Raw genomic sequence first — 115,343 nt, forward strand, 5'->3', positions numbered from 1 at the left:
ACCGCTGGCTCGCTCAAATGAAATTCGGTTAATTGACATGCAGGTAGGGGGCATGAAGCACATCCGATAATTAAACCATCGAGCTGCCTGCCACTTTTGGCGGCGATGGGGATCGCATATAACCAGCTTAGAACGTCGGCCGCGACGGGTTTTGAAGATCGAATCGAGAAAGAGAAGGGCAATGACTAGCAACGTCTATCGAATCAAGGGGCCTGACGCTGACGGGACAGGCTTGTGGGTCGGCGATGGATTCATTGTGCACAAGGATACCATTGCAAGAAAGAATAACATCGCAAAATCGGGTGCAGCGACGGTCCGAAGCATTCGGCAGCAGTTGATCGATGACGGAACACTGGTAGACGACGGGAAGGTTTATCGATTCTCAAGAGATTACAAGTTCAAAACGCCCAGCGGTGCGGCTGCTGCAGTTTTAGGGCGATCGGCCAATGGTTGGATTTGCTGGGTGTCAGGTGATGGCAGGACGATTGGTGAGATTGAACGGGGTGGCGCAACAAACGTCGCAACAATCCTCGACATGACACAAGTAGTTCGCATCAAGAAGGCCTATGCCGAGCTGGTCAAGTCAGGAGCCCTTCGTAGCCCGCAAAAGATTCACTCTGAGTACGCTGCCTTCAAAGCAAGATTCGAGCCACAGCGGCTACTGGATGTTGACGGTGAAGCACTGCTCTCACTGATGCACGACCACAGCAACGTCAACAGCCTTGTGTACTGGCTGGAATGGAAAAACGATGACGAGTTCAATACTCGCAACTTCGGAAGCATCGTTGGCGGCAGTGCACTGAAGTTTCGTTTGTTCCGTCGCAAAGAGACCGGCAACTGGCAAAGCGGCGATGCAAGCAACTATCCAGTGGATATTTCGATCGACGAAGCGGTTGAGATGGCTCGCGATCATCGCAATCAACTGGTTGAGGCCTCTAGCCTTCTAGATGCCTTCGCCGACGATCCTACTCCTGAAGACTACATTGAACTACAGGAACAACTCGAAGACGTTGCTCCAATCACTTGCCAACTCGCCTGGGCCCACAAATACCTTTCCTTGATTCATCCGAAGAAACTGGATGACTACCACAGTCTGGACTATCAGCGGTTTCATCTGGTTAAGTTACTGCAACTGCCGCCGGAGCCAGGTGGGCGTTTCGCCAATGCCTACGGATTCGTTCAGGCCTCGAAAGATACGGGGATCTTTCTGAATCATCTGACAGGAACTTTGAATGAATTGCATGGCAATCCTTACAAGTACTGGAGGATTGGTACCACCGATGGCTCAGGCAATTCCTATTGGGATGAGATGAAGCAAGGGGGCTATGCGGCGGTACGCTGGAATCGAATTGGCGATCTGTCGTGGGTGACTGGGAATGCGGAATCTAATGACCGACTGAAACAACTGCTAGAATCTCAATACGATAGTAACGCAACCGTCATCGGGAAGGACCGCTCGCAATTGACGCAATTTGTGGCGGCTATCAAGGAAGGGGATATCGTGGTCGCTGCCGATGGTATGACAATTCTTGGGGTCGGCAAGGTCACCGGACCATACGAATATCACGAAGGAAGCGAGTTTTCGCACCACCGTCCGGTCAAGTGGTTGGATCTGACGGAGTGGCAACTGCCGATCCCCAAGGAAGGGCTCCAGTCATCGGTCCGGGAGATTCGCAAGTTCAACGACAATCTCGTCGCCATCGAACGAAAGCTGCTTAGTAGTGAGTTGCCTATCGGGCCAGTGGGTCCCAATCCAATCGTAATCAAGCAACTAACGGGCATTGCCGGACGAATCCAATCGACGCTGGAGCGTAAGAACCAAGTGCTTTTGTATGGTCCGCCGGGTACTGGCAAAACATACTGGGCAACAAACGCGGCGCGAGATCTAGCCGCATTAAAGTCCTATGGCAAGCGTTATGCAGATCTGTCTTCAACCGAAATCGAAAAGATCGATGGCTCGAGAAAATCCTTTGGCTATGCCCGCTTGTGTTGCTTCCATCCTGCCTATGGATATGAGGATTTTTTGGAAGGCTATCGTCCGCAGTCGCTCAACGGAAACATCTCGTTCCAGTTGCGAGATGGCATCTTTAAGCAGATCTGCGCCGATGCAGTCAGCGAGCCCGAGAAGAACTTCTATTTGATCATCGATGAAATCAATCGCGGGGACGTTCCCCGCGTCTTTGGCGAACTCTTGACCATCCTTGAAAAAGACAAACGTGGCCGGTCCATTTTGCTGCCCCTGAGCCAGCAATTCTTCTCGGTCCCCAAGAACGTTTATGTGATCGGGACCATGAACACGTCCGATCGTTCCATTTCGCTGTTTGACACCGCTCTGCGACGACGTTTCGGCTTTGTCGAACTAATGCCAGATAGCCATGTGCTGAAGGATATAGTCATAGCGGGCATATCGCTCAAGGCCTGGCTCGACGCTGTCAACCAGCGGATACGTAGCCACGTGGGCCGTGATGCTCGGAATTTGCAGATAGGCCACTCATACCTGCTGCACGCTGGGTCGCCGATCAACGATATCGCGACGTTTAAACGAGTGATTCGCGACGATATTTTGCCGCTTCTCGAAGAGTACTGCTACGAAGATTACCAAACACTGGCGAAAATCCTTGGCGAAGACCTAGTAGATGTCCAGTCACAAAGAGTGCGACATGAGCTGTTCGATGACAGCAATGAAAGCGAATTGGTGGCTGCCTTATTGTCCCCTTTCAAAGATCTTGAAAACGCAAGCGATCAGTTGCTAACGGACAGCCAGTCGGACAGTAACGACGTCAATGAGGATTTCGAGGATGAGTGATCATGTGCATATAGAAATGCATGAATGGTCGGTTGCGAGCCCGGCGAACGTCCCGGCATTAAAGCGGCTGGAACTCACTCCATCGGGACAGATCGATGCAGCATCGCTTACTCAGGAGGGTCGACTTGAGATCGCCGAGCTTAAGGATGGACTACAGATCAAGACTCGCTCCTACGTAGGTAGCGTGTTGTGTGGAAACCTACGTTTGACGGTCAAGCCGAAGCTTCCCAACGACGACCTACTCAAGTTGCTTCGATATGCCTACGGGCTACGCCGGATCTCCATGCACAAAAGTACGATGCAAACCATGAGCAAGCTTGGCTTTCAAGACCTCTTGATTTGGCAACTCTGCGATGAAACAGAAGAGATCCTTAATCGCGGCATCGTGCGATCCTATGAGCGCAAACAAGAATCGTTATCCGTTCCGCGAGGACGATTGGACTTGACGAAAATCGCGTCCGCTGGCGGTATACTCACCGCGAATCTACCCTGCATTCATTTCCCACGCTCGGAAGACACGCTCCTCAACCAAGTCCTCTATGCCGGTCTGCTTCTTGCAAGCTCACTGGCCAGTGACTTGCAATTGAAGCGTGAATGCCAGCGACTGAGCAAGTTTTTTGACGAATCGGTCCAACGCATTAAGTTAAGCGACGATGCGATAGACCGAGCGACGCTGAAATTGTCGCGACTAACGATTGGTTACCAGCCAGTAGTTCAGATCATCAAATTGCTAGCGGATTCTTCTGGCCTGTTGTTAAAGGACGAACGCAATCGTGTGAAGTTGAAAGGCTTTCTATTCGACATGAACGCATTCTTCCAAGCAATCGTTTCACGGCTACTGAAAGATGGTCTGTCCGAGATGCAAGTAAAGGACGAGCAATCGCTTCGAAAGATGATGCAATACGATCGACATTGGAATCCGCAGCGTCGTAAAGCACCGACGCCACGTCCGGATTTCGTCGTTGTCGATGCTAAGGGTACGCCCCGAGCAATCCTGGACGCCAAGTATCGAGATCTGTGGCAGCGGTCGCTTCCCAATTCGATGCTATACCAGTTGGTAGTGTATGCAATCAGCCAGCAGCACCTGTTGCACAGTGCCATCATCTACCCAACAACCAGCAGCCACGCGAAGGAGGCCAGGGTCAGTGTCTTCGATCCCGTGGATCAGCGGTTGCTGGGTCAGGTATCGCTTCGACCGCTGAATTTGTCGTTGCTCGCAGACATCGTTTCTGGCGGACCAAACGGTTCCGAAAGACTTTCCCAGTTGGCGTTTGAATTAGCAGGTTTATCCAGGAAGTAGACCAAGCATGAAAAGTATATTCTCGACCTATTCAACCGGTGAGAACAGGATTACCGCGTCGTTTTTGGCCGTACTGCGTTGCCTGTCGCTTGATCGCATGCAGCGCCTGCTGGGGAGTATGTTTGAACAATCTGAATTCGAGCTGATTCGATTCGAAAACCAACCATCTAAGGGCGGTGAAGGGGTACCTGATGCGATCATACAAAGTAGTATCAGGATTCTGGTCGAGACCAAGATTGCTCGCAACACGGTACATTTGCCGCAAATCAAACGGCACTTGCAGCGTCTAGATGCTGCCAATGAAACAGAATGTGTTTTGTTGGTCTTGACTCCTGACGACATCAAGCCGCAATTGTTGGTAAAGCTAAACGACCATCGGGTTGCATGGGCATCGTTTGCAATTTTGGATCAAGCGATCGACGAATTACTGGATGACAAGTATGAAGTCGTGTCCGAACGTGAAGCCTTTTTGCTCCGTGAACTGCAAAACATGCTATCGGCAGAAGGCTTACTGGCCAATGACAATGATGTCGTAATCGTGGCCGCTAGAAACGCGTGGCCGGAATACAATGAAATTCATGCTTACGTCTGTCAGCCGAGCAGGCCGTTTCAGCGCGTCACGCGGATGGGTTTTTACACCAGCGGCATGATCTATCCACTCATTCCAAAGATACTTTTCACGCAGGACGAGGTATTAATGACCAAGGGACGGTACAAAGGGGAGTTGGGCGCATTGGTCAATCGTTTGGTCGCAGAAGGCTACAGGCCTGAAAATGGTTTGTTCAAAGTGATGTTGCTTTCGCCGCCCGAGTCGGCAGACACGCTGAAACTGGAGAACGCCATTCCGAATGACAAACTAAGCAAGAGTGGCAAGCCGACTGCATTTACTATGGGGCAACGTTACGTGTCGCTCGAGAAGCTAAAAGCCGCCAGGACCACATCAGATTTTGAATGATCTACACTGACGCAAGCAGGAATTGCTTGGAGTCCCTAGCTCGCAGACCAGATCCCGACTGAACCGGCAGGGCAGTTAGCAGACGCCTCATTTGCATCGCCATGGCAAGCTGCCTTCAACGCAACGGGCTTAGTAGAACGACAGCCCCCATCAGCCACAGGCATTTTCGCAGCAGAACATCGAGAAGTAGGCCGGCAATGAAGCCACGCCAACAGGCGTCACATTCTGGTATTCAAATGCTCCTGTCGCGAGTAGTTTACAGCTGTTAAACCCACTGTCAAAAAATGGTTTGGCATACTTACTATCCTCTAGCCTTGCCGGTTGTGCTCTCTTTATATTGTTCTTGTAATGTGATTGCCTGTAGCCGCGATAGCGAAACTGCCAACGCGGTCATCTCTGTAAGTGCGTCAGTTCTCTGAGACGCAATGGACAGCTTGCTAGTAGCTAACGATAGTAAATTACTAGCCTGCTCGAAAAGCACTCTGGCTTCTGCCAGGTCACGGGTTCTACGCAGCCTGCTCATGCGACGAATCCAGCCAAGCGTTAGGAACGAAATACCAAGCCATAACCCAAGCACCATCGTCACCTACCCGCAGCACCACTGTCTGATCAGCGTCTACCTGAAGCTCTGTGTCGCCGACTAGATCTTCACAAGCAGCTACCACATACGGATCTCCAGCAGGTGCTGCAAAAAATTGAATGCAGTCACGAAACGTTAAGCCACGAATAGCTGCCAAAGCCTTCTGCTTACTCTTGGACATCTGACAACTCCGTCAGTAAACAGATATTGCCGTCATCGTCGCAATGACCAATGTGCTCGCGAATCCAAGCAACTGCCGCCTCCTTAGACGGTAACGAATGCAGATGAAGCCACGCACCCTCATCATCATAAACACACGCCAGGGTGGGTATATCTACTGCCCACATACAACCTCGCTTTTCGGTAAATAAGTACCGTGTCGAATTGACCAAGTGTCCAACATAGAAATGTCGAACGAAAAATAAAAAAATTTCAGAAAAAGTTTTCGGCCTGCAAGCAAGCAGCGTACCGAAAATCAGGTCAAATTATTGGCACGCAATCTGCTGTAGCCGGCGAGCTTAAAAACAGCGTTTTGTACACTAGTTTTAGGGGTGTGAAAAATCGGTTGCGAACACTTGTTGAAACAAGCTTGGCAACTTTAAGCGCACTCGTGTCAACTTTGGGTTACCATTTGGCAACTCTAGGTGAACTCTTGGCAACTTTATACCTTCAAATGCAACTTTAAGTTCCCAAGCGATGTGGAACGCTTACTGCGTAAGCTTTAAATTTACTGCGTAAATTTTGTTTTTCCTACTTAGAGCTTGCTGGCATGAGAAGTCGGCGTGCGCCGACTTCTAAGGCTGGACTTCTTCCAATTCTGATCTAAGATGTTTGAGTGTTGATTTGAAAAAAACAAAGATCAACGTCTCAGAAACTAAGCCACTGAGCAGGCGATAGTCAGACAAGTTACTCAGACTTACTCGTAACAACCTTCGTCACATTCACGAGTACGTAGTAGTTATGCCAGACGCTTTGACACTCAAAGCATTCAACCTTCTGGACAGAAAATAAACCACTTTTCATCGCGCTCAGATGAATCGACGTATCACCACAGAAAGGACAGTGGTTAGGGTTTTTAAGATACGCTTCTTTATGCTCAGGAACTAACGCATGGTCAGCAGTAGGTTGGAACAAGAACCTGAAGACGAAGTTCTCATAGATCAGTTCCATTGGCTTTGACAGAGAATCAGATTCAAAGTCACGCTTAGCTAGAACCTCTTTTGTCAGGCGATCTGTCAGGATCAGATTGACTAGCAAAGCAGCGTCTGACTTAGTCAGGAACATTTCTAGGCGATAATCTTCTCCAAAATCGTGCGTAACACGCTTTTCTAGCAGATCATGGCCGTCAAGCCGCCCAGCCTGCAAACATGTGTTAAACGCGTTATACAGCGATCTGGGCAGCAGTATGGTTCGGACCTCAACAGGCACTAGCTAGCAGGATTCTGCGACTGGGTGGTCACGGATTGGGGTACTTGGGGTGGTTCATGAGAGACAGTCAGGCCAGCTTCTGTCATCCTGTTGTATATGTCCTGGGTAGCTTGGCCTTGAGCTATTGCTACGTAGATCGGCCGCAGCTTCTTAAGCTGGGCTAGCTGCGGGATCGTACAGCCAATGTCTTTTTCCAGAAACTCCAGCGTCTGGGTTAGCAAGTCAAGCTGTAATCGTAGAGCTCGACTGATGAACCGACAGGTTTGATTGGCGCCGTCGCGTTTGGGTGCACCTTTTGGACGAGCTCAACACACCTACTGCGCCAGCAGAATCAAGCTTATAATGTTGCTAATCAACCACTTGCCAGGTAGCCGATTGTCGCCAGCGTGTCCATCCAGCCACTTGGGCAGTCAACGCCGTCGGCTCCAAGAAAATTCAACGCACTTTGAACACCTAGCGCTAGAGAAAGCAATCGCCCAACAATGGCCGCCAATCGCGACAGAAGCCTGGAATGCCAATCAATTTTGCAATATGGAGCAGCCAGCCCGCAGAGGCATTTATGTCAATTTGCTCAACGAAAACAGACATTTTCGCGTCATTTTGTGACGCGTTTTTTCATTTTTTCGTCAAAACTTGCTATACTTGGGACGTTAACGGTTTTGTAAGTCCTTTGATTTCAAATACTTAAATTTAAGCTGGCCTGTTAAGGCGTCAAAAAAATCCACCTTAAACCGACCTTAAATCCACCTTAAATTGCAATTTAAGGTACCTTAGCACTTTTGTTAATGGATCAGATGACGACGCTAAGATTTTGAACGGTTTGAGTTTTATTACTTTTGTGCCGCAATCAAGGCCACTGTGTTTTCAGAGAACGCAAGACCTTGGTTAAAAAGAGCGTTTTTTTCGTAACTTTTTGTTGGCCTAAAAGTTATTAACCAACCCGTCAAACTGACACTGCAAGAGTCGGCCCCCCCCTTCCTAGGAGTCTGTCTTTTGCAACTACCAACGGCTGTGCTTGCGAGGCGACGATCAGTAAAGTTGCCGCCTATTACCGCCTTGCATCAAGTGCCGATTGCCAGGATCCATCAGGCAGTTGGTCAAAATCTATGAGACCAACAATTAGTCGATTCGGTAACGTCCTGAACGCTTTCCCACTTAACCGCAACGACTGCCTTGGATCAACTAGTCAGCCCGTCGACTGTAGCCAGACAGCAGGCATTCGCAGGGTTAGGTCGGTAAATAAGTACCAAAACGAATGCCCTCAGCAAAGTCGTAAGTCATCTAGCTTGCGAGCTTGACTGCGAAGTGACGAAACGATTTAGTATCGCGGACCATAGTCGTTGAATCCCAGTCCTTTGCATCTCGCTGCATGGTCCAAACCAGCGCAGCCAAATTCGCGAGCCAGTGCGACAGCGTTTCTGGATCGGTTCTTACACCGCGAGGAGCTGCTTCAGATCACGGGTAAAAGTTACCGTTTGGATGAAACTGAAAAAATTCAACCAGTACCAAAGCGCCAACCAGATCAGCGGCCGAAGAATAGAGTATGAAACAGTACCAGTGCAACGCTAGATGGACCCACAACAGAAAATTGTGCCGTTTGAAGCGCAAACGACCTGTGCTGTTTCAAGCACCAATTGACAACTAGCGCAGCAGGCATGTTGGTTGATGAAGCATGCCAGGATTTTCAGCCCCGTAGATTAAACCAAATCGTTGATCCCGCCCGACCACCCGCATGCTTCCACAACGTCTAGGTCGATTTTGTGCGCCTGGCAGAAAATGGTTAGATCGGCTTCCGCGGTGGCTGAAGTGACGCAAGAGTCTTTGCGATTGTTAGTATCCAAGCGTTAACGCCTGCGTCCTGACTTCACCGACGTCCGGATCGAAATACTGGGCGTTAGCGAGTCCGCTGGGTTTGGGATTAGGAAAATGTGACAATGGTTGTTAGCGTAGCCCGGTTCACGTATCCGCAATGATAGACTTTGGTTGAATGGCTCCTACCTAATTGCCCTATCGACATGGATTCCATCTGCAGGCTACGTGGTCCTTCTATGTCAAGAATTGCGATCCCACGTGCAGTCTAAGAAATCTTGCGTCCGGGTGGACACACCCTGCATCTCAACCTCGCCACCATACACTGTCGTGTCATTAGTCGTTAGTCCCTTTTGGGGCAGAATGAAATCAAGAATGGGGCAATCTAACATGACGACTAACCTGCGCGGCGTCTTTTAGAGTTGTCTCGTAAAGACTCGTTTTCCATGGATTCTCAACAGACTTCGCAAGCCGATCGTTGCCATCCCGCCATGCTTGCAGAGCAAAAACAATAGGTTCAGAATGGTTGAATTTCCACAATTTAGTAGAAGAACCACACAGAATGACTTATCAACTTGCATTAAAAATTATTAAAATTATTTTATTGAAATTATATTCATAAGCATTTTATTAAAAATTTATTTTTTGGATCTTGTTTTGATTCAAAGTTTCGATTTAATCGATTTACGATTTGGCTGTCGATGTAGTGAGATTCTTTCAGGCCAATTTGTCATTTGTTTTAGTTTTAGGATCGTCTGCTTTTTTGATAGCCATAATGTCTCGATTGCCCATCCTATCCATAGCCTATCACGGCCATTGCTTACAGGTTGAAGCAGATGGCCAATTTGACATTGTAGACACTTACCACCATAGTGATGTTGATCATCAGCGTATCCGTACCACCAGACGCTCGCGATCAATGCTGCGGACCCATAACGAACATGAACCCGCGGACGATGGAAGAATCGAACCGCCGAAAGTCAATGCCGGACTAATTGACTATCTCCATTGGCTTGCGGGCAGAGGGCAAATTAGGATCAGCAATTCTACGTCTCAGTACCCCATGTACTCACTGGCAACAACCGACCTAGACGCTGACCGTTTGACGAACCATGCTCGCGCAATCAGGGGCTTAATGCATAGCAGACCCTTCGGTTTGATCAATCGTACTAGCTCACTGCGGTTAGAAGAGATTGCTTTGTCCTCCGTCAGGGCATTCCCCCAAGATCGAATTCTTTTTCTCGCCGAAAATGATTCTCTAAATCGATCTGTTACGGGATACCTACGTGAAATGGGAGTCGATGCTATTTGTACTAGTCGCATCCATACACAGGCAGACCTTGAGATCCCAGACGCGACCCGGGTTGCCGTGTCCACCGTAAAGAGGTCGCAAAGCTTCTACGATTTTGCAAATCTGGTCGTAGTGCTGGATATTAACGTGCTTAATACATTGGAGTTTCATTCCATGCTGTGGCGCAGCGAAAGTCTCGTACCACGCATCCTTGGCGTAGCTGATGCCGTCAAATCTAAGTACCTAAAACGACACAATCTGCTATGCAAGACATTTGGATTTCGGCATAGTCATTTACTGGCCAACGATTTGATAAGAAAGGACTTGGTGTCGATTCGAATACCTTTTGATCATGGTGAAACACTGCCTGCCATCAGCGAGAGAAGCGAGATTTGCCAGCATGTCATTCGCAATCGCAAACGAAATCGAGTCATCGCCAAATGTGTGAAAAACTTGTTGGGCGATCAGTCTTGCAAGTATCGTGCGTTGAAACAGGTTAGAGATTGGGCGGCGACGCGACAAATCCGTCGCATTAACATGGTTGTAGACGAAATTTCCCATGCCGCCGAACTTCTATGGGAGCTTCCGCAATGGGGCCTAGTAACCCACTTGCAAGCAGATGACCTTGGCCACGGCATGCATTCGACGAAGAAGGCAAGGCTTATTGCTGCAAGCAAGCGACAACAGGCCCCTGGCCAGATTGTCGCGTTAGACTCGCTTCGCCATGCTGACGGCACCAACCCAGATGTAATCGTCTACGCCGGATGCGGTAAGCAACTGCCAGAGCTTCCCGAATCGTTGACGCGGGGAAGCAGAGCGGATAATGAACTTGCCATCATCGACATCGATGACCAACGCAGCGGTCTACTGGCCAGCAGAGCTACGACACGCCGACGCAGCATGGTCAGGCAGATGATCTCTGCCCCAAGTCAGAATGCAAATCTCCTACTGTTCCACAAGCATCAGCTGCAGGCGAGGGTAACGGCATGAGCAGAGTGTCTGCACAGGCGGCCAATCCGCCCAGTCAGCGACCAGCACGCGGAATGCAACGCCGTCGTAGGGGCCGCCAACGCGTTCAGTTGACGGCCAGCGAATTGCAGGAACAACGTCGCGGTAACCGACTGCGATCATTTCGATATAGTACGGGCTCTAACCCGACACCCTTTGACCATTTTTTTGTCCCCACAGGTGGGCCTCGCCATCACGTGCAAGCGGACGCACACGGTAATTTTGATTTTCATATGTTCAGCAGCGAGTCGAACCTTAAGGTTGCTTTCGATCACTTGAAAAGAAATGGTGGAAAAGCTGGTGGCTTGGATGGCGTGGCGCTCGATGCGATTGCTGAGCGAGACGTTTTTCAAGCTCTTCGGACGGCGCGTGACCTACTTCGTGCTGGTACTTATTTACCAGGGCAGACTCGTGTCGTCAGCGTGCCCAAGCGATCGGGCGGGAATCGAGTACTTCGAATCCAGAACCTCGTCGACCGTTGTATTTCGAAAGCCTTACAGCTTGCGTTTGCAGATTTTTGGCGATCGAGACTCCCACGAGCAAACGGCAGCGTCTGGAGAGTACTTGCCCAACTGTATCGCAACTATCAATCCGGATGTCAGTACATTGCGACGGATGATATCCGATCATGCTTTGATTTCGTTCCGCTAGAACCAGCGATTGCTATCCAGCGGGAACAAATCCATAACGAACAAGCCATTTCTCTAATCGAGTCAATTGCGCGTGGCAGTCGCAACAGATCGACAGAGATTGGACTTGAGCAGGGGTGCCCCTACAGTCAAATAATGGTAGAGGCATTTCTTGATCGGCACTTGGACCAAGAAATTGGAACAGTGAGCCAAAACGTTTCGTACTTGAGATATGTTGACAACATCATCCTCATGGCACGAAGTGAACAGGACTGCCGGGATACGATCGAAAGATGCGGAAGCAGCCTAGAGCGAAACGGGCTAAGTTTGCGACGGGACGGGACACAAGCACAGAAGCTCCAATCCCTGCCAAGTGATGTAGAAATGCTAGGCTACCATGCCCGAGCAAAAACACACAACGAAGTCGAATTCTTAGTACCCCAAAGGAGAATGGAAGAACTCATAGGAAAGTTGACAGAGATCTCAGCTGAGAGCGATCCGGTAAGTAGATCAACGCAAACAATCCGAGGATTTCTTGACTACTATTCCTGCAGCCCTGAACAGGAAGCGGCCCGTATTACACGGGAGATACAAGCCTTCACACGAAACATCGATCTACACGGAATACCATGGACGTCCGTGATGGAAAACCTGCGGAAAGGAAAGGAACGTTGGCACAACCTGCTATCCGATCCCACCTTAACCACGGGACGAGACGGAATGGAGTAACAAACGTATCTAGAGCAACAAAGGCCATCACTGGTTGATGCAAGCTCCGCTATACATCGCGAACCGCCTCAGAAGCGGATTCCACGGACTGCCGTGGCGAAGCCCCGGCCAGACGCAAGTTTGGTCGGGTTTTTTCGTTTTATCTCCAGGAAGGCCTGTGCCGCCTAATTGGGTGCACCAACGGCAAAGCAATCGCCAGTTTCCATTGTACGCCCCGACCGGACTATTAGCGTCGATGCGTCATTGGCCAAAAAGGACCGTTCCGATAGAATGCGGTTCTTCGTGTGAGGTTGCCAATTGACACCAATCACCGATCGACGCGATCAGCACGTGCGGACGTGGCCATTCGGCTCCTCCTCACTCGTTAGATGACCTGGCCCCAGGAATGCATTCGAGTTATTCCAGCCATGGGTCTAGTGACGTAGCCTGAGTATCGCTACGCCACCAGCGATGAGGCAACAGAAAGATATGCCGGTTGGTGGGGCGCTCCAAAGTGCACGGCAGAACGAACCGCCGCCATTCGCACGCAACATGCTATTATACGGTTTCAGCGCCAAGTGCCCTTTTACGCTACAAGAAGCAAATATCGCTGGAACCTCTACACCTAATCACTCTGCTTGGTAGAGGTTTTGCCCAATTCGGAAAACTTAGAGATTTTGCGAATTGCCCTGATAGCTGCTTGTTGCATTTATTCGAAGGGTTTTTTAGGCTAGATGAACTGTGGCCTTAGCCGATCAGGTATTCACGCGACCTGGGAATGTCAACAAAACGATTGGTAAGTCCGCGCGGTACTGCAGAATGAAGCAAGAACGAGCACAGATAAGCCACGATACCTACCATAGTAGGCTTGAAAGCAGTACATCATTCCATAGACTGAAGTACTGGACGGAAAGCTGCTGGGTTAGGGCTTTACTGAAGCAAGATACCGGGTGCAAACAATTGAGCAAATCTTGAGGGTTCGATGGAGGCAGAACTTTTATTGGAAACCAGCGGGCTATTATTCGATCCCTTGCAGGCAGAATTGCTCAAACTCAAACCTGCGACTGAGCTTCGTCCTGATGACCACGTGGGGCTAACTCAAATTCTTTATGGCCTGGCAACCCTGCATCGACTACTGAAACGCGGTTGCGGGAATCTAGCGTCAGAATCATTACGGAGATCGTCGGAAGGTCGCTTAGTTTTAGTTTGCGATACGACGGAGCCTACGCGTTGTGAAAAGACTTGCCTGAACGAGAATGATGCGAGGTTTTTTCTAAACCCAGGAAAGCGGCCTGACGATGTCGATGACTTGGTCTCGCTGGGCGTCATTGCCGCAGAACTTCTCGTTCCTCCAGTCAAGCGTCCGGCAACAATGCAAAACTTTCCACAGTTTCGCAAGCATCTCGCCGAGTGTATTCCAAAAAAGACTCTACGACTGAAAGAGCAGGAACGCAATCGCATCATAAGGCTGTTATTGTATTGCGATGATAAGCATTTGAAGTCGTCAGAGTTTCTCAGCGACAACTTTGCCTTGGTTAATGTCACTGCCGACGCGAAGTTGAAACGGGCTCAGTGGTTCGATGCGGTTCGATATTTCCCGAAGTTGTCATTGCTTGCAGTGACATTAATTGTTCTGGGTATCGTTTCCGCGTTCGGATTTTTGAATGAGCGATCCGCTCGTCGTCAGAGGGAAGTTGCAGTGGAGGCGTCCAATGCCAAGGTACTCGCGTTGCAGGCCGAGCTACTCGCGCTGAATGGGCAGACATCAGAATTGAACCGCAAGCTCGATGCTGCGCTAGCTCTCACACCCGGTGTACCGCCAAAGGGGACGCCAGTGTCTGTTGATACGCTGAAGTATGAAACACGATACAAGTCGTTTGCGAATGACACCTATCTAAAAGATAATAAAGAGTTCTCGAAAATTCTATTGCAAGAGACTCTAGATGAATCTCAGATGGCATATGCCGACGACATGCTAAACGATTTAGTTGCAGCAGCAAAAGTCTGGTGGGAACTCGTCGACTCACAAGCCACCGAAAGCGAGCTTATCAGGCGATTCGAAGGGCAAACGAATCCGAATGTGAGCCAGATACTGAAGGTTTGGTATGGCGAAGCGGCCACAAGTAAGTCATACACCATTAAGCTTGCAGCGTCTTCCGTGCCTAAAGCCTACGCAACGTATAGATATCAACTCTCATTATTCGATGAAGCTCGTAACGCTTGGGACTATGGAAAACCAAACGACCATTTATTTGTTGAACCGGGGAACCGCCTGGGACTGAAATCAGGCTTAGCAAAAACATTTTTACTTAAATGGAAAGCGGGACAAGCGATTCCACTCTGTTTAGAATATTACTATGGCCCGTACCTCTCGTGGCCCAATGTATTGGTAAAACAAGCGGATGGACCTTTGGCCTTGCCGCTATTGGCAAGAAAACGTTGGAGTCAGGATGATTTTTCGATAAGTTTTGAGGCGAGCCCTCTGCCTGGCCCGCCGGTCGACTCGGCCAATTTGGTACCTGGGAAAATTTCAAGTCCACTAGCACCAATTCCAGGAGAAGAACCTAGCACACCTTTCAATATTAAGAACGAATTGAATTAAATGTCTTACTTGCTATCGTCGGCAGCACTGAGCCAATCGCGTCCCCGGGACCTTTTACGATCTCGCTTAACACCGACGTTCTTTCTTACGGATTTAGAAACTTCCTCACCATTCAGAGAGTAACGATGAAAAGGATACTTTACGCTTTAACTGCTTGCTTTTTAGCCATTCCTCCGCTTGCTGCTCAAACGGTTTCAGTGCCCGACGAGCATCGGAAGACGTTCGAACCCTTTAAAACCAGCGAACTGGAACAACGTTACCCCAAAGGAAAGACGTGGCAATCACTGTCTGTTCTGCGAGTTGACGGACATGCAAGTTCACAAGCCTGGGGAATCAAGGGCGAAAGCCAGTTCATTCAGTCGAACCGCTATCACACCGAAACCAAGATTTTAGATAACAGCAAGTTTGGCCAAACTTCGACGATTCGGATTCGCTGCGAAGTAATTGAGGCTAGCTCATCCAAAATTGTTACTAAGCAGACACTGCGTTTAACCAATTTCGAAACCAATGACCCAGTTTTTGATTTTGCGATCAAGAAGGGCATTCAAGCGGCTGAGTTGTGGTCTCCATCATTTAAGGTTTCTACCACGGTTTTAAGAAAATTGGATCAGGTAGATCCTAATTACCAGCGGACACTCACCACTGTGGCAAAGCTAATCGGATTGACAGCGGATAGCTTGAACGATGCGAAAGAGTTGGAATGGTTGGAAACTCCAAGGGTTTACTCAGGTTGCACTTTCGAGATCCAATGGGTCAACGGAATAGGCGTTACGGAGGCAAAACAGATTGACAATGGAAACGAAAAAGCCACAAAGCTTTCAGAAGATGACGTTCGAAGTTGGTTGGTGGGCGCGAATCCGTTATCGGAACTCTACGTATTCCCATCGCTAGAAAAACGTATTGGAGATTCGTGGGTACTCGATGCATCGCGTGCAACCTCAATTTTCGCAGGTCAAGGCGACGCTACATGCAAAGGCGAAATCAAACTACAGTACGAGCGAGATGATATCTATGACGGCAATCCTGTTCGAAGCGTGTTTATCCAAAATGGAAAGGTAGAAGTCACGACTGTCAGCGGCGGAGAGGAAAGTCGTTATACCATCAACAGAATGGAAGGTACGATGAAGGTAGATAACCGCGATGCAATGCTGAGAATGTCAACCGGGACCGGCGCGATCAGTTTTTCGCGAATGTCGACAGACCACTTTTTGTTCAAAGCGGAGTTGAGGCGCGATATCTCCGGCCAATGGCGTTATGAAGCTAAGCGAACGGATTGATGACCATACTTGCTGGCAAGATCTGTAATGTTTGCGGCGCCACTAACGATGACAAATGGGAAAAGTGTCAAGAGTGTGACGTGCCTGCTGCAATCGCTGCGTCGCTGCCTTCGATCGCAGTCTTTTTTGAAGTAGAGGAAACGAGTTCAAATCGTTGGGACGCGAGTCGTCTACACTCACACCCATATCCAACTCCCCTGCTGGAATTTAAGAAGGATGAAGCGAAAACGTTATCGGTTGACTCGATAAATTACAAAGATGTGCTAGACGATAGTACAGATGTTTTCGTTTGGTACCCGAAAGGAAAGGAGACTTTGTTTATTCGGGAGGTAATGAAAAACCAGAACCCGGATTGTTGGTTGACGCTAAATGGCCGTGTCTGCCGATATGGGCAATTGCGGCCGGGCGACTTGCTAACAATCGGATGCTACCCGTGGATCTTTCATACTTATCTTGGTGGCGACAATTCCGCACTTGTAGCCGCTAACCCGCTGTCCGGTGACACGATCCAATTAGATGAGGTTTCTGTCGGAACGCGACTAAATATACCGAGGTTGCATTTTGCTTCTGGCTCATTTGTTGGAATCATTGGCGCTAGTGGTTCTGGCAAGTCTACTTTGCTGCGTGAGATTGTTGAGACACGGGTAGGGCGAGGCGTTGTTTCCATTGGCGGGCGATCGCGCGACGATTCGCCAGACCCGGCCATACAGCGAATTGCCTACGTCCCACAAATGGACGTTGTCTATGAAGACATGACGGTAGTTCAGCAAACAAAAGACTACGTTAGGTTAGTAAATCCGAAGGTAGAAGAAGCGATCATTGAAGAATCGCTACGAGAAGTCGGTCTTCAAAATTTCAAGAAGCGCTTCCCGTCGCAATTGTCAGGTGGGCAGATTAGGCGCATGCGATTGGCCGCAGCGCTCGCACGTCGGCCGGGAGTATTGTTGCTAGATGAACCCGATAGTGGGCTGGACCCAGAGACGGCTTCCAGCGTGCGGCGATTACTGCGAACGATTAGCTTGCTAGGGTCAACGGTAATCATGGTCACCCATCATCGCCATGGTATGGAAATCTTTGATCGCAAGCTGACCTTGGAAGCAGGAGAAATCGTAGCCGATACGCATTCCGAACCATACGGCGGAAATTCGTCTTCGATTAATCCTGCTCCCCAACCCGCCCTGAATCACACCCCAAATAGTTTTCGGCAGTTCTGCCAAGTGATCTGCCGAGAATGGGTTCAGTTCCTTCAACGAAAGTTCTTCACTATCAGGTGGCCGGTATCCATTTCGCTGCCGCAAGTTTTGCTTGATTGTGTGATAATCCCAATCCTGTTCGGGCTAGGAATTGCAATTGCAGCTCCAACTGAAGACTTTCAGCCACATCTAGTTGGCTTTTTGTGTGTCTTATCAGTGATTTGGATGTCGGCAAGCCACAGTCATCTTTCCTTGACCATGAATTGGTATCGCACGCAATACGAACGTTGGCAGGGCCTGCGGTCGTACCCGTTCATCGCTGCGAAATCTTGCTTCTCAGTAATGGTTTCAATTGTTCAAACCTGTCTCTTTTTCGCAGCGTTTTGGTTGTGGCGAAGGTGGTTTCTCGAGCGACCGATGTTTTATGGCAGTCCACGAGAGAGCCAAGGACTAGCAACTTATCAACTCGGAGATCAGCACTTTGCAGATTTAGATCAATACCTTTGGGGTGTGCTCTTAACTTTGTTTGTTGTTGGTATCACGGCGTCACAAATTGGTTTACTGATTTCGGTAGTAGCTCGATGGCGAACTCTTATTGCGGCGTCGATTCTCCCCTTGGTTATGATTATTCAAATTCTCTTTTCACCATTCGTGGTTCAGGCCCAAAAGAGTGACTCCGTGCTCGAGCAGACGTACGCTGGTTTTTGGTGGCATCGAAAATGTGAGGCGCACCCAGAGTGCCCTTCAAAACTTTTGTACTTTCGAAAAGATTTAGGTTTTGTTTGTGATCTCTGTGCGACGGCGCCAAAGTCAAGCGACGCAACAAAAACCCCGTTGTCAAAAAGTGAGTTAGAGGCCCGCAAGGAAGATAACACGCGCGTGCCAAATGAATGGGCGACCGCGTTTTCGTATATGACTTTAACGCGATATGCGGATCTATCGTTGCGGCCGATTATTGCTGGTGGATCACAGGATGAGGAGTATGGCTATGCTCGACTTCGACTGTGGGGTTTGACGAGCTTGATCAGTATCGCGATCGTATGCCATGGATTAGTGTCGCTACTGTTTGGGTGCATCTCACTGAAATCCACACTTCGCAAGCTCCGGATACGAGCGAAAATCTAGCATGAACTGCGCCATGAATCATTTTCCAATTCGTGACTACGACAAGCCCCTTGCGATTGACCTAGAAGAACAATTCAATCTTCAATCCTTAAGCTCATGACCAATACATAGGACCAGAAACCATAAATACTTGCAACATTCTTCAGGAGCTTTGACGCATGCAAGGTTACACGCTGACGCATCGGTATTTCCTGCTTGCCAAATTGTTGTGCTTGGTGATTTTTACATCAATGCTTCAGGCTCAACAGTCGAGCGAAACGATTCATGTTGAGTTAATGATTCAAGGCGATCAGTATGATGCAAATCCTTTGGGTCGCCTTGGCGTAGGAAACGTATCTGCGAATGAATATCCAGCTTGGTTTCCGCTAACCATGAGAACTCGTTTTGCTCTAGCGTTACTGAAATCCGAAGGTTCGATAATTGATTATTCGATCTCACCGACCCTTCTGAAGATCGAATTCAATCGGGATCAGAGGAATCAGATTCAGAAACTTTTATTTCCGCCCCATTTCATAAATCTGAAAGACTTGGACGAGCAGAGTCAAGTCGTTGTTCTAGTCCATGGGCTCGAAGGGGGGCGATGACTTACCGAAAACTTGCGCCAATCTTTGCAAGTCATGGTTGGTTTCCTCTTCAATTGATTTATCCCAACGACGGTGACATTTACAAACCAGCTTTGTTTCTGCGAACCGAGTTGAAGCGACTTCACGCTGAGCATCCTCACACGCGGTTTGTAATCGTCGCACACAGTCTCGGTGGACTTGTTGCTTGGGAAGCCGTCGCCAACTCGGTAGGTGATTCGTTGGGGGTCACCGACATAGTGACGCTCGGTACGCCTTTTGGCGGTTCGACTTTAGCTCGCTTTCAAGAGGAACTGGAGATTGCTGACGTCGCTCTTCGGATCATGGCTGGTGATTGGGCAGCCCGCGACATTGCGCAAGACGGCTCTGGAGAAGCAGTCGAAATGTTGGTGCCCGAAAGTCAGATGCGTCGCGAACTCCTATCCCGACCGCTTCCTGCATCGGTGCGACTACATTTGATTGCCGGTAGCGTTGGTCCTATTGACCGGAGTGAGCAGGAGGAGTTTTCGTTTATGATCCAACGCGTTATTGAGAAATACCAACCGCGACTTGAGCTAGCTGCAAACTTACAGCAACTTTCCGTCGCACCAGAATTGATTGATGGAGTTGGGGATGGAGCCGTGACGATCGATAGTGCAACACTCGTTAGACCTTCCCATAGCAAGCGTGTTTTCCCATTGTCGCATCTAGGACTACTTTTAGATAAGTACCCCGATAAATCAAATGAAAGAGCTTCTTTCAATGAATCGGTAGAAGATGAGCTTCTGTCTTGGATACTCTCGTTGCTCGTTCGCAATTAGCCGTCATAGATCCAGCGAAGAAGTCGGCCGTTTTGAGGTAATCTTGAACCATAGTAGAATACAATGCGAGGCACTGGAGCATACCTATATACTCCAGCGGCAGCTGCTACTTGACGTTTGAATTTAGTCCGTTTGGATTTACATACTCATGAGATCGCATTGAAACTTGAATTCCCACGCGAGGTATGCAAGTCCCCCTGTCCGGAATCTAGTCAGGAATCGCCTTGCGTCGCTACTGGAACCGTTCCGCTTATTATGGAAGGCCTGTACCAGAGGAAGACGTGCCAAGCCGGCTGATGATAACGGGACAAGAGAGGTCGCCCCGCCGCAGAACTATTTTCGCGACCAACCTATCGGAAAATTGACGGTCAATCGTCCAAATATTTGCCAATCTGAAAGAGACGAAACGAATCGTAGAATCATCAGGCGGTTGTATGTGACGTCCATCGGAATGTCAACCTCGAGTGTCGCGTCTCCAGATCGGGGCTGATCAGGTTACAAGTCTTTATTCGTGGCAAATTACTATTTCTTCCATCTAGACCTGACCGAGAATATAAGGCTGACACTATTTGGTATTTGAACCACACTCGTTTACCCACCACGTCATCCCGGTCGCGGGTTCATAGGCAGTCAATCGTCCTTGGAAGCCGCATGCAGTATCAATACAAACCACGTGTCCCCAATGCCGCACAGCTTGCCCCGCAGTGTGTCCTACCACAATCAGTTTTCCAGACGAGTGTGGCAGCGGGGGATGGCTTTCAATAGGTGTCCAACGAAGCAGTCGAGATGTTTGCTGGTTCATCGCCGCGAATGGATCATAACTAGCATGTGTAAAAATAAACTGCTCGGTTTCAAAGAATGGCAAGCATCGGGTGAGAAACTCCCAGTGCTCATTCGGGATGAATGAAAGGTCGCTGCCGCGGAACCAAGCGTCGTCCGTGTACGACGCAAGCGTTTGATCGCCACCGTCGTAAAGGAACCGATCCAGCGCGTATTTGTCTCGTCTAGCATCGAGCATCATCTCGTCATGGTTACCTAGGATCGGAAATACTCGGCAGTGCTCTCCAAGTTCAATCAGCGTCTGAATCACGCCGCAAGAATTAGGTCCACGATTCACGTAGTCGCCCAGTGGAACGAAGACGTCTTCCATTTGCGGTTGGACCTCCTTGATCAATCGTCGCAAAGCGTCGGCATGACCATGGATATCACCAATGGCGATCATGCGGCCCGCTTTCGTCGGCTCTATTGGTTCTGCAGACATCATGTGAATCGCGTGTCCTTGTCTTAGAGAATGATTGGTTGGCCGTCAGTCGCAACCACCACGTTGTTAAAGTGCTCGCGAAACGACTCAGGCTCGAAAGTGTGAATAGGGATTATCGTCTTGGTGTTGATCGCAGCAGTAAACTTTACGATATCAGACGACAATGCGTGGCCGCTTGTATGGGCGTGAATGATTTGTCCATCGGTGGCCGCGATGGCAGATTCGACTTGCTTCCAGTTTTTTTGCCGATTGTAACCTTGCCACTTGGAATAAATACACAGCGAATCCCTGGGTAAGCCGTCCCCAAAATCATCTAGCATGCTTTCTCTAAACACCATCACATACTTTTTAGGCGTTCGCAGAATCGTATCCATTTGGATTTCGAGCCTGCGAAACATGTCATGAACTTTGGTGGGTCCTCTCCGATCAATTTTCTTGCGTTCCGATTGCGGGTAATAAACTCTTCCAAAACCGCTATTTAGCGGGTCTTTAAGTCCGGCGTCGCGACTCGCCATGTGAAGAGTAAACGCGGAGTAAACGTCAGCCACGAAGGTTCGCCCCGCCTTCTTGGCTGCATCAATGAACGCGCGTAAGCGGTCCATGTGTTGAGGCGAGAAGGAAGCTAGAACCAACCCGCGGGCGTTTTCAACATGCTTGGCGATTTGTGTTTCCAGTACTGCTTCGCTGACTGCGTCTCTATCATCAAACCCGAAGTGAGTTCCCTCCACGATTAATGCGTCAAGACTTGACCCGCTAAGCGTTTTGATGATCCTTTCATGTTCGGCAGGCCTGTGGCCGTGTAACCTTAAGTCGCCGGTGTAGAGCAACCGTTTGCCAGCGGCTTCGATCAAGAATGCCAGGCAGCCATGAATTGAATGATCCACCGCAAACGGAGTGATGGTGAAGCGGCCAATGGTTACCGACTTCGCTGAACATATTTCCCTGTATCTCCCATCGGGAATTCTGAATTGGTTGGCGAAGACCTCACCCACCAACATCATTTTGCTAGTGCCCTTGCTTGCGTACACCGGAATCGTCGCCACGGTGTGCCTAAGTAGGCCAACGTGATCGAGATGTGCGTGGGAAAGCAGAATCGCGTCGGGATGGCGTTTACCCGAGAAGAGCCCGGGCACATTCGGAGCAATCCCCTTATCCTCAAGTTCCGCAGTCGACATGCGACCAAGTGCAAAGTAATCATAAGCTTCCCGGTTTTCGTCGAAGATCGGCATGCCGACGTCGAGAATGATTCGCGTACTGCCAGATTTGACCTCAATGCAACTTCCGCCAACCTCTCTGCTACCTCGGAAAATAGTGACTTGCATAAGGGGCTGGTTCTTGTTTTATGTAGGAAAATTGAAGCTCGAAGTCGTCTGGGGTCATGTACTTCTTGGTGTTGGTCGTCACACTGCGGGTCACAGTGTTGTGCGTTTGGAATCGTAATGCAGTTCGACCTTCCTCTCAACCGTTTCGGACAAGCTGTAGCCCTGTTCAAATTGTCTCACCAGGAAAGCGAGCGCCGCATCACGGGCCTGTTGTTCGGGAGTATCCAAGGTTGGCTCATCGGTCGGATAGTCGCAAAGCATCAATGGCAGTATCTGCTTCGAAATCATCATCCCAGCAACCCGCACAGCCAAATTGATTAGCTCGATGCGATCCGATTTGATAATCTCGTTTTCGCGAATCACCCGCTCGGTTGCTTTGGGGCTATCGATCCTCGACTCTTTTGTTGACTTTACTTTGATCTTCATTGTGTCTCTTTCAAAACGTTGTAGTAGAAGTTCGATTTTTGACTGATCAACGTGACACTGTTGGGTCAGGGGTGCGGGCTGCTTTGGGAATTTATCGCGATGGCCTTGCTAAGTCTGTCGAGAATCGATGCCCGCAGTTCCTTGGGCTCGATGATTTTTACACTCCCGGTCCAGCCCAAGATCCAATTTTCAATTTCTTCAAGTCCATCGACAGTGAATTTCAACGTGACGCTACCGTCTTGATGCTTGATGGTTAGCTGCGTGTGGTGCCAATGTGTCTCCACTACGGTTCGCGCGACCGTTGAATCAAAGCGTAGCTCGACGTTGAAGCTTTGCTCGCCGCGATAAACCGACCATGCATTTCCGAAATACTCGCGAAGGTCAAAGTGCTTGGGTCGGTCGGCGATCGCCTGCGTTTGCCGAAGGCTCTTGAAGCGAGCGGCGCGAAAGGTCTTGGCCCGCTGCTCTCCATCGATGTGTCCGATGACGTACCAGGCTTGTTTCACCAAGCACAGACGGTACGGATGAATCGTCAGCTTGACCGGCGAATCTTCGTAGGGAGAGTCGTACACGCCGGTGATTTGCGAAGCCCCGAGTAACGCAAGCTGAATTGTCCTCAGGATATCCCCGTGGCGACTGTGGTCGGCCATTTTCAAGTCGAACACGTCCACCAGACTCATGGCGTCTGAAATGATTTGCTTGATTTCGTCTTGGGAGGCCGCCGCAAGACGAGTCGTTGTCGGCGTTGCTCCCAGTCCAATGTGGAGCCCAGGTGCCTTGCTGATCGCCGTCGCGATCGCTTGCCCTAACGCCTCTTCGGCGTTGAGCATCAGCGCTGGAAATCGGTAATCCGGTCGGACCCGATAGCACTGCTCTTCATCGCTGAAGTAGAACGGAACCCCACTGAACTCTAGAACGTTCAGATCGCGGTGAACAGTTCTCACAGAGCAACCCAGTTCTTGTGCGATAGCGTTTACGTTCCAACGTCCCCGTGACTGAATCAGGTTCAAAACATGCAGCACCCGAGCTATCCGCTCGCTCTGCCGAATTCGCCGATCCACATCCCGTCGCCCAGGAATATCTTTCGGCACCACTGCTTTCTTCTTTGCCATGATATCATTGTACCAAGCGGTGCTGACATGGTTGGGTCAGATTGAACTGCGCCTTGGGCACACTTTATTTCCAATTTGTGCGACCGTGAATAAGTTGTGCTAAACTCGAGTTTCTCCCTTACCCCAAAATGCATCTGCAAAAAAGGAGTTGTGACTAGTGGAAATCGACGCATCATTGGGCTTACATGAGATCCCAAAAAAAGCGATGGCTTTATCAAGGATCAATGGAGCTATTTCTCAGATCCTACGAAAGCTGCCTGAGTTCATCGAAAACACTGAAGCTAAGGTTCAGTATCGCGAAAGTTATGTAATTGAACGTCAGGGCATCGGTGACATTTCCTCAGGAACCGGTTATGAAATTAGGATCGAAAGAGCCCTTTGGTCCAAGTATCACCAGCAACCACAATCGGAGGCAGCGCAATTCTTGCCAGCGTGCCCACGTATTGTTGGCTACTCCATCGCCCTTTTTGGCAGAAGAGAACAGGCAAATTGGGGAGAAATTGATTTGATGGGCGCATCTTCGGATGGGATGCCGATCCCAATTGAACTGAAGCAAGACACAGGAGACAACATTCTTCAGATGATTGTTCAGGTTGCCGCGTACGGAGTTGCTGTCCGACACTTGTGGAATTTAGAGAACAGTGTTTTTCAAAAGAGTTGGAATTCTCTAGGTCTCAAATCCGAATCAGCCCCAATTACTGACAAAAATTCCATGAGCGAGATTGATTGCATTTGCTTGGCGACAAAGGCTTACTGGGACAGGGCCTTCGGTACAGCGGGGGAACGAAGAGCAGCAGGGCAGATAATGGACGATTCTTGGGCAGCATTAAATGCCTTGGTAAAAGAACTCAAGAATCACGACATCAACATATCTTTTGCAACAGCGGATATTGAGCCAGAGTTACCGACGATAGCATCATGTTTCTACACCACTTTGCGAACTAATTAGAGGTGTGTGCAGGCGTGATTCTGCAAATCAGGCAATGCTACCGTCAAGCTCCTAGCTGCGTTTTACCGCTTAGCTGCAACCGGCGTAAAGTCTAATCCACAAAAGCCGGCGCTTTTCAAAGTTCAGGCTACTTGCAGATTGACGGACTTCGCGTTCGTAGAAGCGGGGGACGTGGTCAATGGTGGGTTAGGGTTCGAGGATATCTTGCTTGATGTCGTGGGCGAGTTTGGTGGCATTAAGCGCTCCATCAAATTCCCGCAATCATTCGGCATCACCGCTCGAAATCCACAACGGCCGTCGCTGGGCATGAATCGCAACTCAAGCCTGTGCCGCAAGATTCTCTACATCCGAAAAAAGATTGTGATTCGTAAAGTCGCTGAACATGCAGGCTGGCTCGGTAACATGGGCTAGCATCCGATTTTGCATGAAGGGTGGATGTGATGGCATGCTCGTGCGTTGTCTCAGGCATTGCGGTTTGGCCCTGATGATGAGGAGACTCAAGCGACCCTGCGATATTCGCCTTTGCCGATAGAGACTCAGATGATTGCCAAGAGCTTTACGGCACGGTAGGTGTTTGCGCAACTGGGTGAGCCTGATGGGGAGAGCATGCGATGGTGCCTATGGTTGCAATTAGTGGTACATGCTGCTTTGCGGCGGAATTTGATTGCCAGAAATGATGAACTGCTGGTGGAAGATTGCATGGCCCATGGCAACCGGGTAAAGAATCTGTGTTGGGGATCTGAGCGCTTGCCCATTGCGAGCTACCCGTCGGGCTATGTGTGGAAATGCCATGATTTGGTAGGCCGTCTGTGACTGGATGAAAGGACGATGCTGCAAAACTGCCAAAGAACCTTCCAAATATGGACGGCTTTCTTTCAGGCCGATATCGTTTCAATACTGTCCAAACGGCACGTCAACCGGCGGCCCTCGTTTGGTTTTCATCGACCTCTGCCTGCATTGCGGTTGCCACAACGCGGTTTGAGATCGAATCCGAAACGACATCAACGATAAGCTTGCCGACATTGCAGCAAGAACTTCACCGTCCAGTTTCGAATTGGCGAGTTGTGTGATTTCCGCCCTTGATCATTGTCTGCCGCCCCATTGTTTCGATAGTTTCCAACAACATTAACTCTTCACAGAACCGGAGTTGCATATGCCCCCCAGATCCTGCACGACTTTTCTTGTTATCGCTTTTCTCTCATTAGTTGGCTGCGGTAGCCCTGTTACGATAGAGAATTACGATCGAATTAAAACTGGAATGACGCTCGCTGAAGTCGAAGGCCTCCTGGGCAGCGGCACGGAACAAGGTAGCAGCGAAGGCAGTTTCGGGGGCATCTCGATGAATGTGAAGAGCATGGTCTGGCAAGACGACGGTCGCATCATCGTGGTGGTGTTCTCCCACGACAAGGTCCAAGCCAAGTCGATGGTGGGTTTGTAGGTTAAACCATGTCCGTCGCCAAAAGAATTTTGGCCGTTCCGTCTTCGGGATTGGCATCGCGTGAAATCAACTCGATGAAGCACCTATCGATCTGCGCGATCGAAAGGATTTGCGTTTGAACTATCGGCAAGCTTATCGCATTTTTCGCGGCAGTCAGCTGCGGATTTTTGACATGGGATTGGAGTTTTTTGTTATCTTAGTATCAAACCTTTTGCCATGTTGGTAGATGCTTAGGGAATCGACTTGCGACTAGCCATCCGTAGCGATGGATTGATCGCACAAGTCGGCTTGGGAGCCTTGCTCGCATGGGTTGGTATGCCAATTCGAAGCCGCATGCGGTCCCGGCGTTTGGCGAGAATTGCGGTCAAATAAATTGTTGAGAATTTACAACGGTTCACACTCCTTACCCCAGAATGCACGCTTCGAATTCTAAAATGGAACACTCACTTGAAGAAGTAAAAGACAATCAATGGTGGTATTCGAAAAGCAGATTGCGTCCAATAGTAGAGGCCTCGTCTGTAATTGAGCTATCCATCAACGGCCGACGCTGCATTTTAGAACGATCAGCACCCGGCAGAGACGGTCGCGAGACACTGTCGTACAAATTCGTTCGCGATGACGATCGCATGTACTGGCGATCACTCAGCGGAACGGAGGCAAGGATCGAAGTCGTTGATGCTAAAGCATTCCTAGCGCAGGCAGAAGACGATCAGGAGGACGAGTATTTGCAAATGTTACCAGCTGACATCAGTGCACCAGCTGACAGGAACTTACCGAAGGCTCTAGCTTCGAGTGTGCGCATACTTCGGAGCCCAGGCAGCAAAATGATGTTTGATGCATACATTTTTATTGACTGGAGCGCTAACAACGCTCCAAAGCTTGGCAAGGACAGTATTTGGATAGCTGAAGGACAGTGGGAGAACGAAGAACTGTCTTGGGGGCTAGGAGAAGCAACATGCATAAATGCACCAACTCGAGAGTACGCGACAAGCCACTTGCGAAACAGACTGCGTAAGCATATGGAGAATGGCAAACGTGTCCTGATTTGCTTCGATTTTGCTTACGCATACCCACAGTGTTCTGCGTCGGCAGCACTCGGGTCGGAATTTATTCAAATTTCGAAAGAGCTCAGCTCTCGGATAAGTGATAATGAAAAAAATTGCAGCAATCGTTTTCAGGTAGCAAGTGATTTGAATGAACAGGTAGGAGCAGAATCAGGAGAAGGGCCGTTTTGGGGGCGACCCACGGGTGGATACGCGAACCAATTACTTGGACTCAAGACAACTAAGCCGACCGATTGGTCTGAACGAAATTCGCTTAAGGAATTTCGGGTCGTAGAGGAACGCCTTAGAGCGCAAGGATATCGACCATTTTCTGTTTGGCAGCTATTTGGAAACGGATCGGTTGGTAGCCAAGTCCTCGTTGGCTTGCCACGAATCTATTCGCTTCGAAACGATGTATGCCTATCGGCACAGTCAGCAGTTTGGCCGTTCGAGACTGGTTGGGTTAGATCGTTTCCAGTTGAAACACGAATCGTACATGCCGAGTTTTGGCCAGGTGTTATTCCAATTGATGAATCGCTTCATCCCGTAAGAGATGCATCTCAGGTTTTGAGTTGCGTTGCTTGGGCGGCGTCCGAAGATGCCTCAGAGCACCTTGGTTCGTATTTCGACCCGCTTGCGAACACCGATCCTGAACGTGAAGTCGCAGTCCGTGAAGGATGGATTCTTGGATTCGTTGACAAGAGATAGAACAAATAAAATCTGCTTTCACTCTCAGTTTTGACCTTGGCCGTGCCATTATGGATGTCCCGGAATCCCTCTCAGCCTGGACGCACACGTAGCCCGATTAGGTGACTGAAATTCGATATCGTCGCGACCGCGCGAAAGCAAGTGCGGCCGGCAATGTGTGGGGGAATCGCTGCGAGGCTATTTTGTTGGGCGATTGCTTTGAAGCTATGGCGGAAGTAATCGCCAAGCATGGCGTCATGCCCTCCATTAGCGATCAACATGAAATGCTTGAGAACGTTCCTTCAGGTTCTATCGTCATGCGGTTCCGCAACGACGCCAACTATAATTTTGCAAATCAGCTTTGGATGCTCAGCCAAGCAACTGGCATCCTAGATTGTTAATGTTGCTGTTGGCAACCATTTGTCAATCATCGTCGATCGACTAGGCGGAAATCGAATTGAGTTCCATAACCACAATTATCATACCGATCGGAAGTCTGCTCAGCCGCATATTCTTAGGCTGCATTCAGATGCGAGTGTGACAGATCGCGATCCTGTCGTTGTTCTTTGGGTTGCATCACCCTATCTCTTCGACGCGTGCAGCATCCCTTCCACGACTCCGCGTTGCATCGCCAAAGATAGCTGACCTGCTTCCTCTAACAGAACTGGCTCCGGTGATCGATGACAGCCCACCAACCACAGCCATTTTTGCACCAAAATGTCGAAAACTTGTCCGGCAATGAAACCATGCCAACTGCCATCGCACTCGACCAACTCGCTGATCGCCAATGTTTGATCGAAGTAATTGTTCGCTAAGCGTTCCATCAAATTCCCGCACACATTCGACATCACCGCTCGAAATCCACAACGGCCGTCGCTGGGCTGGGATCGCAGCGAAAGGAATCCAACGGGAGTCTCTGGCCGAATCATGAACAGCGATTCCACTAGCTCTAAGTAGTCGCCACGTTCCATCGTCATGAACGCCGCTTCTAACTCTCGATGCGTCGCACCACGAATGACATCGAATGCAGCAGGCCCTTTCGTCGACAACCCCATCCACTCGCAAATCTCTTCAGCGTTTTCTAGCAATCGCTCAGGCGTACTGCCCGCAGCCAATGACGCAAACGAGTAACCAGGCTCACCACTGGGGCGTCGCAGATAGGCCATCCCAGGTTGCTGAACCACCGCGTCGTCGAAAGCCGTGTAATCCAAACTCGATCGTACATGCAAGTCATTTAAACGCTGGTGCAGCATGTTCGCGTCGAATGCGACGTGAGCATTCAAAATTCGTTCGTCCAGCCTTCGTCGCATATAAAGCGAGACCCCGAGGAATCGTTTGGCACGCTTCAAATCATAGGTGGGAGCATCGCCGCGACCGTCGACAAAGCGAGGCACGATATCGTTATTAAACAGAAATAGTTGCCAGTGCAATTCTCGAATCCGACGAGCCAGACTGACACCGCCGGACTGAAGACCAACGATCTGGGGGTCGTCTATACCCTTCGCTATTGCGCCCAGGCTACTCCCGCTACAGATGCAGGCGGCCAGACCGATAGCTTGTCGACGGTTCAATTCCAGTTTTTGATTGTCCAATTGAAGATACCTTCTGGTAACGAAGAAAACGAAGATTCGCAGTTAACGCCCAAGCCTAAACGGCCGCACTCGTAAAATGGTTCAGTTTGAAAGGTTCTTTGACAAGTTCCCTCCATTGTGCAGTCCTACCACCCGCTCGAATCGCCCAAGGAAGTCGCCAGCCCATCGGCATAGAAGCTTTGACAAGAGACCTACGTGCCGGCGAAGGTTCACTCCTTTTGGTCGATGCCAGCCTCACCCCATCCAGACGAATGGCGAATCGCGAGTTATCTATCCCAGACATTCAGGAACAATGGCAAGTAGATTCGGCGATGCTCGCCCCCAGAGCGTGTAACCAGCCTTGTGCCCCACTCCGCAGCCAGTGCGTCAACGTGTCGGCGGACCGACGATTCCGATGCGCCGACAGCATGTGCAGCCTCGCCTACCTTCACCCATTCAGCCGTCATGTCATATTGAAACTCCTTCACTTGCCAACCATCTGGGTTGAAGTCCGAAATTCGATTGAAAGGATTTCGTCCGCCAACTGCTTCAAACTCGCCAAACGTGACACTGATCCAGCGGTCCATCTGTTCAAGTTTCAGCCATTGGTCTAGCTGATTAATCGGGCCGTCAATTCTTAAAGCTTGGGCGTACGACAGCAGGCCTGCATCCTTCGATTCCGGTACACCAGCCCCGACTAAGATGTCTCGGCAAGCGACTTCGCCCTGCGATTCAAGCGTCCGCGTGTTTTGCATCATCCAGTAAACCGCAAACTCCAGTCGAATCAATATCAGCGACAGACGTGGGTCATTTTCGATAGGGCGGCGTGCAACTCGAATAAGCTTTGCCGCATAAGGTACATTGGGTCGAAAATTGTATCGTGCCATGCGAAGCGTAACCTTTGTCCGAAGAGAGTTAGAAGGGAAACAGTGAGCTAACAAAAGTGTTGATTCAACTTTTCAGGTTTGCAGGACCATTAAAAGCCAAAGCGAGCGAGCACGCTGAAGTTGAATCAACTTCCTTTACAGGAGTGCTGCTCAGAGCGGTCAAGATACTTCTGACAGGTTTTTTGACAGGATCCGTTGCCGTGCTTGCGCCAGGGCTCGGACTCCAGCTCCACCGTCGACGATCAATGACGCATCGCAGTGTATGGCTCTCGATCGAACTTGTCAAAAAATCTGTCAACGCTAGCTCCTGGCCGTGGCCAGTCGTACTATGTGTCGCGAATCACTTTCGGGGGGCATGCATCCCTCTTCAGCAGTCGTGGCCACCAAAGTTGAAAGGTAGTAAAATTTAGATGCAAAGTTAAAGCTAACGATCACTTCGCTACGATCGCTTCTATCTATCCTTCTTGTGCCAAAGCCCCACATGCAACACATCGTACTTCTCGGCGATTCGATCTTCGACAACGTCAGCTACGTGCCCGACGGCATACCGGTTATTGACCACCTAAACGCCATGCTGGCGGGTGACAACAAGGCGACACTGTTGGCGGTTGACGGTGCGGTCGTCGCTTCGGTAGCCTATCAACTGGAACAACTGCCCCAATCCGCGACACATTTGGTCCTGAGCGTGGGTGGCAATGACGCACTGGGGATCGCCACCTCGCTGCTTAGCAGTCAAGTTAACAATATTGGACAAGCATTTGCCGAGTCCCGTTCGCGGTTGCGAAAATTCGACGCAAGCTATCGTAACTTACTAGATTCGCTGTGCGGCTTCGACAAGCCACTTACGGTCTGCACGGTCTATGACGCAGTTCCTGGCCTGAGCGATAAAGAAATTGCGGGGATCTCTCTGTTCAACGATATCATTACACGCAGTGCATTTGAACGTCACCTGAACTTGATCGACTTACGCCTGCTGTGCAATGATCCCAATGACTACTCGGAGGTTTCTCCCATCGAGCCATCGCACTTAGGAGGCCGGAAGATTGCAGCCGCGATCATCCGTGCAACGCGTATTGCCAACGACAGCTCTCCCAGTTCGCATGTTTTCTGTTAAGCCAAATCGACTCTCACTGCCGCTGACCGCAACCGATCGACAGCAGCGCCAGCAGCGAATTGTAATCAGCTACCCTTTCAAACTTTACGAGGACTTATGCAAACCAAATGCCCGACGCTTGGGCTCGATCTAGATGGCGTGATCACGGACGCGCCGGAGTTTTTCTCGGCTTGGACGCACGCTTGGCCGGGGAAAGTGATCGTCATTACGTATCGCCGTGATCGGCAGAAAGCGATTGACGATCTAAATATTCGCAACATTCGATATGACGAAGTGATCTTGGTGAACCGCTTTGAAGCGAAGGCGGAAGTCATTGCAGAACATGAGGTAGCGTTCTACGTCGATGATCAGCCAGAGATGCTCAAGCACATTCCGGCAGGTGTCCATTGCATGCTGTTTCGCAATGAAGGGAACTATGATTTTGAAGATCGAAAGTGGATGTTTAGCGGCGAGACTGGAAAGCAGGTGTGTTGATGCAAGAGGAAATCCAACTGGTTACCGTTTTCCACCGGCAGATTGGGGCGAGTGTTTCAAGTTCGCCACGACTCCTGCGCAGCGATGCAACGCATGACGCGGGTCTCGCACGGGATTTGCGTAGTCTTCTGGAACAGCATCGGAACTCGAAGTCAACGGGGAGCGAATTGCTACATCGTGCTTTGATGGAAATCGAGGAGCTTGCCGAATGGATCGAAGCTCACGTGGCTGGCGATTTGGTGCAAGCGGCGGATGCCTGGACGGACAGAGCTTACGTCCTGGTGGGCGACGCGGTGGCTGCAGGACTTCCAGCTCAGGCATTGTTTGCCGAGGTGCATCGGTCCAATATGACGAAGGCAACGGCTTCGCGAGACTCCAGCAAAGCGATGAAGACAGCCGCTTTCCAGTCTCCCAGGATTGCCGAAATCTTGCGATCGTGAACATCTTGCGGTCGCGATTCTTTCCGGAGGCTACAGTCATCTCAAACGCCGCAACCGATCGACGAACGAAGCGTTTGAACGACTTTTTTTGCTGGTCGTATTAACGCGACGCGTTTTTCTGCAACATATAGGGATGTGCTTTGTTGTTTCTTCCTTTTGGAGACTGACCGCATGCTGTTTGTCGTAACCGTCTATTCAATTTCTGCCCCAGACGATGTTGCTGAGGCCTGGGACGGCGGCTTTGAAATGAAGTTCAATCTGTTAGGAAACGTTTTGGTGCCTGGCGATAGTCAAGAGCAACCGGAACGATTGGACCGCATAGCCGCGGAGGGTTGGGAAAAGTTAGTTGGGATCCCGCGTCGCACTCGGCTACGCAAAATGGGCGCCCCCAAACAAGTGATTGCCAGTACAACTACGGCCGCGACGCTATTGCGGGACGCAGAAACACCCGGCACATTCGCACCTGCCCCCACCTGCTTTGCATTTGACGACGGGATCACCCACTGGCTGTACGACAATAGCTGCGAAAGTTGGCTGATTTCCATCGATCGCAGATAGTGTTGCTGGCGAGGAATTAACTGAAATAAAGCTTTCGGTCAACATAAGCTGCCGTTACCTTGGAGTTGCTTTCGAAGAACTGCCTATGTTGTAATTATCCGATTGGATTTTTGATTATGCAAATATCGCGAAATATGGTTTGGGGACTTTTGGTCTTAGGACTTGGCGTTGGTGTGCTGATGGGCGCTGCGAATAAGCCAGACGGAATTCCCGCTTGGGAGTATCAAGTATTGAGCAGCGACGAATTCCTAAGCGTCGATGGTAAACCTGGACCGACCACGAATGAGTTCCTCGCTCAGCGGCTGAACCTACAAGGTGAGGATGGATGGGAATTCACTGGCATCGTCGCTGTTGAAAGTTGGGTTTTTAGACGTCCAGTGATTGGCGATTAGTTAGTCGATCCTGAAAAAGGGTTGCCAGCGTCGCGGTTTGATGTCTTGTTTCGTAGGGCAAGGAGTTCAAAAGTGATTGCTCAGGGCTCTTATGCCGGTTGGCCTGCTATTCGACGCGATTCAGTGCGCCAAATAGCTAGGACAAGCCGGCACAGAAACATCATTTTCAACGCAGGCACAATGGCCCTTAGCAACTTCAATAAACTAAACTGGCTCATGCCGAGATGGAATTGATTCCGTCTCCTCTCGGACCGGTCAAGCACATCATCCACGCCGATTCACTCTCTGCAGGCGACCGAACTTTGGCTCAAACACGGTGGGGTTCGTCGACGCAATGAGAGACCGCCACTGACACGCTGCGGCTAATGGCCATCGTGGAGCTACGCAGGCTCTCCAGATTATATTAGGCCTCGATTGCGGCGAATCCGTGAAATTCCGAAGCCAGAATTGAATTATGAAAACCCGAACAGCCATCACTGGCAAAGAGCGGTTTCCTGCACTCAGGCCGATCAGCGTTTGGTAGAATTTTATGTATGGACATGTCTAGGCAACATCATGACGAATTAAGCACTTCGAAAGAGGCGGATAACGCTTGCGACTCTTTTGAAGCAGCATTGCGCAACAATCAATCTCCAAAAATAGCGGAATACTTAGAGAAGTTTCCCAGCACCGAGCTTCGACTAGGGCTCTTCCGTAAGTTGCTTTATCTGGAGATGGAGTTTCGCCGGTCCTGCGGTGAGCAGGTAGGCCTTGAACAATATCGAAACGAGTTTCCGGAACTCGTTGAGGCTATTTTGGTACAAGAAAGTCAGTCGCAACAGACGACTCCTAATGACGACCAACAAACAACGGATTTGGAAGAGTTAAACAGACCTTCGTCGAAAGGGAACCCGAATGATGCCGTATTGCATGATGCACACGATGCACCGTTGAACTTCAGTGATTATCAACTTGAGTCTCGGTTGGGCCGCGGAGGCCAAGGGAATGTTTATTTGGCTATGCAACGGAGCCTCGGAAGACGCGTGGCGGTCAAGCTACTTCGAAGCGACTTAGCAGATGATCCGCAATTGGAACCCCGATTTCTTCGCGAAGCCCGTACGCTCGCTCAGGCCAGCCATCCACAGATTGTCACCATTCATGGCATTGGTCGCACACCCAGCAACGAACTCTTCTTGGCAATGGAGTATGTCGCAGGTGATGATCTCGCCAAACAGATCAACCGGAAACGATTTTCTATCTTGCAAGCAGTTGAAATACTGTTGAAGATCGCCGGAGCTATCGAACATGCACATGCTCAAGGTGTTATCCATCGTGATCTGAAACCGAGTAACATACTTTGGCATGAACATCGAGGACCAATTGTCACCGATTTCGGACTGGCCAAAGACCTACGAGCGGTCGACGCTCTAACCGCCACGGAACAGATGATGGGGACGCCGACGTTTATGGCTCCCGAGCAAGCGCACCGGCGGTTTGGCAAGATTGCAGAACAAACTGACGTGTATGGGCTGGCGGCAACGCTCTATGCCCTACTGACGGGACAACCCCCAATTGCTGGGGGGCCAATCATGGAAGTCTTATGCCGACTCACAAGTGATGACCCCATCACCGACCCGCGAGAATACCGTCCGGAAATTGATCCTGGATTGAGCACTATCTGTAGGAAAGCTCTTGCGAAGCATACGGCTCAGCGCTATCCAACCGCAGCAAGCTTCTCCAAAGATCTTAGAGCTTGGTTTAAAGAAAGAAATGAGAGCCGGAATGGGCTTGAAGCAACCGCTGGCTTTAGCCCGCAAGAAAACTTACAAGCCATCTTGGTAACGGGAAGCCAATTTGGGCGTTTTCGACTGCAAGAGTTGCTCTCGCACGATCCAAATTGCAAAGTATTCCGAGCGGAGGACGAGACTGGAAACCTAGTACTTCTCAAATGCCTGCCGCCGGAGTGTTTGAAGGACGCTCGAGCACGGTCTCGATTCCGACAGGAGGTTTTGTTGGCGAGTCAAGTTACTCATCCATGCTTTACGAAAGTCATTGAAGCCGGAACACTTAATAGAACGGAATACGCAGCGCTGGAGTATGTGCAGGGGCGAAGCCTATCCGAGTATATTTCCCAGCAAGGAAAGCTAACTGAGCCTGACGCCGTTGCGATCATGAAACCAATCGCGGAAGCATTGCATCTGCTACACCAAGATGGGATTTTGTATCGAGATTTGCGTCCGCAGAACATTTTTCTGGATCACCAAGGGCAGCCTCGCTTGGCAGAAATTCGGCTGAGTCAGGAGGACCTTGATAGTTGCACGCTCGCGCCGGAAACAGTTGGCTTGGATCTCTCCGCATTGCCGTACCAAGCGCCGGAATTCTGGCTAGATCAAACGGAGACGGCCGCAAGTGATATCTACATGTTGGGTGCCACGCTCTTCACGTTGCTGACAGGAATGCCGCCTTTTGCCGACGATTCAGACCATATTCGTTTGATGCTGGAGAAGAACGCAGGTCGCTTACCACAACTCAAGTCGCTCGCACCGAACGTAAGCGATTCTATATGTCAGCTCATCGAATCGTGCTTGCAGCCCGTTCCTACCAAGCGGCCGTCCACTGCTCAAGAGTTTGCCGAACGACTTGTAAGTTCGCCACAAGCCAATCGGCATGGGAGAGTCGCAAACAATTTGGCAGATAGCAATATACCAGATACAGCCAATCTCCTGCACAGTGTTTGGGATCAGCTAGATCCGGATTTGCAGGATGCGTTCTCTTTGGCATACAACAAAAAGAGACGTACAGGTTCAACGCGAATTAGTACCAAGGATCTTTTTGAAGCGATGGTACGGCTGGGCGCGGGGCCACTTCGAGATGTCTTCGACAATTTGCCAGCCGGAGCGCTACCCGAGGCAATTCCCACGGAAATCCCTGTGGATCGGGTACTGTTGTCCGAACAACCTCTTCTATCCGACTGTGTCCGCGACTCACTCACAGAGTTCGGCAAATTCGGGCCATCAAGAGGAAAATTGAGACCTATCGATTTGTTTGTCGATGTCGCCAAACATGGTCATGGCAGTTCCGTGGTCCGCTTGCGAGAACACGGCGTCGATCCTCTGGCCATTGAGGGAATCGTTCAACAGCTAGGCTTACAGATCGTTCGGCGTGAATCGCCAACACAAAATCAACCCTTGGTAAATAAGTATCTGAGCGATGAAAACGTCCAATTTAGCGTCTTTCGGCCTAAGGCGATCCCTCCGGAATCGTGGCAGCCCCTGTTGGCATTCGCCCACTTGGCTGAACTGCCGAAAGATGCTTCTCCTCAGACGCCCGATCCGATCGTAGAGGTTCAACGGCAAGCCGAACAGATCTTAGGCCATAAGTCGCCTGAGTATGCATCATTAACGGCGGATAGCTCGCGAGCGATTCCACGTTCGAGCCAGTTAACGTTTGTGCCGAGCGGAGACGGCCTGCAATTTAACCCTCCTCAGCGATCGTTCTTGTGGCAAGAACCCATTCATCGCGAAGAATTCCGATTCAAGGCAGCAGCTCACCTCGATGGACAGGTTGCTCGCGGGAGGCTGTCTGTTTACCTAGGGCGAATGCTGATCGCAGAAGTTAGTCTCGTCGTACGCATCGATTCCAAGCTTACGGAGGTATCAGATCCAGTTCCAATGAACGAAGACCACTCTCGCCGCTTTCGCCGTGTGTACGCTAGTGTTTCCCTGCACGATCGTATTGTGGTCGAGGAATTCAAACGTTATGCGGAACTGTTGAATGATCAATTCTTAACCACCCAGTTCAACGAGCATCGGGCGCCCCGCGAAACAAAGGAGCTGATTCGTTCTGCGGATGTTTTTCAGCTTTACTGGTCTAGTAATGCAATGTGCTCGAAGAAAGTGGAACGCGAATGGCAATATGCATTGTCGCTGAAGCGAGTTGATTTCATTCGTCCACTCTATTGGGAGGAACCTTTTCCAACAAATCCAGAGAGGTCTCTACCGCCGTCAGAATTATTGGCGTTGGGATTCCAGAAAATTCCTGGGAATGAATCGACCGAATCCTTAGATCCGGCATCGAAGGGGTCTAGCGGATCCAAAAAATCAGTTGGAAGACTTGGTCGAGTTCGCCAGCCAAGAGTTCACATCACAAATAGCAATTCCCCAAACGAGACCGATCACAGCGAAACCCCACTTACGTTCGGTAGCCGAGGTGATATCGGCAGCCCACTCGTTGAAGGTAGCGCACGCCGTGGAGGCATGCGCGGTACTCTGGCCCAAGCGGAGTCTTTGCCAACGCGGACAAGCGATGTTGCAGGGAACCAGAAATCACAAACGTCACCGCGAGCGGACTGGTCGGCAAGAACGACAACACCTACCCGCATTTCTTCTTTGAGGTGGTTGTTGATTAGTGTTGTTGCAGTGATACTTGCTCTAATCATGCTCATCATGCGCTGGAATTCCCAGTAATCAGTCCGGACAAAGCAGGCGTTTTCTGAACAACCGAACTGAAAGAACGCGATATATCAATGAACTGAGCTTATATGCTTTTCATGCTCGACTACCTGGGATCCCCGCTCAGTTGGAAAGCGGCCCAGTAGGCGGGAAGGCTGCGAGGGTTGGTGGTTGCTTGCGCTGCGGTACGATCTAAAGGTTTCGTTTCTCGAATGCCGCCGCGTGTGGTTAGGTCGCGGCCGCTGATCACGTCTGGATTGTTCAGCAGCCATAGCTGGGCCTGCCGAAGCGATTCGTATTTGCCAAGCTTGCGCTCATACAAGTTGCGATAGAACTCAACCATCATGGCCTTCGTTGCTGCATCGTCGACTTGCCATAGACTGCTGATCGTCGTCGCTACGCCGGCCAACTGGAACGCACGCTGCAATCCAATGATCCCTTCACCACCTGCAGTCGCACCTAATCCCGTTTCACAAGCCGACAGGATCGCCAACTCCACGCCTCGCAAATCCAGCTCCTGAACCTCGGCGGCTGTAAGTATCCCATCCTCTCCGCCCGATTGTGGGCGGTTCGCTCCGGCAAAGACCAAGCCCGACAACAAATCAGGATGCTGGCCCACAAGCTGCGGCGAGCGCGATGCATCGCCACCCAACATCATGCTTTGCATCAGCTCAGGTTTCGCTGCCGTCAAAGCATTCTTGACCGTCGGCGGGGCGAAGAATCCGTGGGTAGCAACGTGCAGGTAACGCTGGCCTGGGGCCACGCGTGAGAAGGCCGCTTCACTGGCCTGCGTTCCGCTCAAGATGGTCATCTTCGACGAGGGTCGATGCGTTTGCAGCAGCGACTGGATCGTCTCGATCTCACCGACCGTGCCAGGCAGCGGTGTGAAAACCATCGGCTCGCCACCACGCGAGGCTAACATCTGGGTTCCCTTCGTGAACGGTTCGCTTGTCGGTGTCGATGGTATTGGCTCATCCGTAGGCACAGCGACTTGTTCGTAATCGACACCGCCGACTAGGCAGAAGCGATCTTCGGCTGTGTCATCAGACCTTACGATTGCCTGGCCCTTGGAAACCAGCGCTTGGGGTACCGGCAAGATCACCATCGCGATCTCTTCGATCAAGTACGCCCCAGGTTGTTTGCCAGGCAGTGCGGCCAGCGGAAATTGTCCCAACACGCCATCGGGCGAGACATAGACCAGCGTAATGCCGCTGAGGTGCTCGGTCAGCGGTTCCCAGATCAACCGGCGAAGCTGTGCCGCTGCAGCGACCGACTCTGGGCTTCCACCCAGATCGCGTCGCCACGTTTGCACTAGATCGGTAATCACATCGACCGGTCCAAGATCAATGGCCCGTACCTCCTGGTCACTGCGGACCATATGCACCAGCAGACGACGCTCCCGAGATTCTTTGGTTTGCCGCTCGGCATTGGCGGGTGTGAAGTAGTTGAATTCCAAAAAGTCGAGCAGCATGGTCCCATTGGGCAAGCTGTTCTGCAATTGTTCAAGAGTCACCGGCGTGCTCGCCTGCCGAAACGCGACGCCGGCCAGCGACAGATCACGCTCGAGTTTCTCACGTTCGTTGGTTAGCTCTTCGAGTTGCCGCCGCCACGCATCGCGTTGGTTTGGTTCCGGCACACGCAGGATCAACGTCGAGAGTCGAGAAGCTACTTGCTGCAGGGCTGCGAAGCGAGGCTTGAGCGACGGTTCGTCGATCAGCAAGCGTCCCCGCTGTTGACGCTGCCAAACGCTTCCTTTCCAACGCAACAGCGCTGCATAAGCCGATGGTTGATACCGTGCTTCACGCACCGCTAGAGAAAGGTAACTATCCAACCGATGCCGTAACGCTTCCCCCATCCGCATCTGTTGGCGTTGCGACTGGACATCGGCGGTCGACTCCAAATTCCGCAACGTGATCTCCATCGCCTCCCTGCAGAGCGGTTCGGCTCGTGGGTAATCGCCCATCAAATCGTACAACAAGGCCAAATTGTTCAAGCTGGAAGCGTAGTCTGGATGCTCATTGCCCAGCACCTTTTCCTGGATCACCATCACCTCGCGGAAAAGCGGTTCGGCTCGTTGGTAATCGCCCGTCGAGAGGTATAACCAGGCCAGATTGTTCAGGCTGGTGGCGTAGGAGGGATGCTCCTTGCCCAGCACCCTTTCCCGGATCGCCATCGCCTCGTGGTACAGCGGCTCCGCCCGTGGGTAATCGCCCATCGATTTGTACAACCCGGCCAGAGTGTCCAGGCTGGTAGCGTAGTCGGGATGCTCCTTGCCCAACAGCCTCTCCCGGATCGCCATCGCTTCGCGGTACAGCGGCTCAGCCCGAGGGTAATCGCCCATCGAGTCGTACAGCCCGGCCAGATTGTGCAGGCTGATGGCGTAGTGGGGATGCTCCTTGCCCAACACTTTTTCGGCAATCGATATCGCTTCGCGGTACAGCGGCTCGGCTCGCGGGTAATCGCCCATCGAGTCGTACAACGTAGCCAGATTATTCAAGCTGGCAGCGTAGAAGGGATGCTCATTGCCCAGCACTTTTGCGACGATTGACATCGCCTCGCGGCACAGCGGTTCGGCTCGTGAATAATTGCCCATCGACTTGTACAACCCGGCCAGATTGTTCAAGCTGGCGGCGTAGTCGGGATGCTCCTTGCCCAGCATCTTTTCCACAATTAATATCGCCTCGCGGTATAGCGGCTCGGCACGCGGGTAATCGCCCATCGATTTGTACAAGCTGGCCAGATGGTTCAAGCTGTTGGCGTAGTCAGGATGCTCCTTGCCCAGCACTTTATCCCGGATCGCCATCGCCTCGCGGTACAGCGGCTCGGCTCGCGGGTAATCCCCCATCGAGTCGTACAGCCCGGCCAGATTGTTCAGGCTGGTGGCGTAGGAGGGATGCTCTTTGCCAAACACCCTTTCACGGATCAACATCGCCTCGCGGTATAGCGGCTCGGCTCGCGGGTAATCCCCCATCGAGTCGAACAAAGCTGCCATATTGTTCAGGCTGGTGGCGTAGGAGGGATGCTCCTTGCCCAGCACCCTTTCCCGGATCGACATCGCTTCACGGAACAGCGGTTCGGCGCGTGGGTAATCGCCCATCGAGTAGTACAACGAGGCCAGAGTGTCCAGGCTGGTAGCGTAGTCGGGATGCTCCTTGCCCAACAGCCTCTCCCGGATCGCCATCGCCTCGCGGTACAGCGGCTCGGCTCGCGGGTAATCGCCCATCGAGTCGTACAACGTAGCCAGATTATTCAAGCTGGCAGCGTAGAAGGGATGCTCCTTGCCCAGCACCCTTTCCCGGATCGCCATCGCCTCGTGGTACAGCGGCTCCGCCGGTGGGTAATCGCCCATCGAAAAGTACAAGGTGGCTAGATTGTTCAAGCTGGTGGCGTAGTCGGGATGCTCCTTGCCCAGCACTTGGCTCTGGAGGTCGAGGCACTCGGTAGCGGCGTGAATGCCTTCCTCGTATCGGCCTTGTTGGTAGGCTTGAGACACCTGCGCATTGAGACCATCTGCTTGAACAAGCTTTGACTTTTGCTCGGGTGTAAATGTGGCCTGTTGCTGGGCATTAGTAACGGCCCGAACCGCGTCTTGAGTTCGATAATGGGATTTGCCGTAAAGCTGCTCTGTCACTTGATGCTGGCGTTGGCGATATCCAATAGCCGCCTGATAATCCTGCCGGCGTTCTGCGATGCGGAAAAGTAAGTTCAATGTTCCTAGCAGTTCCTCGTGGGCAGGCCCAAAGATGGATTGCTCTAAGGTATAAACCTGCTCCAAAAGCTGGACGGCTTCATCCAAACGTCCCGCCTCGTATACCTTCACAACCTTAAACCGTAGTTCGTCGCGCTCGGCGATTTTGGCTTTTGTCGCCTCGTCAGGCTCTTGGGCAGTCAACTGATTTGCGCAACCAACGAGACATCCAGCAAGCAGTATCAATAGAACGTGGTACTTGCCCATCAACATCACTCCCAGCTTCAGAGCCATGGGGAAACCTACACCGATTCAGCAGCCTCTACTGTCCAGCGATCTCGAAAACCACCGCCAGCCCCAGTGTAAATCCAGACTCGCAAGGCAGTCATCAGCATTGGAGTCTTGCAACTTTTTTATTCTATCGCAACCGTGCTCGCTCATGTTGCAGCCTTGCGTGTAATCTCACCGTTCATCGACCTAGCTTGCTAGGAGACACATAGAACGGTATCGCCCTGAGTGTCACGCAGCTTGGCTGCAATCGAGCATCGCAAGTCATTTTTGGACATCCTAGTAGTCTTCAACGGATTCATCGGTTCGCGTGTCTCGTGAGACTGCCGCTCAATAAACCAGACCTTCGCCTACCCGTCGCATGGCTGCCAGCACGCGGCTCTGAGCGATGCGGACGGCGTTCAGAGTGATTTCCAACTCAGCAGCCACGCTCTGGGCATCCTCGGCATTCAAAATGACTCGTTTAAAAATCGTGATTGTCTGGGGTGAAAACTCTGCTTCGACCATCTCTAACATGCGTCGCGCCAAGTAGGCATCGTGCTCGGCATCCCATTGTCGACATAGGACGCTGTCCTCGGAGCCCAGTTGTTCAATCAGATCCGAATGATCATGCTGACGCTTTTTGTCTGCCTGCCAACGCTGCCGTTGAATTGTTCGCAAACGAAAATGAATAATCTGCCTGAGCCAATTCCGAAAGGCACCGACACGTCCATTGTGGTTGAAGCTTGCGATCTGCTCGCAGACCTTGGTCATCACCTCCTGCCGAACATCCTCGGCTACGTCACGCGGTATTCCTTGTTTAATCAACCAGCCTTCGATAAACGGCCCGTAAAGCTGATTAAAACGCTCCCATGTCGCTGAGTTCGCTTTGTCTCGCAGGTTCATTAGCAGCGAGCGTGAAGTTAAGTCGAGATTCATATTTCCTACTCATCCAGGGCGTTCTGTAGACCGTCGTAATTATAAGCAAACGGCCTACGTGTTACCACAGAACGTCAGCCAGTATTTCAGAGCGAAAGCAAATTCCCACTTCGTCGGTAGACTTTTCTGAAATGACTTGCTCATGGCCTGCCTTATCTAACTGAAAGCTGCATGCCGACTTGCGTTTTCGCAGAACGGCGGTAGCTCAAGCGTTACGGTGTGATTGGTTTTCTTTGTGGGACGAAATGCACAGAACTCAAAGCAAGGAACTGAAAAATGAAATCTCTAGTTGCGAATCGAAAATTAGCAATCTTTACTATGGTCATCACTTTGCTGCTGACCAGCCAGGAACCAGCGAAAGCCGGGTTCATCATCAGAAATGACTCACCCAAGCCTCTAGAGTTCTATGTGCTTTTCACGTTTGGCGCTCACGTTTACGGAAGGGGTGTGTACCACCTGAGAACCGGTGAGCAAGTCGAGGTGGATAACGGATCGTTCTCCCGCGATCGTTCGTATATCGTGGGAATTCGCGATCCCAGAGATCCAAATTGGGCTCATGTAAACACTATTGAAACATCCCATCAAGGAAGCTGGAATCGGCGTGAACCCAAACGCTGGATATTGCCTCGTGGCACTTGGCAACTGCAACCTAACCATACGGTTGCTGATCGGATTCTTAAAGGTGACTTCACCGTGCTGGATCAATTCGTCCATCGTACGGAAACGTTTCATAACATCTTGATGTTTACACCACCAATGGCACAATCCAGCGATGGCTACCGGCCATCAACTCTAGGTCGAGTTAAATGGCGTGAGCCCAATTATGGTGGCGAGCTAAAGGTTGATTGGAACGAGTTCGTGCAATTGCGTACTTGGTAGGCGCAAACGCTGTAGTGGGCTCGCGACGTTCTGCTGGACGAGCCTATAGCAAAGCAAGTATTGGTTGCCCGGGAATGATCGATTGCCCAAGTATTTCTCGCGATCTATCTCGCTATGGACACGCTATCGATCGGAATTGCCCGCAACCAAATGGCGGCGGAAAGCCCAGAATCGGTATAGCCCGTCACGCACTTGGTGAATTCCGCGACTTCCAGTGAATGGCGATGTCTTTCTGCAACCATTTGAATTAATGGATGTACGAATAAACTTCGCAAGCATCAGTTGGGCAAGTCATGCAGCCCACCGCGAAAAAAGACACATCGCGTTACCTCTATCGGTCTTCTAGCGAGTCGTGATCCTCTGCCTTATAACGCGTACAGCCTTTGCTCAAATTTGTAGTGATCGCTTTAGGCTACATGGTGGTCAGTTTCGAGAATTCTTTGGATCGCACCTGGATATCTTGGTTATGCGTTAACCCAATCTAGTCGAGTAGGCCGTGGTTAACGCAATGATTGCAGGCAGTTCTAGATTGGCGTTGTTGTTTACCAAAATTCTTGAAATGTCTGAAATTCGCCGCCGGGCTTATGCCTTTTACTGTGGAGTGAGTCGTGTGCAATTGTTGACACGGCCATTAACAACGTTTTGTGGCGGGAGCCACACTAGACATTTCATGGGAGAGACAATTATGCAACGGTTAGTTTTGAGTCTGCTTTGCGGACTACTCTTGCTGAATTCGGAATGCTTTGCACAGTCCGGAAACGTCATTTTTCAAGGCAGCGGGGAACACAATTGGTTCCTTAAGCGAGTTGGGAAAATCTCAATACAGGAAGCTCGCGCTATTGCTGCTAGAGAAATCGAAGCGAAGTTCCATAGCATGACCAACGTCTCGCAGTTTATTCAGTCGGTGAGTACGACCAACAAGAATGAGCTAGAAGCCGCCATCCGGTTGTCGGGAGCAGGGCTGAGCGGCTCGGTCCGTTTTGCAAACACGAACACCATCGCGCAGGTAATGCAGGAGAATCGACGAGGACTGGTAATAATGATCAGTAACCTTGACTTTGCGCCCGGAACGTTCAAAGCGTCCAGCGACTACAACAATTGGACAGGTGTGCGCAAGAGCGAAGCCGGCGGGACAGTGATCTATCGTTTTACAGTATACGCGCCTGGGGCAGCCCAAACGCAGGGAGTAGCCCAAGCCCTTGGCGCTCGCACTTTGGTTTTTCCTTCGGGTGGTCGGGTCAAGAAGCAGGGAGACGGAACTTGGGTTGAATATGGCACGAACGGTCAGTTTGTGTGCCGATTCAGAGAAATCCGACAGCACGATGGAGTGCTGATGCTCCGGGAAGAAAGCCGTCGATTTACGCTGACGATTCCGTTCAGTGGTGGCACGATCATATGGCAATATGACGGTGAGTCACCGATCAATTGGGGATTAGCGCGTTGGGAATAAGCATCGCCGAGGATAAACCGCCATTGAATCTTGGTTCGATGGCGGCGTACACCTCTGTTACTCCAACAAAGTTGTATCCATCGGCTCAATTTGCGAGCCGATGTAACCTTCCGGCCAAAGCAGTTTCGCATGACGCATTGCAAACATCTTGTTCTATTTCAGTTGGGGAACGAGTGAAGAACGCTGCCCCCACTCCCATCACTCGCTAGCTACAACAGTGCAACGCCTGGAGTAACGCAATACGCACCTGGCAATTGAAATCAGCTCGTGATTCTGGGTTAATCTCTCTTTAATACGTCCCCGTCTAGGTAATGTGAGATTGCGAGCCAATTCATAGAAGATATGTTCACTAAGGAAACGCTTCGACGGACGCGTTGAGCCGACCAAGTGAGCGGACTGCAGTGCATGACTCTAAATCCGGCTGGATTACCAATCTCCTTTTATCCATGGCTGTACAGCGGAATGCAGGACAAACACGAACAATTGTTGACACTGGACGAGCATATTTCTAACGCAATTGAGTTATCTGAAATCCCTTGAGTAGGTTACTTGAAAAGTAGTGTTGGCCTAACGCGACAGCGTTGCTATATTATTCGCCATTGGCACCTAACTCGCTGTAGGGAAGATCAGATATTGCCCAGGAAACTTTAAGCCGCTGCCGGAGCCAGACATCCGTTGTGCCGCGGTAGAGATGAAAAGGACTTCGGATCCTGAGGCGATCAACGTAGATATTTAGCGACTATCTGCATCTCGTTTCAACGATTCCTGAGTAACGATGTTCAGGGCTGCTTGAGTCTACTGCAATCAGATTTGTGTCTGCCGCGGAAGGTGTCTGGCAATATATGCCGCACACTCTGCTACCGTCGCGAATTCCGCTTCGATGTGGACAGAGCCGACGCCGATCTCTACCCTCGCAACTAGAGATTGCGTTCCAGTGACGTAAAGAAAATGAAGACCTCGATGAGGTGCTACATGGTCAATGCCAAGGCACTTAAATGGACCAAGGTTGGGGAGGCTTTGGTCATTAATTTCCTTGATAAACGGCAAAAACTCCTCTAACTCGCCAACCGCCGCTTGGATCTCGTCGTGAGATGACAGTCCAAATCGCAAAACGATTTGTCCCGTATCCGACGAGACTCCCGCACTGTTAATGTGGGCCCAACGATTCTCAAACCATGGTTCGTAGATTAGGGGAAAGTCATGGTCGATGTTTATCAAATTCATTCCCAGCAAGAGTTCTGGAGTCAGATCATTTTCACTTAGATCAGCCCAGGGTTTTGACAGTTCCCATGCCGCCGCCTCCGAAATTGTTTCCGAAGAATCTTTACGGAGCAGATTAAGAAGCCGAACTCGGTCGTTTGACTGCTGATACTTCGCCAGTTCCAGCAAAGATAATTTAGCCTGTTCGTCGAATGACTCCAGCGTTTCATGGATGACCGTCGTGATATCCTGCACCGGCACAGGTAGGCCGAGCTTCAGCAGTTGGATTGTGGCTTCAATTCGAACTCGCAAACAGTCGTCTATCCGTCCCCGGTTCAGAAGTGTTTCTGCTTCATCAACTCGCCCAGTTTCGTAGAAGAAGCTTGGTAGAATCCTAACCAGTTCCTGACGTACTTTGGCAGCACTGTGATGTATGACGGTCGTTGCAATTTGATCACACACAGCATTCCGGTCCTCAATGTTCGCAATTGCTGCCGTGATTTCCCAGCACGTTCCGTCATCTTCATCGATGAGTGCTTCGATGAGTGTTGGTAGTATCTCGGTACAACGAATGCAGCTCCAGGTCAGAAAGGTTGCGGCCAACTGCCGATCTTCCTCGACAGCCAGTGCCTTGACCAGCACATCCATTGCATCAACGGCGCCAGGCTCGATTCGAAAAAGGGTAAATGCGGCCGAGAGGCGACCTTCGCCGTCGACGGTTTGCATGGATTCACGAATAGCTGGTATCCATGCCTGCATCAAATCTGGCGATTGGGATCGAACATACTGTAGCACTTGGGCGGTGAACTCTGGCCTCGGCAACAGAGATTGAAGTGCAGACTGAAAGGGGCGAGGATCAAATCCCGAGGACAGAATTGCATTGAGCGCGTTGAATCGTTGTGCCGGTGTTCCGCTATCGAAGATCCGCTGAAAAATAGGGATTGCCCGACTTCCACGATTGGCAAGGGCTTCGATCGCAAGCTGCGAAGTCTGTGCGTCTGCATCGTCTACGCATTGTTCCATCAAAGATAGAATTCTCTCGTCGGCTAGCGCAAAGTTCGCGACCAACGACATAGCACGTCTTCGAACGCCTACGTTACGGCTGCTGAGACATCTAGCAAGCGTGTCTTGATGATTACGGAATTGCTCAACGATGAAGTTCAATGCCTTCAACCCCTCGATCATTATCCGGTCATGTCCACTATTAAGTTGCCCCCAGATCCGATTGACATAGGCATCAAGCATTTGTGGTTCATTCTCTTGCATAGTGATCCAACTTTGATCTTATGGCTGCTACAAGCGACAAAAGCGGGACGGCGATACTGTCTAGTCTTACGACAATCGCCAAGCCCGCTTTGATAATTCATGATAGCAAAATTTGCTCATTTAGCTTGTCTAGATTCCTAAACGATAAAAGTTCTAGGGACTACTCCTAACCCCCTAAGGAATGTGTTTCCTGCGGCACTTGAACTCCAATCGTAGGCTGACCGAAAGCTACTATATGACATTTCATAACGACGACCGTCTGTATCAGTGTAGAAAATCTTCTGCGCGGCAGAGTCAAAACCATCGACTGCAATCCAGTGCAGAGAGGGAATACTCAACTTCGTCAACTGTCCCAAAAATCCACCACCGACTTGTACGCTCATAGACCCGTTGCGGATCAAGGCAACGACAGGGCGTCCTTCATTGAGATGGTTTAGGATTTGATCAAAGCTAGAATTCGTCTTCAAACTAAATCGGTAATTGCCCAACCCTCGTGCATTTGCGTTCATCGCGTTGACCAAAGTGGACCCAGTAGTGCCTAGGTTCCATTTGGAGACCAACGACCGTTCCGAAGCAGAATCGATGATTCGTTGCAGACTCGCAGTTCCTCCATGGGCCCCCATCACTCGCCAAGCCGAATTAGGACCACAGGTGTTCGGTGACTGTGGGCTTCCTGATCGCAATGAGATGTTAACATTTTCAATCCCGGTAATCCTTTCGCGTGCTTGCGATAAAATCGCCGTATCGTACCCAATACCCCCATGCAACTCATCGTTGCCTTCCCCCCCATCGAGCGTGTCGTTGCCTACACCGCCCCAAAGCTTATCACTGTCCATTCCTCCGAAAATTTGGTCGTTGCCATCCCCTCCTACGAGTTCGTCATTGCCAGCTCCTCCAAGCAGAATGTCATTGCCAGCTCCTCCAAAAATGACATCATTCCCACCATTCCCTTGTAGAGTATCGCTGCCAGTCCCCCCATCTAGATAGTCATTTCTACCGGCTCCCTCGAGATAGTCATCACCGGCGCCACCCCAGGCTGCAAACTTCATAGTACCTATGATGCCGAAGAAGCGGTCGTTCGCCGCTCCTCCCACGAAGCGTACTTGTCCAATTCCGCTCATAGGGTATTGGCGATCGAACCCATTTTCCCGGTCGGTGACGCGAATATTGGAGCCGCTCTGTGAGACCACGACATGACTAGGACGATTGTCACTGAATATGTCGAGGGTCTTATCGTTGCCGCTCGTTCCGAACTGCACGATTGAGACCGCGAAAAGCTCGCGTTTTTCAAGTGATTCAAATTGAAACGATCGCTTAGTTTGCTTTCTGGTTGGCTGGCCCCGAAGGCATGCGGTAAGGGATTTAATAGCCTTCATCTTGTTTCTCGACTTTCTTCTTGTACTACAGTTCTAGTTGCGGCACTCGCATGTGCCGACTACCAAAGAAAAAGGCTGCTGACCGCTAAGAGATTTCACGTATCGTGAAATTTTTGTCTTGCCACTCGCGGGAAAGAAGATTGCGTACTTTTGCAGAATCTGGCTGACTGGGATCACATAGAAACAAAAATGCAGCAGGGTTGAGAGCAAACTCCCAACCCCACTGTTTAGCTTGTCATCACTCTGACTTAGGGTATACATGCTAGTCATCGACCGAAGATTGATTTGCGAGCGTTTACCAACTCACGACCAACGGATTTTCGGGCGTTGATGCCTTCGCGAATAATGTCATTTCCGAGGGCCCCGCCTACCTGTCCTCCGGCTTGAGCACCAGCGGCGGCACCAGGCTGGCCTCCATAGAGGGCACCCGCAACGCCACCGACCACCGCGCCAACATTCTGACCCGTTCGAGCACGTTCCTGCTCTTTACGCATGCGATTTTCTTCAGCGATCCGTCGATTGTAGTTATCGCGTTCCAGTTGTTGCTGATATGCCATTTGTCGCAAACGTTCGGCCTCGATTTGTTGCTGACGAAGAATGGCTTGCTGTCGAGCCTGCTGTTCCTGCTGCGCCTGCATGTTGGCCCATTGTTGAGCCTGCAATTGTTGCTGATGGCGCCACTGTTGTTCGCGATGGAACTGGTCTTGCTGAGCCCGCATCTGTTGATTGTTTGCGATTCCTTGGATGACAGCCTGGGCGATACCCAAGACAATCTCTCCGTCTCGATTTGGTTGGCGGTATTGCGCATGGACTTCTCCAAGATTAGCCAAACAGCCTGTGAGCAAACCCGCGACTAGCATCTTCGTTTTCATCATTTGTGCCCTTGTGAAGGAACCAATTTTTGTCGAGGCCCATTGCCTCGCGTTCAACAAGGAAAGGCTAATTCGGTCGTACCTATTTCAAAGAAACTGAAGCGACCAGAAACTTTTTGCCACAACGTTTTTGCAGCTTTCGTTCCGTCCCTGTAGGACGACAGCTTTATTGCCTTCGGTAACGTTTGGCAGAACAGGTGCGAGTAGCACTTGCGGCGAGTAGTTGGTTCGCCCCAGTTGATTTGTCCAGGCATGCCAAATGCTACTGAGCTTGATTTCTTCTCTTAGAACCGACAATTCATGAGTCCAGCATGTGGCTACAAGCGAAGCGATACGATTAATTCGCAACAGTCAACTTGAATATCGATTGGCAGTTCAAGATAATACGGCGAGATCAAGGCCTGCCGACTTTGACAGATTCCAGCTACCAGATGAATACCTTACCGAGCCCTGTAAAATGTTATATCTGAACTAGAATTGTGTTGAACAGCAAGCTTTTGCCATGCTCGACGACAGCAGTTGAATCCGAAGGACATCGATATTAAAAAATAACCAAGCTTAAGGCTTGGCTGTCAGGTACAACTCCGTTCGCTCTATGAGCAGACGAACTTTCCACGCCAAGTTGGTTAACGGACAAGGATGGTGACGTATGACAAACCAAATAACGCAGCATTATTCCGTCGATACATTTCGCCTTCTACTTGCAGGGCATTTGACCAGCTCACAAATAGACGCGATCGAAGCACATTTGCAATCCTGCCCGGACTGCTCCCTACTGCTCCAACGTACAACAGACGTTGACGATCCATTGATTTGTTTACTAAGAGAGAATAACCCTGGTTTATTCGATTCGGTAGTCTTACAAATTCGCGTTCGCACGCATCAGGGAGCAGTGATCTCTTGCGAACTACTCAAACCCCTTGAAATCGGTCGGCAATTCGAGACTGAAATGCTTTTACCTTCATTTCAGCCTGGCCAGGATTTTGATCGGCTTAGGATCGCTCCACTCAGCTTCCGTCGAATTTCCCGAAGGCATCTGTTGCTCACTCCGCTAAGCAGTTCGTCGGTACAGATCAAGAACTTAACCAACAATTGCGTAGTCGTGTTGAATCGCCGATTGAAGATACTACCGGGAGAGACTCGAGAAGCAAACACGCCCGTGGACTTATGGCTCGGACAATACACGATACAGGTTAGCAATAGGTCTAACCTCGGCTGATCTCGCAATCAAACGCACCGAATTGTCAATTGATTTGCACGTGAACTATAGAGCGTATTTTGTCGGTTCGCTAATTAGCTGGACAGCGCCAAGTTCCCGCTGGTGTATAGGCTTCAGCCGATGCTTTGAGCATTGGGCCAAAGCGGCTAAAGCCTGTAAGCCAGGGGGTTTGCGACTAAGCTATGACCCCAACTTGGCACCCTACAGCTAGGCTCTATTTCCGATTTGTCTTTGTGTTCCGATTCACGCTTGGCTGGAGCGACCGGCCTCTATTCAGTTTCTGTTCGTAGACTGGCAGTTCTTGGCGAGAGTGCGGCATACCAGGACTAGTTGATGCTTACCCAGCGCACTCGTGGGCATCCTTCCCACGCGCAGCCGCCCAGGTCGCAGCTGCCTTCGCCTCGTGTCTGTTTCTTACGGGCTAATCATTTGGTATATTGACTCCTGTAGGACTATCGGAACTAAACACAGGGGACTGAGAACCCTCGCGAGTTCCGCACCCCACAAACTCACGCCCATGTTGGGCGTACTTGCACGTGAAGCGGCACTCCGTCGTGATTTTACTTATTGGCGATCCCCCATGCCGCTTGGTGATCGTTTGTTCGACGGCGGAGAGGCGCTCGATGGCAGAATCCGATGCACGCACACTGACGCAGGCGACACCTTCGCAAGTTGATGCGTCTGGGGAGGGACGATTCTGCGCAGGCGCACGTATCGGCCCATATTGCCTCGTTCAGTTTCTCGGTCGAGGCGCGTTCGGAGAGGTCTGGCTCGCTGAACGGGACAGCGCGATCGCCAAGAACCTGCTGGCCGTCAAAATACCGCTGCACGCCGGTATCGATCTAAACGCAGTTCGGAAAGAAGCCGAGGTGTGGGTTAAAGCTGGGAACCATCCGAACATTCTCCCTCTGTTCGAGGCGAACTTTTATGACGGCCAAGTCGTCATCGTCAGTGAATACGCCCCCGACGGTTGCCTCAAACAATGGCTCGGCAAGCACGACTGCAAGGCTCCATCGTTCGATGTGGCTGTCGATATGGCAATGGCTATTCTGGCGGGGTTAGAGCACCTACACGTCCGGGGAATCGTTCACCGCGACCTTAAGCCGGCCAACGTGCTAATGCAAGGCGAATGCCCCCGGATCGCGGACTTCGGGTTGGCCCGCGTCCTCGATCCGGGGGCAATGGTCAGTTTGGCGGCTGGCACCCCGGCCTACATGGCCCCCGAAGCGTTCGACGGTCAGCGGTCCGTGCAGACGGACCTCTGGTCGGTCGGCGTGATGCTCTACCAAATGCTCGGTGGGAGCCTGCCGTTCCCGTCCGGCGACCTGATGCGGCTGATGAAGGCCATTGCCACGGTCCCGCCGGCCCCGCTGTCCGAGACTATTCCGTCGCCTCTCCGCCAAACCGTATTCGGAGCGCTCGACAAAGACCCACGGTGTCGGTTCCGGTCCGCTGCGGACATGCGGGCCGCCTTACGGGATACGCTGCGGCACTTGGGTTCCCGCACGGTCTCAACCCTCGCCCCAAAGTCCCGTGGTGCCCGCACTGTCGCCGTCACCGGGTCGATGCAAGCCGATCCCCGTCGAACCGCTCACCGTGTCCAGACGCTGCTTGAACCCTATTGTGGCCATCAAACGACCTGGTATTGTGGCACGGTCGGGACCGTGGATGAGTGTGCTGCAAAGTTCCTTCTCGGCGAAACTCAGCGGGTGATCGGGGTGGGCTATGGCGCCAGCGACATCACGCCAACCATGAGTGCTTTGCTCGCTCGGAACGGAGCACCGTTCGTAGATGCCCAGAACGAACAAGTGCCAAGGGTTCCCAACGCCCCGAGCCGACGAGACATGTTTCTCCTTACAAAGGCGGATTTGATCGTGCTGTTTTGGGATGGGGTCAGCCCCGGTACCGCCGCGCTGCTTGCGTGGTTGCGGCAACAGCACAAGGATCATGTTGTCGGGTTCATCTAGCCGCAAAGTCACGCCGACCGCTGCAGGCTGGGGTCACAGAACACTGCTGACGAAGCTTCCAATCCAGCTCAATTGCCAATAACTTGTGAAAGAGCACCTTCTGCTTGGCTTGGTCGAATCGAGCAAGCAACTCTTCGATGCTTGGCTTTAAACCACTTTCAACTTCAAATTGAAACGAATCGAGATCGGACAAACAATGACTACCAAGACTGACCGTGGCTAATTTTCATTTATGGGGATTATACCAAAACCTACATGATGATGTGCCCATTGCGCCGTGGACGATCTCGCTTCATCCGCTTCTTAATGCGTCGTTTCATTTAATGTCCTTCGACAGGGGATCTGACTCGGATTCAAATATTGACCGAACTCATGCCTGCCGAAACCTCAGTAAGTCCGTGAGGCACGACGTTAATTTCCATTCTTGTTAGATTTTGAGAAATGAACTGCGGGCAATCGGCCTTTCATAGATGTATTCCACACTGCACTTTAGGGAATCTCATCAATCAAGTCGAGGATTGATCTTGCCACGAAAAAGGCCCTTCGGGAAATTGGAGGTTACCACACCAAACCAATCATCCACAAAGGGCCAAGGATGGCTAAGCGTAAACACTCCGGCAGACCTCCACAAGCTCAACATGCTGCGAAATCCACGTCGTCTCAACACGACAAACGGCAGAGGTTGGTTACGGCCAATCCGAATCGTCAATCCACTGAAGCTGCCAGCGTGCCACTGCTGGGCGGTATAGCCACACTCACTACCGCCATGAGCAGCTTGCTGGACAAGCGAATCGCGTTCCGGCTGCCGATTGTTGTTGCCGGAGCTTTGCTGGCCGGAGGTCGCCGGACGGCCGCCAGTTGGTTTCGATGTGCGGGTGTCAAAGACGATTGGGATCGCTTTTATGAACTGCTTCAATCCGTCGGCAAGAACGCCGCTGCGTTGGCGTTTGCGGTTCTTGGGGTAATCCTCAGAAAGTTTGATCCTGGTGAAAAAGGTTACTGGACGATGGCCATCGACGATTCGCCAACCAGACGATTTGGGCCATGCGTGGAGGCGGCCAACATTCACCACAATCCGACTCCTGGCCCGGGTGATGGAGACTGGCTCTACGGACACAACTGGGTCTGCTTGGCGATGCTGATAAGCCGTCCGCTGTTTGGCATAATCGCGCTGCCCATATTGTCGATGTTGTACGTTCGCGAAGTTGACATCACCAAGCTGAAACAGCGATATGAATGGGAATTTCGCACTAAACACGAACTCGCCTTGGAGCTCTGCCGAAAAGTGATGCGGACCCTTAGAGCCCTGGGAAGCAAGGCTGGGTTCATCGTCGTGTTCGACGGAGCGTATGCAGCGATGGCGTTGATCCGACCGCTGATTGCCGAAGGGGCGATCATAGTGACGAGGCTGCGTAGTGACGCCAAGCTGTTTGAGCTTCCCGTGAACAAAACCGGACAGCGTGGTCGGCCTCGCAAATACGGCAAGAACCGCATCAGCCTCAAAAAGCGAGCGACTAATCGTCGAGGTTGGAAAACGATTAGCTACTGTTGTCGCGGCGTTATGGTCGAGCGTCGCTACAAGACATTTTTGGCGACAAGCCAAGTTGTGGGTGGGACAGTTCGAGTGGTACTGCTGGAATACACCAAGGGTAATTGGGCGGCGTACGTTAGCACTGACGCTTTGATGGGCGTCGAGATGATTCTGAAAACAGCGTCGGATCGGTGGGCGATCGAAGAGCATTTTCATGACGTCAAAGAAATCTGGGGTGCAGGTGAGCAGCAAGTTCGTAACGTGTGGTCGAGCATTGGCTGCTGGAACCTGTGTGGATGGTTGTATACACTGGTTGAATTGGAGTGTTGGGATCACACGAGTGAACAACTGGTGGACCGAAGCGATCGTCCATGGGACAATCCAACTCGCCGTCCTTCGCACAATGACCGCCGGCGAGGAATAGCCCGGAAAATGCTGCGCGAAGTATTTTTGAGAGATCTCCAATCTGCCGCCGATCCATCAAAAATACGCGACCGATTCGAAAGACTCTTGGCCCTAGCGGCATAAGCCTAGCACGCTATTCCAACAATCCCCTAAAGTGCAGTTCCACAGGAATGACAGCGTAAACATCAAATTCAAAACATCGGGAAACGAATATGAAAAACTTGTTGCTCAACTCCTTGGTCGTTGTCTGCCTTGCGGTATGCTGCCGATCAACAATCGCTCAGGGGGTTTTTGGTGAGGAAGTGGTACTCAAACCTGCTTATCGTATTGAACACCACTATGATCGTCAGGATTCGTATGCAGGAGGTAGGGCGAGTGTATCGCAGAATGGTAAGAATCGATGGCTGGAACGCCGTATTCGATTTATCAACATCGATTACATCGGACCGGCTGTCGAGGACTTTTGGCGTGTAGCTTTCCTTGAGGCCGCGCAACACAATCAGAACGAGGGCGTGACTTATCACATGGGGCGTGACGGCGATTACTTTCTGGTTTCCGGGCTCTCGGCATCACGTCAACGAATCGTTGGTTGGCACGACGATACAACGAAAGAATACGGCTATCTTGTGATCACACGGGTCACTGAGTCGAAAGTTTTTTACACGAAAAATGATGGACAACGTAAAGTTTCAGTAGCCGATCCAAATCATTTCGTGGATTGGCGCCTTGGTCGAGAGGCAGGAGACTGGGACGCCGGCTGGATTAATGTCGCATCGGTTCAGGTTTGGCATCATACCAATTACGGCACCCAAGCGGGCGTCTCATTGCGACTGCGCAGCATACGACCCTAGATGTCGACGATACGTCAATGACATTTCATCCCAAATCCCTGTAAAATGATTGCTATGCACGGTCAGGTTTAAGCGACTCGTGGCCCAGTGGCATTGATCCGGCTGGCATAAGAGGAACCCAGCTGTGGTATCAGGAGAATATGATATGCAAGTTTTATTCGGTTTGAGTATTGCCGTTTGGCTTATCTGTGGCTACATCTCGTTCCAACTGTTTCGCTACCGATATCGCAATGTAAAATTCTGGACATGCCGATTTGCAGCCATTGCGATTCTTGCTCGATTGCTTGCCGGGCCGATTGGCTTAATTTCGGAATTGGTGTCATGGTGGTGCCCTAGGGATTGGCAACTCCTTCTAAAAAATGATGTTGCGACTGCCAACCGCGCCAGAAAATGGCGCAGCTACGGACAAGGCGGGGCCAATAAACTCACTCATGCATCCACTGCCGTGAATCAGGCGACGGCTAATGCAACCTGCGTCGACGACCCCATCCCCTGCAACGCGCGCGGTGTCAGGCTTCAGAGAAACGCCACTTCTGTCTTGGAGTTGGGACGAGGACGTGAGGCAAACGTTGAGCAAAGTGACGGAGTCAGCCTTGCAACGAAGCTCGGGGCCCGAAAGCCATCCACGATTTTCGATTGGCAACGAGTTTGTCCATCGGCATCTTATGAAGCCTTGCGCATCATCGTTGCCGAACTTGGCACAGGACTGGGTGTACCAGGACGTTACCTTCGGCCAACAGATCACTTCGACGAAGAACTTGTACTCGACCAACGACTTCGCGATCGTCGAGGCCATAGCGCGCGAGAATTGGTCGCCGACGCTTTGGAGGCCAAGTTTCAGTCACGTCCAAGTGGCGACTGGACTTGTCTGCTCGATGTGGTGCTTGAGATGATAGAGTTTGTAACTTTACCAAGAGTCCCTTTTCGTAAAATTTGTACTGGCGGTATCGATTTTGAGATCGACCTTTCGTTCTTCCCAAACCCAAAGCCGACTTTTGCTTATGTTGACGATTTTGGCCGACAACCGGAAATGTTACAGGGGCTTGAGACTTGCGGGAATCTCACGATTGATGGACAGCCCGATTACATGTGGCTGCAAGGGCCAAGGTCTTGCAGGTTGTTTACTGTGTGCAGTCCACAGTCTGGAGCAAAATTCGTTTGCTTTGGGGCTGGCGGTGGAGGCGAATTCTGTCTGGAAGTTTACCATGTAACCGACGGCAATTTGGCTGAATTGATTTACCAGAACGATTATTGTGCTAAATGAGCTACAGCAGATAATTCCATACGGAGCAAAAATGATGAATTCAAAACTCAACTGGCATGAACTTATTCAAGGCCATGAAGGAATCCTACGTCATTTTGATTCTGTTTCGGAATTGGAGCCCCTCCTGCTCATCGGTCTGAATTTTGACTCACGACAGTTAGATTTAGTATTCTTTTCGCCCTGTGTGCCAAGACGTTCTACGGCAAAGTGGTCCAACGACCTCGACGGTGGAACAAAGATAAGAATAGTCGGGGGAACTAACCGCTTGACCTTAAATGAGCCTCGCTATTCAGCATTAACTTCGATAGAAACATCCACCTGCCTGGTTACAGGAGTGTCATTTTCTGGTGGGCAAGCAACCGAGCAGGAATTTCAAGGAGTATCTTTAAGCCTCCACCAACATGGAGAAATTGTTGTAGCCGCAGTTTGTGATACGCTTCGATTACAAGGAATCCAACCAATCGACAAACGTGAAGCAGACCACTACAAAAACCCGGAAAGATACGCTTGATGAGCGAGGTAATTCCGGGGACTAACCTCCGAGATAGATTGCGCGCAAGACGTTCCCAAGGTGTGGTACGACCAAGACAATGAACAGACCCCTATGCCGAACGTTAAAACAATCGACATACGAAGCGTTCTACCGTGGGTCACCGCTCAGTTGAAAGGCGGCCCAGTAGGCGGGAAGGCTGCGAGAGCTGGAGGTTCCTTGCGTTGCGGTACGATCTATCGGTTTCGTCTCGCGAATGCCTCCGCGAGTGGTTAGGTCGCGGTCGTCGATGACGTCTGGATTCTTCATCAGCCATAGCTGCGCTTGGCGAAGCGATTCTAGCGTACCGAGCTTGCGGTCAAATAAGTTGCGATAGAACTCCTCCATCAACGCCCTGGTAGCAGCGTCGTCAACTTGCCAGAGACTGGTTACGGTACTGCGGGCTCCAGCTATCTGAAAAGCACGCTGCAAGCCGAGAATGCCCTCGCCGCCTGCGGTCTCTCCCAACCCTGTTTCGCACGCGGACAGCACGGCCAACTCTACACCCTCAAGCGGAAGGTGGGCGATTTCGTCGGCGGTCATGATCCCATCATCGCTCACTTCTGAAAAAAGCAACCCATCGTTTGACTGCGCCGGACGATTGACTCCCGCGAATACCAAACCTGAAAGTTGACCAGGACTGTAGCCGACAAAACGGTTCTGCTGACTGCTTGAAAGTCCAGCCAAGTCCTTTTCCGACTTGGCTATCGCCTCAGAAGAAAACGCACTGCGCATCTCGGGAGGCGCAAAGAACCCATGTGTCGCCAAATGCAACCACTGAGCCTTTCCTGCGGCCTCTCGGAAGGCCGACTCGGTCGCCTTGCTGCCTCGTAATTGAACCACTTCGCCCCGGAACAGCTTAGCAACGGTATCGAGTTCTATTCCCGTCTCAGCCAGCGGCCCCCAGGTCAGTCCGCCCCGGGTGCGGCTGGCCAACAAAAATGAGCCAGGGGCACTCGGAGATGAAGATGGCTCTGCATCGGATTCACTGACCGCATCATAGTCAACGGCGCCCATCAACAAACCGGTCAAGGTCCCTGCGGCCGAATCTGCCAAGAGTCTCGATTCCTGGGCCCCACGCTCCATTAGTTTTGGCAGTAGGATCGGAACAGGGAGCATGACGATCGCGTGGTCTTCGATAAGGTAACTTCCTTGCGATTTACCCGGAAGTGCCGCAAACGGTAATTGGCCTAGCACTCCATCGGTTGAGACGAAGACTAGGTTCGCAGCGTCGATCCAGGGAAGCAAGGGCTCCCAAAGCTGCTTGCGTAGCTGCTCGCCAGCTTGACGGGCCTCGCCGCTAGCTCCTAGCGAGGATCTCCAGCGTTGAATCGCAGCACCTGCTTCTGTGGCGGAACCGAGGTCGATCATCACTGGCTCCTGGTCGCCGCTCATTACAGTAGCTACTAGCGATCGGCCTTTCTTACCTGCGTACTCTAAGTAATCGATGATTACGCCATTGGATGGAATTGCCTGGCGGATATCCTCCAGCGACGCCTTCTTCTGTGCTCGGCGGAACGCGGCACTGGTGCGCATGAGATCCGCTTCAAGCTGTTCCTTCTTTTCACCCAGCTTCGCTACTTGCCTTTTCCAAGCATCAAGTTTGTCGGGCCCCGGCACGGCTCGTAGCAGAGCTGACAACTGCTGGGTAGTGCGCTGCAATTGCTGGAAGGACTCAGCGATAGTCGGATCATCGCTCACCTGCCGTAAAGCACGCAATCGTACTAGCACGGCACCCTTCCAAGCGACCATTTGCTGCGTGATCCATTGAGGTCGCGGTTTCATCGCTAGCACACAGTTTATGGAATTGTCGAGCTGATATCTTAGCGACTGACTCATGGCAATTTGCTGTTGCTCAGTCAGGATACTCGCCGTCTCGTCCAAGTGCCGTATAGAGATTTCGAGTGCCCGCGCGTATAGCGGATCGGCTCTCGCGTAATCCCTCACGTGTTGGTGTAGCAACGCTAGATTATTCAGGCTTAGTGCGTAGCGGGGGTGCTGCTCGCCAAGCACGGCTTTTCTAATCTCCAGGGCTTGCTTAAGGAGCGAATCGGCTAGCGCGTAATCGCCCTTTTTTAAGTAGAGTCTCGCTAGATTGTCCAGGCTTCCGGCGTAGTGAGGATGTCGATCTCCCAGCACGGCTTTTCGAATCTCCAGGGCCTGTTTGTAGAGTGATTCGGCTTGCGCATACTCACCCATTTGGTGGTAGAGCGACGCTAGCCTATCAAGGCTTGTAGCGTAGTCCTTGTGCCGCTCGCCAAGCACGGCTTTTCGAATCTCCAAGGCCTGTTTGTAGAGTGGCTCGGCTTGCGCGTAATCACCCTTTCTTAAGTAGAGTCCCGCTAAGTTGTCCAGGCCCATCGCATATTCCGGATGTTGCTCGTCAAAAGCAGTCTTGTAGATCGCCAGGGCTTGCTTGTAGAGTTGCTCTGCTTGCGCGTAATCACCCTTTTTTAAATACAGTACCGCTAGACTGCTCAGGCTGAAGGCGTAGTCAGGATGTCGACCTCCAAGCACTACTTTTCGAATCTCCAGGGCCTGTTTGACAAACGTTTCGGCTCGTGGATCGTCACCAATGTCGAGATAAAGGCTCGCTAGGTTGTTCAGGCTTAAGGCGTAAAGCGAATGGTCCTTGACCGCCTTGTAGATCGCCATGGCGTTTTGGTGGAGGGCTTCGGCTTGCACGTATTCACCCATGTGGCCGTAGAGCGACGCTAGATTGCTCAAGCTTTGGGCGTATTCTAGATTGTGGAGTTTGGCGTATTCCCGGTGCTGCTCGCCAATCACAGCCTTTCGGATCTCCAGGGCCTGCCTAAGCAGCGGCTCGGCTAGCGCGTAATCCCCCGTGTTGACGTAGAGCCTTGCTAGTTTGTTAAGCGAATCGGCGTAGTCACGGTGCTGCTCGCCAAGAACGGATTTTTGGATCTCTAGGACTTGCTTATAGAAAGGCTCCGCTCGCGCGTAGTCTCCCTGATCGAAGTACAGTGATGCTAGACCGATCAGCGTTTTCACTTCTGCTACTGGATCATTTGCGGCTTCGGAATATCTTTCCAACGTATCACGTTGTGGATTGCCGAACTTCCCCCAGACAACGGCTATCCAAACTACAATTAGTATGACTATCAATACTCCAGACCACGGAACATTTTTTTCCCACCATCGCAGCGGCTGTTTAGGGGTGTTAGAAAACTCATGTTGGTCCATCATTCTTGCACCCTTTATTTCTAGGTGGCACTGATGACAAAAGTAAAAGCTTTACCTAGTCCCTTACTTCGCCACGGAAGTACCAATCAACAATTGCCAACCAGTTTATTCCTATACATTTTATCCTCTAGGAAAGCGACCTGCTACTATCAGCATGAAAGCCTTGCTTGATTTATCACCCAACGCCCTTAAAGGCGATTGGAGGTCCTCGAAACATTACGACGAAATGAATACGAAGAAATCCGCTTTGCTCGCGCGGTTCCTCCGAGTGAAACATCGACGGCGCTACTTGCTGTCCCCCAGGAACGGAGCATCCATCGCCTGAATCCATAATCCGTCGCGCTCGGCGATTTGAACTTCGTCGCGTTTTCAGCCTCCCGGGCAGCCAACTGGCTTGAGCAACCGACGAGATACCCAGCAACCAATATCAACCGAGCATAGCACTTGAGCATAGTTGATTTCCAGGTCATAGAGTCATTGAGTAAACTACTCCCACAGATTTGCCGTTGCTAGCCCATGGCCTTCCACGCCGGCAAAAGCGCAACGCATCAATCTCTCGCGAAAATGTTACGACTTGCTTTTGGAGCTTTCCGGTTTATCACCTCTCCGGTTGTGCATGTCAGACCGTCGAAAACAACTTTTCGCTAATTCGCGAAAACCTTGCCAGCTTAGCCAAGCGAAATTCACTTCAGGGAAACCGTGATGTCTCGGTTAAACTTCAATGACTGCATAAGTGCGAGAATCAAGAGCAAAGCAGCCCAACAGGCACGCGGCGAGCGAGGGCCTGTTGGGTTCGACTCGAAGCAGCTGATTTACCAACCAGGGTTATACTGCTGTTGTCGTGGATAAACTGGCTGATTGAAGTTTTGCCTTTGCTGAGGATATCCGTTCATGCCATCCTGTCTGCGTGGCATCGAACCTCCATGCTGGGGCTGTGACTGTAGCAAGGAATTGATAATTCCTCCTATACCGTCGATGATTTGTTGTTGCTGTTGAATTTTTTGTTGGCTCCGTTGCCAATCTTGCTGTTGCTGTAGCAATCGTTGCTGCTCCTGCTGACGTTTCTGGTTGGCAATGCGTTGCTGTTCCTGCTGATAATTTGGATTGGGCGTGTAGTGTGGATTTGATGACGGATAATTGGAAACAGGTGCCACGGGTCTTGAGTTCCCTGGCCCATTCTCGTAAGGCAAGGTTGAAGGGGTTCTTGTTACGCTTGGCAACTGCACTCCGTTGGGCGCAATCTTTCGGATGGCTTCCGGAGTCTGTATAGCTCCGCCTGTCGCCCGGCTGAGCCAGCCCTGGGCAAACAATGTTGGGGTCGGCAGCATGAATACAGTTGCTGCAATCAATTTCAGGGTCGCTGAGGTTCGAGTTCTCATCATTAGTTCCTAAAAGCTGGGGTGAAAAACATTTCAGTTCGGCTGATCAGGGGCAGAGCCCTTGTCATCAACTCTGTCAGAGAGAAATGACATCTTGCGGCCCATTTATTTCAGATAAATTCAGAAGTTACGCTTTTTGGCCGAATTATTTTGCCAATCAAGCGCACCACGAGTAGTCGTTAGGCAAACAACTATTTACGGTAAGTTGCAATGCCTTGCATAGGATAATCGCAGGGAACTGCATCTAAGCACCAGGCGTTTGATATTCGCGGGCACAAGCTAATTTGATTCTCGGTGTCCTAACGCCATTCCCCAGAAAGCACGAAAGCAGCCCAGAAAAAGGGAGAACATGTGCCGCTCGACTCGACGTTAGCATCGGCAGTCAAAGACGCGGTCGGCAATCCGGGTTTCAACTGCCCAACTTTGCCGCGGAGCTGTCCTGAGTCAGAATCGTAACTTTGGAGCATTTTGAGTTGAGCTTGTCGTAGTGATTCCACCACGGACAGCTCTCTCTCCCAAAGGTTTTTGTAAAACTCGCTCATAAGTACCTGCGTAGCAATATCATCAACTTTCCAAAGGCTTGCAACTACCGATTCCGCACCTGCTAGTTGAAAAGCTCGTTGAAGTCCTAGAACACCTTCGCCACTGGCAGATCTCCCAAGACCCGTTTCGCATGCCGAAAGGACGACAAGATGTGTCTGCTTTAGCGATAGCATCTCAACTTCCGACGCTGTTAAAATTCCATCTTCTACCGAATTGTCGATTGGATGATTTGCACCAGCCAAAACTAAACCAGAAAGGTTTCCTGGCAGGTATCTCTCGGGGGCAAGGGGCGACAGTTCGGTCAATTCCAGATCGGTAAATAGTGCGGTGCCGACGCAATGACTGCCTTCATACCCTAGTCGTGGCCCAAGATAGATTTCCGTTCGGTCCCCGGAGTCAAACTCAATTCTCAGTTTCTGCGATGACGACGTTCCAACGGCCGAGTTGCTGACGCCAACGCCATCAACCGACAAGCATGCACCTATAGAACCGTCTTTTGAAACAACCTTCACGTTACTCGTCGAGACAGTTCCCGTTAGTCGATACCGTGCTCCCGGATTGACGACGACTCGGCGAAAGCATTGGATGTCATCTTCCCTAAGTGCATCAATTACCAACTCATGGTCAAGGATGTTCGCCTGCAACGCTCTTGTAGAGACTGAATTAGGCGGCTGGTGTTTGCTTTCGACTGCCCAAACTGTGGACAAGTCAGCTCCAATCGACAGCTTTAAAGTCCATTTAAATTTCTCCGGAGCGAAATAGCCATGCGTGGCCAAGTGCACTACGTCTGAGCTCGGAAGCAGGTCATACAATTGATTTTCCGTTGCATTGTTTCCGCTCAGCGAAAACCTAATTCCCAGTGGAAAGTGCTTTTCATGCTGTGCTTCTATGATGTTCTTTTCCGCAAGTGTTCCATTGAGTGGTAGCCAACGCGTTGTTCCTTGCTGGCGATAAAGTGTTTCCGCAGCATCGCGTTGTAAACCAGATGGCACTATTTGACTCGCGATCAATGGGCGGTTAATTGGCTCGTGAGTCTTTTTGGCTGCGTCATAATCCACCCCACCCATCACCAGTAGATTAGAATTTTTTCTAGGGGTTTCGCGGTTATCCAGAAGGTCCCCTAGCAACAGCGGTACTGGCACCATGACAAAAGCGCGTTCCTCAAGAAGATACTTTCCGGGCTCCCCTCCGGGCAACGCACCCCAAGGGACTTGATTCAATTGCCCGTCGGGCGAAATCAAAACCGTAGTTGCATTCGAAAGGTGAGATTCTATCGGCAGCCAAAGCAGCTTCCGAATCATCTCGCCCGCCGAGACACTCGTCTGTGTGGTAATGTTCTCTCGGAATGCACGGATCGCGGCCTCAATTGGCTTTGCTGGGCCCAGCCACACGGCACGCACAGGTTGGTTTTTATGTATTACAAAAGCTACAAAGTTTCGCTCCCATGGCTCGGTCCAAATGGCGACATGCATGGTTTCGTTACCAATGCTGGCCGTCGCATAATTGTGCAGCCTAAGTCCATCCTTAATCATGCGAGCGTTGATTCTGTTGAACTCTGAATCACTTGACACATGGCGCATTTGCCAACGGCGATTTTGCTTCTCCCCCCATTGTACTGCATACTCAATTTGCGAGCCTTGGACAGCGCGCCGAACAGCCACTTCGACCGGTTGTAAACCTTGACTCGTTTTATCTTCAAATACCTCTTGCAACTCAGAAGGTGTAGTAGAAACGGTCGTTGCCGGAGACTGCAGTAGCTTGGCAAAGTTATCAATATGGTCCGATATACGTACATGCATCGAAACGTCTTTCAGTTGCGTTTCCGCAAGCGGTATATACTGTTCATATTCCCTGAGATCAACTAGCGCACAGTCAACTGGTAGGCTCGCAGCAATATCATCGGGTGCGCGTTTTACATAGAGCTGGCTGCGTCGGTAATCACTGCTCAATCGCGAAAGCTTTTGCTGCAATGATTCCAGTCTTCGCACTGCTTCTTCCAGCGGCTTGCGTTGCGAAAAGCCCACAGTAGATGATCCAGCTTGCTCGGCAAGGCGGCTGACGAGGCTGGCTTGAAGCATTGTCTGGCGATAAACATCGGCTTCAGGACTTTCAGGTTCAGTTATGCTTTTAAACTGCATACGACGAACCGCTTGCTGCATTACAAATACTTGTCCTTTTTGGCTGAACACATCTGGGTATAGGTTCGGCGCGTTTGATGCACTTAATTTTGCAAGGCTTAGATAGCAGTCCAAAGTACCCTTTTGTTGGGCCGACATCTCTAGTATTTGCCGATCTGGTCGAATGTCCGAATACGCTTTGAAAGCGAAAGAGTCGCCTTGGAATGCGGAGCGGACGAGGTCCAGTCCTTCCAAGTACCGGCCCGTATCGGCCTTTAATAACGCCAGTTGCTTGTAAAAGTAACTCTTGTGATCTTGTCCACCTAGATCTTCAACTGCGATTGCTTGCTGCAAATAAGATTCAGCCTTAGCGTAGTCACCTAGTTTACGATAAAGTTCTGCTGCATCTGAAAGAATCGCATCATGGTCAGGCCAGGCGCCACCTAAGGAAACGTTGAGATCCTCGGAAGCTTGAACCGCTTGCTCCATGTATGACAAAGCTTGCTGTTCATCACCTCTCTTGTCAAAAAAGCTACTTAGCCGTGTCAAAACCTCGCAAAGTCCTTGACTAATTGAGTCTGACTTTCGATGTAAGTCCAATACCTTCAGCAAATGAGCTTCGTATTGCCCGTCGTCTTTTATTGAATCTGCTAAGACTAGAAGAGCTTCCGCTGCTAGCGAGTCATACTCCATGGAATTACGATCATAGATCCTTAGAATTTCTTCGTTTATTGCTTTGGCTCTATCGAATTCCCCTTGCCGCCCAGCAATACGCTCCAGCCTTAGGAGATAGCGTCTGTAAAGCGAATCTTTCTCTCCAAGAACTTCTTTTGCTATCTCGCAGGCTTCCTGCTGTAATTCGAAAGCGTGATCGTCCGATATCCGATAGAAGCGAAATAGTTCTGCAGTGTCAGAGAGGGAGGCCGCGTATTTCAAACTCCGCAGTCCATAGGCCTGCCTATCGATATCTAGCGCTAATTGTGAGTAGTAGTCCGATTTAACAAGATCTCCACTATGCAAGTAGAAGCGGATCATCGACATCACAATATATTTGCAACGCTTATGGTGCTTTCCGTAAATGCTTTGCTGAATCTCCAATGCCCGTTGGAGTAGTGGCTCCGCTGTGGCATACTCGCCTTGCCTTGAGTATGTCGCTGCTAAAAAGTACAGGGTGCCGCTATAAAGAGAATCGTGGTTTTGCCCAGCTTTCTCAAGAATATGCAATGCTCTCTGAAAATACTCACGGGCCTCCAAGAAATTCTCTTGCCTAAACAATATTTGTCCATGGATTTTCTGGCTTCGAGCATGGTGCCACGTATTCATCGAATTGTTCGACAGAAATTTGCTCACGTCGGAATAATCTTCATCCTTCTTATCGTCAAGCAGCTGCCTCCAAATCCTAAGCGATTGAGCGGATATGTCGCCAGCCTTTACATAGTCACCTTCATCGAAGAATGTTATCGCAATAGCGGTCAAAGTAGCAGCACATCCGGCATGGGTTTCGCCGTAAGTATCCCTTCGGATTGTGAGCGCTTGGTTATAGAGGACACGAGCATCAGCATACATCCCTGCCTCATGCTCAATGTTTCCCTGTGAATACAACGACTCAATAGAGTATATTGCGTCATCTGCGACTGTACCATTTGCCGCTTCGGAATATCTATTCAACGTATCGCGTCGAGCATAGTCGAAATGCACCCATGCTGCGGCAATCCCAAATGCTACTAGTACGACCATCAATATACGAGGCCATGGAACGGTCCTTTCCCACCATCGCACCGACCGTGGATGCGTATTGGAAGTCTTATTTTGGTCCATTTTTTGCACCCTCTATTCTGTGCCTGAACTGACAACGCAATTTCAAGTTCGACCTAGCGCTTTACTTCGTCTCGGGCACGCCAATCGACGATCGTCAGTAAGTACACCTCAACACAATCTACCGTCGAAGGAAGCGTCTTGCAAATATCAGGAGGAACGATCGTTTTGACTTAATCCGTTTCGATCCGGAATGCCATTTACCTACTTTACTCCTTAAGGTCGTGACGGAACGTCGTTGATTCCTTTTGGTTGGTCGCAACATATCCTTTTATCGCTTTGTTTTATTACCCAACTCGCTGAAGAGCGATTTTAAGTCTACAAAATACCACATACAAATACTTGCGAAGATCTCGACTTCATCGCGTGCTCCTCCAGATGAAACTATGCTGGCGTCAGCCGTGGCGGCGCAATTTGCTATCAACCAGGAACGGAATCATCCATCGCTGTAGACCATTTGTCGCGGATACGTGCGAGCTTGCGTTTGACTGTAGCTTGACTGCACTGCAGCATTTCAGCGATATCCTCAATTTGGTGCCCTTCAAGCCTAAGAATGGCCACTTTCCGGAGCGTTTCGTCCGACAAAGCACCCAAGTTTTCTTCGCAGGCTTGAATCAACCGATCAGACATTTCAGTCATATTACGATGATCGATAATCTGATTGATTCCAGCAACAGCATCCGCAGGATTGGAAACATCCACAAAAACGGATTCGCCTCGTACACCACCTCCACCTCGCTTGACAGCGTAATGGCGGCGCAGATGCGAAGTCGCCTTGCGAACGGTAATTGTTGCCAAGAGCTTCCATAATTCATTGCGATCCTCAGGTTGAAAACGCCTCTGGCGAGCGCCTGCAAAAAAGCTGTTCATCGCACTAAGGGCTACGTCTTCTTCGTCAATGGTCCGACGAGGCATTCCTGCCAGTCGCTTTTGAGCAAACCTCATGAGTTTTTGTGCATACTCATTCCAGATCGCCTCAGCGGCTTCGTTGTCCCCGCCGCCCAATCTGGCAATCCATTGAGTGATCTCGTTTTCGGACATGTTCTTGCTCGCTTGGACGCGTTGCCGTTAATGGATAAAGACAATTTACCTCTGTATAACTTTATCAAAAATGAGTAAAGGTTTGCAGTGACAGAAAGTGGTGTCTCATAGAACTTTGGGATAAGATGTTAACAATATTGGAGGCCTATCAGACATGTTGGAGTTGTAGGCGACTCGGATTTTTCAAGAAAGAACTCCAGTTTACCCGCGGCCCGTACCCGTCCAGGCTCGAACGACCTCCGTCTCGCGCGATGCGGAAATGATTAAATTGCGGCTGGTATCAAATCACAGGAACTCAGCTCATGGATAGTATCGTCGATCAAGTATGTGACCACTTTGAGCAAGCTTGGCGTACAGGCCAGCCAGTGACTATTGAGAAAGCCCTGGTAGGAATAAAAACCGGCACGTACGGGGGCGTGCTCCAGCAACTGATATGCCTTGAGCGGGACTTACGAATGACGGCCGGAGAGATTGTCACCGAGCAAGAATATCTGCAGCGATTCCCCGGCCACGCATCCATCGTCCTTGCCGCATTCTCGACTGCACAGGAAGGCCATGCTAGTGACCAATGGCTCACGGAACAGTTTGGTTCATACAATTTGCGTAATTTGCGATCAACGGTTATCGGCGATCCTGCTTTCGGTTCCAACAATCAACAGCGGAAATCAGTTGGGCGCTATACGATTTTAGGAACGCTTGGGCGTGGCGGTCAGGCTGATGTGCTGCGAGGTGTTCACCCAACTTTGCCCGTCGAAGTTGCGATCAAGCTAATGCATGAGGTCCTTCCGGAGCACGCCCGAGATTCACTGAAGGACGAAGCTCACATCTTATGCGACCTCGACCATCCCAACATAGCTCGTATCCGTGATTTTGATTTCGATCAGGGCCGGCCCTTTATGGTACTCGATTTCATTCGCGGTCGTTCTTTGGGCCAGATTGCTCTGTCGCAGCGATTCGAAACATTAGAGGTAATAGACCTGGTTGCCAAGCTCGCACGCGCAATTAGCTATGCACATGCTCGCGGCGTGGTCCATCGGGATTTAAAGCCAGACAACATCGTCATCAATGAGCAAGGAGAACCGAAGATCATCGACTTCGGTATGGGTAAACTTCGCCATGGCATGGCCAGCCAAGCTCCGCAGCCCGATGAAGTCTCAGGCACTCTCGCTTACATGTCTCCCGAACAAGCGATTGGTGTCATCGCCAAGACCGATCACCGTGTCGATGTTTTTGCTCTGGGCGCAATTCTGTATCGTTTGATAGTTGGAGAACCACCATACAAAGCTGCAACCGTGTCACAGTTGCTCGAAAGCGTCCGCAGTGGTGCCTGGAACCGCGAAGCGTTGGCAGCAACTGATTTTCCTGAACCGCTGAAAGACATATGCCGCCGCGCGATGGCGCATGATCCAAACCATCGATTTGATGACGCGGTCAAACTGGCAGAGGCGTTGGAGAACTTCAAGGCAACGCAAACATCTTCCCAAAGTGCGACCTCGCAACGGATGCGACCGGCGTATCTAATCACTGCTGCAGTTGCAATATGCCTGTTCGTAATTGCACCCGCTGCCTACTTTGTATTAAGCGGCAAGTCATCTTCGCGTGCTGACGGCCATGCGAATACGGTTTCAGAAGCCGGCCCTGCGACAATAACGAGTACAGCAAGTTCACTATCGCTGGCCAAGAGCAACGCGACCAACAACACGGCTGGTTCAACGCAGGGGCCAGCGGAGACAATGAATTTGATCGAGCGTTTTGAAATCGTCCACATAGGCAACTCCGCCGACCACGCCGAATTCAGTGGCCCGCTTATGAAGTTTCGGCCTCCTAGAGAACATGACGATGTTCAGATCGTTGCAGAGTTTTTACAACCGGTCTACTGCTTCCTTATCGCTTTAAACCCTGACGGTGGAAAGCAACTGTGCTATCCCGCGAATCCAAAAGACCCCCAGTCGGCTGCGATTTCCAGTCTTCGTTTTCCTGAGCAAGAAAACGCGGCGTTCGGGCTGACCGACGGCCCCGGCGAACAAGCGTTTGTATTATTCACCTCGCGTGATCCGCTGCCCCCCTATTCCCGGTGGCATAACGTTTTCGATGAAACACCATGGCCTCATCCCGACATGGCAGGAAACTGGAAATACCACGGAGGTGATCTTTCCGTGCTTGCGTACGCAAATAGCCGCAACGATATCCGTGGTGTTGTTCGAGAAACGAAAACTCCAACCCCCTTTAAAGAACTTTGCGACAAGTTGCGGGCCAGCCACACGACCGACGTGCAAGGCGTTATCTTTGAAGTCCAGCCGCTGGCAAGTCCCAAGTGAAATGATAATCAAGATGCATGTTCTGACACCCATTTGAATGAAGGGCAATTACTCGCATGGGTAAGTGTCGAAGACGCCGCGCATGCGATTGAATACAAGTAGGGCCAGGTCATCCAATGAAGCTCTAGGCGTCTCGAGTTTCCGAATCGAAAGAATGCCATTTTATATGTCGCTGAATTCTACATTATGAACTCTTCCCAAAAAAACCAACTAGAACGAGTGTTTCATCGTTCCCGCGTCTTTCTGCCAGTGATCCATCCTGTTTCCAAGGAAGTGGCTCTTGCCAGTATCCAGACGGCAGTGGAATGCAAAGCAGACGGGATTTTTCTGATCAATCAAGGCATGTCAACTCCGGAACTTCTCGCGTTCATCCCCGAGATTCATCGGCGATACGAATCGATTTGGATCGGCATTAACCTCCTAGGATCAAGTCCTGCTGAAGTCGTTGATTTAATCTCTCACTTGCCTATTGGCGGGATCTGGTCTGATAACGCGGGTATAGATGAACAAGCATCTTTGCAACTTGCCGGGGAACAGTTTCGCATGGCACGCGTAAAAAGAGGATGGGAGGGTCTTTACTTCGGAGGAGTTGCATTTAAATATCAGCGTGAGGTGCCTGATGCTCTACTTCCTATCGCGGCCGAGAAGGCGCGGCCTTGGATGGACGTTATCACATCTAGCGGCCCGGGCACGGGCTATGCTCCATCGGTTGAAAAAGCGAAGTCCTTGCGATCCGGTGCCGGTAAACATCCAATCGCGTTGGCAAGTGGCGTAAGTCCCGAGAATGTAGCGGACTTTCTGCCGTATGTGGATGCATATTTGGTTGCATCTGAAATAGAGACTGCCAAATATTCAGGCGTTCTGGTTCCAGAGCGCACAAGGTCACTGGCAGACAAAATCCATACGTGGGCTGCAGAGTGAAAAAGGTCTACTTCACTACCTGCCTTCAAGGGCTGGTTTTAATCCGCAATCAAGTTGCTGGTTTTAAACAGCAAAATCACACAAGGATACCAGCAGAATTGATACCGTGCCGGAAGCACGACTCATATAAATTGCTGAACGAGCACTTAATTCAAGAACGTGGGACTCGTATGCTGCGTAAATGGTGGAAATGGTTTGGGGCAAAATGCACTATCGAAGAAACAAACGTGTCTTCTTGCGAAACGAAACTCGCGTCGAGCCTCAAACAACGAGGTTTTTGGATACCTGACAAACCTGGGCCCATCACGTCGATCATTGGTTCTAGCCAAGTTAGGGACGACGACCTCGCCGCTTTAGTCGAATGTCGGTTGCTGGACGACCTTGATCTTCAGCAGAGCCCAATTTCGGATGACGGGGTGGTGCATATAGGCAGGATTCCATCCCTGGGCCGTTTGCATCTGGGTTACACCTTGGTGACAGCAAGCGGACTTGCGCCACTCGCACAACTCAAAAAGCTCCACAGCTTGGATCTTACTGGAACCTCGATAGTGATCGAGAATGCAATCGAACATCTTGCCGCCATCACTAGTCTGCGATGGTTGGATCTTAGGCTAATACAAATTTTAGATGTCAAAGCAACTGCCGCGGCAGTTGAATATTTGAGAGAAAGAAATCCGCATTTGAGTTTCCATCCGGGCGGGCCCCCGTGGGACTAAAGCTTTCAATAAGTCACGCCTAGATCGATTCGCTAAAAAATTTTATGGCTAACATCACTTGACACGAAACATGTCATCGAGTCCGGATCCCTGTTGCCCAGGCCCCTTTAGCAGAACACATTACATCGACGTTTAGCGACCGAGATAATTAAAAGCTTTTCAGCGCCGAACATCAGAACAATCGATATAGGGAGTGTTCTACCGTGGGTCACCGCTTAGTTGAAAGGCGGCCCAGTAGGCGGGGAGACTGCGATTGCTGGAGATTGTTGGTTGGGAGTTATTGCCTATCGGTTTCGTCTCGCGAATGCCGCCCCGAGTGGTTAGGTCGCGGCCGCGGATTACGTCTGGATTGTTCAGCAGCCATAGCTGGGCCTGGCGCAGCGATTCGAGCGTACTGAGCTTGCGATCAAAGAGATTGCGGTAGAACTCCTCCATCAACGCCCTTGTAGCAGCGTCGTCGACTTGCCAGAGACTTGTGACTGTACTGCGAGCTCCGGCTACCTGAAAAGCACGCTGCAAGCCGAGAATGCCCTCGCCGCCTGCGGTCTCTCCCAGCCCTGTTTCGCACGCGGACAGCACGGCCAACTCTACACCCTCAAGAGGAAGGTAAGCGATCTCGTCAGCGGTCATGATCCCATCATCGCTTGCTTCCGAAGATTGCAACCCGTCGTTGGATTGTGCTGCAGGACGATTGGCTCCCGCAAACAGTAGACCTGAAAGTTGCCCGGGGCTGTAGCCAATAAATCGAGGCTGCCTCTCGCCAGACAATCGCCCCAATCCATTTTCTGATTTCGCTAACGCTTCAGCAGAAAAAGCGTTAAGCATCTCGGGTGGCGCAAAGAACCCATGTGTCGCTAAATGCAACCACTGCGACTTCTGTGCAATGTTACGAAATGCCGTTTCAGTTGCCCCGCGTCCGCGAAGCTGAACTACATCACCATGAAACAACTTTGCAATGGTATCCAGCTCAGTTCCTGTCTCGGCCAACGCGCCCCACTTCAATCCGCCTCTTGTTCGGCTTGCCAAAGATATCGGGGCAGGGACACTTGTAGGCGAAGCAGGCTCCGCATCGACTTCACTGGCCGCATCATAGTCAATGGCGCCCATCAACAATCCAGTCAAGTTCCCCGCAGCCGAAGCTGCCAAGAGTCTCGATTCCTGGGCCCCACGCTCCATTAGTTTTGGCAGTAGGATCGGAACAGGGAGCATGACGATCGAGTGGTCTTCGATAAGATAACTTCCTTGCGATTTACCCGGAAGTGCCGCAAACGGTAGCTGACCTAACACGCCATCGGTTGAGACGAAGACCAGGTTCGCAGTGTCGATCCATGGCAGCAAGGGCTCCCAAAGCTGCTTACGTAGTTGCTCGCCTGCCTGACGGGCCTCGTCGGTGGCTCCTAGCGAAGATCTCCAGCGTTGTATCCATGCTCCAGCTTCTACGGCAGATCCGAGGTCGATCATCACAGGCTCCACATCGTGGCTCACAATAGTAGCTACTAGTGACCGGCCTCCCTTGCCTGCGTACTCCAAGTAATCGATAAGCACGGTGGCGGGTGGAATTGCTTGGCGGATATCCTCCAACGACGCCTTCTTCTGCGCTCGGCGAAACGCGGCGCTCTTACGCATGAGTTCCGCATCAAGCTGTTCCTTTTTTTCACTCAGCTCCGCTACTTGCTTTTTCCAGGCATCAAGTTGGTCGGGGCCCGGTACCGCTTGGATCAGAGCCGACCACTGCCGTGTTGTGCGCTGTAATTGTTGGAAGGACTCAGCGATAGTCGGATCATCGCTCACCTGCCGTAAAGCAAGCAGTCGTACCAGCACGGCCCCCTTCCAAGCGACCATGTGCTGCTTGATCGAGGGAGGCTGAGGGTTCATCGATAGTGCACACCTTATAAAACCGTCGAGTTGATACCGTTTTGACTGGCTCATGGCGATCTGCTGTTGCTCGGTCAGGATACTCGCCGTCTCGTCCAAGTGCCGCATAGTGATTTCTAGTGCACGCGAGTATAGAGGTTCGGCTCTCGCGTAATCACTCTCGAAAAAATTTTGGAGGGGAAAATCCAAGTAAGCCCGCCCGTATAGCGGCTCTGCTCGCGTGTAATCCCCCAGGTTGTGGTAAAGCGACGCTAGACTGTTCAGGATTGTGGCGTAGTGAGGGTGCTGTTCGCCAAACACGGCTTCTTCGATTTCCAGCGCCTGTTTATAGAGCGGCTCGGCTCGCGCGTAATCTCCCATGTCGGCGTAGAGCGTCGCTAGTTCGTTAAGGCTTGCGGCGTAGAACGGGTGCTGCTCGCCAAGCACGGCTTTTTGAATCTCCAGGGCTTGCCTAAGCAGCGGCTCGGCTTTTGCATAATCACCCATGTCGTGGTAGAGCGACGCTAGACCATGCAGGTAACCCGCATAGTCTGTATTTTGCTCACCGCGCACGGCTTCTTCGATTTCCAGCGCCTGTTTATAGAGCGGCTCGGCTCGCGCGTAATCACCCATGTTGCGGTAGACACTCGCTAAACAGCTCAGGCTTATGGTGGAGGCCTGGTGCTGCTCGCCAAGCCCTTCTTTGTAGATCTCAAGGGCCTGTTTGTAGAGCGGCTCGGCTCGCGCGTAATCTCCCATTCCGCAGTAGAGCATCGCTAAATGGCTCAGGCTTGTAGCGTGATTGGGATGCTGCTCGCCATATGTAAATCGTCTGATTTCCAGGAGCTTTTTGAAGTGAGGCTCGGCTCGCGAGAAATCGCATAGGTCGTAGTAAAGTATCGCTAGCTTCTCTAGACTTGTGGCGTAGTCGGGGTGCTTCTCGCCAAGCACGGCTTTTCTGATCTCCAAGGCCTGCTTGTGAAGCGGCTCGACGCGTACGTAATCACCCTTGACATGATAGAATCCCGCTAGAATGGCCAAGCTTGTGGCGTAGTCCGGATGCTGCTCGCCTAGCACGGCTTTGTTAATCTCCAAAGACTGTCTAAGCAGGGGCTCGGCTCGCCCGTAATCACCTGCGGCGAAGCGATTATATCCCTCTGACTCAAGTTCCAAAGCTTGCCGCAGACGAGCTCTATCCGCTGGAGTACGCATGGCATTCTGCTGAGCATAGACAACTGCACGAACTGCGTCTTGAGTTCGATAATCGGTTTTGCCGTAAAGCTGCTCTGTCACTTGATGCTGGCGTTGGCAATATCCAATAGTCGCCTGATAATCCTGCCGCAGTTCCGCCACGCGGGAAAGAAAGCTCAATGTTCCTAGCAGTTCCTCGTGGGCAGGCCCAAAGATGGATTCTTCTAGGGTATAGACCTGCTCGAAAAGTTGAGTAGCTTCGTCCAAACGCCCCGCTTCAAGGCTTTCCTTCGCTTTATCCCCGAATTCGTCGCGTTCGGCGATCTTGGCCTTCATCGCCTCGTCAAGTTCCTGAGCAGCCAATTGGATTGAGCCCATGAAAAGATAACCGGCGAACAACATCAACAGAGCGTAGCACTTGTACATAGTTGAATTCCACGTCACAGAGTCATTGAGCAAACTGCTCCCACACATTACCTTTGCTAGCCCGTAGTCTTCAACGGCAGCGAAAGCACAATATATCCCTCTCTCACAAATATGTTACGACTTGATTGGGGAGACTTCAGCTTTCTAGTTTATCACCACTTCGGTTGTGCGTGTCAGACCCATCGAAAACAACTTTTCGCACCACACGGATCCAGAAATCCGCAGATACAGTAAACTGAACTAGATGTTCGCTCGGCTGTCGACTGACAAATTGACGTTGGGGACTGACGCCCTTAATGTAGCGGTTGCATCACTTCCTCTGTAGTGTTCCGAATTGAGCTTTTCTAAATTGGACCAACAAATGCGAATCGATTTTCCTGGGCTATGGAAAGAAATGATGGCACACTTTTCTCTTGGCGACAAATCACTCCACGGCCCCAAACATTGGCGGAAGGTAGAACTTCACGGGATGCAGCTTTGTCGACTAAATGGTGCTGACGAAACAGTTGTAAAATTGTTCGCTGTTTTTCATGATGTGGAACGCTGGAACGAAAACTACGACCCTCATCATGGCCGACGGGCCGCTGAGCTTATTCAACGAATCCACGGCACGGCCTTCGAGATAACTCCGTCGCAGTTAGAGACGCTTCTGGATGCGTGCCGGTATCATAACGACGGCTTGGTTTCGACTGACTTGACTATTGGCACCTGCTGGGACGCAGACCGAATGGACTTACCTAGAGTCGGAATCACTCCCAATCCCTATTTGATGAGCACCTTGCATGGCCAGGACTACGCGACTCGTGGCCCAGTTGCGTTGACCGAGTCGGCACCAGAGGCCCCCAGTCCAAAGGCGTGATCGATGAAATTACGTTTTGCGTGACGACGTCCACCGGAACAGTAACGCTCTTCAGTTGGCGCTACTAAACCAAAGTCCAGCCTACCATACAAGTGCTCACCAAATCCGTACAATCTAGCTAGCGAAGGCACGTCAGATGAAGCAGAAACCTCGCTTTTCAACGCATAACGTTAAATGGAATCGTGAAAGATGCCATTTCTGATGCAACCGCTGAAAGGTCGACTTCGCTAGCCCGAAACTGGAGTACAGCTATTGGACAGTATCATTGATCAAATCTGCGATCAATTCGAACATGCATGGCGGATAGGTCAGCCTATCAGTATCGAGCACGCTCTAGACGGTAGTGAAAGCCCTGCACACCAGGGACTTCTCTACCAGTTGATTCGCCTAGAATATGAGTTGCGCCAATCGGCCGGAGAGTTGGTCTCGGAGCAAGACTATCTACATCGCTTTCCTGGCCAAGCCAACATCATACATGCCGCCATTTCGACAACTCAGGAATTACATACGATAGGCAATAGAAGCACCAGCGGCTTTGAAGTTTCGCTCAACACGCTCCCCCTTTTAATAATGAATGAATCTACCTACCATCTCACAGACGAAGAGCGAGCAAGGATTGCGCGTCGCTACGAAAATGTGCAATCGGTCGCTCACGGCGGAATGGGCATTGTGTTTCGCGGTCGCGATAAGACCTTGCAGCGAAACGTTGCACTCAAAGTGAGTCGTCCGGGCATTGATGTCGAACTTCTTCGCAGAGAAGCTATTACTCTTGCCAAGATTCGATCGCCGCATGTTGTTTCCGTTTACGACTTCGAAGCGATTACCGAGGATCGTGGAGTTCTAGTAATGGATTGGATAGAGGGGAGCGACCTAGCGAAGATCCTGCACGACCCGACGTTCGTTCCCAATCACGAAGTTCTTTTGCAATGGATGTGCGATGTTTGTCTTGGGATGGTTGCTGCGGAATGCCAGCGAGTGATTCATCGGGATCTGAAACCGTCCAATATCATTATCGACCGCCAGAATCGGGCTATGGTCATGGATTTTGGACTCGCGACATCACCTGCATTGGACCAGTTATCATCAACAGGAATGATTCTTGGGACTCCGCTCTATATGGCCCCCGAGCAAGCTGAAGACCCTCGCAAGGTAGATACGCGTGCTGATGTATACAGCTTTGGCGCGACATTCTATCAGGTGTCTACGCGTCAGCCCCCTTTTGATGGAAGTACACCCTGGGCAGTGGTCCTGCAGCACAAGACGGAACCATTGATTCCACCAAGGTCGCGAAACCCATCTATTCCCTCCGCTATTAATGATTGCATTGAACGATGTTTGGCGAAGAATCCTTCCGATCGCTTCTCAGGTTTCGCGGACATACTTGCTGTACTGCAATCATCTTCGTCAGTTGAACCGTGGAACTATACTGCTGACGATGCGCTTATGAATTACGTAGGTGTTTACAACATTCATCGCGAACAACTTATCTCTGGCAAAGGAACTCCATCGGATCCGCCAATCATCTTCGACTTTCCAAATCGCCGACGTCTGAAAATTTTGCACGGTGATATAAGCGAACAAAATGTTGATGCAGTAGTCAGCTCCGACGATGCTAAGCTCAGCATGGGCGGAGGAGTGTCTGCGGTCTTATTGCGAAGCGCGGGTGACGCAATGCGAGTTGAGGCCCAACGATTTGCTCCAGTTCGCGCTGGGCGTGTGGTCGTGACTTCTGCCGGCAAGCTCCCGTCACGTTTCATCTTTCACGGTGTAACTATAGGCATTGAGCACAATCGCTGGCGTTTGCCAACCCGCGACGTGATCGCAGAGATTGTCGACAGTTGCTTCTACGAAGCCGAGACGTTGTCGATAGAATCCATTGCTTTCCCGTTGCTAGGTACCGGCACGGGGGGCTTTCCCCGCGACGTTGCACTGGACACAATATTCCGCGTTATTGCACACCGGCTACTTCGACGTGCTTCGTCGCTTAAAGAGGTATCTGTCATACTTCGTTTTTGAGATAATTGCCGCACCTGCCATAACTAGTCTGTAATATGGAGTAAGTGAATTCTCGACACTTAGATTCATCGGCAACTGAAACACTTCCGGTGCTTGGCCTGCGAGCCTATCAAGTGCCGACTTGCCATGTTGAGCCCTACATTTTCGTGCCATGACTAATGAAATCCAATTGCGAAAAATCATAGCGGCAAGCGATTACGCGTCTCTTCGCAAGCTTATCAAACAGAATCTAGTTCCGGGCTTACCCGATGAAAAGGGATTTACGGGCCTACACTATGCCTGCATGGACGTGTTTCCTGTGATGGTGTCAGATCTATTGCGATCTGGCACCGCCGCCGAAGTCCTCAATATGCCCACGCAGCATGGTCATTCTCCGGCGCACTTAGCGACCGGTATTCACGCTGTCGAGAAACTAGGCTTTGTGCTTCGAGTAAGCGGCGGCGGCAACGACTCCGATTTGGACATACGGCGGACACGCAGATTGGCAACCATTGAACGGAAGTCCGCTCTTTGCGTGCGACTCCTTCGCACGTATGGAGCCTCGATCGACTTGGTGGATAATTCCGGAATGCGTCCGATCGATTATGCGAAGCAACTGGATTTTCATAAAGTCATCGAAGTTCTTGATGCTTCTAGCAACTCGCTTTCGAAACTAGCTGAGTACCCTGCTCCCAAGCTGTTCGTGAAAGTCAACGCTGAGGGGAGGATATGTTGCAGCGATAGATTCGCGGACGTTGACAATCGGGTGATGACGCTGCGAGAGCTGGAATGTGAATTAGATTTTGTGAGCGACCAAGGCGGCTACTTGTCGAGCTCTACACCTACCGGTAAGGACCAAGAGCTTGCAATTGCAACTCGCAGTGCGATTTCAGCAATAGTCAAAGCGAGCTTAAATGGTATCCGTCCACTAGGAATAATAGAGCCCGATCCATTCGATGAATCGTAGGAAGCAGAAGAGCTATAGACGATCATCATTGGCAAACGACGTATACCGAAGGACCATTTGGTTCCGCAGGTCAAAGGACGCTTGAAACAGTAGAGGTCATTTGCGGTTCAAACGGTACAAGTTCAAGCTGAGCGGTGATCGCATCGAGTTGTGTCAGCCCAATATCGAGTTCACATTTCCAGAGCTCTGTTGATCCACACTCCACAAACGGCTTGCAAAAGGAGTTGATGCGCGTACGTATTGCATGCCAAGCTTTCTCGCCTCGGTCGATCGAGATGCCATGGCTAACGAACCAAGCACGAATGGTGTTCTTAATCTGGTTGATGCGGTAGTCGAGCGTCTTACGATAGATTACCAATGAGCGAAACTCTCGTTGCGATTGTGAGGGCATAAGGACTGCTTTGATTTTGTATATGCTATCCATGCGAGCTAGCTTGAGCGCATCGTCTTTGTCGGTCTGGCGTTTGACGTTGGCCCCTGCGAAGCAACAGGACCAACACTGCATGCATCTTCGTTGGTCGAGCAGACGAGCGTCTCGAGACGATGACTGATGGCAAGATCGTGGATCTAGCCGGAGGGTCCGCAAGCTTCCATGACGGCTAGGTCGATTTTGTGTGTTTTAAAGACAGTGGAGAGGTAACGCCGCTGGGCTGCAGCGCTGAGGAACTCAGCTTTGCGGGTTTTTGTATCGAAGAAGCAGGACATGGTATTGAACTAGCCGAGGTCTGAAGCGAGAATCTTCGTGGTATGAGTATCCTTTGGTCTTGGGGTGGCACGAATGTGACAGTGGCAGTTAACGAGACCACCAGATCACGGGTCCGAGCCGCCAGATTCTATTCAAATGGCTCCCACCCCAAGCCTACGACCTACATGGATCCTTTCTGCTGCCGATGGAGACTTCTTGATGCCAGTGCTTCCCAAAGTTCCCAGATATCAACTGAAATCCCAATTGGGTGCCGGTGGGATGGGTGTTGTATATTTGGCCACACGCGACGACAACGATTACAAGTACGCAATCAAAATGCTACTGGTCGGCCGCGACGCGAAGATTGAAGAGCTGGCCCGATTTCGCATTGAGGCCGAAGCCTACGCTTGCTTGAACCACCCTTACATTATCAAGATTCGCGATGTTGGCGTCGTCTCCGGCTGTCCCTTTATTGCGATGGACTACGCGGAGAACGGCTGCCTCAGCGATTACATGGCTAGGTCACCGTCACTTGACATGAGTTGGCGTGTAGAAACCATCAAGAATGTCGCCGACGCGCTGTTTCATGCACACCGAAGGTGCATTCTTCACCGGGACTTAAAACCCGCCAACATTCTGATCGCGTCGGACGGCTCACCACGAGTCTCCGATTTTGGCCTTGTAAAGTTCTCGGCACCAATTTCAGCAGTCAGTCAATTGCGCTGCACGTTTCAAGTTTCGGAACTCGATGAACATTTACTTCGGATGGCGAACGAAAACACAAAGTTGCTACCCGCGGAAGACAACGACGATCTCGTCGAGACGCTGGCGATGAGATGTGCAAAGCGTTCAGGGCTGACTTCCGAATCGTTCAATCTCGACGAGGTGCATACCTTTGTCAAGCGTTCAGTTGAATCGCGAAGGTTTTCTGGCGAGCTCTCGCCCATGTTGGATGGTATGACACGTCACGGCTCAGTAATGGGAAGCCCACAATTCATGTCTCCAGAACAGGCAGAGGGTCGAGTAGACAATATTGGGCCACCCACAGACGTGTACGGGCTCGGAGCGACTTTGTACCACGTCGTAACTGGCAAAGCGCCAGTTTCAGGTAGCAATGCGTTGGAAGTTGTTCGGAACGTATCAACGCAACAACCCGTCCGGCCAAGTGCAATCAACCCGAGTGTTTCTGAGGATTTGAGTTTCGTAATAATGAAAGCGATAGACAAACAAGTTGACCGTCGATATGCCAACATGGAAATGTTCTCCGAAGACTTGGAGCGCGTCCTCGAAGGTCGTGCACCGCTGGCAAGGCTCCATGCGAAGCCCGTGAAGAGCGAAAGAACTCGCAACTCATTCTTTCAGGGCATTGCTTCGTTGCTGTCAACAATTATGCCAACGCGAAAACCGTCCACCTCTGATCCATATGCAACCCATGATCCTTATGCCACTGAACAATGCGATCGAAATACGAGATAGGGGCCCGGTTACCCGGGACCATTCTCACAACACCTAGCATGCGGGTCCGCTACTAGGGCCGTTTTATCTCTTAAGAGCAAGCCTGTTCGAGACATATAAGAGACTGACCAAGCCAATTGTTGCGAGATAGGCCAAAGGACAGCCGCTCAACCAGAGTCGACTTTTTCGGTTGGACGCCATAACACGCACTTCAAAGCGTTAAATGCTTTACAAACCGAATTTGGCCAATCCTTTACCAACTTGTCAACCGAACACTACGGCATTTTTGGCGTTTTGCCGATGTAGCCGGCAGGAGCAAGTACCTCGTTGTAAAGCCACTTGGGGGCAGGGCCGGAAAAGCCTTCGAAATCTAACATCAAGCCACGACCGTCTACCGACAACAGAATCTCGCGAAGATCTCGTGCGGTCAACTGCACACCGTTCCAATCTACTCGCTGATTCGACTCGTTGACCACAAGCTGACAACGCGGATACATGTCCTCCGTTACTGGTCCTTTGTTGTTACCTGCCAAAGACAATGCTAATTCAATGCGATTGGTGGTTTGGTCATCGACCACAGCATCCCCCGCTATATAACCGCATAGCGCAATATGATAGTACATGCCGACTTCGCCGGTCCCCAATTTGTAATTTGTGCCATCCCAGCTAACAACTCGGTACTGCGACAAGGACTCGTATATGGAGTTGATTTCCGGCAAGGTAAAGCCCCGGCTGGTACGAGCCTGCAATGCTTCACGAACAAGAATACCTTGCTTTCGAGCCCGGTACTCCAGCGTACTTTCGCCCGATATCTGGCGGTCCGCTTCATTCACTGATTTAGCCGACACGAAGTAATAGCGATTCTTCTTATAGTCGTACGCGACGTGGAATGCGGCTTTTTCACGAGCCCCTGTGAATCTTTGCTCGCCGGACATCGCCGCTAGTTGATTTGTCACCTTTGCTTGGCTTGCTTCAAGCTCCGCTTGCAATCGCTGGATCTCTTGCGACTGTCGTTGCATTTGTTCTGCCTGCTGCTGCATACGCTTAGACAACTCTTCCATCTCTTGCGGCGTAAGCTTGATGACGTCTTCTACTTTGATCTCTTGCGGAGGAACCACTTCGGCAACTGCTCCCCGGACACGCTGGCTGACCTCTACGGTCAATGCCAATACGAACAGTATCAGCACCACAAAAGCGCAGAAGATCAGATCGGCAAACGTTTCGTGATTATTGCCATGGCTTTCTCGATAGTTCTCGCTGAGCGATTTCATGCTTCGCTACCTCCCTGCGATTTCGATCGGGCAAGTGCTTTCAACCGCGGCACAATGCGAACTTCTGCCGTCGATGCAACATACGACACCAAGTAGTCCACATTGGATGTATAAACATTGTTCAGTAGCCGCAGCACGATGCTTCCAAACATCGCTCCCAGCAAGGTCGTGTAGAATGCGGTTCCCAAACCGCCCATGGTCGCCCGCATCCCTACCAGCAACGAACTGGCGTCCGATCCACTCAGCGACTCCATGGTGCTGGACAATCCGCCGGTCATGACGATCAGCCCCAGCACGGTACCGACCAAACCCAATGAAACGAGAATAGTTGTCAAGACTTCCACCACCTTTGCTTTGGCCATCAAGCGGCTGTATAACAACGTCACTAGGCTATCTTGCGTGAAGTTCTCGTCGTAGCGTGCGATATTGCCAAGGTCTTGAACATGCCGATGAAACACACCAGCGGGTGCATCGGTCAGCAGTGTCTTCAAGCCTTCTGGCGAGCGGAGGCGAGCCATGCAGGCCGCCGCGCATACATATTCAATTCGCAACTGTCGTACTCCCAGGAAATTGAGCACCACGCCGATGGTAAATAGCGAGATAATCACCATACACAGATAAGTACTGTCGGTGGCTACTGCAGCAATCAAATGTGGGCCAGCTACAAACGCCAGAAACACGGCCGCTAATGAAGCATACATAAACCATTCGACCATTGGGTCGCGGTCCAATTGCAACCGCTTTTCCTTATTCGCCTGCTTGACGGCAGCTTCGATCGTCTTCGCCTTGCTTTCCGCTTGCCGCAATTCCTTTTGTATCTGAGCATGCTGCTTTGCTTCCACCTCTTCTTGTCGCAGCAGCTTGATTCGCTCTTCCTGATCTAACCGTTCCTTGACCGCTGGCACGAAAAACTGAACACGGCAAACGGGGCAGACATCGATTTGCCCAGCTTCCCGCAATTCGGATCTCAAGCGATCGCCACACTTGGGGCATTCATATCGAACGAGGTTCTTTTGGACTTCGTAAGTCTCGATGTTGAGCGGTAAAGATTCGTTAAAGGATTTGGACATGAAGGCGTAGGACTTGAAGGTCGGATAGGGCGTATTGGTATCCACGAGCGGATATCGAAACGCTATTTCGCACATGCCGAACCACTTCGACGCAAACGACGATGACTTTATACCAATCAAGATTCCACGGGTGAGCCATCGGCCTATCGCAAGTCTCTGATGGGCAACGATTTTAGGTCGCTTCCCACCCCCGCTTCAATTTTTCCGGATATTTCCGCTGTTCCCAAACGACGCCCTAGTAACTACAAATAGATTTCCCCTCAGCACAAAAATATTCACCGAGAAGAATCGTGGCAAAGCAAACTTTAGTCAGTTGGATTGGCAACACCGACCTGCGGGCCCTTGCGCGTGACCTGCCCAGCTCACGAGCGACCAAGGTCATGCTGGAAGCCAAAGGTGAACCGCTCAAGAAAACGGACGGTGATGGGCCATTGGCAACTTTGATTGCCAACAAACCGTTTGATGAAATCCATCTGCTGTCCGATTTCTCGGATCTTGCGAACAGCGAATACAAAAAGTGGCTGCAAAGATCTGTAACTTTGCATGCCGTGCAACTGAAGAACCCTGCCGATCATGCTCAAGTCTACACGGCGGTAAAACCCGTACTGGCGGGGCTGAATCATGAGCCTCGGCAGTACAGCTTCCATCTGAGCCCCGGGACGCCTGCAATGGCCGCCATCTGGGTACTGCTTGGCAAAAGCCTCTATCCAGCCAATCTTTATCAGACTTGGGATGGCAAAGTAAGCGTGGCCGATATTCCCTTTGATATCACCGTGGATGTCATCCCAGAATTGTTGAAACAGCAAGACCAAGTCTGGCAGCACTTGCTAGTGGCCAGTCCAAAAGACGTCCTAGGCTTCGGCAGTATCTTCGGTGAAAGCGAAATCATTCGAGCAACGGTCGGCCGAGCTTCTCGAGCTGCGATGCATGACGTGCCGATTCTGATCTTGGGCGAAAGCGGCACTGGCAAAGAAATGTTTGCTGACGCGATCCACCGGGCCAGCCATCGTCGCAGCAAACGCTTTGAAGTCGTGAATTGTGCCGCCATGCCAGACCAACTGCTGGAGTCGGAGTTGTTTGGCCACGTCAAGGGAGCCTTTACCGATGCCAGCAAGGACCGCGATGGGTTGTTTCAGCTGGCCGACGGCGGAACACTGTTCCTTGATGAGATCGGCGAATGCAGTTTGGAGATGCAAGCCAAACTGCTGCGAGTACTGCAGCCGCCCGACAACGCAGGCCCTTGTACGCGAGTTTTTCGCCGGGTCGGAGACACGAAAGACCGCAGCACGGACGTTCGTCTCGTTGCGGCCACCAATCGCGATCTGGTTCAACGTGCCAAAGATGGCCTCTTTCGCGAAGACTTGCTCTATCGGCTGGCTACGATCACACTCAAGCTTCCGCCGCTGCGGGAGCGAGGCAAGGACATTCAATTGTTGGCCGACGCACTGCTCAAATCGATTAACCAGCAGTTTCAGGCTCAACACGGGGTCGACTACCAGCACAAAACGCTTTCTGCGACTGCAAAAAAGTTTCTCTCCAAGCATGCTTGGCCCGGAAATATTCGGCAGTTGAAGAACGTCTTGGTTCAAGCGGCTGTGATGGCCCCCGATACCACTCTGCAAGCGTGCGACTTGGAAGCCGCCATGTCCGATTTCCCCGGCCTGGATCCTGCCAGCAATCTCGACCCACCACTAGGCAATGGCTTTGAAATCGAAACACATATGAACGATATACGCAGCCGCTTTATTCGACGTGCACTCCGAGAAGCTGACGGTAAAAAGACAGCGGCTGCGGAGCTTCTTGGAATGAACAACTACCAGACCCTTTCTCACCAAATGGAGAAACTAGGAATCAAGGTAGATACAGAAGCTTGATGGAGACATCGCTTTTGGCACCAGCCTTGCGTTATTCAACGCATGGGGTGCTAAACAAACGGGCGGTCAGAAGGTAGAACTATGCGAAAGCGAAGTGCTAATCACACTTAAGTCTTTGTTGGTACTGTGAGGCATGGCATTCGGCAGGCGGCAACACAAGAGGTGGATCAGAACCTATCCGAAAACCATGAGCCGCAAGGCGCAAGCAGGCTGTTGATTTAGTGAGTGTCGCCTTTCGCTCCGCGAAAGAAGCGTCCGTTAGCGCTGCTTTTGCGGAGCAAAAGGCGACGATCTCTTGCGGAGTCGTGTAAATCAACAGCCCTCTAGCTGCGGTTTCCCCAGTTTTTCGGATAGACTCTAAGTGCGAATCAGCGTTCATTAGTGTTCCAACATTACTGCTCCTTAAGGTGTAACCGCTCACTTGCACAACATCGATACGGTCTGTCAACTGGAGCGCAAGCGGTTCGTGGCAACGGAGAAGGAGTAGGAAACACCGAACTCCACTGATTCGCACGGATGCACGAGTAACGACGTTGGCTACATATGGAAACCACGGAGAACAGAATTGATCACGGGCGAAATCAGAAGCAAAGTCGACAAGATCTGGGATTCATTCTGGACAGGTGGCGTATCCAATCCGTTGGAAGTCATGGAGCAAATCACTTACCTGCTGTTCATCAAGCGGCTCGATGACCTGCACACGCTGGAAGAGAACAAAGCCAACCGCACCAAAAAACCGATGGAGCGGCGAACGTTTCCGGAAGGCAACGACCCCAAGAAACGGTCCTACGACGATCTTCGCTGGTCACGGTTCAAGCATTTTGAACCCAAAGAGATGTTCGACGTCATGGCCGAACACGTCTTCCCATTCTTGCGAACGCTGGGCGGTGATGATTCAACCTATGCCCACCACATGAAAGACGCTCGGTTCACGATCCCGACGCCGGCGCTGTTGGCCAAAGTCGTCGACATGATCGACGGGGTGCCCATGGAGGGCCGCGATACCAAAGGGGACTTGTACGAGTACATGCTGGGCAAAATCGCCACGGCAGGCCAGAACGGCCAGTTCCGTACGCCTCGGCATGCGATTCAGTTGATGGTCGAATTGGTCAAGCCGCTGCCGACCGATGTCATGTGCGATCCAGCGGGCGGTACTTGTGGGTTTCCGGTGGCGGTTGGTGAATACCTGCGCGAGAACCACAAGGAGATCTTTACCGATAACAAGCTTAAAAAGCATTTTCACGAACAGTTGTTCAACGCCTTTGACTTCGACAGCACGATGCTGCGGATTGGCAGCATGAACATGTTGCTGCACGGCGTGGAGAAGCCGAACGTCGTGTACCGCGACTCGTTGGCCCAGGAACATGGCGGCGAGGAAGAACGTTACTCGCTGGTGTTGGCCAATCCGCCGTTCGCAGGCTCGCTCGATTTCGAAAGCTGTGCCAAGGACTTGTTGCAAGTCGTCAGGACCAAGAAGACCGAACTGCTGTTTCTGGCCTTGATCATTCGCTTGCTGAAGCCCGGTGGACGAGCCGCTGTGATTGTTCCCGACGGCGTGCTGTTTGGTTCATCGACGGCGCACAAGACGCTGCGGAAGATGATCGTCGAGGACCAGAAGCTAGACGGAATCATTTCGATGCCCGGCGGCGTGTTCAAACCCTATGCCGGTGTCTCGACAGCGATCTTGCTGTTCACCAAGACCAACTCGGGCGGCACCGATCACGTTTGGTTCTACGACATGCAGGCCGACGGCAAGTCGCTCGACGACAAACGCACCGACCTGTTGCCACCTGAAAAGCAAGGCCCCAAGCCGACGGTGAAGTTGACCAAGGACGAGCATGCCAAGAACAACTTGCCCGACATCCTTAGTCGCTTTTCGCTCCGCGAAAAGTCCGAACGTAAGAATCCTCGCACAGCCCAGAGTTTTTGCGTGCCCAAGCAGGACATTGTTGAGCAAGGTTATGACTTATCGATCAACCGTTACAAGGAAGTCGTACACGAAGAAGTCGATCACCGCGCCCCGCAAGCAATTTTGGATGAGCTAGAGAGCATTGAGAAGGAGATCACGAACGGGATGAAAGAGCTTCGGAGGATGCTGAAGTGAATCATCGTCGTCTTTCGCTCCGCGAAAGTACGTTAATATTGCAGGCTATGATACGCTACTTTCGCGGAGCGAAAGGCGACTCAGAAGGAGAATGCTGAAGTGACCGAGCAACAGATTGTCGACTTGATCGCCGAGCTACGAAGACTTGGCCGTGAGTGCGAATGGATAGAATTCAAGTGCAATAATGAACACCCCGATGAAATCGCCGAGTATGCTTCGGCTTTGTCCAACTCCGCCGCGATCGCTGGCGTTGAATATGGCTACGTGGTATGGGGAATCCAAGATGTTACATTGGACCTAGTTGGAACACGATTTAGTCCATTGGATGCTCGTAAAGGTAACGAGCCATTGAGCAACTGGCTAATGCGTTCGATGCTGCCACAACTCGACTTGCAGTTCTTTCAAGCGAACGTGGAGGGAGTTCCAGTCGTTCTGCTGAAAATACCCAAGTCTCCTAACCAACCCGTGCGATTTGGCAGCGAAGCGTTCATTCGCATCGATAGCCAAAAGAGGAAGCTCAAAGATTACCCAGAGCATGCTAGAAAGCTTTGGGCCGCTTTCGACACGACCAAATTTGAGGCAGGCCTCGCCCTGCAAGATGTGGATGGCTCTCGTGTTCTGCAACTACTGGATTTTACGGTATGCTTTGACAAGCTCGGCATTGCGTTGCCGACCGATCAAGCAGGTATTCTCGCTCGGTTGTGTGATGAACAGATCATTGTCACTCAGCCTGGTGGACGATACGACATCACCAACCTGGGAGCGATCCTGTTTGCCAAACGGCTGTCTGATTTTGGCAGACTGGGGCGCAAAGTCATTCGCGTTGTGAAGTACTCGGGTGACGGTCGTTTTGACATTGAGCGTCAATGGGAGGATGCACCCGCAAACCGAGGTTACGCAACTTCGTTTGAAGCTGCCGTCGATTACATCAATTCTCAAGTGGAGCAGAACGAACCGATCGAGCAGGCGTTGCGAACCAAGGTCAAGATGTATCCTGCGATTGCAATACGCGAGCTGGTTGGGAACGCGATCATCCACCAAGATTTTTCGATGCGTGGCACAGGGCCGTTGGTTGAGATCTTTGATCGCCGCATCGAGATCACCAGCCCCGGCCTGCCACTCCTCGATCCCATTCGATTCATCGATGGTCCGCCGCGGTCACGCAATGAAGCGCTCGCTGCCATGTCGCGACGGCTGAACATGTGCGAGGAGCTCGGCACGGGTATCGATAAAGTTGTCGGTGCAGTCGAGTTGTTTCAATTGCCTCCCGTATTATTTGAGACACCGGTGGATTCAACGAAATCGACGTTGTGGGCATACAAGCCGCTGGATGACATGAGCCGTGAAGAGCGAATCAGAGCCTGTTTTCAGCATGCGTGTTTGTGCATTGTTGCTGGCAAACAAATGACCAATGCGACGGTGCGAAAGCGATTTGGTCTCGATAACAAGCAGTCAGCCAAGGCTACGCGAATCATCAACGAAACCCTCGAAACGGGGGGCATTAAGCCTGTCGATCCCGAGGCCAGTCGGAAGTATATGCGGTACGTCCCATCATGGAGTTAACTATGTGTATTCTTATTTTCACTTTTGATTCCGGCCTGGCCGAAATCAAACGCAAGAAATTCGCAAGTCGTTTCTCAGAAAGGGTTTACGCAGAATTGTTCTATTATCATTCTATTTTCGGCTCACGGCAAAATCCGGCAAAATCGCCTCAGGCCATACCGAAGTCGGACATCGTCGAGCACGGTTACGACCTAGCGATCAACCGCTACAAGGAAGTGGTTCATGAAGAAGTCGATCATCGCGCACCGCACGCGATTCTGGATGAACTGGAGAACATTGAGAAGGAGATCACCCAAGGCATGAAGCAACTGCGGGGGATGCTTTCCAAATGATGCCTTCAACAATAAAGCTTGGCGACGCAGCGATCACTGTTGATTATGGAGTTACTGCGTCGGCCGCTGATTCGCCAGTTGGCCCAAAGTTCCTTCGCATAACTGACATTCAAAATGGCAATGTTGATTGGAATGCTGTTCCGTGGTGCGAAGCCGACGCGAAAACGGTGATGGGTTCTAGGTTGGAATCCGGAGACATCGTTTTTGCACGAACAGGTGCTACAACCGGCAAGAGTTTCTTGATACGAGAATGCCCAGAGAATTCAGTGTTTGCGTCGTACTTGATTCGGCTAAGACTTAAGGATTCGTTTGACCCCCGATTCGTTTCTCATTTCTTTCAAACACCAGACTACTGGGCACAGATTACGAAAAGTGCACGCGGTGTTGCGCAGCCAGGAGTCAATGCAACGACTCTTAAGTCACTAGACATTCCGAAGTTTCCCCTTTCGGAGCAGAAGCGGATAGCGGAGATCTTGGATCGGGCGGAGGCGCTCAGGGCCAAGCGTCGCGCCGCCCTCGCCCTCCTCGACGAACTCACCCAATCCATCTTCCTCGACATGTTCGGCGATCCGGTGAGTAATCCGCGTGCATGGCCCATCAGGGTATTTGATGATGTTTGCGAATCGAGGCTTGGAAAAATGCTCGATGGCAAAAAGCAAATTGGCGATAACCTACGACCCTATATGCGGAATATCAACGTGCAGTGGGGAAGGCTCGATCTTTCGACCGTTTGGAAAATGGATTTTAATGCAAAGGACCGTGAGGAATTTCGACTGCTTCCGAACGACGTTCTTATTTGTGAGGGTGGCGCGGGCGTAGCACAGACTGCAATTTGGCGAGGAGAAATCTCTGATTGTTATTTTCAAAAGTCATTGCACAGGGTACGTCCCAGACGAGAGCTTGCAACTTCTGAGTACATTGCATATCTAATTCGGATGCTCATGCGAGAAGGAAGTGAACTCTTCCGTCTCGTATCCTCCGCGACAATACCGCATCTTACGGGTGTCAAACTTAAGACGCTCAAGATTCCATTGCCGCCGATCACAATGCAACGGAAATGGGATAACGTAATGAAATTGATTGCGCACCAGAAAGCTCAAATCCAATCGCATCTCTCGAATCTAGACCAACTCTTCGCCTCCCTCCAACACCGAGCGTTTCGAGGGGAACTGTGATGGAGAACATCGTCGCCTTTCGCTCCGCGAAAGTAGCGCCCACATACGCAACTTTCGCGGAGCGAAAGGCGACGATGCGGCGACGATGGGGGTGTAACGAATGACCGTACCTGATGGACTTGGTGAGCTGTTTGATCCGAAGGCGGAGTTGTCGATCAGCGAACATTTTCGACCGCATTGGTCGCAGGCAGGGGCCATTGTCTTCATCACTTTTCGGACTGCGGATTCGATTCCCCAAGATGTCCTTGATCGCTGGGAACGTGAAAAGCATGACTGGATGCGGCGACATGATTGCCCGGTCGATCGACATTGGTCCAAGGTTCTGCCAACGCTTGATCCTCTCTTACGGGATCAGTTCAAGAAAGAATTCAATCGATGTCGTGAGGACTTTCTTGATACGTGTCATGGGGCGTGCGTTCTGCGCAAACCGGAGCTCGCCAAGATCGTGGTGGATACGCTAATGCATTTCGATGGTGAGCGTTATCGTATGGGCGATTTTATCGTGATGCCTAATCACGTTCATTTGCTGGCGTCGTTCCCATCGGAAGAAGCCCTCCTTACTCAGTGCGATTCGTGGCTGCATTACTCCGCTTGGAAAATCAATCTATCGCTCAAACAAAAAGGTAAGTTCTGGCAACAAGAGCCGTTTGATCATTTGGTTCGCAGTCCAGAGCAATACGAATATCTGCGCAGGTATATTCGGGATAATGGTGCCAAGGCTCGGTTGTCAGAAAACGAGTATTTTTATCGGGAGTATGGATCGTCGCCTTTCGCTCCGCGAAAGTAGCGAACTGCGGCGTTACTTTCGCGGAGCGAAAGGCGACGATAGTGCGAAATCCGCTTCCACGGCATTCGATCACCAGCCATAATGGGTGCTACCCAGTTATACGATTTCCGAGGTGCTTTCATGGATACCATTCGAACAACCGTCCACAATGGGCGAATAGACGTCCAAGTTGCCGCCGACTTACCAGACGGCACAGAGGTCGAAATTCGGATTGTCCCAGCATCAGCGGATTACAAGCCGGGTGACGGAGTCCAGGATGAAACTCCCGAGGAAATCGAAGCGTCGATAGAAAGGTTGATGTCCATCGAGCCCTTGATTTTTTCTCCTGACGATCAGGCCGCGTGGGATGCGGCCCAGGCCGAGAGAAAACGCTGGGAAAAAGAGCATTTCATGGAATGGTCCGACCGAATCGCGGACGATTTCAAGTGAAACGATTTTTGCTTGATTCCAACGTAGTCAACGATCTGATGCGCCGGCAAGAAAACGTCCTGGCCAACTACACTTACGCTCGCCGCGGCGGTTTCCGTGTTGGGACGTGCGAACCCATTGTTGCCGAAATACTAGCTGGACTTGAGATGAGTTCCACGCGCGCGGCTAACTTGGATCGATTTCAACGAACGCTCAGCGAAATTGCTTGCTGGCCGCTGGATCGTGCAGCCTCGTATGCCTTCGGCAAAATCGCCGCCGAACTTCGCAGGATCGGACGCCCGATGCAGACGATTGATATCATGCTTGCAGCGATTGCCGCGTCACTTGGTGATTGTACAGTTGTGACATGCGACAGCGATTTACTGGCCATACCAGGGCTGACCGTCGTGAATTGGCAGCATGAACCTGGACTAGCAAACGGCGGAACTCCCGATGAGTCACTTTGAATGCGCGACTTCCGACAGGAATGCAATTAATGCGTCAGCGGGCACAGTTGCTAAACCAACTTTTTCAGCCCAAACTTGACCTTCAGTTGTTTCAGCATCTCGAAAACGTTGCAGTAGGGAACGCCGAACTGCTTGCAGACGTTGGGATTGGGAACGCGGCGTTGTGTTGAAGGATTGAATTGTTCCTCGCAGACAATAACGGGGCCTTCGACTTTGGCAGTTGCGATCAGCCAACCATCCGCCTTTGCCGCAAAGGAAGCGACTGCGTCCTGTCGATGATAATTGGCCTGGACCCATTGAATGATTTGCGAGTACTGAGCGGCGATTTCGGTCGTGCTGCTTGCAACGAAGAATCTCTTAGGCATCTTCTTTGCCCAGCGCACAAGACGATCGTTTCCGTCGACTATCTCGTCACGTACCCGATCGATTGAGAATACTTCGCCGCTGGCATGATGACGCCTTAAGCCGTTCCAGAAACCCGGACAGATATCGAATGCGTAGAAGAAGTCTTTGGCTTCGATGAGGCTGTTGGTGTCGATGAGATACTTCGTCACTGGCTGGCCCCACGCATGCTTCGCAACATACCGCTGGCGTACTTTGAAAATGTCTCACGACTAAATCCGGTCAAGTCTTGCGCCTCGGATGGCAACAGCTTTCTCTCGGCATAAGCTTGAGCAACTGCGTATCCAAAGCGATCATTCAATCGCAGACGTTGCTGTCGCCAGAATACAGGAGCAGGTTTGCCTTTGTTCTGCTCCTTCAGTTCACGCCACTTTTCCATCTCTTGCCGATAGAACTGAAAGAACGATCGCGAGCTAATCAATTTGAGTTCAAAGGCGCGACGACCAACCACCAGCGGGCTAACCTTGAACAATCTTGCGATTGCCGTGCACCGTTCCGCAACGGTGCCGGTAGTTGCCCAGGTTTGCCGGAAATTGTCCTGAGGAAGCAGAAATTCGGCTGCGACCCGATTGCAAAACTGCTCGACATCGTCGCTGTGTGCGTCCAGCTTTTCCAAGTTGAACAGCCCAGGCTTACCGACCCAAACGTGAACCATTTCGTGTGCCAGCGTAAACATCTGCGCCGACTTGGTATCGTTGGTGTTGACGAAAACCCAGGGTGCGTAGTCGTCGATCAATACAAAGCCACGAAACTCTTCTTGATTCAACGGTCGCCGCGTATTCAGGCCGACTTGGTTTGTCATGGAGACAAACACGCCTGTGCCCTCGATGGCGAGTCGAAGCGTGGTCAATGCCGCTTCCCAGGTCTTTTGCTTTATTTGCCAGTCGGCAGGCAATTGTATTTGTAGCCGTATCGTCTCCGCAACTTGCCGGGTCGGTTGATTGGGTTTGATGGTTCCGACGAAGGATAACGGATCGTGGCCCGCGTCAATAAGGTAATCACGCATCCACGCTTGGCGGCGTTGAATGTCGGTGATGGTGTCGCGCAGGTTGGGGCTGAAGGTTCGCCGTTTCTCATCTCGAAACGTTCGAAAGTCAGGAACGCCAATCGATTCCTTGGGTGGGCTTGCGAGGAAGAGATAACCGAACGGGACCATCGCTTTGCGAGCAAACCCCTCCAGCTTGCGGACAGTGGGCAGAGCGTCGCCGCTGATCCAATCTTGGACAGGTTCGTTGAAATCGCTGAACGACAGACCGGAACGGTCAACCGCCCAGCGAAGTAGTTCAGGATTTACAGAGATTTTTGCGACCATGGCCAAGTTCCATTTGATGTATGTGTATTCTATGCTAATTCATCGGACTGCCGGTAGGACTCCATTTGCTGAAATTCACAGTTATCTGAAGGGAACGGCGTGCCGATTCGGCGTTTACCTTCAGCCTTGAAATCAACTTGATCAATGCAGCATTTTCAGTTCCTTACAAACGGATTGAGCGATACTTTGGGCCGGCCAGCAATGCCGAGTCGATAGGATCCCTGCTCCTCGTACCAACCCTTCAGTAAACGAAGGACGAGCCTTCTTTATTCTGAAAGAAAATTGCACGACGCGTTTACGACTACCCAAAAAAGGATCTCAGCATTTACTTCACGATTTGAAGTATGCCCCGGTCTGGATGAACGCACTTTTTCGCGAATTGGCTGAGGATGCGTCGAATTGAACTGGCATAAAAACGGTTTGTGGTCGCGGCAAAGAAGGGGAGAACACTAATCTTCGCTAACCGACACTAATGAAAGAAGAAGGATGTCGGGATATACTGGTTGCCTGTGCCAGCCGAATGTCCAAAAGCAATCTACTGGATTTGATTAGTGATGATTAGTGCCAATCCGTGTTCCAACGTAACCGCCCATGAGCAACTTTGAGTTTCTAACCGCCGAATGGAAAGACATCCACGACGCGGCCAGCAAAGCCGAGGCGACGGCGATCCCCGATCCTCGCACGTCCTGTTTCTATGCTCGACGGGCTTTGGAACTGGCGGTGGCTTGGGCGTATAAGTTTGATCGAGCGTTAAAGCTGCCATACCAAGACAACATCTCGGCACTGATCCACGAGCCGACGTTCAAGCACACCGCAGGTGAAGCGGTCTTCAGCAAGGCGAAGGTGATCGTCACGCTGGGCAATCGTGCGGTTCACTCCCACCGCGATATCCCGCAGTCGGACTCGGTGCAGGCCGTCAAAGAACTGTTCCACTTCTGCTACTGGTTTGCTCGTCTGTACGCGCGGGGTAAAAAGCCGGATGCCAAGTTAGCGTTTGACGAAGCCGCTCTGCCAACGACTACGATCCCAAAGCAAACGCTTGATCAACTGAAGCGACTCGAAGCGCAGCTGGCCGAGAAAGACGAAAAGCTGTCGATCGTGCTCGCCGACAAAGAGAACTTGGACGCGGAAATCAAGCGACTGCGGAAGGAAGTTGCGGAAGCCAAGCAAGCGGCAGCCAAGGTACCGGACGATCACAACTACAACGAAGCAGAGACTCGCGATTACTTTATCGACTTACTGCTGAAGGAAGCTGGTTGGCCGCTGAATCAAAAGCGTGATCGCGAATTCCCGGTTATCGGGATGCCGAATCAAAAAAACATTAGCCGCACGGCGTTAGCCGCGGTTCCCGACGAACACGTCGATGCGGTGGAAGAAACCGGGGCTAACGCCCAGCGGCTAATAGGAGGACAAGGCTTTGTTGATTACGTTCTGTGGGGCGATGACGGCAAGCCTCTCGCTTTGGTCGAAGCCAAGCGCACCAAACGCAGTCCCAAAGAAGGTGAGCAGCAAGCGAAGCTGTACGCGGATTGCCTGGAAACGATGTTCGGCCAGCGTCCGGTGATCTTCTATTCCAACGGCTACGAACATTGGATTTGGGACGATCAAAACTATCCGCCTCGACAAGTCCAAGGCTTCTACAAGAAGGTCGAGTTGGAGCTGCTGATCCAACGCCGCACCACTCGACGATCGCTGCAAGAAGCATCGATCAACGAGACCATTGTGGAGCGCTTTTATCAGACGCGAGCTATCCGCAAAATTGGTGAGTCGTTCGAAAAGGATCACGAACGCAAAGCACTGTTGGTCATGGCGACTGGATCGGGCAAGACGCGAACGGTGATCGCTTTGTGTGACATGCTGATCCGTGCCAATTGGGTCAAACGCGTGTTGTTCCTGGCCGACCGTGTCGCACTGGTCAATCAAACCGCGAACGTGTTCAAGAAGTTTCTGCCCGATGCGGGTGCAGTGAACTTGATTACCGAGAAAGATACCGAAGGCCGCGTCTACGTGTCGACCTATCCAACCATGATGGGGCTGATCAATGACACCAAGGATGGAAGCCGCCGATTTGGAGCAGGACACTTTGATTTAGTTGTGATCGATGAAGCGCACCGCAGTGTGTTTCAGAAGTATCGGGCGATTTTTGACTATTTTGATTCGCTGCTGGTCGGACTGACTGCGACACCCAAAGATGAGATCGACAAGAATACCTATGGGCTGTTTGATTTGGAAAGCGGCGTGCCAACGGATGCCTACGATCTGGAAGAGGCTGTGAAGGATGGCTATTTGGTTCCGCCCAAAGCCGTATCCGTTCCGCTCAAGTTTGAACGAGAGGGGATCAAGTACGACGACTTGAGCGAAGAAGAAAAAGACGAATGGGATGCCAAGGAGTGGGATGAGGAAGGGAACATACCGGATAAGGTCGAAGCGGCCGCGGTGAACAAGTGGCTGTTCAACATTGATACCGTCGACAAAGTTTTAGAACACTTGATGACGCGCGGCCAAACGGTCGCTGGCGGTGATCTGCTCGGCAAAACAATTTTGTTTGCGAAGAACCAAGCTCACGCTGAGTTCATCAAGGAACGCTTCGATGCCAACTATCCGCACTTCAAAGGCGAGTTCGCGCGGATCATTACTTTCAAGACCGAATACGCCCAGTCGTTGATCGACAACTTTTCCAACAATGACAAGTTCCCACAAATCGCTATCTCGGTCGATATGCTCGATACCGGGATCGACGTACCGGAAGTGGTGAATCTAGTTTTCTTCAAGCTGGTTCGGTCCAAGACCAAGTTTTGGCAGATGGTGGGGCGCGGTACTCGGCTGTGTCCCAACCTGTTTGGGCCGGATCAGCATAAAGAATTCTTTTACATCTTTGACTATTGTCAGAACCTCGAATACTTCAGCCAGACCCCCGAAGGCTCATCGGGCCGCTTGAGCGAATCGCTGTCGGCCAAACTGTTCAAGGCACGGCTGGAGCTGATTGGCGAACTGGACAATCGTTCGGGCGGGGATTTGATAAAAGAAGTCTTACGGCACGATTTTGATCCCGAATCAGAACGCCAGGTTCAATTGCAAGTCACTCATTTACTACACCAGCACGTGGCATCAATGAACCTCGACAATTTCGTTGTGCGTGCCAAACGTCGAACCGTGGAGAAGTTCGCCAAGCAGGAAGCCTGGGAAAGGCTCAGCGCCCAAGATCGACAGGAGCTAGCCCATGAAATCGCCAGCCTGCCAACTCAATTGGAACGTGAATCGGAAGACGCCAAGCGGTTTGATCTGCTGGTTCTTAACCTGCAACTTGCGCTGCTTGGCAAGGAGCCTGCATTCGAAAGGCTACGAGACCAGGTGATTAAGATTGCGGGCCTATTGGAAGAGAAACATACCATTCCGCTGGTCGGAAAGCAGATGACGTACATCCAAGATGTTCAGACAGAAGTCTGGTGGGTGGACGTTACTGTTCCCATGCTGGAAGTGATCCGCCGCCGTCTGCGGGATCTAGTTCAGTTTATTGAAAAGAAAGATCGCAAACCGATCTACACCAATTTTGAAGACCAAATGGGTGCGGAGTCTGATATCGAGCTAACAGATTTCGTAGGCCGGGACACCTTTGAGCGATTCCGTGATAAAGCGCGAGCGTTTTTGCGGAAGCATATGGACATTGATGCCGTTCGCAAGTTGCACACCAATGAGCCGCTATCGTCGGGCGACCTTGATGATTTGGAACGCGTGCTCACTGACAACAAGATTGGCAAGGCGGAGTACATTGATCAAGCTAAGCAAGAGAACGAGAGTTTCGGTGTCTTCGTTCGTACGCTGGTTGGCCTTAATCGCGAAGTTGCCAAGAGCTTGTTCAACGAGTTTCTCGCTAGCACGACGTACAGCGCCAACCAGATCGAGTTCGTCAACTTGATCATCAACCAGCTTGTCGACCACGGGATCGTCGACGTTGGTCTGTTGTACGAATCTCCCTTTACCGACATATCCCCCACCGGTCCCGACGCGTTATTTTCATCCGACCAAGTCAATCGCATCATGCAATTACTAGAGCAGATCAAGCTCACCGCGCTCGCAGCATAAGCTACCGAGCGGGGCACCAGATTCAATCGCTATTAACGTAAACCGAAAAATCTCTTGTGTATGGGGACTGCCCCGCATAGAAAACAAAACAGCCTTTAGTCCAATCAACTACCAGGCTGAACGACCGCACCAATTACGCTACTTTCGCTGGGCCAGAATCTGTCTTCAACCTAATTCGACGTAACTTCAGGGATATGATCACAGCAATCGAGATCGAAAACTTCCGTGGCTTTGGCAAACGCCAGCGTATAGATTTGGCAGCTCTAACGCTACTGTACGGTCCCAACAGCTCTGGAAAAACTAGCGTGTTTCACGCATTGTTGTTCTTGTATGAAGTACTAGTTGAAGGTCTCGAATCTCCGGATCGTTCTATCTTGGGTGGACGATTTGTCAATTTCGAGACATTCAGAGACGTGGTGTTTAATGGCGATTTAGATCGGAAGATCAAAATCAAAGTCGAACTCTCATTCAATTGGTGGTCCGAGGGGGATGACGACCTGGACTATTATCCAAGTGTTGGCGAATTTGAGCCAGTTGAGGTTGTTGATCGCGTTGCAATGGAAGTTACATTCCGTTACGCCCGAAACCGATTCCAAGTGGATTCCTATGAGTTCTTTGCCGGCAAAGAGTCAATCGCAACGATATCCTATGACATTCAAGCTGATACGGGGCCAAATGATTTATTTCGTTCCCTACTATACACGCATTCCATTGTAGATTGCGAGCTTACATTCTTTGGCAAGAACAAAATGTGCCCGGATGATGTAGATTGGCCTGAAAGAATTACTGTCTCATCTTCAACCATTGGCCGGATCGCTGGGACGGCGACGTTTGTTTCAAATACAGAGCCAATCAAGGAAGTCATCGCTATCACGAAAGACGAAAAAGATGCACAGCGTATCGTTGATTACTTTTTTAATTGGATCAATGGAATATCAACGCATTTGATTGAACATCTCAAGTCGCTGGTGCCGCTTGGTCCGCTACGGGATTTACCCGTCGATTTTGTGCCACGACGCGTGTATTGTAAGGACCGTGTTGCATGTGGCTTGACGGCTTGGGATCAGCTTTCGTGCGGCGGAAGCGAGGCTCAGTTGGAATCGTACAACAAGTGGATGCGTGAAAGTGGATTGGATTTAGGCTATGTGTTGGAAGGTATTGTCTTTGTTCCGCTTTACGTTGCAGGTAAAGATTTGGTCTCGGGAAGTGAGACTCTAAAACCCGACTGGGATCGTGTAATAGACCCTTCCACAGGCAATATTCCTACTAGCCTGCCAACCACGATCTTCTTGCGACCGAACAAATCCATGGTGCGTAAAGAAAGTGGCGTATTGCTTAAGCCGCATTCGGTCGGGATTGGTATCTCCCAAATCATTCCCGTCTTGTTTCATTGCTTGAGCCCTCTGCCAGAAAAGCACAACGCAAAACGGGTTGTTACAATTGAACAACCAGAACTACATCTTCATCCACGAGCCCAAACTCGCTTAGGGGATATGATGATTGAAGCCTTCGTGAAAGAGGCTAAAGAGAGCGAGAGTAGTGACAACATTGTGTCTTCAAAACAGGCCATTATTGAAACTCACAGCGAGCACATGTTACTACGAATTTTAAGAAGAATTCGAGAGACAAACGACCCGGAGCAGGAACCATCTGATGATAAGTTCTTACCGAACTCGATCTCGGTGAATTATCTGTATCGTCAGGAAGATGGAATTAAGTGCGCGCGATTAAGGATCGATGAAGAAGGGGAATTCATCGATCGATGGCCGGAAGGGTTCTTTGAGGAACGCGGAGAGGAGCTGTTCTAATGCTTCGCGAATATGCTGTTGACCCTGAACTTTTAGGACGATTCGGCCCTGCCTGGGTCCTCATGCAGCAATTTGGGATTCCGCACGGTCGAATCATTACCGCTTATCCAAAAAAATGGACCAGGATGGTCTATGACGCAATTGAAGCAGCACAATTGCCTGATAGAGAGAAAAAGGCTCTAACCGAACGACTGGTAAAGCTGAAAAGCTCCGTTGCCAGTTTGCATGACAACCGGAGTTTCGATGGGCAAAATTGGCTGCAGTCGGCAATCGCAGTCGAAGAAGCGATACAGTTCGACGCGATTCTCACCGACAAGGATATTGAAACGAAAAATCTACTGCGAGTTATGGAGGCCGACGACAGCCATCCGTTATGGGCTGTAGAGTGCAAACCTATTCCACGTACTGCAGAAGCAATTGCACAATGCGTCGGACCCCTAGGCCGAATCAGTTGCGACATTGTGCTAGTGGATCCGTACTTTACAAGCGATCCACCTGCACTGAAGACGCTTCGGTGCATCTTCGACAGTTGTGCTGCGAAAACCCGAAAGTATCTACGATTTGAGATTCATGGTTCGGAAAAGCTTGGCGACATGAAGTTTTTCCAATCTCGAATCGAACCCGTGATGGCGAACTATCCAGGCATCGGAAAAGTTGACGTTTTTAAATGGCGACAGAAAACCGATGGCGACAAAATGCATCCCCGCTACTTCCTGACCAATCTTGGTGGAATACGCTTTGACTACGGGTTAATCGAAGGCCCATTGGGACAGACCACTGATGTGCAATTACTAAATCAGAAAACGTATGAGCATCGCTGGTCCGAGTATCACCGCGAGTCTACCACCTTCGAACTGGTGGAAGCTATCAGTTGCTTTCGGCCCGGCCGATGAACTAAGAATCTGGATACCCCGCTGCCGAGAGGTCATAACGGCAATTTCCGGCAAATGTTTGATGGGAGAAGTCGATACTTTGGCACTAATTTATAAAAAATACGCAGGGCAAGTCAGTTTTTGAATCCAGGAAAGTTAGCCGTTGAGCATTAGCTCACGGTTCGCGATTGCCACTTAACGGAAGCCGGAAAGTGTGGTAGCAGCAGCGGCGAAAGAAAAGATAAGTATTTTTGTATAGAAGCAAAAGTGTTTATATGGTGGATAGCCTTGCCGCGCGAACAACAGTGTAAAAAGCGGGCTTTTGCACAACGATCACGTTGATTTGTGTGGTTGGCACGACAATCGCAAATATGAGAATCCATTACTAGTGGTTTTCTTGTGAGCTGGGTTGCCTGGAATGAGTGTTAGCGTGAACAAGTCGTCCGTGATTTCGACCGTCGACGAATTGGTGCGTACTTCGGAATCATTAAGAGTCATTTATGATCCGCCGGCAGATGGACCGCGTGATGGCCGATTTGCGGATCGCTCCAACAGCACACTACATCCACATCTGAAGCGGTACATCGAACGAGTTGCACCGCACGGACTGTATTCCCATCAGCAACAAGCAATCGAATCGGTCCTGTCGGGTGCTAACACGATTGCTGCGACGCGGACCAGCAGCGGTAAGTCTCTGATCTTCGCACTGCCAGCTCTCGATGCGGTCTGTCGTGATGCCAACGCGACATCGATGTTCCTCTATCCGCAGAAGGCTTTAGCGAACGACCAGCTGATCAAGCTTCGCGAGGCTTTACCGCTCGTGCCGGCGTCGGCGGGTCGGTTAAATCGGACGCCATATTTCGCTAGTCGATACGATGGTTCGACTCCGTCCGAAGATCGCAAATCGATCCGTGATCAAGTCCAGCTGCTACTGACGAATCCAGACATGTTGCACTTAGGAATTCTGCAACATCACCATAACCATTGGGCACGGTTCTTCGCGAACTTAAAATATGTCGCTATCGATGAGTGTCATGAATACCGTGGTATTTTTGGCACCAACGTCGCTTATGTGCTGCGTCGACTGCGACAGATTTGCAATGCGCATGGCTCGGACCCTCGTTTTATAGCCACTAGTGCGACCATCGCTGATCCCCAAGAGCATCTTCGCAACTTGGTGGGCTGTGACTTTGAAATCGTTGGGCCTGAATCCGATGGTAGCTTGCAAGGGCGGCGAAAGTTTTGGATGCTTGGCAGTTCGGAGCATTATTATGATGCTGGACGTCGACTTGCGGTGTCGCTGATCGAGAAGGGCTTAAATGTCATTGTATTTTGTCCTAGCCGAATTACGGCGGAACGCATGCTGGCTAGGCTCAAGAAGAAGGACGGGGAGCTAGACGAACGCATCGCCGTCTATCGTTCAGGACTTACTTCTGTTGAAAGAGAAGAGATTGAAGCCAAGCTGCGTTCGGGGGAGAAGAAGCTGGTCTTTAGTACGAGCGCATTAGAATTGGGGATCGATATTGGATGTCTGGATGTTGTCATCTGCATGGGACTGCCGAACTCGATGATGAGTTTATGGCAGCGAGCCGGACGCGTTGCTAGGGGAGGGCGGGACGGGGCTATTATCTTACTACCCAGTGACACGCCGCTGGATGCTTACTACGCCAAGCATCCGCATGAGCTTTTCTCAAGGGTCAACGAAACCTTAGCGCTGAACATGGCCAATGAACGTGTATCCTGTCAGCATTATGCTTGTGCCGTCCATGAGTCGGGTGCTGGAGAGCAAGGGCTGCAGTTCGATATCTTGGGTGAGCAGATTCAATTGATCCAGGATTTACGCAACGATGGCAAGCTGGACCGGCCGGAGTTCTTTCAAGCCGACCCGCATATCGATGTTAGTCTACGAAACACCGGAGAGGTCCGATATCAATTGGTCTATAACCAGGAGACGATTGGCGAGATTGGAAGTTTTCATCTTTTACGAGAAGCTCCGCGAAACGCGTTGTATCGACACAACGGCAAAAGCTACCGAGTGAAGGATGTTGTTAAAGGCAAGCATCTTGTCCGCGTCGTGCCCGAGTTTACCTTCAATGAAACCGTTTCTTTCGTTCAGAAGTCGATCAAGCAAAGGCAGCCCATCAGGATTCGTGAGTATTCGGATATCAAGATTACACTGGCGAAACTCGATGTAAGCGAATACTTAAAAGCAGTCACTGAAAAGGATGCTAGTGGGAAAACAGTGCGAGTCCACCAGCCGACGGGGATGCCAACGCATCGATTACCTACCGAAGGCGTCGGGATCGCTTTTGCCGAAGCGCTGTTATCGCAAATGCGTCCGGAGCTAAGGGTTCCGGTAGAGCTGACAATTAATGCGATTGAACGGCTAGCGGCACAACTGTTTCCGACTATCAGTGGGCCCTGCGATGCGCAGGATTACTCGTCCGCCACGGATCGGACGAAAGATGGTTCATTGGCAATCTACCTGTACGACAATGTTTACGATGGCGTGAATCTGACGGAATGCGTTTTCGACCGCGTCCCGGAACTGTTGGCTAAGGCCCGCAGTCACGTTCAGCAGTGTTCATGCATCGCTGACGAAGGTTGTGTGCGATGCGTGGCAGACGGCGAGCGAGAGTCAATTGGTAGCAAGGCTGATTGTGTTTTGATGATTGACGAAGTGCTTCAACGAATGGAATCGGAGACACCGCGCTATGTTGAGCTTGGTGACCGAACTGCGTTCATGCAGGCGGTGCTAGATGTTGAGTGCAATGCTTGTCATGCCAAGATCAGTCCAGATTCGAAGTTTTGTTCTGAGTGTGGTTTCAAACTATAGGTTGATTTTATGTTGCTTTCCAATACTGTCCTTAAGAGTTCGCCAACTACGATGAGTCCAACTTTGATTTCAGCTGAACGGATCAACCGCCAAGGCGACAGGGGTTTTGATCGAGTTGTCCTGGATCATGATTTGTTGCAACGTTTGGGGCTTCAGCGGATTGGTTTGATGGCCGCCGGGTTCTTGCGTTTCGAGAGTATGGTAGAAAGGATGATTCCATGGATAAAGTCGAGCGGCGATAAGGTTACCGTGTTTTTGTATCCAAGTCGGAACTACTCGACCACATTTTACGAATTGCTACAGCAGCACGGACTGGTCCCTGAGTGCAGGAAAACGCCAGAAAGTTGGTGGATCGAAGGCAACGTATTTACATCGATCGAGGGGCTGCGGAGACTACAGGTGGCCAGCGAAGATCTAGCGGCGGTAGTTCTGTTTGACCCTGCCTGCATGGTCTATAAGGCTCGCGATTATCGCACCAGTCGCGGCGTCGCGCATGACCGTCCACAGCGGGTGGTTGATTACTTAGATGAACACACCTGCGACGAGCTTGCGCCCGGTTTTCTGCTGCTGACCACGCAACGCCTAATGGCCTTGCCGACAGACAAGATGGCCAGAGTATTCTGTCGCGAGACGTGGTGGTTCCTGGACGGCAATACCATGCTGTAGGTTGCATCGCAAAAAAGCAACTCGAAGCGTTCTGGTTCCAATAGCTAAAAAAAGGCGAAGAGGGCCGCGTACGCAGCCACCTTCGCCATGTGTTAGCTGACCATCTCTTGAAGCGGTGGCACACAGGTCTCCGGCGAGAGCCAGTTTGAGTTCAGCCACTCAATTTCTGCGTCAATCGCTCGACTTCTCTGCAAGTATGGCCCTAGTTTCGGACCAGATACAGGCGATAGATCCGCATACCAGTAGCCATCCTCACTCGGCTCGACATGCGAGCCTCGGCGAATGTCGACTTCGCCTAGCGAAAATGCATCGACTAGCTCGTTGTAAATCATCTTCACAACTCCGTCAGCCTGAACCACTATATTCCACTGCGATGACCGGTCGCTCATGCCACGCTCCTGCGAAGAATGTTGCGCCGTGGTCGATCCTGCAAGTGATTGCTGATCGATGTCTCGATCCTTTGCAGCTCATTTGCCACTTGATTTCGCAGCGAACCTCGCAGGCGAAGGTCCTCGGGAGTTGTGTTAGTTACAACGGCCCTGGCTGACTCAACTAGTTCCTGCAGCGACTGATCAGAAGTGATATTCAAACGCTCAAAGCGATCGAAAAACTCTAGCAGATTGGTCACTGCACTGTCGCGGAGGATCTTAGGCTTGCCGTCTTGGCTCCCGCTAAGTCGGTCTGCAAGATGTGTCACTAGATCCCGGAGTTCCTGTGCGAAAGCGTTTTGCGCAATCTCAACAGCTTCTTGAAAGCTGTCTTGAATCCGCTTACACTCCGCACGATAAACCTCCGGTGACACCTGCCGCAGATAGCTTGGAACTTCCATAGATGGATAGTCCCAACAGATCCCAAACATCTCCGAAAGCGAATCCGGATAATCGGCTTGGTTGAACAGGTCGCCTAGTCGCTGGCGGGCTTGGCTGACTAGCTGCGGATAGTGGGACGCCAGTTCTTCCACCGCCTCTGCCAGACGGTTTCGTGACGAAGTCAAGTATTCTTCCAGATCGATGACATCGCGTCTTGGTAGTAACCTTACTCCAGGTTCTACATAGGGCAGCGTGTTGCGTCTCCAGTAACTGACTGTTTCTGTACGAATAGCAGAAACAGCCCGGAATGCTGGATGTGACGTATCTAGCAGCTTTTTGGCCGCCGATACAACGGACTGATCTGCATCGAAAGCATTCGCAGCGATCGATTTTTGCTCTTCGTTCAGAGTTTTCCGAATTCCGAGCCAGCGAATATGCAGCCGCATGGCGGCCGTGGATTCCTGCAGCCGATCGACTGCTGTGTTTGAAGCAGTTGTTGTGCGAGAAGCGCTCCGTTCTTCAACAGTTGCGGTGCTCATTGATCATATCTCCATCTGTTAATTCTGAATTCAGGTAAGGTAAAGCTTTGGTCGACGCGTTCGCACTCTGGCGAACGGTCAAAGCAGACTCTCTCAGTTGGTCGAGTAGAATCTGTGGTACAGGATCGCTGCGAAAAGTCCGTTCGCTGCGAATCAAAACAAATAACAGCAGCACAAAAGGCAGCGAACAAACAAGAGCAGGTCCGACTGCTCCCATTAGTTCGCTCAAGGTAGAATTGGTAAGTCTCTGGGCTGCGATTCTCTGACGCTCTAGTTCCAACTGGTCATAGCCATCAAGAATGGCTTTCTGTTGAATCAAAAGGTCGTTTCGGGATTTTTCGATCTGGTTTTGCACTGCCACCCAGTCCTTGCGGGCTGATGCGTCGGCGCTTACCAGATCGCGGGAAGAAGCTGCAGCTTGTCGATGCGCCTCGAGAGCGCTGCGAGCCTGAAGTCTCTGTTCTTCGTTTTGCTCGCGAAGCGCGTCGATATACTCTGCCGGATCTCGAATGCCGACAGAGCAGCCTGGAAGGGCGAGTTGGTAAATAATTACCACCGCCATCCAGAGCATTCTTGTTTTGTGCTTGGTTTTGCACATGGTCGTTCCTTGTCAAAAGTTGGTTAATGAATTGAATTAGTCGCTCGTGCTTGGCTTGATGTACATGTGCCACAGCGAGCGATGCAGCGGCTACAAGCACGCAGCAAAGGGCTAAAGTAAAAAGCATGGAGTTTTCACATCCTTCGTTGGTAGAGCAGATTGCAAAGCTAGCCTGCATGTGGAGCTAGCGCTCAGAAGCGTCGGCTCTTAACCTAAGTCACTGCTCTCGCGAGTGACTTTTCTGCGAGAAGAACCGGACGCAAGCGACTCGCGGTATCGATAAATGCCGGGCGTGTCTGCATCCAGGCAGCGGCCACTGGCCCACTTGCGAAGCTTCTGAATCGATTCGGCGGCTGTGATCGCCACCGGAACGAGGTTCTGAGCTGCTTGAGTCAGTGGAATATCCAGTAGTGTCGCCAATCGACAACACGATCGAATCTCCGCTCCTGTCCATTGGTCGTCTGATGGTTGCGTTTCGCGACTGTCGATCGCAAATTGCTGGCGGTACAGTGACCAAATTGCATCCTTTTGTTGACGGCTTGGCAAGTCGATGAAGAAAACTCCATCGAATCTTTCAGCACGCGTAAACTCAGGCGGCAATCGCGAGATGTCGTTCGACGTGCATACTACAAACGCGTCAGAGGTATGGTCGTTAAGCCATGACAGCAGAGTGCCAAACATTCGCGTTGACACGCCACTATCCCCCTGGCCATTTATGCCCGCGAAAGCTTTCTCAACTTCGTCGATCATCACCACACAAGGCGACAATGCATCGACGATGCGAAGTGCTTCGCGGGTGCGTTCCTCGCTTTGGCCGACCAGGGAACCCATTAAGGCGCCGACGTCAAGAATGACAACCGGACGACCAATTTCGTTTCCTAGCGTTTTGCAGAATTCCGATTTGCCACATCCCGGTGGAGATAGCAACATCACCCCGCGTGGCTTGACCGACGAACTGCCAGAGCGAAGCAATGCCCGCTTCGTAAACGCTTTGAGAGACGCTAGGCCTCCCAGCGAGTCGAAGTTGCCCGTCCCTCGGCAGATTGATAGTAGCCCTGACTTGTTTAAGGTCTGGGTCTTTGATTCCCAAACTACTTCTGGTTGGACAGTACCGTTACGAACCAATGAAAGCGAGAACGCATTCTCAGCCTCGTAACGTGTCAAACCAATCGCGGCATCGAGAATCTGTTGCCGCGTCGCTTCATCCCCAAGATCTCCTTCTTCTGTCGCAATCGACTGCAGAAGGTCATCGAGTTCACTACGTGTAGGGACTTGATGTTCCACGACCACAAAGAGTCGTTCGAGTTCAGGCGGGATTTGTAGCACGGGCGCGACAATCACGAGGATGTTGCGACTTGATTTTCCAGCCAGGACCGCTCGGTAGGTGGCCTGGATGATTTCCGCTGAGCCAAGGAAGCGATGGAAATTGTTCAGCACCAAGATATTGGTGCCATGCTCTTCGGTAAAAGCTGACATCGAGCGTATCGCCGACAGAGGGTCGTTTGTATCAGCAATCGTCTCCCCAGAGGGTGCGCTGATTCCAGTACCGACTTCCCACAGCAGTGGGTTCCATTGTTGCGATCGTGCAAGTTGGTTGATCTCGGCGATTGCTTCGCTGGCCTCGTGGGACTTAACCCAAATGCCGGTGAAACACGCCCTGATCAGTTCTGATAGTTCATTGGAAAGTGAACTGCTCATCATGATAACTTTCGGATAGGTGCATAAAAAAACCGCTGGATAGCGGCTGTGGGTTTCAACGATAAAGAGGTGAGTTAGCTTAGGAAGCTAACGCGTTTGTTGCTGGGTCGATGGCACGACGGTTGCAACCTGAAAGAATTCATCGGTTTGTACCTCTGAACTCTTGATGCCAAGCGCTTGCTCGAATCCTCGAGAAGCGTCGACGCAGTCCGCTCCAGAATATCCCTTCGTCTGGACTTTGACTTCGCCTTTGGTTGTGACGACAACTTCTATAGTCTTCATAGGATCTACGCGGCTCCCATCTGGACAGTTAACTTGATGCTGCCGTCTTCCAGCGTCGATTCATAGACAGAGTGCCCCGATTTGCGGGCCTCCAATGTGGCCTTCTCGACCGCGTAGGCTTGCAAGAAGCGATCAAGCTCGGAAGTCGATCCCCACCTGCCTTCGAAGTTGTCGTAAAGTACGTCGCCTTTGGCGACATCACAAACGATTGGATAAATCCAATTGGGTAGCCGTACGATCCAGCCGTTGACCATCTTGGTGAATAGTCGGGCAGGACCATGAATCGGTTCATCCAGCCGAAGTCTCCGACAAGCTTGTCGGACAGCGTCGATATCTCGAACCTTCGTTTGAACCGTCACGATGTGTGACATAGCGTTATACCTCCCAAAAAAGAGCCAGAGGCGATAGTTGATGCAACCACCACCACTGGCCTGACAGGAAACAAAAATTAAGCGGTAGCTTTCGCCACCGTAATGGTCCAAGTACTAGGGATCCATCATGTTATATGACGCGTTTTTGCGTCGAATTTAGTTTGCCGTTGTGCTTCGTCTCATTAATTAGCCTGAGGTTTGGTCCGTATGTTTCGGGCTCGCAGGGGAATTGAGCATCGCATCAAGTTCTTGCACACTTTGCGTCATAGACTTTTCGTCCTGGGAACGCGTAAAATTAAATTGCTTTGGTGCGGATCTAGCAACTGTCACATTATTGAAGAATTCGCAGACCCATTTTTCTGTGGTGAAAATGAGTCCTCCCATGTCTTCGACTTGGAGCTTGACCCCTCGGACTCCTTGGCTGTACCACCGTCTGATCGTTACTAACGATCGGTCCTTTTTGACCCCATGCTTGTTTGTCGTTTGTGGTAATCGACGTGGAAGTTCGCGAATTGGGAAGCGTTCCTCAGACGTAGGGTTAAGCTTTCGACTATGACTAGAATCATTTTGGAATACATGGTCTTTCTCAGTATTCATCATGTCTTGATGGAGCAGTCAAACCAAGACGATTTGCGGCGACCATCATTTATTCCTTCTGTTTGCAGAATCTATGCAGATAACAAAAGTAAGAAATGGGCTCCCGTTAACATGGATCATGCCTGCTCAGCAAGAGGCAATCGTTGATCTGAACAGGAGCCGGTGCTTAGTGATGAGTCGTATGCAAGCTTTGCAGAAGAAATCGTAAGTATCTTGCTTTAGCTAAGCACTGGCTTAGCAAGTGTTGGTACGGGCTGTCATAAGCGGACCGCAATTAAACGGTAACCAAACGATTCTGATCGATGCAAAACTACGCGTGCCTGCCTTTTTCGCCAGCTTGCATTTCGATAGCGACACAGAACAAGTTACGTGCCAGTCGACCGTTAGCCGCGGCAATAGGCTTAAATTTGAGCTTTAAATCCCAAGACACCGTCAAATTCGGCGGTGTTGTTGGGCCTAAAAGTAAGATTCACATTGACCCGAATGTGAAAAGAGAGCACACCGAGAAGCCGAGTTTTACCTAGTCACTTCATCGGTCGCTATGACTGCCAACATTATTCGGTTGGCGCTCATGAAAGGCAAGTGAGATTTGCGTAAAATCGCAGACTTCTGACAACAGTTGGAATCGTCGGTCCAAATCGGCCTTACCCCACATGGAGGTGACTTGGTTCAGCCGTTGGCTTCCATCATTTGCTTCAACTTTTGCAAATCGCGCTGAGCATAAATCTGCGTCGTCGAAAGTTGGGAGTGCCCCAGCACGATACTAGCAACTTCCAGCCCCATCTCTTTACGTACCTGCGTCGCGACCAAGTGCCGAATCTGATTAGGGCTCCATTGATGACGGCGTTGCCAAGCTTTGCCGTCTGCTTCGGCGAGATTCTCTGGTGCGGGAAAAGCTTTCTCGCAGGCTCGCGAAATTGCGCGGGCGTAACTGCAGCGATCGTAGTGATCATTCGGTGGTTTGGTCCGTGTTCGCCGACTGGATCTTGTAAAGCTTGAGTAGCCTCGGTGATTGCCCTGATTCTTCGGCGTGCGGCGTAGAGTCGATCGCTCCGCCAGCCTCATTTCTTCGGAACGAATTGGTGAGAACACATAGTCGGTAGCCGATAGTCCAGTGATGTGCTTGCTTATGATTTCTCTTGCGCCGGGCCCCAAATACATGATCCGGAACTTGCTTCTATGAGCGTTTTTGTGATCCTTTAGGGAAACCTCCCACGGCGTTTCGCTTTGGTTGATGTCACCTACTCTCAGATTGCAGATTTCCGATGGACGGCAGCCAAGGATTAGCTGCAACTGGACCATGTCTTGGACAACCGGTGGCAGAAACGGTATCGTCTTTTCAACTGTTGCACGTTCTACGGCCTCAACGGGCTTGGATTCCTTGACGTTCGCAAATCCTGCACGTAGTCCGGCGACGCAGTTGAGAGTCTGAAACGTACTTACGTGCACCAATTGTTCCGAAACTCCCCACTTAAAGATTTGCTTGATGCTGCCTACGTTTTGGTTGATGGTCGTTCGGCTGAGGCCATCGTCGATCATCTGCTGGCGGATCCCTTTCAACTGGACTGGGCCGAACGCGTCGACATCCTGCAGTGCATAGGGACGCAGCATTTGCGCAATCTGTTTGAACTTGAAGTATCGGCTGCTTTTGCTGGCAGTCCCATAGTTCATTTCGGCATGTTTCAGAAATCTCACCAGCAGTGTGGCTAGGTCAATAGCATCGCTGGTGTGCACGTTGCGCGTTGGTCGTCCGGAGGCTAACCACTCGGCGACTGTGGCATCATAGCGACGAAGAACGGCTTGAGATGGAGTTCTTTGGCTGCCCCATCTACCAAGATACTGATCGCGGCCAGCGAGGGTGACGACAGCATGGCCGCTGGCATGTCGGCGAAGTTTTGGAATGGAACGGGTCATTTTGGGCATGGCGGATTTCCTACCTTTAAGGTTTTCCCAAAACGGTACATACCGTTTTGGCTGGAAATTAGCGCCTTGCCGAAGGACGGCTGGAAACAAGCGTTTGAGCCTTGTTTTCGCTAGGTATTATGAGCAGTACCCCCAGCAGGATTCGAACCTGCGACCTCAGCTTTAGGAAAGCCGCGCTCTATCCAACTGAGCTATGAGGGCAACTAGGATTTTCTTGGGTTTATTGACTTCTCGTAAACGGTTTGCCCCCGAATCTGTCCCCGAATTCGTGCCGCAGACTAACCCGTCTAGGCAAAATTCCAAACTATCCGATACGCGAATAGTTTATTCGATTTTATGATAAAGGCACAACCATGTAACGCTACCTTTTTACAATAAACATGCAGGCGGCGGTCTGTCGGAGGCGGATCCAAGAGATTCATTCGGGCCCAATAGGAACTGGGATATCGCGCGACCGGCGGTCCTCTGTGGATTTGCTACCGATCGCAAATCGAATCGAATACACATGCTAAGTGAGTTGGCAATGCGCGATCATAGCGATGAGTCTTTCAATCCTTATCTGGCGCCGGAGTCATCAGCGCCTTTGGCCACTTCGCTGAACAAACTTGCACGCGATGATTGCTACACGACGCTGCAACTTGTTGCCACCTTATCGGCACTAAATGCCTCTGTTTTCATGGCCGTTCTGTCCGTTGGGATGTACATCACGTCAGGTAACCTCGCGACGAGCGGACGGTTCTACGCTGGCTTAACGATCGCAGTATTCTCAATTTTGACCTGCTGGGTTGCTTGCAAGCGACGCGATTGGCGACAAACAAGACGGGATAAGCGATTGACCTTTTATCAATGCATTGCAGTCGCTTTCTGGCCAATATGCTCAACAGCATATCTCATTTGGCTCATTGAGGTGCCCTACGGTCAGTGATATTGCTCTTTGAAATCCAACAGACCGAAGATACGGCAAAGGGGGTTAGCTCAACTCTAGAAAATCGCATGCGGCCGAACAAATCTGCTTGAGCCCCGATTCGTCTGGAGGCGTATTGTTGTAAACTAAGGGCTTTCTCACTTCATTTACTTCCGATCGACGGCCTACAGCCTTGAAAATCTCCATTCTGATTCCTGCTTACAACGAAGAAAAGACAATCGGCCAAGTGCTTGATCGTGTGCTCGCCTTGCAATTGGGGGAGCTGGAAATCATCGTCGTCAACGACGCTTCAACCGATCAGACGGCCGTGGTCTTGGACGACTATGCAGCAAGATTCGCGAACATCCAAGTCTACACGCAACCGAAGAACCAAGGCAAAACGGCCGCCATCCGACAAGCCATCGAACTGTTCTCGGGAGATGTCGCGGTGATTCAGGATGCGGATCTGGAATATGATCCAAATGAAATCATCGATCTCGTGCAACCCATCTTGAATGACCAAGCTGACGTCGTCTACGGCAGCCGCTTTATGGTCAAGAAAGCTGCCAGAGTTTTGTACTTCTACCACTATCTGGCCAACAAGTCGCTTACATTTCTATCGAACATACTCACCAACCGCAACATGTCCGACATTGAGACGTGCTATAAAGCCTTTCGTCGAGAAGTGCTCAAGCCGTTGAAATTGCAAAGCCGAGGATTCGGTATGGAAGTTGAAATCACAGCGGCCATTTGCAAGACCAATGCAAGAACTTACGAAGTGCCCATTTCGTACTACGGGCGGACTTACGAAGAAGGCAAAAAGATCGGTTGGATCGACGGCGTCGAAGCGATTTGGTTTATTTTGTACTTCAATCTATTCTACCCTTGGACGGGTAAAGCTAAGTCGTACTATGCTGCCGTCAATGAAGGTTTAGCCAAGCGTCTGCTGCAGTCATGACGGCTATTGCTCCAAGAACTTGCGCATGCTTGTTTCGCTTCTGAGCACGGCGGCTTCATCGGGCCACTGAAGTTCTTTAGCGTTGAATTGAAGCCACTGGAATTCCTCGATACCAATCGATTGCACCGGATGATGAATGCCAGAGCTGAGCTCCTGCCGCATCCATGATGTCTCGCGATTGATGCGCTTAATACGGCAAAAACCATGTGCGTTCTCCAATTCGCTCTCAACCTTCCGATAGACTTTGTTGACACCTTCGGCGCGTTTAAAAAGCGTCGTGCGTACGGGCAGGACATAATGAGGTGAGTACCAAGTAATCATGAACATTCCGTCGTCGGATTCTGAGCCCTCAACGATACGGACCGTACCATCGGCGAGCTTTTGTAGCGTTCGCTTGACGTCCGTGCGCAGCGATTGTTGCTTTTGAAATTCAATTGACTGGTCTACGTACTCTGCGGGCGGAACGCGACTGAGTGAGTCTCCAAGCCCATCAACGCCGATATGTTCGACTCGCGGAGTTTCCGTGTCGGCAAGGCATTCCCAGAAGTTCGCCTTCGACATTCTTTGCGGATCGTAGTTGGCTGGAGTCATGCTACCGTGTCCGTCTCTGAATACCAAATAGGAGGAGTATGAAGTAAGTTTTCGTTCTGGACCTTTATATCGCTTTACCAGTTTTACCATCAAGCAGCGTTCCGCTTCATAATCGATGACCAATCGCATGGTCGCTTGATTCTCGCTTTCTAACTGAGTCAAGCTCGGATCATCCGGCGCTGTGATTCCTGTGCTGTTGACGATGACCTCGGCATTCTTAAACTCCAGTCGACTGAGCAGGGCGGCTTCCATTAAGCTCAATTCATCTTGGCCCGATGCGCTAGTAAGGCAAAGAATCAAAGCGAAGGAGAGGAACAGTCCTTTCCAAAAGTACTTTACCATCGTTGAATCGTTCCTTTAAAAAGACCCTTCTCACTCATCACCGCCTGCGAAACTATTTTCCTAGGTACGTGTCTCCATTTGTCGATAGTATATCACGCAAAGGCGCGAAGCTCGCAAAGAAATAAGAGGTGCAGACTTGGCGAGCTTTGCGCCTCTGCGTGAACAGCTTCAGTCCCAGGATTTACCTTGAAGCTAGCGCTGCCCTAAGCTTTCCGGTGGTGGCGATGGGCGGAAAGTGTGTTTAGGTGCATGATTACTTCTGCTCCATGAACTTACGCATGCTGGTTTCGCTTTTGAGCACGGCGGCTTCATCGGGCCACTGAAGTTCTTCGGCGTTGAATTGAAGCCAAAGCAATTCCGTAATACTTATCACTTGCACTGGTTCGTCTTTGCCGGTCAAAGGATTCGGGGACATTGACGCCCTTTCTGATTCAATCTTTCTCGTACGACAAAATCCGTCGACGTTCTCCAGCGTATTCGATTGGCTTTTGAGTAGAACATTCACACCATCTTTGCGCTCAAAAACTGAATACTTCGTCGGCACAATAAAGTTCGGATTGTGTAATTCCGTACTGAAGTATTTGTCTTGGATGCGTCTCCGAAGATGAACTGAATGCTGCCTGCACGATTTCGTGACGTCGGCTTCACTTGCTGTTGAGCGACTGTTTTCCGGACATTCTCGATTCGTTGCTTGCAGTATGCATCTGGGGCTAGATTCGAAAATGCATCGGAGCGATCAGACAGTCCTAAGTACTCAATGCGAGGAATCATGCTCGTGGTAAGTATCTCCCAAAAGATTCCGGGGCGAAGTGGAGCGGAATAGGGCGTAGGGTCCATCAAGCCTTTACCGTCCTGAAAAACGCAGTAGGTGAGTGAGCTTGAAAGCTTACGCTCCGGACCGACATGCCATTGCTCAAGGTTCACCATCAAGCATCGTTGGGCATCATAGTCGAGCAAGAGTCGCATGGTCGAGGTGTATTCTTCTTCCAAGTCCGTTTGTTGCGTCTCGTCGGGTGATTGGATGCTAGTTGTTGCGCAGATCACTTCGGCATTCTTAAACTCAAGTCGGCTCAGGTTTGCTGCTTCATACATACTAAACCAATCTTGGCCCGATGCGCTAGTAAGGCAAAGAATCAAAGCGAAGGAGAGGAGCAGTCCGTTCCAAAAGTACTTTACCATCGTTGAATCGTTCCTTTAAAAAGACCCTTCTCACTTATCACCATCTGCGAAACTGCTTTCCTAGGTACGTGTCTCCATCTGTCGATAGTATATCGCGCAAAGGCGCGAAGCTCGCAAAGAAGTAAGTGGTGCAGACT

General features: G+C 51.0%; 84 protein-coding genes and 1 tRNA gene. 50 read left to right on the forward strand and 35 right to left on the reverse strand.

From position 1 onward, the window contains the following. Nucleotides 1–181 precede the first annotated feature (181 nt). Genes SH302x_RS26990 through SH302x_RS27000 form a run of 3 tightly spaced genes read left to right on the forward strand, consistent with a single transcriptional unit; the run spans nucleotide 182 to nucleotide 5,061 of the window. Nucleotides 182–2,806 carry a DUF4357 domain-containing protein gene (locus tag SH302x_RS26990; RefSeq protein ID WP_479366227.1) on the forward strand — a complete coding sequence of 875 codons (2,625 nt, stop codon included), beginning with the start codon at nucleotides 182–184 and terminating at the stop codon, nucleotides 2,804–2,806. Then, nucleotides 2,799–4,106, forward strand: a complete 1,308-nt coding sequence (locus SH302x_RS26995) for an McrC family protein (protein ID WP_479366229.1) — start codon at nucleotides 2,799–2,801, stop codon at nucleotides 4,104–4,106. Before SH302x_RS26990 ends, SH302x_RS26995 begins: the two co-directional genes overlap by 8 nt. Before the next feature lie 7 nt (nucleotides 4,107–4,113). Continuing rightward, nucleotides 4,114–5,061, forward strand: coding sequence for a hypothetical protein (locus SH302x_RS27000; RefSeq protein ID WP_479366231.1), 948 nt, complete (start codon nucleotides 4,114–4,116; stop codon nucleotides 5,059–5,061). Between the two features lie 506 nt (nucleotides 5,062–5,567). On the opposite strand, the gene SH302x_RS27005 is transcribed toward SH302x_RS27000, so the two are convergent. Both SH302x_RS27005 and SH302x_RS27010 read right to left on the reverse strand, forming a co-directional pair. Then, a complete protein-coding gene (locus SH302x_RS27005) occupies nucleotides 5,568–5,822 on the reverse strand; it encodes a hypothetical protein (protein ID WP_479366232.1) in 255 nt (84 codons plus the stop codon). Nucleotides 5,823–6,547: 725 nt separating this feature from the next. Beyond that, on the reverse strand, nucleotides 6,548–7,069 hold the full coding sequence (locus SH302x_RS27010; protein ID WP_479366233.1) for a hypothetical protein: 522 nt from the start codon (nucleotides 7,067–7,069) through the stop codon (nucleotides 6,548–6,550). A gap of 1,355 nt (nucleotides 7,070–8,424) precedes the next feature. Between SH302x_RS27010 and SH302x_RS27015 the strand changes: the two genes are divergently transcribed. From SH302x_RS27015 to SH302x_RS27040, 6 genes are all read left to right on the forward strand, one after another. Then, a complete protein-coding gene (locus SH302x_RS27015) occupies nucleotides 8,425–8,616 on the forward strand; it encodes a hypothetical protein (protein ID WP_479369321.1) in 192 nt (63 codons plus the stop codon). Nucleotides 8,617–10,013: 1,397 nt separating this feature from the next. Further along, a complete protein-coding gene (locus SH302x_RS27020; RefSeq protein WP_479366234.1) occupies nucleotides 10,014–11,159 on the forward strand; it encodes a hypothetical protein in 1,146 nt (381 codons plus the stop codon). Then, nucleotides 11,156–12,535, forward strand: coding sequence for a reverse transcriptase domain-containing protein (locus tag SH302x_RS27025; protein WP_479366235.1), 1,380 nt, complete (start codon nucleotides 11,156–11,158; stop codon nucleotides 12,533–12,535). The genes SH302x_RS27020 and SH302x_RS27025 overlap by 4 nt, the downstream gene beginning before the upstream one ends. Nucleotides 12,536–13,496: 961 nt before the next feature. Continuing rightward, on the forward strand, nucleotides 13,497–15,116 hold the full coding sequence (locus SH302x_RS27030) for a hypothetical protein (RefSeq protein ID WP_479366236.1): 1,620 nt from the start codon (nucleotides 13,497–13,499) through the stop codon (nucleotides 15,114–15,116). Nucleotides 15,117–15,241: 125 nt separating this feature from the next. Then, entirely contained in the window at nucleotides 15,242–16,393 is a 1,152-nt protein-coding gene (locus SH302x_RS27035) for a hypothetical protein (RefSeq protein WP_479366237.1), read from the forward strand. Further along, complete coding sequence (locus SH302x_RS27040) at nucleotides 16,393–18,711, forward strand: ATP-binding cassette domain-containing protein (protein ID WP_479366239.1); 2,319 nt, start codon at nucleotides 16,393–16,395, stop codon at nucleotides 18,709–18,711. Before SH302x_RS27035 ends, SH302x_RS27040 begins: the two co-directional genes overlap by 1 nt. A 222-nt stretch (nucleotides 18,712–18,933) precedes the next feature. Here the strand turns inward: SH302x_RS27040 and SH302x_RS27045 are convergent, their stop codons facing one another. Next, a complete protein-coding gene (locus SH302x_RS27045; protein WP_479366241.1) occupies nucleotides 18,934–19,149 on the reverse strand; it encodes a hypothetical protein in 216 nt (71 codons plus the stop codon). A 142-nt stretch (nucleotides 19,150–19,291) separates the two neighbouring features. Here SH302x_RS27045 and SH302x_RS27050 point away from each other — a divergent pair, with 142 nt between their 5' ends. Next, on the forward strand, nucleotides 19,292–20,092 hold the full coding sequence (locus SH302x_RS27050) for an esterase/lipase family protein (RefSeq protein WP_479366242.1): 801 nt from the start codon (nucleotides 19,292–19,294) through the stop codon (nucleotides 20,090–20,092). A gap of 565 nt (nucleotides 20,093–20,657) precedes the next feature. On the opposite strand, the gene SH302x_RS27055 is transcribed toward SH302x_RS27050, so the two are convergent. The 4 genes from SH302x_RS27055 to SH302x_RS27070 all read right to left on the reverse strand — a co-directional run bounded on the left by SH302x_RS27055 (nucleotide 20,658) and on the right by SH302x_RS27070 (nucleotide 24,213). Continuing rightward, entirely contained in the window at nucleotides 20,658–21,356 is a 699-nt protein-coding gene (locus tag SH302x_RS27055; protein WP_479366243.1) for a metallophosphoesterase family protein, read from the reverse strand. A gap of 20 nt (nucleotides 21,357–21,376) precedes the next feature. After that, nucleotides 21,377–22,675 carry an MBL fold metallo-hydrolase gene (locus tag SH302x_RS27060; RefSeq protein WP_479366244.1) on the reverse strand — a complete coding sequence of 433 codons (1,299 nt, stop codon included), beginning with the start codon at nucleotides 22,673–22,675 and terminating at the stop codon, nucleotides 21,377–21,379. A gap of 90 nt (nucleotides 22,676–22,765) precedes the next feature. Next, nucleotides 22,766–23,101, reverse strand: coding sequence for a hypothetical protein (locus SH302x_RS27065; protein ID WP_479366246.1), 336 nt, complete (start codon nucleotides 23,099–23,101; stop codon nucleotides 22,766–22,768). Nucleotides 23,102–23,166: 65 nt separating this feature from the next. Continuing rightward, nucleotides 23,167–24,213 carry a helix-turn-helix transcriptional regulator gene (locus SH302x_RS27070; RefSeq protein ID WP_479366247.1) on the reverse strand — a complete coding sequence of 349 codons (1,047 nt, stop codon included), beginning with the start codon at nucleotides 24,211–24,213 and terminating at the stop codon, nucleotides 23,167–23,169. A gap of 157 nt (nucleotides 24,214–24,370) precedes the next feature. On the opposite strand from SH302x_RS27070, the gene SH302x_RS27075 reads away from it, so the two are divergent. From SH302x_RS27075 to SH302x_RS27090, 4 genes are all read left to right on the forward strand, one after another. Continuing rightward, nucleotides 24,371–25,162 (forward strand): hypothetical protein, encoded by a 792-nt coding sequence (locus SH302x_RS27075; RefSeq protein ID WP_479366248.1) that lies wholly within the window; start codon nucleotides 24,371–24,373, stop codon nucleotides 25,160–25,162. A 138-nt stretch (nucleotides 25,163–25,300) separates the two neighbouring features. After that, entirely contained in the window at nucleotides 25,301–25,573 is a 273-nt protein-coding gene (locus SH302x_RS27080) for a hypothetical protein (RefSeq protein ID WP_479366249.1), read from the forward strand. 742 nt (nucleotides 25,574–26,315) lie between these two features. Next, on the forward strand, nucleotides 26,316–26,600 hold the full coding sequence (locus SH302x_RS27780) for a hypothetical protein (RefSeq protein ID WP_488193096.1): 285 nt from the start codon (nucleotides 26,316–26,318) through the stop codon (nucleotides 26,598–26,600). Between the two features lie 1,852 nt (nucleotides 26,601–28,452). After that, nucleotides 28,453–28,731 carry a hypothetical protein gene (locus tag SH302x_RS27090; protein ID WP_479366251.1) on the forward strand — a complete coding sequence of 93 codons (279 nt, stop codon included), beginning with the start codon at nucleotides 28,453–28,455 and terminating at the stop codon, nucleotides 28,729–28,731. A 180-nt stretch (nucleotides 28,732–28,911) separates the two neighbouring features. Here SH302x_RS27090 and SH302x_RS27095 read toward each other — a convergent pair whose 3' ends face one another. After that, the gene (locus SH302x_RS27095; protein WP_479366253.1) at nucleotides 28,912–29,760 is read right to left on the reverse strand and encodes a hypothetical protein; all 849 of its coding nucleotides are present in this window, start codon (nucleotides 29,758–29,760) and stop codon (nucleotides 28,912–28,914) included. Here SH302x_RS27095 and SH302x_RS27100 point away from each other — a divergent pair. Then, nucleotides 29,755–29,997, forward strand: a complete 243-nt coding sequence (locus SH302x_RS27100; RefSeq protein ID WP_479366254.1) for a hypothetical protein — start codon at nucleotides 29,755–29,757, stop codon at nucleotides 29,995–29,997. The two genes, SH302x_RS27095 and SH302x_RS27100, sit on opposite strands and share 6 nt — an antisense overlap. A gap of 191 nt (nucleotides 29,998–30,188) precedes the next feature. Here SH302x_RS27100 and SH302x_RS27105 read toward each other — a convergent pair whose 3' ends face one another. Next, nucleotides 30,189–30,788, reverse strand: coding sequence for a hypothetical protein (locus SH302x_RS27105; RefSeq protein WP_479366255.1), 600 nt, complete (start codon nucleotides 30,786–30,788; stop codon nucleotides 30,189–30,191). 481 nt (nucleotides 30,789–31,269) lie between these two features. On the opposite strand from SH302x_RS27105, the gene SH302x_RS27110 reads away from it, so the two are divergent. The 6 genes from SH302x_RS27110 (at nucleotide 31,270) to SH302x_RS27135 (ending at nucleotide 38,211) form a co-directional block, all read left to right on the forward strand. Further along, nucleotides 31,270–31,902 (forward strand): SGNH/GDSL hydrolase family protein, encoded by a 633-nt coding sequence (locus tag SH302x_RS27110; RefSeq protein WP_479366256.1) that lies wholly within the window; start codon nucleotides 31,270–31,272, stop codon nucleotides 31,900–31,902. A gap of 96 nt (nucleotides 31,903–31,998) precedes the next feature. Next, nucleotides 31,999–32,376: a hypothetical protein gene (locus tag SH302x_RS27115; protein ID WP_479366257.1), complete on the forward strand. Its 378-nt coding sequence runs from the start codon at nucleotides 31,999–32,001 to the stop codon at nucleotides 32,374–32,376. Continuing rightward, nucleotides 32,376–32,816, forward strand: coding sequence for a pyrophosphohydrolase domain-containing protein (locus SH302x_RS27120; protein ID WP_479366258.1), 441 nt, complete (start codon nucleotides 32,376–32,378; stop codon nucleotides 32,814–32,816). Before SH302x_RS27115 ends, SH302x_RS27120 begins: the two co-directional genes overlap by 1 nt. A 171-nt stretch (nucleotides 32,817–32,987) precedes the next feature. Further along, on the forward strand, nucleotides 32,988–33,374 hold the full coding sequence (locus tag SH302x_RS27125) for a hypothetical protein (RefSeq protein ID WP_479366259.1): 387 nt from the start codon (nucleotides 32,988–32,990) through the stop codon (nucleotides 33,372–33,374). A gap of 116 nt (nucleotides 33,375–33,490) precedes the next feature. Further along, a complete protein-coding gene (locus SH302x_RS27130; protein WP_479366260.1) occupies nucleotides 33,491–33,766 on the forward strand; it encodes a hypothetical protein in 276 nt (91 codons plus the stop codon). A 539-nt stretch (nucleotides 33,767–34,305) separates the two neighbouring features. Continuing rightward, nucleotides 34,306–38,211, forward strand: a complete 3,906-nt coding sequence (locus SH302x_RS27135; protein ID WP_479366262.1) for a protein kinase domain-containing protein — start codon at nucleotides 34,306–34,308, stop codon at nucleotides 38,209–38,211. Nucleotides 38,212–38,302: 91 nt separating this feature from the next. Here SH302x_RS27135 and SH302x_RS27140 read toward each other — a convergent pair whose 3' ends face one another. Both SH302x_RS27140 and SH302x_RS27145 read right to left on the reverse strand, forming a co-directional pair. Beyond that, nucleotides 38,303–42,178, reverse strand: coding sequence for a CHAT domain-containing tetratricopeptide repeat protein (locus SH302x_RS27140; protein WP_479366263.1), 3,876 nt, complete (start codon nucleotides 42,176–42,178; stop codon nucleotides 38,303–38,305). A gap of 324 nt (nucleotides 42,179–42,502) precedes the next feature. Then, nucleotides 42,503–43,090 (reverse strand): RNA polymerase sigma factor, encoded by a 588-nt coding sequence (locus SH302x_RS27145; RefSeq protein ID WP_479366264.1) that lies wholly within the window; start codon nucleotides 43,088–43,090, stop codon nucleotides 42,503–42,505. Between the two features lie 276 nt (nucleotides 43,091–43,366). On the opposite strand from SH302x_RS27145, the gene SH302x_RS27150 reads away from it, so the two are divergent. The 3 genes from SH302x_RS27150 to SH302x_RS27160 all read left to right on the forward strand — a co-directional run bounded on the left by SH302x_RS27150 (nucleotide 43,367) and on the right by SH302x_RS27160 (nucleotide 45,959). Continuing rightward, nucleotides 43,367–43,969, forward strand: a complete 603-nt coding sequence (locus SH302x_RS27150) for a hypothetical protein (protein WP_479366265.1) — start codon at nucleotides 43,367–43,369, stop codon at nucleotides 43,967–43,969. A gap of 685 nt (nucleotides 43,970–44,654) precedes the next feature. Beyond that, entirely contained in the window at nucleotides 44,655–45,419 is a 765-nt protein-coding gene (locus SH302x_RS27155) for a hypothetical protein (protein WP_479366266.1), read from the forward strand. Between the two features lie 405 nt (nucleotides 45,420–45,824). Beyond that, the gene (locus tag SH302x_RS27160) at nucleotides 45,825–45,959 is read left to right on the forward strand and encodes a hypothetical protein (protein WP_479366267.1); all 135 of its coding nucleotides are present in this window, start codon (nucleotides 45,825–45,827) and stop codon (nucleotides 45,957–45,959) included. 264 nt (nucleotides 45,960–46,223) lie between these two features. Here the strand turns inward: SH302x_RS27160 and SH302x_RS27165 are convergent, their stop codons facing one another. The 3 genes from SH302x_RS27165 to SH302x_RS27175 all read right to left on the reverse strand — a co-directional run bounded on the left by SH302x_RS27165 (nucleotide 46,224) and on the right by SH302x_RS27175 (nucleotide 50,136). Further along, entirely contained in the window at nucleotides 46,224–47,885 is a 1,662-nt protein-coding gene (locus tag SH302x_RS27165; protein ID WP_479366268.1) for a HEAT repeat domain-containing protein, read from the reverse strand. Between the two features lie 137 nt (nucleotides 47,886–48,022). Next, on the reverse strand, nucleotides 48,023–49,261 hold the full coding sequence (locus SH302x_RS27170; RefSeq protein ID WP_479366270.1) for a C39 family peptidase: 1,239 nt from the start codon (nucleotides 49,259–49,261) through the stop codon (nucleotides 48,023–48,025). A gap of 266 nt (nucleotides 49,262–49,527) precedes the next feature. Then, nucleotides 49,528–50,136, reverse strand: coding sequence for a YMGG-like glycine zipper-containing protein (locus SH302x_RS27175; protein ID WP_479366271.1), 609 nt, complete (start codon nucleotides 50,134–50,136; stop codon nucleotides 49,528–49,530). Between the two features lie 1,839 nt (nucleotides 50,137–51,975). Here SH302x_RS27175 and SH302x_RS27180 point away from each other — a divergent pair. From SH302x_RS27180 to SH302x_RS27200, 5 genes are all read left to right on the forward strand, one after another. Then, complete coding sequence (locus SH302x_RS27180) at nucleotides 51,976–53,319, forward strand: serine/threonine-protein kinase (protein ID WP_479366273.1); 1,344 nt, start codon at nucleotides 51,976–51,978, stop codon at nucleotides 53,317–53,319. A gap of 595 nt (nucleotides 53,320–53,914) precedes the next feature. Continuing rightward, the gene (locus tag SH302x_RS27185) at nucleotides 53,915–55,378 is read left to right on the forward strand and encodes an IS701 family transposase (RefSeq protein ID WP_479364550.1); all 1,464 of its coding nucleotides are present in this window, start codon (nucleotides 53,915–53,917) and stop codon (nucleotides 55,376–55,378) included. 89 nt (nucleotides 55,379–55,467) lie between these two features. Beyond that, the gene (locus SH302x_RS27190) at nucleotides 55,468–56,106 is read left to right on the forward strand and encodes a hypothetical protein (RefSeq protein WP_479366274.1); all 639 of its coding nucleotides are present in this window, start codon (nucleotides 55,468–55,470) and stop codon (nucleotides 56,104–56,106) included. 145 nt (nucleotides 56,107–56,251) lie between these two features. Continuing rightward, nucleotides 56,252–57,370 (forward strand): hypothetical protein, encoded by a 1,119-nt coding sequence (locus SH302x_RS27195; RefSeq protein ID WP_479366275.1) that lies wholly within the window; start codon nucleotides 56,252–56,254, stop codon nucleotides 57,368–57,370. Between the two features lie 31 nt (nucleotides 57,371–57,401). Continuing rightward, nucleotides 57,402–57,881 carry a hypothetical protein gene (locus tag SH302x_RS27200; RefSeq protein WP_479366276.1) on the forward strand — a complete coding sequence of 160 codons (480 nt, stop codon included), beginning with the start codon at nucleotides 57,402–57,404 and terminating at the stop codon, nucleotides 57,879–57,881. A gap of 129 nt (nucleotides 57,882–58,010) precedes the next feature. On the opposite strand, the gene SH302x_RS27205 is transcribed toward SH302x_RS27200, so the two are convergent. The 4 genes from SH302x_RS27205 to SH302x_RS27220 all read right to left on the reverse strand — a co-directional run bounded on the left by SH302x_RS27205 (nucleotide 58,011) and on the right by SH302x_RS27220 (nucleotide 67,998). Continuing rightward, entirely contained in the window at nucleotides 58,011–61,106 is a 3,096-nt protein-coding gene (locus SH302x_RS27205; RefSeq protein WP_479366278.1) for a CHAT domain-containing tetratricopeptide repeat protein, read from the reverse strand. A gap of 809 nt (nucleotides 61,107–61,915) precedes the next feature. After that, the gene (locus SH302x_RS27210) at nucleotides 61,916–62,485 is read right to left on the reverse strand and encodes a hypothetical protein (RefSeq protein ID WP_479366279.1); all 570 of its coding nucleotides are present in this window, start codon (nucleotides 62,483–62,485) and stop codon (nucleotides 61,916–61,918) included. A gap of 296 nt (nucleotides 62,486–62,781) precedes the next feature. Beyond that, nucleotides 62,782–66,960: a CHAT domain-containing tetratricopeptide repeat protein gene (locus SH302x_RS27215; protein ID WP_479366281.1), complete on the reverse strand. Its 4,179-nt coding sequence runs from the start codon at nucleotides 66,958–66,960 to the stop codon at nucleotides 62,782–62,784. A gap of 417 nt (nucleotides 66,961–67,377) precedes the next feature. Beyond that, complete coding sequence (locus tag SH302x_RS27220) at nucleotides 67,378–67,998, reverse strand: ECF-type sigma factor (protein ID WP_479366283.1); 621 nt, start codon at nucleotides 67,996–67,998, stop codon at nucleotides 67,378–67,380. Between the two features lie 302 nt (nucleotides 67,999–68,300). On the opposite strand from SH302x_RS27220, the gene SH302x_RS27225 reads away from it, so the two are divergent. The 3 genes from SH302x_RS27225 (at nucleotide 68,301) to SH302x_RS27235 (ending at nucleotide 71,953) form a co-directional block, all read left to right on the forward strand. Further along, the gene (locus SH302x_RS27225; protein WP_479366284.1) at nucleotides 68,301–70,316 is read left to right on the forward strand and encodes a serine/threonine protein kinase; all 2,016 of its coding nucleotides are present in this window, start codon (nucleotides 68,301–68,303) and stop codon (nucleotides 70,314–70,316) included. Nucleotides 70,317–70,502: 186 nt separating this feature from the next. After that, a complete protein-coding gene (locus SH302x_RS27230) occupies nucleotides 70,503–71,237 on the forward strand; it encodes a BtpA/SgcQ family protein (protein WP_479366286.1) in 735 nt (244 codons plus the stop codon). Further along, nucleotides 71,234–71,953 (forward strand): leucine-rich repeat domain-containing protein, encoded by a 720-nt coding sequence (locus SH302x_RS27235; protein WP_479366288.1) that lies wholly within the window; start codon nucleotides 71,234–71,236, stop codon nucleotides 71,951–71,953. The genes SH302x_RS27230 and SH302x_RS27235 overlap by 4 nt, the downstream gene beginning before the upstream one ends. Nucleotides 71,954–72,151: 198 nt before the next feature. On the opposite strand, the gene SH302x_RS27240 is transcribed toward SH302x_RS27235, so the two are convergent. After that, nucleotides 72,152–75,424 carry a CHAT domain-containing tetratricopeptide repeat protein gene (locus tag SH302x_RS27240; RefSeq protein ID WP_479366289.1) on the reverse strand — a complete coding sequence of 1,091 codons (3,273 nt, stop codon included), beginning with the start codon at nucleotides 75,422–75,424 and terminating at the stop codon, nucleotides 72,152–72,154. A 361-nt stretch (nucleotides 75,425–75,785) separates the two neighbouring features. On the opposite strand from SH302x_RS27240, the gene SH302x_RS27245 reads away from it, so the two are divergent. The 3 genes from SH302x_RS27245 (at nucleotide 75,786) to SH302x_RS27255 (ending at nucleotide 79,245) form a co-directional block, all read left to right on the forward strand. Then, the gene (locus SH302x_RS27245; protein ID WP_479366290.1) at nucleotides 75,786–76,283 is read left to right on the forward strand and encodes an HD domain-containing protein; all 498 of its coding nucleotides are present in this window, start codon (nucleotides 75,786–75,788) and stop codon (nucleotides 76,281–76,283) included. A gap of 252 nt (nucleotides 76,284–76,535) precedes the next feature. After that, a complete protein-coding gene (locus tag SH302x_RS27250) occupies nucleotides 76,536–78,299 on the forward strand; it encodes a serine/threonine-protein kinase (protein ID WP_479366291.1) in 1,764 nt (587 codons plus the stop codon). Nucleotides 78,300–78,450: 151 nt separating this feature from the next. After that, nucleotides 78,451–79,245, forward strand: coding sequence for an ankyrin repeat domain-containing protein (locus SH302x_RS27255; protein ID WP_479366293.1), 795 nt, complete (start codon nucleotides 78,451–78,453; stop codon nucleotides 79,243–79,245). A gap of 70 nt (nucleotides 79,246–79,315) precedes the next feature. Here the strand turns inward: SH302x_RS27255 and SH302x_RS27260 are convergent, their stop codons facing one another. Continuing rightward, complete coding sequence (locus SH302x_RS27260; RefSeq protein WP_479366294.1) at nucleotides 79,316–79,750, reverse strand: hypothetical protein; 435 nt, start codon at nucleotides 79,748–79,750, stop codon at nucleotides 79,316–79,318. 336 nt (nucleotides 79,751–80,086) lie between these two features. Here SH302x_RS27260 and SH302x_RS27265 point away from each other — a divergent pair, with 336 nt between their 5' ends. After that, nucleotides 80,087–81,406 carry a serine/threonine protein kinase gene (locus SH302x_RS27265; RefSeq protein WP_479366295.1) on the forward strand — a complete coding sequence of 440 codons (1,320 nt, stop codon included), beginning with the start codon at nucleotides 80,087–80,089 and terminating at the stop codon, nucleotides 81,404–81,406. Nucleotides 81,407–81,660: 254 nt separating this feature from the next. On the opposite strand, the gene SH302x_RS27270 is transcribed toward SH302x_RS27265, so the two are convergent. Together SH302x_RS27270 and SH302x_RS27275 are read right to left on the reverse strand one after the other, a co-directional pair. Continuing rightward, entirely contained in the window at nucleotides 81,661–82,656 is a 996-nt protein-coding gene (locus SH302x_RS27270; RefSeq protein WP_479366297.1) for a hypothetical protein, read from the reverse strand. Next, nucleotides 82,653–83,726, reverse strand: coding sequence for a MotA/TolQ/ExbB proton channel family protein (locus SH302x_RS27275; RefSeq protein ID WP_479366298.1), 1,074 nt, complete (start codon nucleotides 83,724–83,726; stop codon nucleotides 82,653–82,655). The genes SH302x_RS27270 and SH302x_RS27275 overlap by 4 nt, the downstream gene beginning before the upstream one ends. A gap of 290 nt (nucleotides 83,727–84,016) precedes the next feature. Here SH302x_RS27275 and SH302x_RS27280 point away from each other — a divergent pair, with 290 nt between their 5' ends. The 8 genes from SH302x_RS27280 to SH302x_RS27315 all read left to right on the forward strand — a co-directional run bounded on the left by SH302x_RS27280 (nucleotide 84,017) and on the right by SH302x_RS27315 (nucleotide 92,436). After that, nucleotides 84,017–85,600 carry a sigma-54 interaction domain-containing protein gene (locus SH302x_RS27280; protein ID WP_479366299.1) on the forward strand — a complete coding sequence of 528 codons (1,584 nt, stop codon included), beginning with the start codon at nucleotides 84,017–84,019 and terminating at the stop codon, nucleotides 85,598–85,600. Nucleotides 85,601–86,165: 565 nt separating this feature from the next. Next, nucleotides 86,166–87,704, forward strand: a complete 1,539-nt coding sequence (locus SH302x_RS27285) for a type I restriction-modification system subunit M (protein ID WP_479366300.1) — start codon at nucleotides 86,166–86,168, stop codon at nucleotides 87,702–87,704. A gap of 99 nt (nucleotides 87,705–87,803) precedes the next feature. Next, the gene (locus tag SH302x_RS27290) at nucleotides 87,804–89,267 is read left to right on the forward strand and encodes an ATP-binding protein (protein ID WP_479366302.1); all 1,464 of its coding nucleotides are present in this window, start codon (nucleotides 87,804–87,806) and stop codon (nucleotides 89,265–89,267) included. A 2-nt stretch (nucleotides 89,268–89,269) separates the two neighbouring features. Then, nucleotides 89,270–89,599, forward strand: coding sequence for a hypothetical protein (locus SH302x_RS27295; RefSeq protein ID WP_479366303.1), 330 nt, complete (start codon nucleotides 89,270–89,272; stop codon nucleotides 89,597–89,599). Beyond that, nucleotides 89,596–90,774: a restriction endonuclease subunit S gene (locus SH302x_RS27300; protein WP_479366305.1), complete on the forward strand. Its 1,179-nt coding sequence runs from the start codon at nucleotides 89,596–89,598 to the stop codon at nucleotides 90,772–90,774. The genes SH302x_RS27295 and SH302x_RS27300 overlap by 4 nt, the downstream gene beginning before the upstream one ends. Before the next feature lie 100 nt (nucleotides 90,775–90,874). Next, nucleotides 90,875–91,561 carry a transposase gene (locus SH302x_RS27305; protein ID WP_479366307.1) on the forward strand — a complete coding sequence of 229 codons (687 nt, stop codon included), beginning with the start codon at nucleotides 90,875–90,877 and terminating at the stop codon, nucleotides 91,559–91,561. Between the two features lie 120 nt (nucleotides 91,562–91,681). Then, nucleotides 91,682–91,990: a hypothetical protein gene (locus SH302x_RS27310; protein ID WP_479366308.1), complete on the forward strand. Its 309-nt coding sequence runs from the start codon at nucleotides 91,682–91,684 to the stop codon at nucleotides 91,988–91,990. Continuing rightward, nucleotides 91,987–92,436: a type II toxin-antitoxin system VapC family toxin gene (locus tag SH302x_RS27315; RefSeq protein ID WP_479366310.1), complete on the forward strand. Its 450-nt coding sequence runs from the start codon at nucleotides 91,987–91,989 to the stop codon at nucleotides 92,434–92,436. Before SH302x_RS27310 ends, SH302x_RS27315 begins: the two co-directional genes overlap by 4 nt. Before the next feature lie 50 nt (nucleotides 92,437–92,486). Here SH302x_RS27315 and SH302x_RS27320 read toward each other — a convergent pair whose 3' ends face one another. Beyond that, entirely contained in the window at nucleotides 92,487–92,990 is a 504-nt protein-coding gene (locus SH302x_RS27320; RefSeq protein WP_479366311.1) for a DUF4411 family protein, read from the reverse strand. Beyond that, on the reverse strand, nucleotides 92,987–94,150 hold the full coding sequence (locus tag SH302x_RS27325; RefSeq protein ID WP_479366312.1) for an ImmA/IrrE family metallo-endopeptidase: 1,164 nt from the start codon (nucleotides 94,148–94,150) through the stop codon (nucleotides 92,987–92,989). The genes SH302x_RS27320 and SH302x_RS27325 overlap by 4 nt, the downstream gene beginning before the upstream one ends. Before the next feature lie 591 nt (nucleotides 94,151–94,741). Here SH302x_RS27325 and SH302x_RS27330 point away from each other — a divergent pair. The 5 genes from SH302x_RS27330 (at nucleotide 94,742) to SH302x_RS27350 (ending at nucleotide 104,415) form a co-directional block, all read left to right on the forward strand. Further along, nucleotides 94,742–98,233: a DEAD/DEAH box helicase family protein gene (locus tag SH302x_RS27330; RefSeq protein ID WP_479366313.1), complete on the forward strand. Its 3,492-nt coding sequence runs from the start codon at nucleotides 94,742–94,744 to the stop codon at nucleotides 98,231–98,233. A gap of 194 nt (nucleotides 98,234–98,427) precedes the next feature. Then, nucleotides 98,428–100,041 (forward strand): DUF3696 domain-containing protein, encoded by a 1,614-nt coding sequence (locus SH302x_RS27335; RefSeq protein ID WP_479366314.1) that lies wholly within the window; start codon nucleotides 98,428–98,430, stop codon nucleotides 100,039–100,041. Beyond that, on the forward strand, nucleotides 100,041–100,934 hold the full coding sequence (locus SH302x_RS27340; protein WP_479366316.1) for a hypothetical protein: 894 nt from the start codon (nucleotides 100,041–100,043) through the stop codon (nucleotides 100,932–100,934). Before SH302x_RS27335 ends, SH302x_RS27340 begins: the two co-directional genes overlap by 1 nt. 409 nt (nucleotides 100,935–101,343) lie before the next feature. Then, complete coding sequence (locus tag SH302x_RS27345) at nucleotides 101,344–103,749, forward strand: DEAD/DEAH box helicase (protein ID WP_479366317.1); 2,406 nt, start codon at nucleotides 101,344–101,346, stop codon at nucleotides 103,747–103,749. A gap of 63 nt (nucleotides 103,750–103,812) precedes the next feature. Next, complete coding sequence (locus SH302x_RS27350) at nucleotides 103,813–104,415, forward strand: hypothetical protein (protein ID WP_479366318.1); 603 nt, start codon at nucleotides 103,813–103,815, stop codon at nucleotides 104,413–104,415. Between the two features lie 92 nt (nucleotides 104,416–104,507). On the opposite strand, the gene SH302x_RS27355 is transcribed toward SH302x_RS27350, so the two are convergent. From SH302x_RS27355 to SH302x_RS27390, 8 genes are all read right to left on the reverse strand, one after another. Next, a complete protein-coding gene (locus SH302x_RS27355; protein ID WP_479366320.1) occupies nucleotides 104,508–104,804 on the reverse strand; it encodes a hypothetical protein in 297 nt (98 codons plus the stop codon). Further along, nucleotides 104,801–105,763, reverse strand: coding sequence for a hypothetical protein (locus tag SH302x_RS27360; RefSeq protein WP_479366321.1), 963 nt, complete (start codon nucleotides 105,761–105,763; stop codon nucleotides 104,801–104,803). The genes SH302x_RS27355 and SH302x_RS27360 overlap by 4 nt, the downstream gene beginning before the upstream one ends. Beyond that, complete coding sequence (locus tag SH302x_RS27365) at nucleotides 105,744–106,361, reverse strand: hypothetical protein (protein ID WP_479366323.1); 618 nt, start codon at nucleotides 106,359–106,361, stop codon at nucleotides 105,744–105,746. Before SH302x_RS27365 ends, SH302x_RS27360 begins: the two co-directional genes overlap by 20 nt. A gap of 207 nt (nucleotides 106,362–106,568) precedes the next feature. Next, nucleotides 106,569–108,062: an AAA family ATPase gene (locus SH302x_RS27370; protein WP_479366325.1), complete on the reverse strand. Its 1,494-nt coding sequence runs from the start codon at nucleotides 108,060–108,062 to the stop codon at nucleotides 106,569–106,571. Nucleotides 108,063–108,146: 84 nt separating this feature from the next. Further along, the gene (locus tag SH302x_RS27375) at nucleotides 108,147–108,341 is read right to left on the reverse strand and encodes a DUF2997 domain-containing protein (protein ID WP_479366326.1); all 195 of its coding nucleotides are present in this window, start codon (nucleotides 108,339–108,341) and stop codon (nucleotides 108,147–108,149) included. A gap of 5 nt (nucleotides 108,342–108,346) precedes the next feature. Continuing rightward, a complete protein-coding gene (locus SH302x_RS27380) occupies nucleotides 108,347–108,712 on the reverse strand; it encodes a DUF1257 domain-containing protein (RefSeq protein WP_479366328.1) in 366 nt (121 codons plus the stop codon). A gap of 1,266 nt (nucleotides 108,713–109,978) precedes the next feature. Next, a complete protein-coding gene (locus SH302x_RS27385; RefSeq protein WP_479366329.1) occupies nucleotides 109,979–111,232 on the reverse strand; it encodes a tyrosine-type recombinase/integrase in 1,254 nt (417 codons plus the stop codon). Between the two features lie 127 nt (nucleotides 111,233–111,359). After that, nucleotides 111,360–111,433, reverse strand: a tRNA-Arg gene (locus tag SH302x_RS27390). Nucleotides 111,434–112,329: 896 nt separating this feature from the next. Between SH302x_RS27390 and SH302x_RS27395 the strand changes: the two genes are divergently transcribed. After that, nucleotides 112,330–113,094 (forward strand): glycosyltransferase family 2 protein, encoded by a 765-nt coding sequence (locus tag SH302x_RS27395; RefSeq protein WP_479366330.1) that lies wholly within the window; start codon nucleotides 112,330–112,332, stop codon nucleotides 113,092–113,094. Nucleotides 113,095–113,097: 3 nt separating this feature from the next. Here SH302x_RS27395 and SH302x_RS27400 read toward each other — a convergent pair whose 3' ends face one another. The 3 genes from SH302x_RS27400 to SH302x_RS27410 form a co-directional block, all read right to left on the reverse strand. Next, a complete protein-coding gene (locus SH302x_RS27400) occupies nucleotides 113,098–114,027 on the reverse strand; it encodes a hypothetical protein (protein ID WP_479366331.1) in 930 nt (309 codons plus the stop codon). A 253-nt stretch (nucleotides 114,028–114,280) separates the two neighbouring features. Then, nucleotides 114,281–114,442, reverse strand: coding sequence for a hypothetical protein (locus SH302x_RS27405; RefSeq protein ID WP_479366333.1), 162 nt, complete (start codon nucleotides 114,440–114,442; stop codon nucleotides 114,281–114,283). Between the two features lie 86 nt (nucleotides 114,443–114,528). Then, a complete protein-coding gene (locus SH302x_RS27410; RefSeq protein ID WP_479366334.1) occupies nucleotides 114,529–115,206 on the reverse strand; it encodes a hypothetical protein in 678 nt (225 codons plus the stop codon). Between the last annotated feature and the right edge of the window lie 137 nt (nucleotides 115,207–115,343).

The sequence above is a fragment of the Njordella calcicola genome, from assembly GCF_056494125.1.

Excerpts from the sequence above, each read along its gene's own strand:
- SH302x_RS26990 (WP_479366227.1), top strand. The coding sequence starts at position 182 with ATGACTAGCAACGTCTATCGAATCAAGGGGCCTGACGCTGACGGGACA.
- SH302x_RS26995 (WP_479366229.1), top strand. The coding sequence starts at position 2,799 with ATGAGTGATCATGTGCATATAGAAATGCATGAATGGTCGGTTGCGAGC.
- SH302x_RS27000 (WP_479366231.1), top strand. The coding sequence starts at position 4,114 with ATGAAAAGTATATTCTCGACCTATTCAACCGGTGAGAACAGGATTACC.
- SH302x_RS27005 (WP_479366232.1), bottom strand. The coding sequence starts at position 5,822 with ATGTCCAAGAGTAAGCAGAAGGCTTTGGCAGCTATTCGTGGCTTAACG.
- SH302x_RS27020 (WP_479366234.1), top strand. The coding sequence starts at position 10,014 with ATGCATAGCAGACCCTTCGGTTTGATCAATCGTACTAGCTCACTGCGG.
- SH302x_RS27025 (WP_479366235.1), top strand. The coding sequence starts at position 11,156 with ATGAGCAGAGTGTCTGCACAGGCGGCCAATCCGCCCAGTCAGCGACCA.
- SH302x_RS27030 (WP_479366236.1), top strand. The coding sequence starts at position 13,497 with ATGGAGGCAGAACTTTTATTGGAAACCAGCGGGCTATTATTCGATCCC.
- SH302x_RS27035 (WP_479366237.1), top strand. The coding sequence starts at position 15,242 with ATGAAAAGGATACTTTACGCTTTAACTGCTTGCTTTTTAGCCATTCCT.
- SH302x_RS27040 (WP_479366239.1), top strand. The coding sequence starts at position 16,393 with ATGACCATACTTGCTGGCAAGATCTGTAATGTTTGCGGCGCCACTAAC.
- SH302x_RS27050 (WP_479366242.1), top strand. The coding sequence starts at position 19,292 with ATGACTTACCGAAAACTTGCGCCAATCTTTGCAAGTCATGGTTGGTTT.
- SH302x_RS27055 (WP_479366243.1), bottom strand. The coding sequence starts at position 21,356 with ATGATGTCTGCAGAACCAATAGAGCCGACGAAAGCGGGCCGCATGATC.
- SH302x_RS27060 (WP_479366244.1), bottom strand. The coding sequence starts at position 22,675 with ATGCAAGTCACTATTTTCCGAGGTAGCAGAGAGGTTGGCGGAAGTTGC.
- SH302x_RS27065 (WP_479366246.1), bottom strand. The coding sequence starts at position 23,101 with ATGAAGATCAAAGTAAAGTCAACAAAAGAGTCGAGGATCGATAGCCCC.
- SH302x_RS27070 (WP_479366247.1), bottom strand. The coding sequence starts at position 24,213 with ATGGCAAAGAAGAAAGCAGTGGTGCCGAAAGATATTCCTGGGCGACGG.
- SH302x_RS27780 (WP_488193096.1), top strand. The coding sequence starts at position 26,316 with ATGCCCCCCAGATCCTGCACGACTTTTCTTGTTATCGCTTTTCTCTCA.
- SH302x_RS27105 (WP_479366255.1), bottom strand. The coding sequence starts at position 30,788 with ATGGCACGATACAATTTTCGACCCAATGTACCTTATGCGGCAAAGCTT.
- SH302x_RS27110 (WP_479366256.1), top strand. The coding sequence starts at position 31,270 with ATGCAACACATCGTACTTCTCGGCGATTCGATCTTCGACAACGTCAGC.
- SH302x_RS27115 (WP_479366257.1), top strand. The coding sequence starts at position 31,999 with ATGCAAACCAAATGCCCGACGCTTGGGCTCGATCTAGATGGCGTGATC.
- SH302x_RS27120 (WP_479366258.1), top strand. The coding sequence starts at position 32,376 with ATGCAAGAGGAAATCCAACTGGTTACCGTTTTCCACCGGCAGATTGGG.
- SH302x_RS27125 (WP_479366259.1), top strand. The coding sequence starts at position 32,988 with ATGCTGTTTGTCGTAACCGTCTATTCAATTTCTGCCCCAGACGATGTT.
- SH302x_RS27130 (WP_479366260.1), top strand. The coding sequence starts at position 33,491 with ATGCAAATATCGCGAAATATGGTTTGGGGACTTTTGGTCTTAGGACTT.
- SH302x_RS27135 (WP_479366262.1), top strand. The coding sequence starts at position 34,306 with ATGTCTAGGCAACATCATGACGAATTAAGCACTTCGAAAGAGGCGGAT.
- SH302x_RS27140 (WP_479366263.1), bottom strand. The coding sequence starts at position 42,178 with ATGGCTCTGAAGCTGGGAGTGATGTTGATGGGCAAGTACCACGTTCTA.
- SH302x_RS27145 (WP_479366264.1), bottom strand. The coding sequence starts at position 43,090 with ATGAATCTCGACTTAACTTCACGCTCGCTGCTAATGAACCTGCGAGAC.
- SH302x_RS27150 (WP_479366265.1), top strand. The coding sequence starts at position 43,367 with ATGAAATCTCTAGTTGCGAATCGAAAATTAGCAATCTTTACTATGGTC.
- SH302x_RS27155 (WP_479366266.1), top strand. The coding sequence starts at position 44,655 with ATGCAACGGTTAGTTTTGAGTCTGCTTTGCGGACTACTCTTGCTGAAT.
- SH302x_RS27160 (WP_479366267.1), top strand. The coding sequence starts at position 45,825 with ATGACTCTAAATCCGGCTGGATTACCAATCTCCTTTTATCCATGGCTG.
- SH302x_RS27165 (WP_479366268.1), bottom strand. The coding sequence starts at position 47,885 with ATGCAAGAGAATGAACCACAAATGCTTGATGCCTATGTCAATCGGATC.
- SH302x_RS27170 (WP_479366270.1), bottom strand. The coding sequence starts at position 49,261 with ATGAAGGCTATTAAATCCCTTACCGCATGCCTTCGGGGCCAGCCAACC.
- SH302x_RS27175 (WP_479366271.1), bottom strand. The coding sequence starts at position 50,136 with ATGATGAAAACGAAGATGCTAGTCGCGGGTTTGCTCACAGGCTGTTTG.
- SH302x_RS27180 (WP_479366273.1), top strand. The coding sequence starts at position 51,976 with ATGGCAGAATCCGATGCACGCACACTGACGCAGGCGACACCTTCGCAA.
- SH302x_RS27185 (WP_479364550.1), top strand. The coding sequence starts at position 53,915 with ATGGCTAAGCGTAAACACTCCGGCAGACCTCCACAAGCTCAACATGCT.
- SH302x_RS27190 (WP_479366274.1), top strand. The coding sequence starts at position 55,468 with ATGAAAAACTTGTTGCTCAACTCCTTGGTCGTTGTCTGCCTTGCGGTA.
- SH302x_RS27195 (WP_479366275.1), top strand. The coding sequence starts at position 56,252 with ATGCAAGTTTTATTCGGTTTGAGTATTGCCGTTTGGCTTATCTGTGGC.
- SH302x_RS27200 (WP_479366276.1), top strand. The coding sequence starts at position 57,402 with ATGATGAATTCAAAACTCAACTGGCATGAACTTATTCAAGGCCATGAA.
- SH302x_RS27205 (WP_479366278.1), bottom strand. The coding sequence starts at position 61,106 with ATGATGGACCAACATGAGTTTTCTAACACCCCTAAACAGCCGCTGCGA.
- SH302x_RS27210 (WP_479366279.1), bottom strand. The coding sequence starts at position 62,485 with ATGATGAGAACTCGAACCTCAGCGACCCTGAAATTGATTGCAGCAACT.
- SH302x_RS27215 (WP_479366281.1), bottom strand. The coding sequence starts at position 66,960 with ATGGACCAAAATAAGACTTCCAATACGCATCCACGGTCGGTGCGATGG.
- SH302x_RS27220 (WP_479366283.1), bottom strand. The coding sequence starts at position 67,998 with ATGTCCGAAAACGAGATCACTCAATGGATTGCCAGATTGGGCGGCGGG.
- SH302x_RS27225 (WP_479366284.1), top strand. The coding sequence starts at position 68,301 with ATGGATAGTATCGTCGATCAAGTATGTGACCACTTTGAGCAAGCTTGG.
- SH302x_RS27230 (WP_479366286.1), top strand. The coding sequence starts at position 70,503 with ATGAACTCTTCCCAAAAAAACCAACTAGAACGAGTGTTTCATCGTTCC.
- SH302x_RS27240 (WP_479366289.1), bottom strand. The coding sequence starts at position 75,424 with ATGTACAAGTGCTACGCTCTGTTGATGTTGTTCGCCGGTTATCTTTTC.
- SH302x_RS27245 (WP_479366290.1), top strand. The coding sequence starts at position 75,786 with ATGCGAATCGATTTTCCTGGGCTATGGAAAGAAATGATGGCACACTTT.
- SH302x_RS27255 (WP_479366293.1), top strand. The coding sequence starts at position 78,451 with ATGACTAATGAAATCCAATTGCGAAAAATCATAGCGGCAAGCGATTAC.
- SH302x_RS27260 (WP_479366294.1), bottom strand. The coding sequence starts at position 79,750 with ATGCAGTGTTGGTCCTGTTGCTTCGCAGGGGCCAACGTCAAACGCCAG.
- SH302x_RS27265 (WP_479366295.1), top strand. The coding sequence starts at position 80,087 with ATGGCTCCCACCCCAAGCCTACGACCTACATGGATCCTTTCTGCTGCC.
- SH302x_RS27270 (WP_479366297.1), bottom strand. The coding sequence starts at position 82,656 with ATGAAATCGCTCAGCGAGAACTATCGAGAAAGCCATGGCAATAATCAC.
- SH302x_RS27275 (WP_479366298.1), bottom strand. The coding sequence starts at position 83,726 with ATGTCCAAATCCTTTAACGAATCTTTACCGCTCAACATCGAGACTTAC.
- SH302x_RS27295 (WP_479366303.1), top strand. The coding sequence starts at position 89,270 with ATGTGTATTCTTATTTTCACTTTTGATTCCGGCCTGGCCGAAATCAAA.
- SH302x_RS27300 (WP_479366305.1), top strand. The coding sequence starts at position 89,596 with ATGATGCCTTCAACAATAAAGCTTGGCGACGCAGCGATCACTGTTGAT.
- SH302x_RS27305 (WP_479366307.1), top strand. The coding sequence starts at position 90,875 with ATGACCGTACCTGATGGACTTGGTGAGCTGTTTGATCCGAAGGCGGAG.
- SH302x_RS27310 (WP_479366308.1), top strand. The coding sequence starts at position 91,682 with ATGGATACCATTCGAACAACCGTCCACAATGGGCGAATAGACGTCCAA.
- SH302x_RS27325 (WP_479366312.1), bottom strand. The coding sequence starts at position 94,150 with ATGGTCGCAAAAATCTCTGTAAATCCTGAACTACTTCGCTGGGCGGTT.
- SH302x_RS27330 (WP_479366313.1), top strand. The coding sequence starts at position 94,742 with ATGAGCAACTTTGAGTTTCTAACCGCCGAATGGAAAGACATCCACGAC.
- SH302x_RS27335 (WP_479366314.1), top strand. The coding sequence starts at position 98,428 with ATGATCACAGCAATCGAGATCGAAAACTTCCGTGGCTTTGGCAAACGC.
- SH302x_RS27340 (WP_479366316.1), top strand. The coding sequence starts at position 100,041 with ATGCTTCGCGAATATGCTGTTGACCCTGAACTTTTAGGACGATTCGGC.
- SH302x_RS27355 (WP_479366320.1), bottom strand. The coding sequence starts at position 104,804 with ATGAGCGACCGGTCATCGCAGTGGAATATAGTGGTTCAGGCTGACGGA.
- SH302x_RS27360 (WP_479366321.1), bottom strand. The coding sequence starts at position 105,763 with ATGAGCACCGCAACTGTTGAAGAACGGAGCGCTTCTCGCACAACAACT.
- SH302x_RS27365 (WP_479366323.1), bottom strand. The coding sequence starts at position 106,361 with ATGTGCAAAACCAAGCACAAAACAAGAATGCTCTGGATGGCGGTGGTA.
- SH302x_RS27370 (WP_479366325.1), bottom strand. The coding sequence starts at position 108,062 with ATGATGAGCAGTTCACTTTCCAATGAACTATCAGAACTGATCAGGGCG.
- SH302x_RS27375 (WP_479366326.1), bottom strand. The coding sequence starts at position 108,341 with ATGAAGACTATAGAAGTTGTCGTCACAACCAAAGGCGAAGTCAAAGTC.
- SH302x_RS27380 (WP_479366328.1), bottom strand. The coding sequence starts at position 108,712 with ATGTCACACATCGTGACGGTTCAAACGAAGGTTCGAGATATCGACGCT.
- SH302x_RS27385 (WP_479366329.1), bottom strand. The coding sequence starts at position 111,232 with ATGCCCAAAATGACCCGTTCCATTCCAAAACTTCGCCGACATGCCAGC.
- SH302x_RS27400 (WP_479366331.1), bottom strand. The coding sequence starts at position 114,027 with ATGGTAAAGTACTTTTGGAAAGGACTGTTCCTCTCCTTCGCTTTGATT.
- SH302x_RS27405 (WP_479366333.1), bottom strand. The coding sequence starts at position 114,442 with ATGTCCCCGAATCCTTTGACCGGCAAAGACGAACCAGTGCAAGTGATA.
- SH302x_RS27410 (WP_479366334.1), bottom strand. The coding sequence starts at position 115,206 with ATGGTAAAGTACTTTTGGAACGGACTGCTCCTCTCCTTCGCTTTGATT.